Annotated in this window: 87 protein-coding genes (2 of these 87 cut by a window edge); 40 read left to right on the top strand and 47 right to left on the bottom strand. The window is 45.6% G+C overall.

The genetic code is table 11. The features are described from left to right. The 3 genes from AB4Z08_RS17170 to AB4Z08_RS17160 form a co-directional block, all read right to left on the bottom strand. Nucleotides 1-80: the 5' end (the start) of an SGNH/GDSL hydrolase family protein gene (locus AB4Z08_RS17170; RefSeq protein ID WP_441574992.1), read on the bottom strand. The gene continues 676 nt to the left of window position 1, outside the view; 80 of the gene's 756 nt are visible here — the first part of the coding sequence; the start codon lies at nucleotides 78-80; its stop codon lies beyond the left edge, outside the window. A 78-nt stretch (nucleotides 81-158) separates the two neighbouring features. Further along, nucleotides 159-1,517 carry an acyl-CoA dehydrogenase family protein gene (locus AB4Z08_RS17165; protein WP_441574991.1) on the bottom strand — a complete coding sequence of 453 codons (1,359 nt, stop codon included), beginning with the start codon at nucleotides 1,515-1,517 and terminating at the stop codon, nucleotides 159-161. Nucleotides 1,518-1,761: 244 nt separating this feature from the next. After that, the gene (locus AB4Z08_RS17160) at nucleotides 1,762-4,179 is read right to left on the bottom strand and encodes a glycoside hydrolase family 3 C-terminal domain-containing protein (protein WP_441574990.1); all 2,418 of its coding nucleotides are present in this window, start codon (nucleotides 4,177-4,179) and stop codon (nucleotides 1,762-1,764) included. A gap of 357 nt (nucleotides 4,180-4,536) precedes the next feature. Between AB4Z08_RS17160 and AB4Z08_RS17155 the strand changes: the two genes are divergently transcribed. The 4 genes from AB4Z08_RS17155 to AB4Z08_RS17140 are packed head-to-tail and all read left to right on the top strand — an operon-like array spanning nucleotide 4,537 to nucleotide 9,795. Continuing rightward, nucleotides 4,537-5,097, top strand: a complete 561-nt coding sequence (locus AB4Z08_RS17155; protein ID WP_441574989.1) for an RNA polymerase sigma-70 factor — start codon at nucleotides 4,537-4,539, stop codon at nucleotides 5,095-5,097. 51 nt (nucleotides 5,098-5,148) lie between these two features. Further along, on the top strand, nucleotides 5,149-6,126 hold the full coding sequence (locus tag AB4Z08_RS17150) for a FecR family protein (protein ID WP_441574988.1): 978 nt from the start codon (nucleotides 5,149-5,151) through the stop codon (nucleotides 6,124-6,126). Further along, nucleotides 6,077-8,764: a carboxypeptidase-like regulatory domain-containing protein gene (locus tag AB4Z08_RS17145; RefSeq protein WP_441574987.1), complete on the top strand. Its 2,688-nt coding sequence runs from the start codon at nucleotides 6,077-6,079 to the stop codon at nucleotides 8,762-8,764. Before AB4Z08_RS17150 ends, AB4Z08_RS17145 begins: the two co-directional genes overlap by 50 nt. 2 nt (nucleotides 8,765-8,766) lie before the next feature. Beyond that, entirely contained in the window at nucleotides 8,767-9,795 is a 1,029-nt protein-coding gene (locus AB4Z08_RS17140) for a DUF4249 family protein (RefSeq protein ID WP_441574986.1), read from the top strand. A 103-nt stretch (nucleotides 9,796-9,898) separates the two neighbouring features. Here AB4Z08_RS17140 and AB4Z08_RS17135 read toward each other — a convergent pair whose 3' ends face one another. Together AB4Z08_RS17135 and AB4Z08_RS17130 are read right to left on the bottom strand one after the other, a co-directional pair. Beyond that, complete coding sequence (locus tag AB4Z08_RS17135) at nucleotides 9,899-11,758, bottom strand: M1 family metallopeptidase (RefSeq protein WP_441574985.1); 1,860 nt, start codon at nucleotides 11,756-11,758, stop codon at nucleotides 9,899-9,901. 81 nt (nucleotides 11,759-11,839) lie between these two features. Next, nucleotides 11,840-12,190, bottom strand: a complete 351-nt coding sequence (locus AB4Z08_RS17130; RefSeq protein ID WP_441574984.1) for a hypothetical protein — start codon at nucleotides 12,188-12,190, stop codon at nucleotides 11,840-11,842. A gap of 252 nt (nucleotides 12,191-12,442) precedes the next feature. Here AB4Z08_RS17130 and AB4Z08_RS17125 point away from each other — a divergent pair, with 252 nt between their 5' ends. Both AB4Z08_RS17125 and AB4Z08_RS17120 read left to right on the top strand, forming a co-directional pair. Continuing rightward, entirely contained in the window at nucleotides 12,443-13,528 is a 1,086-nt protein-coding gene (locus tag AB4Z08_RS17125; RefSeq protein ID WP_441574983.1) for a hypothetical protein, read from the top strand. Nucleotides 13,529-13,537: 9 nt separating this feature from the next. Continuing rightward, a complete protein-coding gene (locus AB4Z08_RS17120) occupies nucleotides 13,538-14,002 on the top strand; it encodes a bactofilin family protein (RefSeq protein WP_441574982.1) in 465 nt (154 codons plus the stop codon). Between the two features lie 111 nt (nucleotides 14,003-14,113). On the opposite strand, the gene AB4Z08_RS17115 is transcribed toward AB4Z08_RS17120, so the two are convergent. After that, on the bottom strand, nucleotides 14,114-14,347 hold the full coding sequence (locus AB4Z08_RS17115; protein WP_133809618.1) for a DUF3820 family protein: 234 nt from the start codon (nucleotides 14,345-14,347) through the stop codon (nucleotides 14,114-14,116). Between the two features lie 97 nt (nucleotides 14,348-14,444). On the opposite strand from AB4Z08_RS17115, the gene AB4Z08_RS17110 reads away from it, so the two are divergent. Beyond that, the gene (locus AB4Z08_RS17110; RefSeq protein WP_441574981.1) at nucleotides 14,445-14,882 is read left to right on the top strand and encodes a nuclear transport factor 2 family protein; all 438 of its coding nucleotides are present in this window, start codon (nucleotides 14,445-14,447) and stop codon (nucleotides 14,880-14,882) included. 4 nt (nucleotides 14,883-14,886) lie between these two features. Here the strand turns inward: AB4Z08_RS17110 and AB4Z08_RS17105 are convergent, their stop codons facing one another. Further along, nucleotides 14,887-15,531, bottom strand: a complete 645-nt coding sequence (locus AB4Z08_RS17105) for a hypothetical protein (RefSeq protein WP_441574980.1) — start codon at nucleotides 15,529-15,531, stop codon at nucleotides 14,887-14,889. Between the two features lie 142 nt (nucleotides 15,532-15,673). Here AB4Z08_RS17105 and AB4Z08_RS17100 point away from each other — a divergent pair, with 142 nt between their 5' ends. Next, complete coding sequence (locus AB4Z08_RS17100) at nucleotides 15,674-16,087, top strand: response regulator (RefSeq protein ID WP_441574979.1); 414 nt, start codon at nucleotides 15,674-15,676, stop codon at nucleotides 16,085-16,087. Between the two features lie 113 nt (nucleotides 16,088-16,200). Beyond that, nucleotides 16,201-16,530 (top strand): hypothetical protein, encoded by a 330-nt coding sequence (locus tag AB4Z08_RS17095; RefSeq protein WP_441574978.1) that lies wholly within the window; start codon nucleotides 16,201-16,203, stop codon nucleotides 16,528-16,530. Here AB4Z08_RS17095 and AB4Z08_RS17090 read toward each other — a convergent pair. Further along, nucleotides 16,517-17,398: a class I SAM-dependent methyltransferase gene (locus tag AB4Z08_RS17090; RefSeq protein WP_441574977.1), complete on the bottom strand. Its 882-nt coding sequence runs from the start codon at nucleotides 17,396-17,398 to the stop codon at nucleotides 16,517-16,519. The genes AB4Z08_RS17095 and AB4Z08_RS17090 overlap by 14 nt on opposite strands. A 211-nt stretch (nucleotides 17,399-17,609) precedes the next feature. Here AB4Z08_RS17090 and AB4Z08_RS17085 point away from each other — a divergent pair, with 211 nt between their 5' ends. Both AB4Z08_RS17085 and AB4Z08_RS17080 read left to right on the top strand, forming a co-directional pair. Continuing rightward, nucleotides 17,610-18,083 (top strand): Lrp/AsnC ligand binding domain-containing protein, encoded by a 474-nt coding sequence (locus AB4Z08_RS17085; RefSeq protein WP_133809612.1) that lies wholly within the window; start codon nucleotides 17,610-17,612, stop codon nucleotides 18,081-18,083. A 159-nt stretch (nucleotides 18,084-18,242) separates the two neighbouring features. After that, nucleotides 18,243-19,355 (top strand): hypothetical protein, encoded by a 1,113-nt coding sequence (locus AB4Z08_RS17080; RefSeq protein ID WP_441574976.1) that lies wholly within the window; start codon nucleotides 18,243-18,245, stop codon nucleotides 19,353-19,355. 131 nt (nucleotides 19,356-19,486) lie between these two features. Here the strand turns inward: AB4Z08_RS17080 and AB4Z08_RS17075 are convergent, their stop codons facing one another. Then, the gene (locus AB4Z08_RS17075) at nucleotides 19,487-20,668 is read right to left on the bottom strand and encodes a THUMP domain-containing class I SAM-dependent RNA methyltransferase (protein ID WP_441574975.1); all 1,182 of its coding nucleotides are present in this window, start codon (nucleotides 20,666-20,668) and stop codon (nucleotides 19,487-19,489) included. Between the two features lie 79 nt (nucleotides 20,669-20,747). On the opposite strand from AB4Z08_RS17075, the gene AB4Z08_RS17070 reads away from it, so the two are divergent. After that, the gene (locus tag AB4Z08_RS17070; RefSeq protein WP_441574974.1) at nucleotides 20,748-21,779 is read left to right on the top strand and encodes a sialidase family protein; all 1,032 of its coding nucleotides are present in this window, start codon (nucleotides 20,748-20,750) and stop codon (nucleotides 21,777-21,779) included. A gap of 12 nt (nucleotides 21,780-21,791) precedes the next feature. Here the strand turns inward: AB4Z08_RS17070 and map are convergent, their stop codons facing one another. The 5 genes from map to AB4Z08_RS17045 form a co-directional block, all read right to left on the bottom strand. Beyond that, entirely contained in the window at nucleotides 21,792-22,556 is a 765-nt protein-coding gene (map, locus tag AB4Z08_RS17065; protein WP_441574973.1) for a type I methionyl aminopeptidase, read from the bottom strand. A gap of 221 nt (nucleotides 22,557-22,777) precedes the next feature. Next, entirely contained in the window at nucleotides 22,778-23,209 is a 432-nt protein-coding gene (locus AB4Z08_RS17060; protein ID WP_441574972.1) for a preQ(1) synthase, read from the bottom strand. 81 nt (nucleotides 23,210-23,290) lie between these two features. Continuing rightward, nucleotides 23,291-23,821 carry an RNA 2'-phosphotransferase gene (locus AB4Z08_RS17055; protein ID WP_441574971.1) on the bottom strand — a complete coding sequence of 177 codons (531 nt, stop codon included), beginning with the start codon at nucleotides 23,819-23,821 and terminating at the stop codon, nucleotides 23,291-23,293. 1 nt (nucleotide 23,822) lies between these two features. After that, complete coding sequence (locus AB4Z08_RS17050) at nucleotides 23,823-24,368, bottom strand: NADAR family protein (protein WP_441574970.1); 546 nt, start codon at nucleotides 24,366-24,368, stop codon at nucleotides 23,823-23,825. Then, on the bottom strand, nucleotides 24,358-25,221 hold the full coding sequence (locus AB4Z08_RS17045; protein WP_441574969.1) for a TIGR02452 family protein: 864 nt from the start codon (nucleotides 25,219-25,221) through the stop codon (nucleotides 24,358-24,360). Before AB4Z08_RS17045 ends, AB4Z08_RS17050 begins: the two co-directional genes overlap by 11 nt. Nucleotides 25,222-25,553: 332 nt before the next feature. Between AB4Z08_RS17045 and AB4Z08_RS17040 the strand changes: the two genes are divergently transcribed. The 4 genes from AB4Z08_RS17040 to AB4Z08_RS17025 all read left to right on the top strand — a co-directional run bounded on the left by AB4Z08_RS17040 (nucleotide 25,554) and on the right by AB4Z08_RS17025 (nucleotide 28,810). Next, a complete protein-coding gene (locus tag AB4Z08_RS17040; RefSeq protein ID WP_441574968.1) occupies nucleotides 25,554-27,086 on the top strand; it encodes a M60 family metallopeptidase in 1,533 nt (510 codons plus the stop codon). Between the two features lie 156 nt (nucleotides 27,087-27,242). Next, a complete protein-coding gene (locus tag AB4Z08_RS17035; protein WP_441574967.1) occupies nucleotides 27,243-27,668 on the top strand; it encodes an organic hydroperoxide resistance protein in 426 nt (141 codons plus the stop codon). A gap of 11 nt (nucleotides 27,669-27,679) precedes the next feature. Beyond that, a complete protein-coding gene (locus tag AB4Z08_RS17030; RefSeq protein ID WP_441574966.1) occupies nucleotides 27,680-28,357 on the top strand; it encodes a type 1 glutamine amidotransferase domain-containing protein in 678 nt (225 codons plus the stop codon). Nucleotides 28,358-28,381: 24 nt separating this feature from the next. After that, nucleotides 28,382-28,810, top strand: a complete 429-nt coding sequence (locus tag AB4Z08_RS17025) for a MarR family winged helix-turn-helix transcriptional regulator (RefSeq protein WP_441574965.1) — start codon at nucleotides 28,382-28,384, stop codon at nucleotides 28,808-28,810. A gap of 127 nt (nucleotides 28,811-28,937) precedes the next feature. Here AB4Z08_RS17025 and AB4Z08_RS17020 read toward each other — a convergent pair whose 3' ends face one another. From AB4Z08_RS17020 to AB4Z08_RS17010, 3 genes are all read right to left on the bottom strand, one after another. Further along, complete coding sequence (locus AB4Z08_RS17020; protein WP_441574964.1) at nucleotides 28,938-30,380, bottom strand: RagB/SusD family nutrient uptake outer membrane protein; 1,443 nt, start codon at nucleotides 30,378-30,380, stop codon at nucleotides 28,938-28,940. Between the two features lie 18 nt (nucleotides 30,381-30,398). After that, nucleotides 30,399-33,659 (bottom strand): SusC/RagA family TonB-linked outer membrane protein, encoded by a 3,261-nt coding sequence (locus tag AB4Z08_RS17015; RefSeq protein WP_441574963.1) that lies wholly within the window; start codon nucleotides 33,657-33,659, stop codon nucleotides 30,399-30,401. A gap of 222 nt (nucleotides 33,660-33,881) precedes the next feature. Then, nucleotides 33,882-34,847, bottom strand: a complete 966-nt coding sequence (locus AB4Z08_RS17010; RefSeq protein WP_441574962.1) for a FecR family protein — start codon at nucleotides 34,845-34,847, stop codon at nucleotides 33,882-33,884. Between the two features lie 152 nt (nucleotides 34,848-34,999). On the opposite strand from AB4Z08_RS17010, the gene AB4Z08_RS17005 reads away from it, so the two are divergent. The 5 genes from AB4Z08_RS17005 to AB4Z08_RS16985 all read left to right on the top strand — a co-directional run bounded on the left by AB4Z08_RS17005 (nucleotide 35,000) and on the right by AB4Z08_RS16985 (nucleotide 38,857). Beyond that, complete coding sequence (locus AB4Z08_RS17005; RefSeq protein WP_441574961.1) at nucleotides 35,000-35,605, top strand: RNA polymerase sigma-70 factor; 606 nt, start codon at nucleotides 35,000-35,002, stop codon at nucleotides 35,603-35,605. 77 nt (nucleotides 35,606-35,682) lie between these two features. Further along, a complete protein-coding gene (locus tag AB4Z08_RS17000) occupies nucleotides 35,683-37,041 on the top strand; it encodes a Gfo/Idh/MocA family oxidoreductase (RefSeq protein WP_441574960.1) in 1,359 nt (452 codons plus the stop codon). A 186-nt stretch (nucleotides 37,042-37,227) separates the two neighbouring features. Next, nucleotides 37,228-37,647 (top strand): SRPBCC family protein, encoded by a 420-nt coding sequence (locus AB4Z08_RS16995; protein ID WP_441574959.1) that lies wholly within the window; start codon nucleotides 37,228-37,230, stop codon nucleotides 37,645-37,647. A gap of 22 nt (nucleotides 37,648-37,669) precedes the next feature. Continuing rightward, nucleotides 37,670-38,122 (top strand): MarR family winged helix-turn-helix transcriptional regulator, encoded by a 453-nt coding sequence (locus AB4Z08_RS16990; protein WP_441574958.1) that lies wholly within the window; start codon nucleotides 37,670-37,672, stop codon nucleotides 38,120-38,122. Nucleotides 38,123-38,182: 60 nt separating this feature from the next. Further along, nucleotides 38,183-38,857 carry a hypothetical protein gene (locus AB4Z08_RS16985; protein ID WP_441574957.1) on the top strand — a complete coding sequence of 225 codons (675 nt, stop codon included), beginning with the start codon at nucleotides 38,183-38,185 and terminating at the stop codon, nucleotides 38,855-38,857. 95 nt (nucleotides 38,858-38,952) lie between these two features. Here the strand turns inward: AB4Z08_RS16985 and AB4Z08_RS16980 are convergent, their stop codons facing one another. The 7 genes from AB4Z08_RS16980 to rhaT form a co-directional block, all read right to left on the bottom strand. Continuing rightward, nucleotides 38,953-40,725: an alpha-L-rhamnosidase-related protein gene (locus AB4Z08_RS16980; protein ID WP_441574956.1), complete on the bottom strand. Its 1,773-nt coding sequence runs from the start codon at nucleotides 40,723-40,725 to the stop codon at nucleotides 38,953-38,955. Between the two features lie 24 nt (nucleotides 40,726-40,749). Continuing rightward, the gene (locus AB4Z08_RS16975; RefSeq protein ID WP_441574955.1) at nucleotides 40,750-43,974 is read right to left on the bottom strand and encodes a glycosyl hydrolase; all 3,225 of its coding nucleotides are present in this window, start codon (nucleotides 43,972-43,974) and stop codon (nucleotides 40,750-40,752) included. A gap of 115 nt (nucleotides 43,975-44,089) precedes the next feature. Next, nucleotides 44,090-45,025: an alpha/beta hydrolase gene (locus AB4Z08_RS16970; protein WP_441574954.1), complete on the bottom strand. Its 936-nt coding sequence runs from the start codon at nucleotides 45,023-45,025 to the stop codon at nucleotides 44,090-44,092. A 35-nt stretch (nucleotides 45,026-45,060) separates the two neighbouring features. Beyond that, on the bottom strand, nucleotides 45,061-46,458 hold the full coding sequence (locus AB4Z08_RS16965) for an FGGY-family carbohydrate kinase (RefSeq protein WP_441574953.1): 1,398 nt from the start codon (nucleotides 46,456-46,458) through the stop codon (nucleotides 45,061-45,063). Between the two features lie 14 nt (nucleotides 46,459-46,472). Continuing rightward, nucleotides 46,473-47,747 carry a sugar isomerase gene (locus AB4Z08_RS16960; RefSeq protein WP_441574952.1) on the bottom strand — a complete coding sequence of 425 codons (1,275 nt, stop codon included), beginning with the start codon at nucleotides 47,745-47,747 and terminating at the stop codon, nucleotides 46,473-46,475. A gap of 36 nt (nucleotides 47,748-47,783) precedes the next feature. Further along, on the bottom strand, nucleotides 47,784-49,910 hold the full coding sequence (locus AB4Z08_RS16955) for a bifunctional aldolase/short-chain dehydrogenase (RefSeq protein ID WP_441574951.1): 2,127 nt from the start codon (nucleotides 49,908-49,910) through the stop codon (nucleotides 47,784-47,786). A 43-nt stretch (nucleotides 49,911-49,953) separates the two neighbouring features. Further along, nucleotides 49,954-51,009 (bottom strand): L-rhamnose/proton symporter RhaT, encoded by a 1,056-nt coding sequence (gene rhaT / locus AB4Z08_RS16950; RefSeq protein WP_441574950.1) that lies wholly within the window; start codon nucleotides 51,007-51,009, stop codon nucleotides 49,954-49,956. 203 nt (nucleotides 51,010-51,212) lie between these two features. Here rhaT and AB4Z08_RS16945 point away from each other — a divergent pair, with 203 nt between their 5' ends. The 3 genes from AB4Z08_RS16945 to AB4Z08_RS16935 all read left to right on the top strand — a co-directional run bounded on the left by AB4Z08_RS16945 (nucleotide 51,213) and on the right by AB4Z08_RS16935 (nucleotide 55,051). Further along, complete coding sequence (locus AB4Z08_RS16945; protein WP_441574949.1) at nucleotides 51,213-52,244, top strand: GntR family transcriptional regulator; 1,032 nt, start codon at nucleotides 51,213-51,215, stop codon at nucleotides 52,242-52,244. Nucleotides 52,245-52,292: 48 nt separating this feature from the next. Continuing rightward, nucleotides 52,293-52,529, top strand: coding sequence for a VF530 family protein (locus AB4Z08_RS16940; protein WP_331960378.1), 237 nt, complete (start codon nucleotides 52,293-52,295; stop codon nucleotides 52,527-52,529). 167 nt (nucleotides 52,530-52,696) lie between these two features. Further along, entirely contained in the window at nucleotides 52,697-55,051 is a 2,355-nt protein-coding gene (locus tag AB4Z08_RS16935) for an ABC transporter permease (RefSeq protein WP_441574948.1), read from the top strand. 38 nt (nucleotides 55,052-55,089) lie between these two features. On the opposite strand, the gene AB4Z08_RS16930 is transcribed toward AB4Z08_RS16935, so the two are convergent. Next, a complete protein-coding gene (locus tag AB4Z08_RS16930; RefSeq protein WP_441574947.1) occupies nucleotides 55,090-55,608 on the bottom strand; it encodes a 3'-5' exoribonuclease domain-containing protein in 519 nt (172 codons plus the stop codon). A gap of 140 nt (nucleotides 55,609-55,748) precedes the next feature. Here AB4Z08_RS16930 and AB4Z08_RS16925 point away from each other — a divergent pair, with 140 nt between their 5' ends. After that, nucleotides 55,749-56,264: a hypothetical protein gene (locus tag AB4Z08_RS16925; RefSeq protein ID WP_441574946.1), complete on the top strand. Its 516-nt coding sequence runs from the start codon at nucleotides 55,749-55,751 to the stop codon at nucleotides 56,262-56,264. 234 nt (nucleotides 56,265-56,498) lie between these two features. Here AB4Z08_RS16925 and AB4Z08_RS16920 read toward each other — a convergent pair whose 3' ends face one another. Both AB4Z08_RS16920 and AB4Z08_RS16915 read right to left on the bottom strand, forming a co-directional pair. Continuing rightward, complete coding sequence (locus AB4Z08_RS16920) at nucleotides 56,499-57,518, bottom strand: serine hydrolase domain-containing protein (RefSeq protein ID WP_441574945.1); 1,020 nt, start codon at nucleotides 57,516-57,518, stop codon at nucleotides 56,499-56,501. Continuing rightward, the gene (locus tag AB4Z08_RS16915) at nucleotides 57,519-58,262 is read right to left on the bottom strand and encodes an SGNH/GDSL hydrolase family protein (protein ID WP_441574944.1); all 744 of its coding nucleotides are present in this window, start codon (nucleotides 58,260-58,262) and stop codon (nucleotides 57,519-57,521) included. A 252-nt stretch (nucleotides 58,263-58,514) separates the two neighbouring features. Between AB4Z08_RS16915 and AB4Z08_RS16910 the strand changes: the two genes are divergently transcribed. From AB4Z08_RS16910 to AB4Z08_RS16870, 9 genes are all read left to right on the top strand, one after another. Then, entirely contained in the window at nucleotides 58,515-61,631 is a 3,117-nt protein-coding gene (locus tag AB4Z08_RS16910) for a SusC/RagA family TonB-linked outer membrane protein (RefSeq protein ID WP_441574943.1), read from the top strand. Between the two features lie 24 nt (nucleotides 61,632-61,655). Continuing rightward, the gene (locus tag AB4Z08_RS16905; RefSeq protein WP_441574942.1) at nucleotides 61,656-63,137 is read left to right on the top strand and encodes a RagB/SusD family nutrient uptake outer membrane protein; all 1,482 of its coding nucleotides are present in this window, start codon (nucleotides 61,656-61,658) and stop codon (nucleotides 63,135-63,137) included. A gap of 101 nt (nucleotides 63,138-63,238) precedes the next feature. Then, complete coding sequence (locus AB4Z08_RS16900; RefSeq protein WP_441574941.1) at nucleotides 63,239-65,929, top strand: c-type cytochrome; 2,691 nt, start codon at nucleotides 63,239-63,241, stop codon at nucleotides 65,927-65,929. 28 nt (nucleotides 65,930-65,957) lie between these two features. Next, nucleotides 65,958-67,037, top strand: coding sequence for an aldose 1-epimerase family protein (locus AB4Z08_RS16895; protein WP_441574940.1), 1,080 nt, complete (start codon nucleotides 65,958-65,960; stop codon nucleotides 67,035-67,037). A 3-nt stretch (nucleotides 67,038-67,040) separates the two neighbouring features. Next, the gene (locus AB4Z08_RS16890; RefSeq protein WP_441574939.1) at nucleotides 67,041-68,240 is read left to right on the top strand and encodes a class I mannose-6-phosphate isomerase; all 1,200 of its coding nucleotides are present in this window, start codon (nucleotides 67,041-67,043) and stop codon (nucleotides 68,238-68,240) included. Between the two features lie 24 nt (nucleotides 68,241-68,264). Next, a complete protein-coding gene (locus AB4Z08_RS16885) occupies nucleotides 68,265-69,305 on the top strand; it encodes a sugar phosphate isomerase/epimerase family protein (protein ID WP_441574938.1) in 1,041 nt (346 codons plus the stop codon). Nucleotides 69,306-69,333: 28 nt separating this feature from the next. After that, complete coding sequence (locus tag AB4Z08_RS16880) at nucleotides 69,334-70,485, top strand: Gfo/Idh/MocA family protein (protein ID WP_441574937.1); 1,152 nt, start codon at nucleotides 69,334-69,336, stop codon at nucleotides 70,483-70,485. A gap of 47 nt (nucleotides 70,486-70,532) precedes the next feature. Next, nucleotides 70,533-71,294 carry a 3-keto-disaccharide hydrolase gene (locus AB4Z08_RS16875; RefSeq protein WP_441574936.1) on the top strand — a complete coding sequence of 254 codons (762 nt, stop codon included), beginning with the start codon at nucleotides 70,533-70,535 and terminating at the stop codon, nucleotides 71,292-71,294. 64 nt (nucleotides 71,295-71,358) lie between these two features. Then, complete coding sequence (locus AB4Z08_RS16870; protein WP_441574935.1) at nucleotides 71,359-71,886, top strand: 5' nucleotidase, NT5C type; 528 nt, start codon at nucleotides 71,359-71,361, stop codon at nucleotides 71,884-71,886. Between the two features lie 2 nt (nucleotides 71,887-71,888). Here AB4Z08_RS16870 and AB4Z08_RS16865 read toward each other — a convergent pair whose 3' ends face one another. The 3 genes from AB4Z08_RS16865 to AB4Z08_RS16855 are packed head-to-tail and all read right to left on the bottom strand — an operon-like array spanning nucleotide 71,889 to nucleotide 74,906. Beyond that, a complete protein-coding gene (locus tag AB4Z08_RS16865; protein WP_441574934.1) occupies nucleotides 71,889-72,569 on the bottom strand; it encodes an ABC transporter ATP-binding protein in 681 nt (226 codons plus the stop codon). Between the two features lies 1 nt (nucleotide 72,570). Next, nucleotides 72,571-73,830 (bottom strand): ABC transporter permease, encoded by a 1,260-nt coding sequence (locus tag AB4Z08_RS16860; protein WP_441574933.1) that lies wholly within the window; start codon nucleotides 73,828-73,830, stop codon nucleotides 72,571-72,573. Continuing rightward, nucleotides 73,827-74,906 (bottom strand): efflux RND transporter periplasmic adaptor subunit, encoded by a 1,080-nt coding sequence (locus tag AB4Z08_RS16855; protein WP_441574932.1) that lies wholly within the window; start codon nucleotides 74,904-74,906, stop codon nucleotides 73,827-73,829. The genes AB4Z08_RS16860 and AB4Z08_RS16855 overlap by 4 nt, the downstream gene beginning before the upstream one ends. Nucleotides 74,907-75,057: 151 nt before the next feature. Between AB4Z08_RS16855 and AB4Z08_RS16850 the strand changes: the two genes are divergently transcribed. Further along, the gene (locus AB4Z08_RS16850; protein WP_441574931.1) at nucleotides 75,058-75,606 is read left to right on the top strand and encodes a pyridoxamine 5'-phosphate oxidase family protein; all 549 of its coding nucleotides are present in this window, start codon (nucleotides 75,058-75,060) and stop codon (nucleotides 75,604-75,606) included. A 42-nt stretch (nucleotides 75,607-75,648) separates the two neighbouring features. Next, nucleotides 75,649-76,875, top strand: coding sequence for a multiheme c-type cytochrome (locus AB4Z08_RS16845; protein ID WP_441574930.1), 1,227 nt, complete (start codon nucleotides 75,649-75,651; stop codon nucleotides 76,873-76,875). Nucleotides 76,876-76,889: 14 nt separating this feature from the next. Here AB4Z08_RS16845 and AB4Z08_RS16840 read toward each other — a convergent pair whose 3' ends face one another. Next, entirely contained in the window at nucleotides 76,890-77,951 is a 1,062-nt protein-coding gene (locus AB4Z08_RS16840) for a calcium:proton antiporter (RefSeq protein ID WP_441574929.1), read from the bottom strand. 158 nt (nucleotides 77,952-78,109) lie between these two features. Here AB4Z08_RS16840 and AB4Z08_RS16835 point away from each other — a divergent pair, with 158 nt between their 5' ends. Next, nucleotides 78,110-78,991, top strand: coding sequence for an NmrA family NAD(P)-binding protein (locus tag AB4Z08_RS16835; protein WP_441574928.1), 882 nt, complete (start codon nucleotides 78,110-78,112; stop codon nucleotides 78,989-78,991). On the opposite strand, the gene AB4Z08_RS16830 is transcribed toward AB4Z08_RS16835, so the two are convergent. The 7 genes from AB4Z08_RS16830 to AB4Z08_RS16800 all read right to left on the bottom strand — a co-directional run bounded on the left by AB4Z08_RS16830 (nucleotide 78,988) and on the right by AB4Z08_RS16800 (nucleotide 96,113). Then, the gene (locus AB4Z08_RS16830) at nucleotides 78,988-79,740 is read right to left on the bottom strand and encodes a hypothetical protein (protein WP_441574927.1); all 753 of its coding nucleotides are present in this window, start codon (nucleotides 79,738-79,740) and stop codon (nucleotides 78,988-78,990) included. The two genes, AB4Z08_RS16835 and AB4Z08_RS16830, sit on opposite strands and share 4 nt — an antisense overlap. 228 nt (nucleotides 79,741-79,968) lie before the next feature. After that, entirely contained in the window at nucleotides 79,969-82,629 is a 2,661-nt protein-coding gene (locus tag AB4Z08_RS16825; RefSeq protein ID WP_441574926.1) for a carboxypeptidase-like regulatory domain-containing protein, read from the bottom strand. A 19-nt stretch (nucleotides 82,630-82,648) separates the two neighbouring features. Next, a complete protein-coding gene (locus AB4Z08_RS16820; RefSeq protein WP_441574925.1) occupies nucleotides 82,649-83,170 on the bottom strand; it encodes a DUF4402 domain-containing protein in 522 nt (173 codons plus the stop codon). 10 nt (nucleotides 83,171-83,180) lie between these two features. Continuing rightward, nucleotides 83,181-93,707 carry a fibronectin type III domain-containing protein gene (locus tag AB4Z08_RS16815; protein ID WP_441574924.1) on the bottom strand — a complete coding sequence of 3,509 codons (10,527 nt, stop codon included), beginning with the start codon at nucleotides 93,705-93,707 and terminating at the stop codon, nucleotides 83,181-83,183. Between the two features lie 54 nt (nucleotides 93,708-93,761). After that, nucleotides 93,762-94,631: a hypothetical protein gene (locus tag AB4Z08_RS16810; RefSeq protein ID WP_441574923.1), complete on the bottom strand. Its 870-nt coding sequence runs from the start codon at nucleotides 94,629-94,631 to the stop codon at nucleotides 93,762-93,764. 81 nt (nucleotides 94,632-94,712) lie between these two features. Further along, entirely contained in the window at nucleotides 94,713-95,222 is a 510-nt protein-coding gene (locus AB4Z08_RS16805) for a DUF4402 domain-containing protein (RefSeq protein WP_441574922.1), read from the bottom strand. A 561-nt stretch (nucleotides 95,223-95,783) separates the two neighbouring features. Beyond that, nucleotides 95,784-96,113 carry a DMT family transporter gene (locus tag AB4Z08_RS16800; protein WP_441574921.1) on the bottom strand — a complete coding sequence of 110 codons (330 nt, stop codon included), beginning with the start codon at nucleotides 96,111-96,113 and terminating at the stop codon, nucleotides 95,784-95,786. Nucleotides 96,114-96,387: 274 nt separating this feature from the next. Between AB4Z08_RS16800 and AB4Z08_RS16795 the strand changes: the two genes are divergently transcribed. Continuing rightward, nucleotides 96,388-96,780 (top strand): hypothetical protein, encoded by a 393-nt coding sequence (locus AB4Z08_RS16795; protein ID WP_441574920.1) that lies wholly within the window; start codon nucleotides 96,388-96,390, stop codon nucleotides 96,778-96,780. Between the two features lie 202 nt (nucleotides 96,781-96,982). Here the strand turns inward: AB4Z08_RS16795 and AB4Z08_RS16790 are convergent, their stop codons facing one another. The 3 genes from AB4Z08_RS16790 to AB4Z08_RS16780 all read right to left on the bottom strand — a co-directional run bounded on the left by AB4Z08_RS16790 (nucleotide 96,983) and on the right by AB4Z08_RS16780 (nucleotide 105,984). Continuing rightward, nucleotides 96,983-100,813 carry a DUF5977 domain-containing protein gene (locus AB4Z08_RS16790; protein WP_441574919.1) on the bottom strand — a complete coding sequence of 1,277 codons (3,831 nt, stop codon included), beginning with the start codon at nucleotides 100,811-100,813 and terminating at the stop codon, nucleotides 96,983-96,985. 126 nt (nucleotides 100,814-100,939) lie between these two features. Further along, nucleotides 100,940-101,260 carry a hypothetical protein gene (locus AB4Z08_RS16785; RefSeq protein WP_441574918.1) on the bottom strand — a complete coding sequence of 107 codons (321 nt, stop codon included), beginning with the start codon at nucleotides 101,258-101,260 and terminating at the stop codon, nucleotides 100,940-100,942. Between the two features lie 275 nt (nucleotides 101,261-101,535). Next, a complete protein-coding gene (locus AB4Z08_RS16780) occupies nucleotides 101,536-105,984 on the bottom strand; it encodes a DUF6443 domain-containing protein (RefSeq protein ID WP_441574917.1) in 4,449 nt (1,482 codons plus the stop codon). 407 nt (nucleotides 105,985-106,391) lie between these two features. Here AB4Z08_RS16780 and AB4Z08_RS16775 point away from each other — a divergent pair, with 407 nt between their 5' ends. Beyond that, nucleotides 106,392-108,032: a peptide MFS transporter gene (locus AB4Z08_RS16775; protein ID WP_441574916.1), complete on the top strand. Its 1,641-nt coding sequence runs from the start codon at nucleotides 106,392-106,394 to the stop codon at nucleotides 108,030-108,032. Between the two features lie 80 nt (nucleotides 108,033-108,112). Here AB4Z08_RS16775 and argH read toward each other — a convergent pair whose 3' ends face one another. Then, nucleotides 108,113-109,615, bottom strand: a complete 1,503-nt coding sequence (gene argH / locus AB4Z08_RS16770) for an argininosuccinate lyase (RefSeq protein WP_441574915.1) — start codon at nucleotides 109,613-109,615, stop codon at nucleotides 108,113-108,115. A 365-nt stretch (nucleotides 109,616-109,980) separates the two neighbouring features. On the opposite strand from argH, the gene AB4Z08_RS16765 reads away from it, so the two are divergent. Then, complete coding sequence (locus AB4Z08_RS16765; RefSeq protein ID WP_441574914.1) at nucleotides 109,981-110,724, top strand: hypothetical protein; 744 nt, start codon at nucleotides 109,981-109,983, stop codon at nucleotides 110,722-110,724. A 300-nt stretch (nucleotides 110,725-111,024) separates the two neighbouring features. On the opposite strand, the gene AB4Z08_RS16760 is transcribed toward AB4Z08_RS16765, so the two are convergent. From AB4Z08_RS16760 to AB4Z08_RS16740, 5 genes are all read right to left on the bottom strand, one after another. Then, nucleotides 111,025-111,483, bottom strand: a complete 459-nt coding sequence (locus AB4Z08_RS16760) for a hypothetical protein (RefSeq protein ID WP_441574913.1) — start codon at nucleotides 111,481-111,483, stop codon at nucleotides 111,025-111,027. Between the two features lie 101 nt (nucleotides 111,484-111,584). Next, the gene (locus tag AB4Z08_RS16755; RefSeq protein WP_441574912.1) at nucleotides 111,585-111,965 is read right to left on the bottom strand and encodes a hypothetical protein; all 381 of its coding nucleotides are present in this window, start codon (nucleotides 111,963-111,965) and stop codon (nucleotides 111,585-111,587) included. Between the two features lie 67 nt (nucleotides 111,966-112,032). After that, on the bottom strand, nucleotides 112,033-112,551 hold the full coding sequence (locus AB4Z08_RS16750; RefSeq protein ID WP_441574911.1) for a DinB family protein: 519 nt from the start codon (nucleotides 112,549-112,551) through the stop codon (nucleotides 112,033-112,035). A 246-nt stretch (nucleotides 112,552-112,797) separates the two neighbouring features. Then, nucleotides 112,798-113,544: a LytR/AlgR family response regulator transcription factor gene (locus AB4Z08_RS16745; protein WP_441574910.1), complete on the bottom strand. Its 747-nt coding sequence runs from the start codon at nucleotides 113,542-113,544 to the stop codon at nucleotides 112,798-112,800. Nucleotides 113,545-113,561: 17 nt separating this feature from the next. After that, on the bottom strand, nucleotides 113,562-115,343 hold the 3' portion of the coding sequence (locus AB4Z08_RS16740; protein WP_441574909.1) for a tetratricopeptide repeat-containing sensor histidine kinase. Its footprint extends 129 nt past the window's final position; the window shows 1,782 of its 1,911 coding nt (coding positions 130-1,911); its start codon lies off the right edge, out of view; its stop codon occupies nucleotides 113,562-113,564.

Genomic DNA, 115,343 nt, shown 5'->3' with positions numbered 1-115,343 from the left:
ACAATACCTGGAATGCTGATGGCAGCAATACTTCCCAGCGAAATATTCCTGAGAAAATTACGACGGTTAGTTGAATTCATAACGGATCTTAATTAAGTGAAGCATCGCGGCATTATCCGCAATCGCGCCCTTAAACTATAAAAAAGAATTTATATTTTTCAGACAAAAGCACTAAATCCCGTGATGGCCCTTCCCACTATCAGGGAATTAATTTCCTTGGTGCCTTCATACGAGTAAATAGCTTCCGCATCCGCCACAAAACGGGCCACATTGTATTCCAGCAATATCCCGTTACCTCCCATCACTTCGCGGGCACGACTTACCACATCACGGGTTCGCATGGTACAAAATACTTTTGCCAGTGAGGCATGTTCATCTTTTAATTCACCGGCATCCTGGATTTCAGAGAGACGGTAGACCATGGTTTGCATAGCGGTGAGATTGGATAACATTTCTACCAGGTGCCCCTGTATCAATTGAAATGCGGCAATCGGTTTTCCAAATTGCTCACGGGTACGGGTATACGCCAGCGCATTTTCATAGGCCCCACGGGCACAGCCTACTGCTTCCCAGGCAACGCCTGCGCGGGTCATGCGCAGTACCTTGGCGGTATCTTTAAAAGAGTTGGCGTTTTGCAGGCGGTCCGCCTCTGCAATATGACAGTCTGTTAACGTAATCAGTCCGTTTTGTACAATACGCAGGGCCATCTTATCATGGATCTTTTCCACGCTGAAGCCTGGCGTATCTTTCCGCAGCAGAAAACCTTTCACCTGGTTATCATCCAGGTCCCGTGCCCATATCACGATCACGTCTGCAAAGGTGGCGTTGCCAATCCATTTCTTTTGTCCGTTCAGCACCCAGGTATCGCCCGTTCGTTTAGCCGTAGTCGTTAACCCGCCGGCTGTACCGGAACCTACTTCTGGCTCTGTTAAACCAAACGCGCCTATTGTAGTCAGCTGCTGCATACCGGGCAGCCACTCCTGTTTCTGTGCTTCAGAACCCAGCATATAAATAGATCCCATAGCCAGTCCGCTCTGCACCCCAAAAAAGGTAGCCACAGAAGCATCTATCCTGGCCATTTCCATGGCAATAATCCCTTCCATCAGGAAAGACCGGTTAGGACAACCATATCCTTCATAGGTAACACCACAGATATTCAGCTCCCTGAACTTAGGAATGATCTCAAATGGGAATTCTGCTTTCAGCCAGTATTCATTCACAATGGGCTTTATTTCCTTTTCCATGAAAGCCCTCACCTTTAGCTGCAACGCCCGGTCTTCTGCATTCAGCTTGCTTCCCAGATCATAAAAGTCCCCTTCAATAGGCGGCAATGCTTTTTTGGCACCGCGACTGCTGAGCATTTTCATCAACCCGTTCAACTGCGTGTCATCCATATGTGCTACGGACTCCATTACTTTTGGCAGGTCTACTTTTTCGGAGAGTTTCGCCAGCATCGCAAAATCAATACTCTTCAACAGGTGGTAAGCGTTTTTCAGCTTTGAGAAAGTTCCGGACATCTTGCATGGTTTTATATAAAAATACGGAATCACGGGAATTTTGTCTTTACCAGGATTATACTGATTCAGATGATTTTCCAGATTTTTGTTTTGTGATTTCATAAGATAAAAAGATGAGCGAAGATCGATGTGACTATCCTCATCTTTCTTCGCTCATCTTTCTATCGTTTCCAATCCTGAAAAATAAAAATCCGGAAAATCATCTGAATCAGTATAATCCTGGTAAAGACAAACTTCGCGCTTATTACTCTATCACAAAACCTTCTTTCAGTTTAATATCCTCCGAAGAAGCGCCTATCAATACTTCAAACTCACCGGGTTCTACGGTCCAGTTCATGTTACGATCCAGGATAGCCAGATCATCCGGATGTAATATGAATGACACTGTCTTCTTTTCTCCCGGTTCGAGTCCTACCCTTTCAAAACCACGCAGCTGCATCACATAGGTGGTCACACTACTGACCTTATCTTTCAGATAAAGTTGTACTACCTCATCACCTTTTCGTTTACCCGTATTAGTGATATCCACGCTGATATGTATATCGCCCTGGGCAGCTTGTTTTGCGGGTGTTACCACGAGGTTGCTGTAGGCAAATGAAGTATAACTGAGTCCAAATCCGAAAGGAAACAGGGCACCATTTACGCTCGTATTACCGTAACCGTTATTTCCTGAAGACGGCTGTCCTGCATGGGATCCCGGCTTAAAGGGAAAGTTCAGTTCGATTTGTCCGGTTGATTTCGGGAAGGTCACAGGCAAGCGCCCGCCGGGGTTATAGTCGCCGAAAAGTGTTTCTGCAATGGCCGTACCTCCCTGTGGCCCGGGGAACCAGGCTTCGAGGATAGCAGGCAGGTGTTGTTTTTCCCAGTTGATGGTAAGCGGCTGCCCGTTGATCAGTACAGCAATCACCGGCTTGCCGGTGGCGTGCAGGGCCTGTAGCAATTGCAGTTGTCTGCCTGGCAGTGATAAGTCGGTACGGGAAAGGCTTTCTCCTACTCTCTTTTCATCCTCTCCCACTACGGCTATGATTACGTCTGCATTGGCAGCCTTACTAACGGCATCGGCTATACCGGCTTTTTCTGTGGAGTCCAATGGCGTGGGCACCAGCTCAGTGCCAGGCCAGCCCGGATTAATAACATCGCAGCCTTTTGCATATTGAACGGTGATGTGCTTACCGGCATATTGTGTGATGCCTTCGAGTACGGAGGTCACTTTATTATTGGATGGGCCGTAGCGGCTCACAGCATGCGTGGTGGCTGCCGCCAGCGGACCTGTAACGAGGATACGGCGGATTTTTTGTTTATCGAGGGGCAACGTTTGCTCTTCATTTTTCAACAATACCAATGACGCTCTGTTTAGTTGCAGCGCAAAGGCTTCATCGGCAGCGGTATGTACGCCCTTGTCTGCCAGTTTTGCATCTCCATAGGGATGATCAAATAAACCAAGGCGGAATTTCACCCTTAGCACATCGGCTACACGGCTGTCGATTGTTTTCATTGACACCTTCCCTTCCTTCACCAGTTCACGCAGGGGCATAATAAATTGTTCCGGCGGAGTGAAGTTGGTGCGCACGTTCAAACCAGCTTCCACGGATTGTCTTACCGCGTCTTTGTAGTCTGCCGCCACATGGTGTTTGCTGAAAAGATATTCTACCGCTTCGCTATCCGATACTACGTAACCGGTGAAACCATATACTTGTCGCAGCAGTTGTGTTAAAAAGTAATAGCTGCCGGTAACAGGTACGCCGTCCCAGTCATTGTAACTGCTCATTACGCCCATAGGATGGGCTTCTGTGATTACGCGGCGAAATGGATACAGGTATATCTGGTGCATTTCGCGGGGGGCCACATGTGGATCGGTGCGGGCCTCTCCGTCTCGGCCTCCTTTGGGGACGCTGTATACGGCAAAATGTTTCAGGGTAGCGGCTACGCCTTCCTGCTGCACCCCCAGTGTCATTTGTTTGCCCAGTTCTGCCACCAGGAAAGGATCTTCCCCATAACATTCCACAACTCTCCCCCAGCGCGGATCACGGGCAGGGTCCAGTATAGGTACATATACATTCGTATAGCCGAGTAGTTTAGCCTCTCTTCCCACGATATGTCCGGCGCGGCTGACCAGTTCCTTATTCCAGGTGCTGCCAATGCCGATAGGTGCACACAGTGGTGTGGCGCGATCATGACATAATCCGTGTATCCCTTCGTTGGTAAAGTCTACCGGGATGCCCAGGCGGGTTTCTTCAATAAACCAGCGTTGCACCGTATTGATAGCGGTAGCATGTTTACTGTAGGGAAAGGAATATTCGGATTGTGCTTTTTTGTTATATGGCAGACTATTTAATTCCTCGTCAATATTGGCGATGCCATCCTTCCAAACCTGTTGCTTCCATGCCGGGGTGGGCATTTCATCTTTCAGTACGCGGCCATAACCATATAAGGTGGCCATCTGACAGGTTTTCTCCTCTATGGTCATCTGCGACAGCAGGTCTTGTATCCGCTGGTCTATGGGCTGACGGGCATCTTCAAAAATATCCTTCTGGCCATTTTTATTAAAGTCGATCCAGCCATCATGGTAAATGGAAGCTGGTTGCTGAGCGGTAGCTACTGACACAGAAAGTGCAGCCAGTAGTATACCCGTGGAAAGGTGTTTGGTCCGGTATGTGTGCATTCCAGGCGTTGTTTTTAAGTAACAACGCCCAAATTACAAGTCATTGCAATGGATTGCAAAAATAATTTCAAACAGCATCAGAATTGGCTAAAATGATACAAGGGCATAAAAAAAGGGTTGCATAGAACCTCATGCAACCCTGGTTTTAAAAAAAACACAACTAAAAAAAACGAGAACTTCCACAAACATATAGGCATGGCTGTTATGCTCTGATAACGCAGGGAAATGCATTTCCCTCTATCTCTTTTCAAAAAAAAATTATGAATCTGGAATTACGAATTACGAATTCGTAATTTTCAAAAAGATAGTTACTTTCGCAGCGATCATTTCATATATTTAAAATATCGTGAAGGTTAAATGATTACATCACCTTCTTACCAGGCATATAAAGAATTATTTCATTCACAGTATAATGACTTATGTAACTATGCCTATAGCTTCCTAAAGGACGATGCTGCGGCGGAAGATGTGGTACAGGAAACTTTTATCAAGCTATGGGAAAAACACCAGGAGCTGATAGGTATACCTAATATAAAAGCATATCTTTTCCGTGCGGTCCGTAATAACTCTATATCTGCATTACGCAAACTGAACACGGAAGAAGCAGGGAATAAAGGCTTTGAATGGGTAGCAGATATTGCGGAAGATCCTAATGCCAAAGAGATAGAAAATGCCAAACCGTATTATGAGCAACTCATTTATGAAGCCATTGCCAATTTACCTCCGCAATGCAAGGAAGTATTCACCTGTTGCAGGCTAAATGGCATGACACATCAACAAACCGCAGTTAAACTGGGGTTATCAGCCAAAACTGTTGAAAATTATATGGGACGGGCACTTAAACTGTTGCGAAAGTACCTCCATCAATATGGATTACCGATGAGTATCCTGTTTTTATTGAAATTATTTACACCCTGATAGAGGGTAGTCACACTAACGAGCGTTATCTAAGTAGAGCACACTGTAACTATGGAGCATTTTGACACCTACCTGCATGAACTTATAGCTAAAAAGCTATCCGGTCAATGTACTGAAGCAGAATCTGCGGCATTACAGCAATGGCTGGATGCCTCCCCTGAAAATAAGGAGGAATACAATATTCTGTCCAAGTTATGGCAGGACACTACTGCCGCTGTTGGCCCAACACGCCAATACAATACCGCCGCCGCATGGGACAAAACTGCGCAAGCAATACGCCCTCCTGCTTCCCGGATGAAATCACTCTATACAAAATATGCCGCTGCTGCAGCTATATTGCTCCTGCTTACCGCAGGCGCCTGGTGGCTGGAGAGCCGCTCCGCGCTGAAGAAACACGAACTGGCTGCCAACGATGGCAAAATAAAGAGTTTTGAACTCCCTGATAAATCGATGGTCACCCTACGTCAGGGTGCGCGGATCAGGTATCTCAATGGCTATCATCATGAACAACGTATCGTAGAACTGGAAGGGGAAGCTTTTTTTGAGATCGCCAACGATCCCGGACACCCTTTCCTGGTGAAAACACCCAACCAGTCTGTAGTAGAAGTACTGGGAACTTCCTTTACCGTACAAACCGGAAAGGACAGCACGGCCGTTACAGTAGCTTCCGGCAAGGTGAAACTAGGCGTAGAGGGTGATACTGCCGCCGTAATTCTGGGCAGCGGACAAAGAGGTACCTGGGGAAATGGGCAATTATACGCCCGTAATAATAACAATCTGAACTTTATTGCCTGGAAAACAGGGATTTTGCAATTTAATGATGAGTCTCTTCTTGAAATATTGCCACAATTAGCCGACTTTTACGCAAAAGAAATCAGGGTTGATGATCAATACCGTGAAACAGCATCGCAGCAGAAAGCTACGATCACATTCCGGAATCAGTCCTGTGATGATGTTTTGCATGAATTACAACTATTGCTTGGGTTTAAATACCGTCAAGACGGCGACACCATCGTCATCAGCCAGTAGCCTCTTAAATCGATTTTTATACATATTCAGTATCTTCCTGTTTCTCGCGCCGCTGATTCCACTACAGGCACAGAACAGGGAGAATGATTTATTACAGGAATCATATATTCCTCCCTCCAGGCAGGGGACCATTCTCTTTTTCATACAACATATACAAAAGTCAACCGGGATCAATATATCCTATAGCTCCAGCTTCCTGCACCTGAATAAAAAAGTTCAGCTAACAGGAACAGAGCATACAACGGGTGAAGTATTAAGTACCATCTTACAGGGAACCGGCATTCAGGCGGCTGCGTTGAATGGAAAAATATTCCTGCTCCGGGAAAACTCACAGCCTCAGTATTATACCATCAGCGGCTTTGTAAAAGAAATTAATAGTAATGAGCTCATTATCGGGGCATCTGTATACGATCCTATTACCAGGAAGGGTACAGAAACCAATGCCTTCGGCTTTTACAGTCTTCAGGTACCTGACACCTGCCAGGGGATCGTATTTTCGCATATAGGCTATAAACCGGTTTTCCAGCACCTCCCCCCTCCTGACGAAGGGCAGCTGGACATACATATGGACGTCCGTAGTATGTTACAAACCGTAGTGGTAAATGGTGAAAAAGAAACGATGACTTCCCAATCCGGATACATTAATATGCCAGTGACTTATGTATCCAGCTTTCCGTCACTCCTGGGTGAAAAAGATGTGTTGAAGTCCCTGCAGTTGTACACAGGCACCAGCAGTTCCCTGGAAAGCAGCAGTAACCTGCTGATCAGGGGCGGTGGAGCTGATCAGAATCTCTACCTGCTGGATGGCGTTCCACTCTATCATACCGGTCACCTTTTTGGCCTCTTTTCTATTTTCAACGGTGATGCCGTAAAAGACGTGTCCTTATATAAAGACGCTTTCCCTGCCCGTTATGGTGGCCGTCTTTCTTCTGTAGTGGATATCCGTACAAAAGACGGTAATATGAAGGAATGGCATGGGAGTCTGACCCTAAGCCCCGTTTCCGGCAATATGTTGCTGGAAGGTCCGATTGTAAAAGATAAAAGTTCCGTTTCCCTTTCGATACGAAGATCACTGGTAGATGTGTTGTATGGAGCCAGGTATCTGAGCGACTACGGTAAGTATTACCTCTATGATGTAAACTTCAAACTAAACCAGGTTATTGATAATAAAAACAGGCTTTACGTCAGCTTTTATAAGGGTCAGGACAAAATGTTTATCCAAAGCATCCGGCCTATTACAGTGCTGTTTGATGATTACAATTTTGACTGGAGTAATATCACTGCAGCCGTAAAGTGGACCAGGGTAATCAATCCTAAAATATTCACCAACACCATTGCTACCTACAGTCGTTTTTATAATGTATTCACCCAGAATACAATCATTCCCCTTTCCTTCGATGACTCCTCAACAGTAAAGGGTAAGGGCGTTTCCAGGGTCAGAGATATTGCCATCAAAAATGAAACAGAATACAATGTCAGCAACTGGCAACATATTTCTTTCGGTGGCGGTTATACCTACCACAACTTTGCCCCCACCGCATATCATAACAATATTTCTGCGGGAGAAGCCACACAGCGGAAGGCCCCCATTTATTATATGTCCGAGTTCTCTGTTTATGGAGAAGATGAACTCAGCTTGTTGAACGATCGCCTCATAGTCAGGCCCGGGCTGCATTTTGGCGCGCTTGCCCAGAAAACTTCGTTTTACACCAGCCTGCAACCACGCCTCATGGTACGCTGGCAGCTACCAAAGTCGCAATACATACAGTTGTCCTTTGCCAAAATGACCCAGTTCGTGCACCAGTTGACCACACCGGTGATCAATCTGCCTACTGATTTATGGGTACCCAGTACTGAAAACATTAAACCTGAGCAAGCCTTTTCATATGGCCTCTCCTATCAACGGCTGTGGAACAACACATGGCGATTTAATGTAAACGTTTATTACAAACAGCTTAAAAATATTGTTACCACCAATACGGTATTGAATATATTCGATAACTCCGATCTATGGGAGAAAAAAGTCATTGCAGGCAGCGGCTATAATTATGGCAGTGAGTTGCAACTGGAAAAAACACAGGGCAAGCTGACAGGTATTTTTTCCTATACGCTTTCCTGGGCCTGGCGGCAGTTTGACCGGCTGAACGGTGGTAAAATGTTTCCTTATAAAGAAGACCGCCGGCATAATCTTTCCCTCGCACTTAAGTACCGGTTCAATCCGAAATGGAATGTTTCTGCTACCTATAAATTCTCCTCCGGAGCACCATTTACTTTGCCTGTACAAATATTCCCTGACTTTGACTGGAGCCGTAATATCAAGGGTTACCTGGATGAGCGCTATTCGCCCTTCTCCACCTATCAGGTCAATTATCTGCCTTATATATCCAGGTTGAATAATTACCGCTTAAATCCGGTGCATCACCTGGATGTAGGTGCTACACTTAACCTCGGCAATGAAAGGCGTTTCAAGCATGTGATTTCGGCGGGAGTGTATAATATCTACAATCGCAGCAACCCGTTTATCGTAAGCTTTGACCAGTTCTCTTTCTTTGAATATGACGAGGTGTCTTCGCTGCAGTTGTATCAGTACAGTCTATTCAGAGCATTACCTTACCTCAGTTATACTTTCAAATTTTAATCATGAAATACGGGTTTACATTATTACCAATTGTGTGTATGATATTGTTGCTGGGATGTGAGCAGGAATTACCGCTTCCCCGTACAAACGGCGCTCCCAGGGCGGTGGTTTACAGTGAGCTGGTTGCCAATGGTATTCCCGAGGTGCGTGTAGGCAAAAGCAAGCCCGTATCCGGCCCTTATCTTGATAATGGCTTTCAGCTGGTGGACAATGCCAATGTTCAACTGATGGATAAGAACGGAACATTGCTGGAAACCCTCACCTATGTGAATGACTCTTCTAATCCAATGAGCGTTTACCGGGGTAAAATAAAGCTCGATGCAGCCAGGAACTATAAACTACAGGTAGATGTACCATCGCTCAAACCCATTACCGCCATGGCTACTATCCCACCTCCATTCAGGGTGGAATTACTGGATACCCTGCGTTCACTGCTGAATGGTCGCCCGGTACTACGTTTTCATTTCACCGTATATCCGTTACCGGGAGTAAAACAATATATAGTCATGGAAGCGCTGAAACAGAGTGTAGATGTAGATACCACGTTCATGTACCAGGGGGTGAGATACCGTAAAAGCGAGCAGGAAACATTGTACGAGCAGGTGAAAAATTCACCCGGCGCAAATGCCAGGAAAGACAGCTTTTTCCTGAACGACTATCTCCGTATTCCCTGCTATACACAGGATGAAAATGCAGACAATAATCAGGTGGGTGGCCTAAACGAAAATTATAACAGCATCCTGTTTACCCAGGCGGGCAAACCGTTAACTACTTATTTCTACATCAACGCTACGGCACTCAGTACCAATCCGGAGGACGCGATTCCACCTGTAGGAAGGGTGCTGGTATATGTAAAATCTGTTTCCAGAGAGTATTATGATTTCCTGCTTACCTACGAAAAAGTGAAGCGCAATCCGGGGCTGAACAGCCTTATACAGGCTATTCAGCTCAAAAGCAATACTACCGGAGGATTAGGTATTGTAGGTGGCAGCTATCAGAAGCTATACTATTTGTACTACGACAAACTTTAAAGAAGAGCCAAAAGCGAAAAGCAGAAAGCAAAAAGCTATTGAAGCGGATGATGATTGGATATTCGCTTCAATAGCTTTTTGCCTTCTGCTTTTCGCTTTCTGCTTACTTCACTTCATACACGTTATCTCCTTTATCAATATCTGCTGTCCAGGTACTGCCCAGGGTTACTTTTTTTATCTTTTTGGGAGATGGAAACGCGAGCGATACGGTTTTGTTTCCCTTTTCCCAGCAGGCAATACTCCGGTGTATTTTAGCGGTGCTGTTATCTTCAAATAACACCGTAATATCTACCGGTACCGGTTTGTTGCCCTTGGAGATGATCTCCACTACTCCCTGTTTCCCTTTTTGGGTGACGCTGCGGATACCGAGGTCCGGATAGCCATTATCGAAGAACCAGCTTTTCCAGAACCAGTCCATATTTCTTCCTGCGCCGGTATTCATGCAGTAAAAGAAATCATAGGGTTGCGGATGTTTGCCATTCCATTGAGATATATAATAATGCAAGGCTTTGAGAAAAAGACTGTCGCCCAGCATATCTTTTACGTACAGGTATCCCAGGGCTGGTTTGGGATAGGAATTGGTGACGTAGGCATCTGTTGTTTGATTGGAAGGCGTCATGATAGGCAGATCAGCGGCTTTACCTGCAACATAATTATAAGGCGCCATACCATAGTCATCGATGATGGTACTGTCTATGCAAGGTGAAATAATCCATTCCCCGATAGTAGCCCAGCCTTCATCCATCCAGGCATAGAGCGTTTCGTTGGTCCCCATATAAAAAGGAAAAATGGTATGAAATATTTCATGGTCCGTGAGTTCAATCGCCTGCGCTTTGTCTGCCAGGGGATTATCATTCACCATCATGGGATATTCCATCTGATCCAATCCATCGAACACGGTTTCGTGATTATACGGGAATGGCCATTTCGGAAAGTAGTGGCTTATTTTATCAACGGTGATGCGGGCGTAGTGTACCACATCAAAGAAATCGGCATGAGTGGCATTAAAGGCTACGTCAACGCGGGTACGTCTTTTCGTTGCTGCATCAACTTCCACGCTGGTAGCATTCCATAAGTAATGATTGCTGAGTCCTATCGCAAAGTCGGTCACGTGATTGGCTTCGTACCGCCAGGTTTGAGTGCCTTTACTCCGCGAGATATTACCCGCGCGAACATCGTTACTATCTATCACGGCAATGATATCATTGCTTTTTTCTGCAGCCGCAATGCGTTGTACATATTTATCATTGTATACCTCTGTGGTATTCTCCAGGTCGCCGGTAGCCCATACCTGGTAGCTGCCGGGAACTGTAATGGCTACACGAAAATCGCTGAAGTCGTTATAGAACTCCTGCGTACCAACATACGGGATCATATCCCAGCCGTTGACATCATCGTAAACGGCAATACGTGGAAAGAAGTAAGCGATGAAATAAGCGCCGGTATCAATAGCTCCTGTTCTGATATGTGTGTTTTCATTGAGGGTGTAGGAGAAGTCCAGGTCAAAACGGGCTGTCTGACCGGGATACAACGCAGGTATGCTTAGAGGCATATTCGTGCCCCGGGGGCGAACAGACATTGGTCTGTCGGTACCGTTTACCTTCATATTTTTGATAAGTACCCCATCTGTCAGATCATCCGGGGCAATGCCCATACTTCTGATGGCGCCCTTCTGATAAAGATTGGGAAACAATTTAAAGTTGACCATACTCAGGGTATCAGGACTGTTGTTGACATAGCTGATTTGTTCTGTACCTGATACAAGATTGGTAGCGGGGTCAAAAGTAACCCGGATATCATACACTGCTTTGTTCTGCCAATATTTGCTCCCCGGTGCGCCGGTGTAGGTGCGGGTTTGCTGATCATATGCCTTGCGGATGCTGAGCGGCATATATAATGGGGTCTGGGCGATGCCTTGCTGCGCGACTATCAGCAGCAGCAAAAAAATATAATATTTCCTCATAAGCTAATTAAAAGCGGTGGCTTCAAATGTAGGGAATTACCGGGAAAATGCACCGCAGACAAGCGCTTAATATGAATCCGGTCAAAATGGAGTGTGAGTCGTATCCGCAGGAACAATGGGGGCTTTTAAAGAGTCTGCAGCTGTGCGGAGGCTATCTGCCGGAGTTGCTGTACTATCTTTGCCCGTACCACCTTTGGAGGGTAAGGGAATAGTGGGTGCATGGCTGCGGCGTTTGGAGGAATAGCTGCTGGCAGCTCCCTGCCTTTGCATATCCTTCATTGTTTTTTTATCAAAGAGATATTTAGGATGCTTTTCGGGTCTTAGTCCCCGGTCAAATTGTGCCTCCGCCCCTACTGCGGGTGCCGTGTATATTTTCTGAGATGAATGACACGCAAAGAGCAATATGATAGCAATCAGTACCAGGTACTTCATGTAAGTGAGTATGAGCGTGAGTATAGATAAGGGACGGGGGGACAGGTATCTAACGAAAAAACGGGAATTTTATTTTCCCTTTCCATCGATTAGTTGTTGTTAATTCAAGACCACTGTATTAAATTTAGCGTAAATTCATTGGTTGTCATCCCCTTGTTCTAATATTTTATATCTTTAACCGCTATTTCAATCCCGATGAAAACCCTCCCGCAGGAGAGTCACGGCCACATTCGTTATTTATAACAAAGCACTATGAAAGTATCTACAACCAGCTTCCCAAGCGTTTTTGAGACCGCATTCGGAAACACAGAAAACTCAAGTAAGGACTTGCTCAATGGGTTAAAAATTAAAAAGGATGATACATGGTACCTGGTGGGCAATCTTGCCAGAAGAGGTGGTATCAATCCTGGCAGGGTTACCAATGCGGCGCCCAGTGAAGAGGATTATGAAATACTGTTCAAAGCTGCTTTGCTGAATACCATTGATAAAGTACAACAACCCATCGCACTGACAGTTGGCTTTCCGTTCTCTACCTATAACATTTACAAAACAGCTGCGGAACAGTTTTTAAGTAAAAGACATTTCCTGATAGACTACGATACACAAACTTACAATACCAAAGGTTCTTTCAAAAAGGCCATGTTTGATATTGAAAAGTATGAAGTCATCCCTGAAATTGTGGGTGGCATCATTGGTTTAAAGAAAACCATCAATGAGCCTCAACTGGATAATTTCATAGCTATCAGCTTTGGATTCGGCACTATCGAAGGTGGTATGGCTACCGGCGATGGTTTGATTCACCGCACCTGCTTCAGCTCTCATGGTATCCGTTATGCGATTAATAATCTTACCCGTGAGCTCAACCAGAAGCATTACCTGGAAATGAAAAATGAACACCAGGTGGATGACGCCTTTATGAAAGGCTCCATCTTCACTAACCGCAAGCGTATTGATCTGCGGGATATGCGTAAAGGTGTGCTGACCCAATATTACAAAGAGGTGGTATCTCCCCTGATGCGTAGTTACTTTACGGATCTGGATTTTGAAACCTGCGAAAAAATATACCTGATGGGTGGCGGCGCCCACTATCGTGAGCTCACCGATGCTTTTGTAGAAGAGTTCCGTGATTTTATTCCGGTAGAAGTAGCACCTGAGCCTGAAAAACTCATGAGTATCGGCTATCTTTATAACTCATTAAGAATTTCAGATAACAAACCACAGCGAAGTGTAGGTCTGGATCTTGGTAACTCCAGCTCCATTGTTTCTACTTTTGACGATCAGGCACAACATACACCCGGCACAACACCGAATACTAATCCTAATCCCATCACCCTCTAATTTTTACGTGTGATCAACGTCAGACATATTTTCCGAAATATAATTGTTCCCGGAGCTTTCCGTATCCCTAAAACAGTATCCGTGAATGGCAGCATTGATGCTTCCGTTTCTGGTCGGATAGATGGCAATGTGCGGGGCGATGTAAAGACCAGTGGTAAACTGGTAGTGAGTGAAACGGCAAGTATACGCGGCCACATTTATGCTGCCGACCTGGTAGTACATGGAAAAGTGTATGGCGATGTTTACATCAGTAATAAAGCACATATCAGCAATAAAGCCCTGGTAAAGGGCGATGTAAATGCGATGGTGCTTGAAATAGAGGAAGGCGCCGTAGTAGAAGGAGCTATCCGCAAAAATGTGCTGCCGGTACAAAAAACCGAACACGCCACCGAAGCGGAAGAGTTAAAAATATCTGCACCGGCAGACGTTGCCGGTCCGCATGAGGAGGAAGAACAGAATACCAGCTGGTTCTAACCTGTCTGCCAACAATGGAACTTTATTAAAAGGGCTGTTTCTTAATAAGAAACAGCCCTTTTACATTTTCAGTTTCGTAGCACCATACCCGTTACAGGGCTATCATAAGTGTCAGTATCTCTTCTTTTTCAGCGGGTCCAGTAACTGTGCCAGCCCATTCATTTTAATCACCAGCATTGTTTCCAGGAGCATACCTAACTTACCCTGCGGAAAGCCTTTGCGCTGGAACCATTCCAGGTAGCTTACAGGAAGGTCGCAAAGGATTACGTCTTTATATTTACCAAATGGCATCTTCATCACTACTAACTGTTGCAGCAACTCCGGATCGGGCTGTGACATCTCCATAAAAAAATCAGGATTTATAATTAAGGTACAAATTTAAATTATAAATCTGTTTTCGCGGGCTTCTTCGTATTTTGTAGATGCTCAAAATAAATCCCGCATGAAAAATTACCTGTTTCTGCTACTTATCATTTTCTTTATAGGATGTGTGCAACCCGGTGGTAAAATCAGTCTTGCCAACGCCAATACCGTAGTAGTAAAAGATCTTTTTGAAGCATTCAATGCACACGACTGGCCCCGGCTGGCCGGCTGTTACAAGGATACGGCTACTTTCCTGGATCCTTCTTTAGGCCTGGAACCGGTGCAGCACACCCGCGCTCAGACGATCAAAAAATACCAGGAACTACAGCAAATGTTTCCGGATATTCATGACGAAGTCGTGAATATGTATGGCGATAAAAATCATATCACCGTTGAATTTGTTTCTTCCGGTACCGGTCCTGATGGCAAAAAATGGCACCTTCCTATTTGTACCGTCTTTACAGTAAACGATGGTAAAATAGTAACCGACAATACCTATTACGATAATAGTCACTAATTAATTATTTCTTTAGTAGTCCGGCATTGTCCAGGGCTGTAGATACCTGCGCCGCAAAGGATTTGGCAAAAGATTCCAGGCTATTGGGATTATAGGTTTCCGACTGCCCGGACCATACCAGTTTGCCATCCTGTGATAAATCATACAGGTTACTTTCCAGGAAATATGTTTTATCTGTGGTGTAATAACCAGGAGAGTAAACTGCTCCATACATATGTCCGTAATATCCCCAAAAGCGGCCATACCAGCCATAAGCGGGATAAGGCGCATAGGACATGGTGCCTGGTACATATCTCGACTGTGATTCCTTGTTCACAACAGAAACGGTTAATATGGAAGTATACCCGGCCGCTTTCATTTTTTCAGCCGCGGCGGTTTTGTCGGCATCGCTTTCAGGATTGAATTTGGGTGGAAAAATATCCAGACCACGGCCGGCTGACACGCCGCGCTTTTGCAGGGCTTCGGTCATTTTAGCTTCTACCATTTGTTGTGCGCCTACATTAGATGTAAGAGCTGCCACCAACATATTATGATATCCTCCCGCCGGCGCTTCCGGTGCTTTCCAGGTACCTGTCATATGCACCGTTGTACCACATGCCCCCAATAATAATATAGCGCCGAACAGCGCTGAAGTGATGATTGCTTTCATAGAATTTGTTTTATCGGAACCTGACTGGTTGCTCCAGAACAACAAACCTGCGCGGCAAAAGGTTTAACCACAGCTGCTTATAACCTTCTCAGCCATATAACAGGAATAAAGTGTACATTAGTAGTCTTCCATCATGATGTATATGGCCCCTAACAATAACCGGGATATAACTACCCTGTTGCTTGTGGATGACGATCCGGATGATCAGGAATTTTTCAAGCTTGCCCTTCAGGCTGTAAGGGAGAAGATATCCTTTGCGGCGGCGGGTAACGGACAGGAGGCGTTGGATCAGCTGACAGCAGAGATCTGCACACCTGATCTGATATTCCTGGATATGAATATGCCTTTAATGAATGGGCTCACCTTTTTGCAGAAAATAAAGGCCTCTGCCACCCTCAAACACATTCCTGTTATCATTTATTCTACCAGTGATGAACCTCATGAAATGAGCATGGCCAGGTCTATGGGCGCTATTGATTTCATTACCAAACCTACTAAGTTTGCGGAGCTTTGCCAGCTGCTACACGAAAAGCTGGCTCTACATGCGAATGCCTGAGTATAATTTTTACCGGAAATTATCCCGCCTTTACCGGAAAATGCGGGCTGTCCGCCCCCCGGCTATTTCCCCCCTCTTTTGCCCCTTCTACATTTGTATAAAATACGATACAGATGTTTACGGCTATCCTTTCACTGACTTCCATTTACCTCACCATACTGCATATGATTTATCATTATGCTACCAGCAGAACTAACCTCTTTCCTTTTAACCACACCAGCCATTCCGCCATGCAGGAGCGACTGGGAGAACTGGTAGTTTCATTTCTGCTGCTCTTTCTACCACTGCCATCTGTACTGCTGCACAGTCGTTTATGGCCAGCCGTTACCACGTTCTTAACCGGTCTTTCCGCCGCAGAAGAATGGCGTACCTGGCAGGAACTGTATGCCTCCAATACGGAGAAAGCGTGGAGAAAAACAGCACAGTTAACTATTCGTCCTTAGCAGCCATGCGACGGGCATAGGCTACCCTATAAAATTCATACCCCTGCTCCCCACGTTCCGGTAAATACCGCTCCCGGTATTCCGCCGCCCCCAGATCCTCTTCCAKTTTAAAATCAAACGACTCCAGGTAAGCTGGCAAGGCTGCCGGATCAAAGCCAAAGGTCCATTGCTCTTCCAGGCCGGCTACATCCTGCAACAACTTCTCTCCCCCATAAAAGGCCGCCGGATCATCCAGTATCTGCTGATGCACATACGTAAAAATGACGGCCGAACCGGGCGCAAAACGCCTTAAAAAAGCAAAGGTGCTGTCTATCGCCTCTTTATTGAGGTAGTTCGTTACCCCTTCCCAGATGATGGCGGTGGGCAACGTAAAATCGAAGTTGTTTAATGCTCCCAGCTGATCCAGGCTTTGCTTATTGAAATCTATCTGATAATAAAATACCCTGGCCGGGATTTTATGTGCGCGGAGTTTAGCCAGCTTATAGGCAGCAGTATTGGGATGATCAATCTCTACCACCTTAACCTGTTCCAGGAATGGCAGGCGTAATCCGCGGGTATCAAAACCAGCCCCCAGGATAAATACCTGTTGTGCTCCATCCCTCACCGCCCGCTGTAGCAGGTCATCAATATATTTCGTACGTGCGATACCGGAGGATAATGCGCCGGGGATCTTTCTCCTGATAATGCTTTCTGCAATAGCTCTCCAGCCTGGAATACGGCATAGCCAAACCCCTGTTCTCAGTCCTCCATCCAGAAACCAGGTGGCAAAAGGGTCTGTAAAAAGTCGTTGGTCTTTTGGGCGGGTAGTTTCTAATGCCCTGAATAAGGCCATGTATTGGGCTGTTCTACTCGTCACATTAGCTTTCATGGATTATAATTTACAAGGGATAATAGTAACTGGTCATCAATTTAGTTAAAAATTATGATTACTTATATTCCTCATAAGACCAACAACTGGCCGTATAAATGGCATGGTCTCTCCCGGGCTAAAAAGAAAAAATGGCCTCAAACAGATCAATTTTGCGATTATTTCAAAAAATTACCTATTTTTAGAAAATATTCTAAATTGCGTTGCGAAAATGAGCCACTCATTAAATATTGACAAATTAGACCTACAAATCATCTCGGAAATGTCAACCGATGCCGGGATCTCTTATGCGGAATTAGGAAAAAAGCTGTTCGTTTCCGGCGGTACTATTCATGTCCGTATCAAAAAGCTGCATGAAATGGGCGTCATCAAGGGCACCCGTTTACAGGTAAATCTGCGTGCCATCGGATACGATGTGCTGGCCTTCATTGGCATTTACCTGGAGAAAAGTTCCCTGTATGAAAATGTAGCAAAACAATTATTAAAGATCCCGCAGATTGTCCGGTTAAACTATACTACCGGCTCCTACAGCATGTTTGCGGAAATCATTTGTAAAGACAGCGGAGAGCTACGTAAAATTCTGCAGGATGACCTGCAACATATCAAAGGCATAGAACGCACAGAAACGATCATTTCGCTGGAAGAAAGTTTTTCCAGGCCGATAAATGTGAGTGAAGTTATATAAAACGGAATTCCTTGTTTACCAGCGCTGCTCCTTAGCAGCGCTTTTTTAATTGCTCTACATCAAGATAAGTAATCCCATCAATGAAAAGTTAAAGTAGTAACGGTATCAATCTTTACGCAAAATTTAGTACTAGCTTCCGGTTAAATAATTGACTACCATATGAAGCACTACCTACTTCCTGTAGCAGTACTATTTTTTTTCTCCTGCAAACCGGTACCGCCAAAGTCATACTACACGGGGCTTTACAGCATCAAGGCTTATGACAGCACCCGCTCATTTGATAAAAAATTACGGCCGGTAAAAATTGATCTCTTTTATCCGGCAGCCAAAATATCCGGTACTGTTCCGCTTAGTTATGGTGACATCCTCGATATGGCGGCACTGCGACTGGATTATAGTTTACCTAAAGACAGCTGCCACCTGGAAAGCCAGCAAATTGCAGACGCGATTACGCAGGAATTCAAGCTGGACAGCGCCAGCCGCGTATTTCATTATAATACAGAAGTATACCCGGCACCACTACCGGCCAGGGATAAACGAAAATATCCGGTAATCATTTATGCTGCCGGCATGAATGGCAGTAGCTATGAAAACATCAGTTTGTTCCATCAGCTGGTACAGCAGGGTTACATCGTAGCCGCTATCAGTTCCGTTGGACTTTACCCTGGCTATATGAGCGCAGCTGTTGACCTGGAAGAACAGGTAAAAGATATCCTGTTTACCCGGCAGCAACTATTGCAGCTACCACTGGCTGATACCTCCCTCATAGGTTTGCTCAGCTGGAGTATGGGAGGTAGTGCCATCACCAAAGCAGCAATGCAGTCTGCTGATTTCAAATGCCTGTTATCTTTTGATGGCACAGAAATACACCGCTACGGCGAAGATGCGGAATGGGACAAGATGTACAACGAGATGACACGTATCCCCTCCGTACTTCCGGAAAAAATTAAAATTCCCTATTGTTATCTGAGTGGCGCCCATCCACCTAAAGTAGATTCTATCTACGATGTACAACAACACAGCGCGGCCTCTCCCAAATATTTTATGCAATTTAAACAAGCGAGGCATGAAGACTTCTCTTCCATGATCAGCATTGCGGAGCAGGTGCAGCCTGCGTTGGGAGATGTTCATAAAAAAAGGCAGGAGGTAATCCGGAACCTTACCGGGATGTTTTTCGATGAATACCTAAAAGGCAATACAGGGTTACATTTTGGTAAACATATCGACTCTCTGATCAGCAGTTACCCGGCGGAATATAGTAAGGGATACTAACCAGTATACTATCACTTTCACCTGGTTACCGCTGCAGGTAATATTGATGTGGTGGGTCTGGATCTATGCGCGGAAGGCCCGCGCCGAAAAGAAAAACGCTTCAGGCGGGAAATAGCCTGAAGCGTTGCTTCTTATTCTGCGGCCAGTTTCCTGACATCGCGGGTACCGGCATACAGTTCGTACTCCAGCAGGCGACAGTCGATGGTACTGTTATAGAATTCTATTCTGCGTTTCGCTTTCAGTCCTATTTTCTTTGCCAGTTCGAGGTTACCGGTGAAAACGTAGCCATGATAGCCACCACATTTCTGCTTCATGAAGTCCCCGATACGACCGTACGTTTCTTCCAGGTCTTCAATTTCCCCGAGGCGCAAGCCATATTCAGGGTTCATGTATACTACGCCGGCAGCGCCTTCCGGCACTTCTGTGCTGGCGAAGTCGCATACGCGGAACTCAATCATATCTTCCACACCGGCAGCTTTCGCATTTTTACGGGCGTTGACGATGGCCATGTCACTCAAATCTGTAGCAATGATGCGCAGCTCCGGTACTTCCACGATCTGTTTTTCCAGCAAGCCTCTTTCGGCCAGGTAGATAGCCTCATCGAAACCCTGCAGGTGCATGAATGCATAGTTTTCACGGAAAAGTCCGGGACGGCTGTTAGTAGCGATCAGCGCAGCTTCAATAGCTACCGTACCGGAACCACACATGGGATTAACGAAAGGTGACTTACGATCCCATTTGCTGGCCAGGATGGTGGAGGCAGCCAGCGCTTCCAGCATTGGGGCGCGGCCAGGTATTTTACGATAACCGTGGCGGGCCAGAGAATCGCCGGTGGTGTCTACAAATATTTCCGCATTTTCATTTTTCCAGAACAGGTGAATAACGGCGCCGGTTAGTTCCGCACCGGTAGATGGACGTTTACCGGTTTTTTCCCGCATACGGTCTACTACAGCATCTTTCACGCGCAGGTTGGCGAACATGCCGTTATTGATGGATTCATTCTGCACATTGCTGGTAATAGAGAAATAGCCGTTTTCCGGAAGCACTGTTTCCCATGGATAGGTATGCAGGTGGCTGTATATTTCATCTGCATCCAGTGCCTCGAATTGTTTCAGGCTGTATAATACCTGGCTGGCGCAGCGCAGGTTCAAATTAAGGCGGATACATTCATTGAGGGAGGCATTCAACCGTACACCGGTCACGAATGTTTCTTCCACAGTAAATCCCAGATCTTTCACTTCCTGCTCCAGGAAGGGTGTCAGGCGTTTGTTACAGGTGATGGTAACGGTTCCCTTTGTTGTATATAATGACATAAGGCGGCAAATTTACCAATCTTTATGATAATCCCCTTGCATTCCTTAATTTAACCACCTCATTTATATCCCTGCACATATGCGATATTATATTTCTCTGTTATGGATGATGATCATTTATCTGCCACTGCAAGCCCAGGTAAAGGCGAAGCTGGTACGTAATACCCTCATCATGCCGGTACCTGTAACCCGCTCCAGTCATGCTTCTACTATTACCGCCCTCCCCGATGGCAGTTTGATGAGCGCCTGGTTTGGTGGCCGGGAAGAAGGTAGTAAAGATGTGGTGATATGGGCTTCGCTCTATAAAAAAAACAAATGGCAGGCACCGGTGAAACTGGCAGATGGTATTATAAACGATACACTTCGCTATCCCTGCTGGAACCCCGTATTGTTCCGTACCAGGGCTGGTTTACTCTGCCTGTTTTATAAGGTTGGTCCTAATCCACGGGAGTGGTGGGGCATGGCGCGGTACAGCCGTGATAACGGCGTTAGCTGGTCATCTCCCGAAAAACTGCCGGAGGGCATACTGGGGCCCATTAAAAACAAATGTATTCAATTGCCCGATGGACGCCTGTTGCATCCTTCCAGTACAGAAAGTGTGAAAGGCAATATATGGATATCACATATGGAAATCAGTGACAGCACAGGGCATCAGTGGCAGAAAATAAACATTCCCTGCGATACTTTCGGCGTAATACAACCCACCATCATTACCCTTGCCGGGGGCAGGTTACAGGCGCTTTTCAGAAGCAGGCAGGATGTGATTGCCAGCAGCTGGTCTAACGACAACGGCTCTACGTGGACACCGGTAACCGGTTTATCTTTATTAAATCCCAACTCCGGTATTGATGCTGTTACCCGGCCGGATGGCTTACAGGTGCTGGTATACAATCCGGCCCCCAGTGGTAAAGACTGGTCCAATGGCCGCAATGAGCTGCGGGTAGCTGTCTCAAACGATGGCATGCAGTGGCAGGATGTATATGTGCTGGAAAAACACAAAGGCGGCGAATACAGCTATCCTGCTATCATCGCCGCCTCAAATGATTTGGTGCATATTACCTATACGGATGACCGGAAGAATATCCGATCAGTTACTTTGCAACTGAAATAACTGAAATAAAGATCAGTTCCATATTTCGTTGGCTGCAGTCAGTATCACAGGTGCCTGGTCAGTGACTACAATGGTATGTTCATGCTGGGCTACAAAACCTCCTTTATTCCCCACCAGCGTCCAGCCGTCATTGGACTGGTTGGCAAAGGAAGAGGTAGTAGATATAAAGGTTTCTATGGCCACTACGGCATTCTTTTTAAAGCGGGTTCTGTTGAAACGTACATAGCAGTTGAGAATATCATCCGGTGCCTCATGTAAACTTCTGCCCACGCCATGTCCGGCAAGGTTGCGGATAACGGTATATCCTGATTTCCGTGCCTCTGTTTCAATGAGTTTGCCTACATCTGCCACGCGGGTACCGCCTTTGATATACTGAATCGCTTTGAACAGAATAGCTTTGGAAGCATCTACCAGGGCCTGGTGCTGATGGATATCCTGCCCGAGAACAAAGGAGCCACCATTATCCGACCAGTATCCACCCAGTTCTGCAGATACATCGATGTTCACCAGATCGCCTTCCTGCAGGATTTTTTTCTCAGAAGGAATGCCATGTGCAATTTCATTATTCACACTGATACAAGTCCAGCCGGGAAAGCCATAAGTCAGCTTAGGCGCTGATTTAGCACCTAATTTATTTAAGATCTCTCCACCGAATTCATCCACCTCTCTGGCCGTCATGCCTGGTTTAGCATAATGCCTCATTTCTTTCAGCGTGATAGCTACTGCTTCGCTCACCCTTTTCATGCCAGCGAGTTCTGCTTCTGTAGTTATTGACATATTTTTTTCTTTAAAAGTAGCGAAAATAGCTTTTAGCTGTTAGCTATTAGCTTATCATAGCTGTTAGCAGTTAGCTTTTAGCTGTTAGATTATCATATGTTGTAAGTAGCCGTTAGCCGTTAGCTGTTAGATTATCATATGTTGGTAAATAGCCATTATCATATGTTGGTAAATACAGCGAAGACTAACAAATGATAATCTAACAGCTAAAAGCTAACTGCTCACATCAGTATCCCCCATTCATCATCACGTTCCGGGTAATCTTTAAAGCGTTCGTCACCGCCTCTGTCTTTCCAGTCGGAGTCAATCACCAGTTTGGAGCTGATACCTCCTCTGGGATTACAGATCAGCGTAATCCGCAGTCGATCTGCCTCGTACACTTCCATCATGTGATCATAGATGATATTAATGAGACGCTCATAGGATACAATGATATCACGCAGGTGATATACGTATAGCTTGAGCGACTTCAGTTCTATGATCCTACCCTTTGGGTAGAAGGTGATGTACAACTTGGCAAAATCCGGCTGTTCGTGCATCCCCAGAAAAGTAAACTCCGGCACCTTTATCTTCATCTCATACTTTTCCTTGGAGGGGTTGGGCAATCCTTTCAGGATTGTTTTATCAATTTGTTGATAAAGCTTTTTAGTCATAGTTGATTTGTGATTGATAGGTGGCGGCAAAAATAATATCTCTCTGACTCAATTGCCGTTACAATCTACACAAGATAAGATTTATTGAATATATTTTGGCGGTACCTCATCTGTCAGCCAAACCCCGTTGACGGATAAATAAAACGGAATACCATCCCGATGCATTTGTCCGCTGAGTATCCTGAGTATTTTGGCCGCTCCTCTCCTGTTGCCTACACTTGTTGCGGTGTCCAGGTTTTCGGAGAGATGCACATGATGCCGGTTCATCTTTTGCAGACCACGAGCCCTGATCTCCTGCATAAATTTAGGAACGGTGCCGTGATATAAAAATTCTGGCGGTGTGGCCAGCGGCAGGTCCAGTGCTACTTCCAGGGAATGTCCCTGGTTGGCTCTTATCCGTGTTTTATCTTCATTAAATGAAAATCGCTGCTTATCATTTTCTGCCACCACTGTTTCCAGTTCCGCAAAAGTAAAGCGTTGTCCATGTGCCTGACATTGTTTAAGCAAGGTGGCTACATCTGCCCAGCCATGGGCGTCCAGCGTCAGCTGTATTTTTTCCGGGCTATGCCGGAGAATAAGACTCAGAAATTTACTGATCGATTTAATGTTCATGTTATTTAAGTTGATCCCGTACTACCATGAGTGCATAACCCAGGAGGTTATGTCCACGCCATTTGAGGGGATTTTCCACGTGTTCGTTACCGGCAGCCATGCCTATACCCCATATACGGTCCATAGGACTGGCTTCCACCAGTATGCGATCCTGTGTGTTTATTAAAAAAGTTTTCAACGCCGGATGTTGTGAAAATTTATGATAATTACCGGTTACTACCAGGTCAAATTTGTGTGCATCCCAGGTAGCGGCATCAAAATTTTTCACTTGCCGGCCCAGCTTCTTTGCCTGATCGGGAGTACTAGCCTGCAGCACTTTTTCCAGGATATCCTGATCTCCGAAAAGTTGCGCTTTACCGGCCATCATCCAGTGTTCAGCTGTTTTGTAGGTGAGGTCGTTTACTTTAAAAGCAGCCGGCCACCACTGACTGAAACAGCTCTGGGTAACACTTCCATCGGCTGCTGCACGATGGCCCCAGAAAAACAGGAATTTTATTTTTTCTTTGGCTTCATATTTAGCGATCAGCCATTCGTTGTTATATTTCATTGTACTGAAATTTATGGTGGAAGGCATACCGGTTCTGTGCTTTCGCTGAAGCATCATACACGGCGAATACCACGTTAGCAAATGCGTTTTTAAAGACTTCATTTTCCTGAAGGTGATGCGCAAACCACTGGGCTACTTCTTCAGCGCTATTGCGGAAAACACCGCAGCCCCATGCGCCCAGGATCAGGGTCGTTTGTTTTTGTACCACGGCTACAGAGAGTAACTTCTCTATTCTGCCAAGCATGACTGCTGCAATTTCGTTGAGCCGTTCGGCTTCATTATTCCTGATGGCGCCTGCATTAGCCGCTGGTGCGGTGATCACAGATACACAGTAAGGCTGATCCAGCAATGCATCCCGATCATCCCGGAAAACGGGCACCAACGGGGAATAGATCATATTATCTGTATACAGGCAGGTATGATAAGCACGGTTGATATCATACATGGCCTGTTTGGATTTCAGACAGGCGTATAGTCCGCTGGCTCTTGACAGCGCTTCTTCCTGTGCCTGTGCTCCTCCAAGAAAACCACCTCCGGGATTTTTTGCAGAGGCAAAGTTCAGACAGCAAACATCCGTCATTCCTTCTTCCACAATCAGGCGCTGTGCAGCTGCAAAGGTAGTTTCAGCAGTAACTGTGATGTTGGTATTATATGGTGTAGCGGCTTTCAGCTGCTGATCTCTTTGTGCAAATACAGTGGTAAAGTCTTCCGGACGGTAATGGATCGTATTGATGATCGCCTCCTGTAATGCAGCACTGATATCTACCGATTCATTGCTGCTGTTATGATATCGACCTGCCTCCATTATATTCAATGTATCGTATGCAATGGCTGTTCGTTTATTTCTGTTCATGTCGTTGCTGTTTGCATCAGGATGTCGTGAATTTCCGGTGGGGTTAACCATTCCATCTTACCTGATAGGGTTCAATATTTGTTTACGTCAATATGACGCAAAGTAAAGAAATAATTATTTATCTGCCATATTTTTTTTCCGGGAGATGGGAATGCAGGAAGGTAACGGAGACGCAGGAAGGTTTACAGGGGATGGTTTGTAGTAAGTAGGAATATTTGGGAAGATAGACAAACACGCAGTTGGTGAATTTCCCCGTTACTTTTTTATCTTGATAAAAAAATACCGTGTAACCGCCACTGTTAGTATTAACTTAAGAGAAGCAAATTCTGAACATGGAAAAATATTTAGTCCCGATAGGCATACTGTTACTCTCTAATATAGTGAGTTATGGGCAATCCCCTACCACCCCTGTTACACCTGAAAATATTATCATTCATCCCGGCGCCACGCTTGCAGTAAAGGATAGTACTTTAAGAAAACAGGTTCGGGCATGGTGCCTCTACCAGGCGGATTCGGCCAACTATAAAAAGGTGAAGGTGCATCCATCGGCTGCTTATTTTCCAGGGGCAGTGAAAGCCGGCGCCCTGGCCATCACCCGTACCGTAAACATACAGCATCATAAAATGCCGGACAGTTATGTTCCCGTTCTATCGCGGCTGCAGTTCTCCGGTGTTTTTGATGACAATCTTTACAGCACAGGCCTATATGCGCCGGCAGGGCAGGTTATTACCATCCGGATGCCAGACTCGCTGAAGGATAAAAGTATCTCCGTGCAGATAGGTTGTCATACTGACTTTCTGGGATACTGGATGGCCTGGGAAGAAGACTGGCGACGGATGCCCTACATAGTAAGATCAAATCCACTGAACAAGGCAACCGTGAAAGTGGTCAGTCCCTTTGGCGGGCTGATATACATCCGTGCCAATCCAAAATCAGAAGGCTGGGAAGGCAGCTTTACCATTAGTGGCGGCGTAACCGCTCCCATGTTTGTACTGGGTAAAACCACGATGGAAGAATGGAAGGAACAGCTGAAAAACAATAAGGCACCCTGGGGTGAGTTGATGTCGGATCAGATGATTCTGACGCTGCCGGATACGATATTACAAAAAGTACAACAACCGGATTCCGTCATGGCGCTCTGGAACCTGATCGTAGCGGGTGAAATGGAGCTGGCACAAATCCCTCAACCGGTATACCGTCCGCAGCGGATGGTTATTGACGAACATCTTGCCGGTGGTGCACTTCACAGTGGATATCCAATTATGGCGCATCACTCTCCTTCCACCGGGCAGTTTTCTGCCGATGTGATGATCAATCCCGGCCAATTACTTGTTCCCAGTGAGGGCGGCGCCAACTGGGGCTTCTTCCACGAGATTGGCCATAACATGCAGAATATCGATTGGGTATTTGGCGGTACCACTGAGGTAAGCTGCAACTTCTTTTCCCTGTACATGTTCGACCGGCTGGTAGGTGGACGTAACGGTGCTCACCCGGGTGTTTCCAATCAAAATACCGAACTGATGATGCGCAAGTATTTCAGTAAAGGCGCCAACTATGATACATGGCAACAGGATCCATTCCTGGGACTGATTATGTTCCGGCAGTTGCAGGAAGCCTTTGGCTGGGAATCCTTCAAAACATTCTTTCGCCGATACCATGAGCTGGCCAGGAAAGACCCGGAGGGAAATTATATTAAAACGGATGAGCAGAAACGCGACCTGTGGGCAAAAACATTTTCAGAGGTAACCGGGCGAAATGTAGCGCCATTCTTTGAAGCCTGGGGAATTCCCATCAGCAACACCGTGAAAACGGAATTAAGCGCATTGCCTGGCTGGATGCCGTATAATTTCCCGGAGAAGTATTAACTGAACAGACCTGGCTTGATGATGTAGGGCTATATTATATTAAAGACCACTGGTAAACACCAGTGGTCTTTTTCTTGTTAACAATAAGAGAGGGAAAAATAAATTTGGTATTCAATTGTACACAATCTAATTTTGCACAATAAATATGAATACCTCATGGCAACAATTGAAAAATTATACACGGCACAGGCTACCGCAACAGGCGGCAGAAACGGACATGTTAAATCTTCAGACGGCGTATTAGACCTCGATGTAAGAATGCCCAAGGAATTAGGTGGCAGCGGTGGCGCTTACAGCAACCCGGAGCAGCTTTTTGCCGCAGGTTATGCCGCTTGTTTCGACAGCGCCCTTAACCTGGTGATCAGAACACAAAAAGTAACTACCGGTACCACTACCGTTATTGCCAATGTTAGTTTGGGTAAGAACGATAACGGCGGATTTGGATTAGCGGTAAAATTACAGGTAGCAATACCAGGCGTAGACCCGGAAGTAGGAAAAGAACTGATTGAAAAGGCACACCAGGTATGTCCTTATTCCAATGCTACCCGCGGTAATATAGAAGTTGAGTTAGCACTGATTTAAACCTTCATCACATGCAAGTATTGATTGTATTGACATCGCACAGCGAGCTCGGTAACACCGGTCACAAAACCGGGTTCTGGGTAGAAGAATTTGCCGCACCCTATTATGTGCTGGCAGATGCAGGCGCAGAAATAACGCTGGCCTCCCCTAAAGGCGGACAGCCACCCATTGATCCGAAAAGTGAGCTGGCCGAATTTCAGACGGCAGACACCAATCGTTTCAAACAGGATGAAGCGCTGCAGAAAAAGTTGGCACATACCGTGAAACTGAATGAAGTAAATGCAGAAGACTATGATGCGGTGTTTTACCCGGGTGGTCATGGCCCCTTATGGGACTTAGCCGGTGATCCCAGCTCCATTGCGCTCATTGAAGCATTTTACAAACAGCATAAACCGGTAGCATTTGTTTGTCACGCACCGGCAGCACTGGTGAAAGTAAAAGGACCCGATGGTGAACCATTGGTAAAAGGTAAAGAAGTGACTGGCTTTAGTAATACAGAAGAAGAGGCAGTGCAACTCACCAACGTAGTACCATTCCTGTTAGAAGATGAATTGAAGAAACTGGGCGGTATTTACAGCAAGGGCAACGACTGGCATCCTTACGCTTTAAAGGACGGTTTACTGATCACAGGCCAGAACCCTGCTTCCTCTTCAGAAGTTGCAAAAATATTAATCGAAACATTAGCTTAATTTTGCGTTGTTAAATTATCGATATTGAAACAACTGAAATTATCAAATCAGCTCTGCTTTTCGTTATACGCATTATCAAGGCTGGTAACTTCACACTACCAGCCTTTTTTAAATGCGATAGATCTCACCTACCCGCAGTATCTCGTGATGCTGTCGCTGTGGGAGTATGAGCTGCTATCCGTAAAAACACTGGGCAACCTGTTGATGCTGGATTCCGGCACCTTAACACCTTTGTTAAAAAGGCTGGAAAGTAAAAAGTTAATTAAACGTGTGCGCAGCAAAGAAGATGAGCGTATTGTAAATATCCACTTAACAGAAACCGGTGCACAACTGAAAATGCATGCGGCGGATATTCCGGAGAAAATCAGTTGCAGCATGGGTTTTACCACGAAGGAATATGATACACTGAAGCCGATGATTAGTGAGATATTGAAGAGAAATGAAGCGCAATAAATCATTCATCCATTTTGATGTGAATGATCTTCCATCTATAAATCATACTTTTTATTATCACCTGATATAAATGAAAAAGGCCATCCGCTTATTGCGGATGGCCTTTTTCATATTGTTTTCTGATTGTTTACTGCACCTTATAAGCATCATTCTGTTCCATATTCTTATTCGCATTCATTTCTGATTGCGGAATAGGCAGGATCGTTCTTTTATCTGTTTTGTCAATGGCAATACTTCTGCCGGAAAGATATTTGGTAAAACCCAGTTTATTACGGGTAAGGTCGAACAAACGATGACCTTCAAAAGCAAGCTCCTTGCGGCGTTCATTAAGTACTATGGCTTTCAGCGCATCACCCGTGGCGGTAGTGGCTGTCCAGTTAGCATCTGCACGACCAGCAACAACGTCAACATCGGCAGCTGCCAGTCCATCCAAACCCTGATGAGCACGGGCTTCGGCACGTGTCAGGTACACTTCTGCGAGACGGATCACTCTTACCGGCTCTTCATAACTGGTATTATTCGTATACTTCGTGATCAGGTAAGCGGGGTTCTCACCGTTCTTACGGGAACCTTTAGTAACGAAAGCACGTCTTGCATCTGTAGCAGTATACGTTTTATACAAGTCTTCTGTTGCCAGTCCATCGCCATAGCTACCGGACTGCCAGTAGAAATTCACCAGCGCATCACTGTCCAGGTTATCCAGGATGTTGTACTGGATTTCGAAGATAGACTCCACGCTGTTCTGCTTCCTGGAATCATCTGCCATAGTTGCGCGCGGCAGCAGGGAGTATCCTCCTTTTTTGATCACATCTGTTGCCAGCGAATCGGCAGCTATCCAATCGCCCTTATACAGCTGCACCCTGGATAACAGTGCTTCCGCGCCATAGTAGCTCATTCTGCCACGCATGGATGATTTGAAACCAACAGGGGATCTTGTCATCAGCGTCATTGACTTATTAAAGTCTGCAATGATCTGCGTATATACTTCTTTAGCGGTATTCCTTTTAGGGGCGATGATCTGCGTGTTGTCGATACCACTCTTTATCACCAGCGGCACACCCAGGTGTGAACCATCGGCGGTGTAATTATAAGGCATGGCATAAAACCGCATCAGGTCAAAATAAGCCAGGGCACGCAGCGCGTAAGCCTCTCCGATAATAAACTGTGCTTCTGCTTTGTCCAGATCCGGATAATCGTTGGCCTCCGCTTTGCTGATGAGCAGATTAGCATTTACTACAACGCGGTACAGCTGTTTCCATAAATCACTGGCTACGCCATCGGTCACGGTAACAATATATTGATCGTAGCTCAGGTAACGTTTCTGATTTACACTGCTCACAAACACGTTATCACTTAACAGGTCCGGCAGTACTACAGCATGACGACCATAATAGGTAACCGCCTGCATCAGAGAGTAGGTGCCGGTGATGGCGGCACGTGTTCCGGGCAGGTCTTTAATCGCCAGGTCGGCATCCGTTTGCTGCTGCGGATCTATTTCCAGGAAACTTTTTTTGCAGGATGCCGATAACAGCAAACCCGCTATGGCATATATGTATATTGACTTTTTCATGTTAGTTGAATTTGAAGATTAAAACCTGATATCGATTCCCAGCACCACTGTTTTATAAATCGGCGCATTCTGATCTGCCTGACCATCTATACCTACTTCAGGATCAAAATTCATACGTTTATCTTCTACATAAGTGAACAGGTTACTTGCTTTGGCATATACTCTTACACCGCCCATGTGCGCGGCTTTCATCATGTATGCAGGCAGGTCGTAAGACAGGGATACATCGCGTAAACGGATGTAGTTGCCACTGTAAAGGAAACGGGTAGAGCTATAGCCGCCAGATTGCGTGCCTTTATATACCACCTTGGGTACATCGGTGATATCACCTTCTTTCTGCCAGCGGTGCAGGTACGTATACCTTGGCAAACTGGAAGCACCATTCAATGGAGATGCACCGTCGCCATTGGCATTAGATCCCCAGTTGTCATATACTTTGTTACCATAATTAAAGAATACCAAACAGCTTAAAGAAATGCCTTTATAACTGAAGGTATTGGTTAAGCCGCCAAAAAACTCAGGCAAAGCACTACCCTGATCATATTGTACCGCATTGCCATATACGTTAGTGGTTTTGGTTTTAGTGGCATCCGTATACCAGAGGGATTCTCCGGTTTTAGGATCTACACCGGCATATCCTTTCACATAGATCTGGTAAAAATCACCGCCTACATGACGATCGTAGATATCAGAAATGATAGGGCTATTCAATGCAGTCACCTCGTTCTTTAAAGTAGAGATATTAAAGCTGGTATTCCAGGTGAACCCCTGGTTGCGGGATACAATGTTCTGCGTATTTACCTGGAATTCCCATCCACTGTTTTTCATCTCACCCACATTTGCATACAGGCTGCTGAGACCATTGGTAGCAGAAATCGGCATATCCAGCAAAAGGTCGGTTGTTTTACGCGTGTAGTATTCTACGGTACCGGTTATACGATTTGCCAACAAGCCAAAGTCGAGCCCCACGTTAAATGGTTTGTTCTTTTCCCAGGTCAGGTTGCTGTTGCCGTATCTCGAAAAATAATAGCCAGGGCTTTGGTTATAATCTGTACTGCTATACAAGGCACGGGAAACAAAATCACCGATGTCCTGGTTACCATTTACACCGTAGCTGGTGCGGATGCGCAGTTCTGATACAGCACGTACGGATTTCATAAATGCTTCATCTGCTATATTCCACGATGCACCTATTGACCAGAAATTACCAAATCTTTTTGCACTGCCGAAACGGGAAGAACCATCGCGGCGCATGGAAGCACTCAGGTAGTAGCGGGATTTAAAGTTATAACCGGCGTTGGCAAAAAATGAATTGAGGGAGTTGGCCGTTTCGTTGGATCCTGCTGCTGTAGCAATAGCGGCATTATCCATGGTATAGGTGCCTGGCAGAAAATTCTGTGCTCCTGCATTGTTACCTCCTGCACTTACTTTCTGTGCTTCATAACCCAGGTAAGCGTTTACACTGTGTTCGCTAAAGTCTTTATTAAAGCGGAGAATACTGGTATTTACCCAATTGAATGTTTTGTAGGTAGAATAGGTGCCTTCGCCGCCATTGGTACGTGCGGTACCAATGCCGCCTTTATAAAATATCTGTACATCATTGTAATTGAAGTCGATGCTGGACTGGTTTTCCAGGCTGAGTGATTTTGTGAAATCATATTTTGCGCTGGCGTTTCCTACTGCACCGTAGTCGGAGCGCATATTCCAGTTTTCTTTCACTACAGCCAGCGGATTATATTTATTCAGGTAGCTGAGGTCATAAGTACCATCTGTGCCAAACACGCGCAGCCAGGGCATATAGCGTTTGTACATACGTACCGGGTTACCATTGGATCCTGCATCTGATTGCTCACGACGCTGACGGTAACTCAGCTGCACGCCTAATTTGAAGGATAATTTATCGGTGGCCTTATTGCTGATTTTAAAGTTACCGGTAGCGCGTTTGAATTCGCTGCCTTCCAGGGCCGCCTTGCTGGTATAGTAACTGCCGGAACCATAGAAAGTCGTTTTATCTGTTCCGCCGCTGGCAGAGAGATCGTATTGCTGGAACTGGCCGTTGCGGGTCAGCACATCAAACCAGTCTGTGTTTACGGTAGTATCAATACCGGCTGTTTTAAGTTCAGACTGAAAATAGTTTTCGTCTCTGCCTGCATTCTTCACTCCTTCTCTCAACAGTTCTATCATCTCTGTGGTGTTCAGGGGATAGAGATCTTTATTTAAGGTTACTTTATTGAATCCAAACTGGGAAGAAGCGTTGAATTTTGTTTTACCGCTTTTCCCTTTTTTGGTGGTGATGAGTACTACACCATTTGCTGCGCGGGAGCCATAGATAGAGGCGGCGGCCGCATCTTTCAGCACTGTGAAGCTTTCGATATCGGCGCTATTCAGGCTGCTAACGCTCGTAGCGGCCAATGGAATACCATCTACCACATACAGCGGAGAGCTACCGGCGTTTACGGAACCTACTCCCCTTACACGGATATCCGGCGCAGCTCCTGGCTGACCGGTACCACTGGTCGCCATCACGCCCGCTACATTTCCCTGCAGGTTTTCCTGCACAGAAGCCCTCGGAGAGCCCTGAAAGGCGTCTGCCTTCAACGTGGCAGCAGAACCGGTGAAGCTGGAACGCTTCTGGGTACCATAGGCCACCACTACTACTTCGTTGAGTGGATTCAGGCCATCAGGCAGCGAAAGATTCACTAGCGCTTCCTTACCGCTGAGTGTAACTGTTTTAGTGGCTTTTTCAAAACCAATAGAAGATGCTGTAACGGTGTAACTACCTTCTTTCAGGCCTTTGATCACAAATACGCCTTCTGTATTGGTAGTAGCGCCATGAGAAGTACCGGACAAATGTACCGTAGCTCCAACAACAGGCTCACCTTTAGCATCCGTTATCTTACCGCGAATAACGCCGTCTTCCTTTACCGCTGTTTCAGTGCCGGTAGCAGGTGTTTCGCTTAACGCGTTATAAATAATAAAGTGATCGTTCACTACCCGGTAATGCAGCGGCGTTCCGGACAGCAGCAGATCCAGCTGCTCTGCTATGGTACGGGTACCTTTAGGTATGCTGATGTTGTTGAACACAGCCACCTGCTCCTGGGTGTAAATAAAACGTACTTCTGCCAGGCGTTCTATGCGTGACAGGGCCGTTTTGAGCGACTCATGCTCTACACTCAGTGTAACCGTCGTCTTAGCCATGGTTTGCCCCTTGCCGGGAGCTGCCATCAGCAATTGTGTGCTGGTAAAAGTAATGACCGCAGCAATTACATTTAATCTCATAAAAAGCTTCAGTGTTCGTTGGTTGATAACCACTTTCCTGTGCCGGCACGGGGCATGACCCTGTGCTTTTGCACCAGGCAAAAGAGTAAATTTTTGCATAAATTGCAATTGGTTTTAAGTGTTCTACATAAGTATTTAAGACCTGTTAAGCAATCCTGGTAGCAGCCGGGGTTGCTTTTTTAATGTATAGGCGATTATGGTGGCATACCTGTTCTTTTAATATTATTGACAATTTCCGCCGCTGATGGTGACGATACTATCCCTGATACTATAGGCCGACTGATTGAATGCACAGAGTACAGCAAGAATATCTTCCAGCGATGACTGGTTTTTAAAAGAGGTGGTGAACCGGCACTGCTGCAAATGGGACTGGTGGAAGACAATGGTGATACCGTATTGTTCCATCAGGACTTTGGCGGCTTCTTCGTAGGTAACGTTGTTAAATACGAGATCTTCTTTCACCCAGTTGACTACCGGTACTACATTTACCAGATCATTTTTCTCATATCCCACCGCCGCCTGGTCAACAGCAATCTGCTGATTGGATCCTATTACGCCCAACGGTTTGCCATCTGCTTCTACCTTTACCTTTCCTTTTTCCACCGTCACAGTTACTGATTTATCGCCGGGCAACGCCTTTACATTAAACACCGTACCCAGCACGGTGGTGGCTACTTTACCGGTATGTACAATAAAAGGCTGGCGGCTATTGGCAGTAACATCGAAATACGCTTCCCCAATGAGGTATACTTCACGGGCATTACCGGGAAATACCTGCGGATACTTTAATTCACTGTGGGCATTCAGCAGTACAGTACTTCCGTCTGGCAGTTTGATAAAGTGTTTTTTTACTTTTTCTGTTTGCCTGGCAACTGCTTTTTCCTCTACTATCTTATCCGGCAGCAAAAAATAGCAGGCAGCGCCCACACACAGCACCAATGCAGCAGCGGCGGCGGCCAGTCGGCGGAATGTAAATGCGCGTTTCCGGATGACCGGCGTTTCTTTTATCTTATCTAAAACCTGCTCATACAGCGCATCGTAGGCCGGCTGCATGTCACTGCTGCCGGGCAACTGATCCTCATCAGCATCGAAGCCCTGATAGAACTTCTCTACGAGGTAACGCTCCTCTTCCGTACACTGGCCGTCCTGGTACTTTTTCAGGAGCTCGGCCAATTTTTTTGCGTTCATAAGGTGGATGTCTTTCTATGTAAACACTTCAGAATGACTTTACCGCCATCCCAACTCAAAATATTTTTCAGACCGTGAATACCTGCAATAATTCGATTTCTCATTTTTTTTAAATACTTTTCATCCGTGAACCTGTAACATCGATGTGAATAATGACTGATTCTAATGTGATATATGCTGACTTACCTGATGAGCGCCTGCTGGCAGCTATGAAGCAGGATGATGAAGCTGCTTTCAAAACGCTGTACCAACGTTACATAGATGTGATGTACCGCACTGCTCACAAAAGGCTACTGTCAAGGGCTGCAGCAGATGATGCCGTACAGGAGGTGTTTGTCCGTTTCTATGAACGCCGGCAGTTGTTGGATCCCCGTCAGTCTGTAAAGGCCTACCTGCTCACCAGTCTCAAAAACCGTATCCTCAACGAATTCCGCAACCAGCTGATACATGAAGCGCATCATGCCAACATTGCCGCTACACAGATCACTCATCATATAATACATCCTACGATCGATGGTAAAGCACTTGAATTACGCTTCCGTCAAACCCTGGGTCAGATGCCGGAAAAATGCCGGGAAGTATTTGAACTGAGTCGTTTTGAATTGCTGACCAATAAAGGGATTGCAGAACGATTAGGCATCTCCGTTAATACCGTAGAAAAACATATGGGTAAGGCACTGGCTATCCTTAGAAAGGAGTTCAACGGGCAGGAGCTGGTATTATTAATATTATCTGTGGGCTATAATTTCTTCGCCTGAATTATTATCTTTCTTTCAGTTAAACCATTTTCCTGTTGAACAGGGAACCTATTTTCTGTTTTAATTAATTCCACGATATGGACCACTTTAACATTAACCGTCGCCGCTTTCTGAAAGGGGCCACGGCCACCCTCGCACTTTCTGCGATAGGCGCCAGCGCACTTGATTTCATCAATCCCGACAAACCCTTTCGGGTAGCCCTGATAGGCACCGGCTGGTACGGCAAAAGCGATTTATTCCGCCTGATACAGGTAGCACCGGTAAAAGTAATAGCACTATGCGATGCGGACAAAAACATGCTGCAGGAGGCTGGTGAAATGGTACGTAAAAGGCAGGCTTCCGGTGCAACGCCCCGGCTGTATACAGATTATCGGAAGCTGCTGTCCGAAAATGAGCTGGACATTGTATTGATAGGCACACCGGATCACTGGCATGCTTTACAAACCATCGCGGCCCTTCAGGCCGGCGCACATGTATATGTTCAAAAGCCCATCAGTGTAGATGTGATAGAGGGAGAAGCCATGGTAGCGGCTGCGCGCAAATACAACCGGGTAGTGCAGGTAGGTACACAACGTAAAAGTACTCCTCACCTGATCGAAGCAAAAAAGAATATTGTAGATGCCGGCTTGCTGGGTAAAGTATCACACGTAGAAATGTGTTGCTACTATCATATGCGCAACAACGGCAACCCGCCATTGCAGGCAGTACCAGATTATTTTGATTACGATATGTGGACGGGGCCCGCTCCCCTGCGGCCTTACGATGGGCTACCACATGTTCGCTGGTGGCGCACCTTTATGGAATATGGCAATGGTATTATGGGTGATATGTGCGTGCATATGTTCGACACGGTGCGCTGGATGCTGCAACTGGGCTGGCCCACGCGTATCAGTTCTACCGGCGGCATTTATGTACAAAAGGAAGGCAAATCAAATATAACAGATACCCAGTCCGCCATTTTCGAATACGAGGGACTCAACTGTGTATGGCAGCACCGCAGCTGGGGCACGCCGGCAGATCCTAAATATCCGTGGTCCTTTAAGTTGTACGGAGAAAAAGGCACTCTCGCTGCCAGCACCATGTCTTACGACTTTATACCTGAAGGTAATGGTACACCTGTACATAAAGATGTGGTATACGAAAAAGAGAAATACCCTGAAGACGTTACAGAACCAGCTATAGAGCTGAACGCCGCTCCTGCCACGCGACTACATATGCTCAACTTCCTGGGCGCCATTAAAAATGGCGGCCGGCCCGTAGCGGATATTGAAGAAGGACATATATCCACTGCCAGCTGCATTCTCGCTAATATTTCCCAGCAAACCGGCCGACCAGTGGTTTATGACCCACATAAAAGGATTATTACCGGCGATCCTGCTGCCACAGCGCTTTTACAGCGGCCCTACCGGGGCCCGTGGGTGCATCCGCAGGTGTAAGTATTACCTGATCCAGGCCATGGGCGGGATACAACATAAAATACAGCACCGACAAGGGCCATGAGTAAGCATATAAGGGATAAGAAAGAACTACATTCTTATCTTGTAACAATTTATTTTGTTATTATAAGTACACTTATTATATTTGCACTTATAAAATGATTATTAATTCTAAAAACAAATCTTATGTGGTCACAATCTCACACCCTCGTTACTAAAGAAGCTACCAAAGAACAAATGTGGAAACTGTTTGCAGACGTTAACAACTGGCATACCTGGGATAACGGTATTGAATATGCTAAACTGGACGGCAAATTTGAAAAGGGAAATCATTTTCTGCTGAAGCCTAAGAAAGGCCCAAAAATCAAAATCGAATTATATGAAACCATTCCTAACAGAAAGTTTGTGGACCTCACCCACTTCCCTTTAGCCAAAATGTACGGTGAGCATACTTTTGAGGATACCCCTGAAGGTTTGAAGCTCACAGTCACCATGAAAGTATCCGGTGTACTGGGCTTTTTGTGGAAGAAAATAGTAGCACAGGATATCGTAAATCATTTACCGGAAGAAATGCAGAACCAGGTGCGGGTAGCCAGCAAACTATAATTATTTTTGCAAAAAAGGCAAGATGAAAAAAGACGATAATGCTTTTAGCGTAGAATCGGCGGAAGAAAGTCCAGGCTTCCTGTTGTGGCAGGTCACCAGTTTATGGCAGAGAGAGATCAGGAAAGCCCTCGAGAAGTATGATCTTACGCATTCTCAGTTTGTGCTGCTGGCCAGTACCATGTGGCTCATGCAGCAAAACGAACCGGTGACCCAGATCCTGCTCTCGGCTCATTCCAAAATAGATCCGATGACTACTTCTACCGTACTTCGTACCTTGCAGACGAAAGGGTTGCTGCAAAGAAAAGAGCATCCTACAGACACCCGCGCCAAAACTGTTGCGTTAACCGAAGCCGGTGAAAAGATGGCCAGACAGGCCATCAAAGTGGTAGAAAAATTTGACAAGGATTTCTTTACCCCCCTGGGATCCAAAGTAGGTGAGCTTAACAGAAACCTGCGGTTATTGTTATCGCAATGAGGTGTCAAGCTGCAAAAGCGCTATATTTGCTCTCTTGCTCCTTACCAAACTTACCTCATCATGAAACATGTTGATTTCCCGGACAGTGGCTATCATAATACCTGGTACTTTTATGAAGATGCCCCGGAAGGATATCCAACAATACAAGCCCTCCAAAAGGGTGCGCCAATACCCAATACTGTATTTGAGGACCTTGAACGGGTATTGGCGATTACGATCCGTCACGAACTACTAACGCCCACGTATATACGCCTGGACGATATTATAGAAATACCTTTCAGCTCCCTGCCGGAGTTCATGATCCAACTGAAAAAAATACTGGCTGATAAAAGACCATTGAGCATTTTCAGCATCGGTGGCTATGGCAAAGTACTGCTACCTGGTGGGGAAGCGGGTATGCAAGCCGATTTGATCACCATAGAAGACGTACTCTTTTTTGACAGAGATCTCAACGTGTCTACCGCCAAAAGCGTATGGGTGCCTATCTCTATTGATCATACCCATCAGTTTCAATGGCAGCTCCCCCTGGCTCAACTCAATGCTGTAAGGTTACAGAATGCGCTGAAAGAAATCAAACAAACGCTGAAGATCAGTGATGCCAATCCGGATGAAACAGACCCCGATAATCCTTTTGTGATCAAAGATTATAAGTTATATCTCCATCCGGATATTATCCAACATAAGAAAGATTTTGATATACCGGATGTGGATCTGAGCGAGTTTATACATGCCTGATTAGATTTTTCCAGCGTAAACATTCGCTTGTGGCAAGCATAAAAAAGCAGCTCCGGTAACCTGGAGCTGCTATAGACCACGTTAAGAAAAAAAATTTACTCCCTTATAATTTTCACCTGCGCAGGTGCTTTGATATCTGATTTTATTTTCCCGTTCGCCAAGCGTGTATGCTTCACCGTTACAATGCCATATGGTGTCGGAAACGTGCCTTCAGCATATTGAAGATCACCCAGGTGTGGTGCTACCTTCATCACTTTACAACCTGGTGCTACCACAGAGATACCCAGTACATGCTCAGTTAGCCAGGGAGTAGGCCCGGAGGCCCATCCATGGCATAAGCTATGGCGAAAACCCTTATAGCAGTAAGCACCATAATCACCATGAATATCTTTTTGTCCGGGTTGCACCAATGCGTCAATGCGGGAGGCATTGGGAAGCCAGTCCATGTTAAAATCTTCCCAGAAAGTAGTAGCCCCCAGCTTTAGCATCGCTCCCCAATAGGCACGAATATCGTTTAGCCCTCCCTGGTAGTCTCCTGCTTTGGCTTTTGCCTGCAGCATATAGTAACCATAAAAAGTAGAATAATCCTTTACACCACCAACAGATAAAATATCCCGGTTGATTTTTTCCGCAGGCACCAGACCTGATAAAGCCAGCAAGGCAGCGGCCTGTTTGGAACCATTGGCATCCGGCACATTCTTTTTCAGGCGGGCAATGGCGGCTTCACATTTTTTCACCGTGACAGCATCGTTTAATACCTTGCTCAGCGCTGCACCGGCGTCCAGTGTCATAATCATCATGGCCTGCAATCCGGCATGTATGCCGGGTTTATTTTCGCTGGAAGGCCAGTCCAGGAAACGCGTGCCGTCCTGCAAGTCCTCGCTGTTATTACTATCAATTTTTTTAGATAAATGATCCAGCAAGCCTTTCAGATAGGCCGCCTGTTGTTGCAGATAAACCAGGTTGCCGGTGTGTTGATACCAATCCCGCTGAATAAGCACCCACCACATAGAATACGACACCATGCCGTTCATGTATTGAGGCAGCGGCGTAATATCCCGCGACAAGTCCAGACTCTTAGTCACCACTTCATTATATCCAAATACAGCACTGATGGTAGACGTTTCAGGGTGCATATCACCAATCCATACGAGGCGGTCGCGCTTAATACCATCCCATAAATAGTCCTGCATGTTGAGGTGAACCGTATAGGCGCCTGTCAGCCAGATCTGGTTGAGCAACGTATCACTGCATTTGAAGGAGCCGAGATAAGGGAGATCTCTGTAAACGAAAATAGCCCTTACTTCTTTGAGTTGGAGTGCTGCATTATCATCCAGGAGATCGATGCGAACGAAACGGAAACCAGTATTGCCCACCTCCAGTTTGCCCAGCCAGGGCACTTCCACGATCATATCGCGTATGGCGTGATCGTTGGTGGCATTTTTGCCGGGTTCAATATCGCTCATGGCTTCACTCACGGACTCACCGAAGCGCACCCGCAGTTTCACCGGTTTACCACTTTTATACATACCGGTGACCAGTTGCAGGCCGCCGTGCAGCTCCTTTCCAAAGTCGAACAGGATACCGGGATGTTCGGTGGCACTGCTTTTCAGCTCACACATATTTTGATTCGCCAGGTCGGCCTGTCCATTGCCGGGTAGCAGGAAACGTGCAGCATTGGTAATGCTGCTACCGGTATTGGCTGTTTGCCATATAATTTTTTCGGGAGATAAGTACCGCCGTACGGTAGACGTAGTTTGAACCGTGGCCATACGTGTGCTATCAAACACCGGTGGCAACTGAGCCTGGGTGGATATATCATCCAACAGGAAAATATTTGCAAGCAGGAACCAGGTGTATATTTTCATATGATATCATTCATGTTGGTGAAATTAATAGGTCACTGCTATCAGTTTTACTGGCCCTGATAATCCGGCCGACTGGTAGGCAGATTCCGGCGTATAGGGGTTTACGTTACTCCACGTTTTACGTGATGCAGCAGGTAGTTTGCTATCTCCTATCAGGCGATTTACCCAGGTATTGACTACCGTTATTTCCAGTTTGTTACTCCCTTTTTTAAGCGCATTTTTTACGCTGACACGATAAGGTGGAGTCCATACCGTACCGAGTTCCACCCCATTCAACTTCACGGTGGCCATTACACTCACATTGCCAAGATCCAGGTATAGCGTGGCTCCCGCCGGTAATTCATCTGCCTTAAAAGTAGTTTCATATACTGCTGTACCGGAATAGTTACGGATCTGTTCATTCGTACTGTTGCTCCAGTCGGTCAGCTTATCGAAGACTACCGGTTGGGTGGGGCCTCGTTGAGCAGTATCAAAGCGTACCTGCCAGGGTGCGTTTAACTCCTGTAACAACGTAGGTGCAGGGAAGTTAGTCCTACCACTGTTGGGCGCTGTAGCTTTTTTACGAAACATTACAAAGCCACTTTGGTAAGGAGCTAACGTTAATGGTACTACGGTATTTTTATCTTTCTCTATAAATGCAGGCAAGTCGCGGATATCACCCGTAACGGCGTCCCACCATTCCGGCTGTTTACCCGTTAGGCGGAAAGCCGGCGACAAGCTAATATCGGTGGCTGCCTGATTGGTAATGAAATACAATTCTCCTTCCGCGGTGGTACGATGCGCATAAAGTACCGGTGCTGGTAAGTCCGCCACATCTGCCTGTAACCGCAGGGTCTGTAATGCCTGCTCCATGCCCATACCGCTAAGCACCTGCCCGTTGCCGTATTGGCGCTGCTGTAGCTGCTCGTTGCCCCATAAAGTAGCTGCCAGTTGGCGCACCTGTGCATCTGCCTCCGGGTAATGCTGTAAGCTGGGTGAGCGTAGCGGTGCAGGCCCAAGTATAGTAGCGCCCTGCTTGACCAGTTGCGCAATTTTTTGTAACAACTCCGGCCGCATTGTTTCCAGTTGTGGCAGTACCAATAAGCGATAGCTCATGCCATCCGGCAATACCAGCTTACCTCCTTTTACCTGCACCCGGTTCATGATCACCTCTGCATTGATGTAATCATAAGAATAGCCTTTGGGCAATTCTGGATTTCTGATGCCCGTCATTTTAGGCGCATCTTCTCCGATGAAATACGCTATATCATTTACGGCTTTGCCCTGTTGCAGGAGGTAGTTACATCTCCTGATATAATCTACAAAGGCTTTGCCCTGGTAAAACCAGGTATTCTTGCGGTTAAACTCTGTTCCGAAGCCGGCGTTTACTCCGGGGTTCAGGTCTTCGTATGGTTGTGTTATAAATACATGTAACAGTGTATGATTAATCCCTTCCGTGAAAGACCAGTCGCCACGGCGTTTCAGCAACGCCGGATAGCGTACAAATGCCTGGCCTCCGGCGGTGAAAGATTCCGCTGCCACCTTTGTTTTACCGTAGATGTGCGCGGCGGAAGAAGCGGCGCGGCATTCAATATCTCCCAAAGTACCTTCATTCCAGAATTCACCACCAATTTCATCCGACTGTCCGCCATACTTCAGAAATTCAGAAGGGAAACCCCAGTGGCCATAGTTTTCCAGCCACAGCTTTAGTCCGTCTTTGTGACTTGCCTTGCGTAAACCGGCTACATATTTATAGGCTACCCGATCTGCAATGAGGCGGCGCAGGTCCCATAGGAATCGGTCCGACTGATCTGCCGAACCCACTACCCTGCCGGATAACACCGGCAGCCAGGGCAAAGGATCATAGCCATATTGTTGCGCAAAGTCTGTGGCCATATCATCTGTCCAGTTCTGCGAACCTGTTTCATAGCTATCTGCCACTACCCATTTCAGGGCGGTACGTTCCGCTGCCGGTATGCTGTTGCGGATTTTTCCCACAAAAGAATCATAGTGGTATTGTGACCAGGTGTCGCTGATCTTATCTATTTCCAGCCCTATACCTTCCTTAGAAGCCGGACCATTGGTAACGCCGGTGGGCAGCATGCCATAGCGTACCACGATCCAGTTACCTGCTGGAACATTCCAGTTAAGGGTGCCGTTGGGCAATAGGTTTTTAGTGAGATGAATGACTTTAGCAGGATCGATGATTCCCCCCTGCCCATCTACTGGTGGCTGTTGCGGCCACTGGTATTCGTTCCATAAAGGCAAAGGTGTCTGGAACATTTTAGCCAGCTGTTTTTCTTCGAAACGCTCTACACGTGGGGCCGCCAGCAACTTTATTTCTGCCAGTACCGGATGCCCGTCACTGATCAGCAGCCTGAATTGCCTGCCGGTGATAGCTTTAAAGGAAACGGCTACAGGAGCGTAAGGCTTAAATCCTACGTTGGGTGCAGGGTTGCTACGATCCAGTTCAAATATTTTTACGCTATGCCAGGTGTCACCTTCTTTTACCTGTAACTCAAACTGTGCTTTGAAAGGTCGGGCAGCAGGGTAAATGATCAGGCTTCTCGCCGTGAAGTCTGCTTTCACGGCGATGTCTATGGTGACAGGACCTGGTCGGCTCACTGGTGCTGACACTGCTACTTCTTCGGTGGTATTGCCATCTACCAGGTTTTCGATGTGCACGAAGCCGGCATTGGAGCTGAGTACCGGTGCATGTTTGCCAATATCATCCCCATCTCCTGCGGGTACGGGAAAAGCCATCACTGCTACGGTCTGAAAATCTGCAATGTTGGGTGCTGGTTGTGAAAATTGACGGGGACCCTGTACGTTTATTTCATCACCGGCAGTAAGGTAACGCATCGACTGTGATGGCTTGATCCAGGGACCACCGCTCTGGCTCCAGCCGGGGCTGTTGAACAAGCCAATGTCTATTCCGTTTTGGGAGGCAGTGCTGATGGCTGTGCGGGTTACTTTCCACCATTCTTCCGAAAACAATTTTACTTTTCCATAAGGCACTTCTTCTTTCGGATAACCGATATTCCCGATGAAAGCACGGCCTATACCTACTTTCGCCATAGCTTCAATATCTTTTCTTACACCTTCCTGCGAAATATTATCACTCATCCAATACCAGTAAACGCTTGGCTTAATGCTATCCGGCGGAATAACAAATCCTTGCCGCAAAGCAGCTTTCTGCGCACTGGCAGCGGATGCTACTGAAAGTAGCAAGAGTAGTACAGCAGGATATCCGGGTATTTTTCGTAACATAAAATGATTCATGTATAGTCCGTGAAATTCCGTTTAGTGCTGTCCGTTATACATAACGGCCCCCCCCCTGTTTATAGCAGGCGATAGCTAAACATACTCAAAATAGAAAACTGTATCAGTATAACTGTCCTGTACCTCCCTGTAGCAAGGGATTATCGGTATTCAGCATCCCGCTGCGGCCCAGCCATTTCATCACGGTCTGCATCCATACTTCTACCGGCAGTTTGAGTACAAACCCATGATCCCCTTCGGGGTAAATATGCATTTCGGCTGGCACATGCTGGTGGCGCAATGCCTGGTAAAACAACAGGGTGTTGTCTACGTCTACGACCTTATCATCGCCGGTATGAAACAGCAAGGTGGGTGGCGTTTGCGGCGTTACCTGCCGGTCGTTGGAGTAATATTTAACGGTTAACTCGTCCGGGGAATCGCCTAATAAACGCTTGCGGGAGCCGGCGTGGGTGAGGTTCTTTTCCATGCTGATCACCGGGTATACCAGGATCATAAAATCCGGGCGAAGATTAAGCCCTGCATTAACGGCCAGCACGGGGCGGTCAAAATGTGTTCCTACTGTAGACGCCAGGTGGCCGCCCGCTGAAAAGCCCATAATGCCTACCCTGCTATTGTCGATATTCCATTCTTTTGCATGTGAACGGATCATTTTCAGGGCTTCCTGCGCATCCTGCAAAGGACCACTGCTTTTGTCCGTCATGATCTTATCAGACGGCAAACGGTATTTTAGTACGAAGGCCGCAATGCCTTGCTTCACGAAAAATTCAGCAATATTCAATCCTTCTTTTTGCAGCACAACCCAGGCATAGGCGCCACCCGGACAAATCAGCACAGCCGTGCCGGTAGCTTTTTCTTTGGGAGGCAGGTAAGCAGTAAGCGTAGCTATACTGGTGAGTGCACGGTTATTCTCTTTATCTGTTATTTCTTCATCAGGGGAAGCAATGCCACCCGGCGGAAGTCCGGTATACAAAGGCATTACATTTTGTGCATAGGCTGGTATGGCAACAAAGCTGAGGAGGAAAATAAAGAGGGCACGCATAGTATTATTTCTTGATAGTAATAATAAGCAAATCTTTATAAAGATACATCATGCGTCACCGAATAATACTTCAATTCTATCAGATCATTGGGCAATGGTTTGCTATTCCATGATGAGTGGATAGCGAGTGCAGCTCCCATGGCAGTAGCCTGCGCCATAGACGCAGCAAAGATCTCTATCTCCGGGAAAAGCGCTGCGAGCAAATTCATATAAATGGCATTTTTACTGAATCCACCGTCAACGAATATACGTTTTACAGAAGAGCCGTTTAATACTCTTTTGGTAGCTATAAATTGCTGTTGGGCAATGTCTAACATCAGCTGATGATAGGCTTCCGTATCAGATGAAAAGGTATGCAGGTCTCTTTGTCCAAATACGGAAGCCTGCAGGAGTTTTGGATCAGGTGGTAGCAGTGCATGATCCTGTTTGTTCCGCTCTTTCAAAAGGCGGATGATGCGGCTATCAAAATCAATATTGCGGTAATGACCGGTATGCTGATTGAAATGTGCAGCGATACGCTTTACCTGTTGCTCATGTTCATAGCCGGCAAACAGGCGGGAAGCCTTTACGGGCTTACCCTGGAAGGTCATATAGCATAAACAGTCGGCAGCCAGTTCCTCATCGGTAAGTGGTGTATCATTAAACGGATTGAAGCTGATGCACCAGGTGCCGGTAGAGATTAAAATAAAAGGCTCGTGAAAGTTAACCAGGTAAGGAATCAACGCAGCAGAGCTGTCGTGTAGCCCTGTACCTATTGCGTAATTATTACCGGGAAATGCAGCGGGCATTACTTCGTTGGAAGGTAATAAGGGCGCCAGCTTTTCCAGCACCCCTTCCTTTATTACCCACATATGATAGTTATGCTGTTGAAAATCCCAGAAATTAGTGTGGCAGCCGATGCTGGTAATATCTGAGCAGGCAATGCCGGAGAGCAGGTAGCTCATATACTGCGGCAAATGCAGCGCATACTTTACCTGCCGGTAAATGTCCGGCTGTGTATACTTCAGCCGGTACAACTGCATACCGGAATTGAGGCTGCCTAGCACAGGCGAAGCAGTTTGTACAGAGAAGGCTTTCTCTCCACCATAAGTATTATAAAACTGTTCTCTCAGTACAGGAGGATATTCTTTCAGGTAGTTGTACAATGGAGTCAATGGGCGCCCTTCTTCATCTATATATACCAGGCTGGCGCCATAAGTAGAAAAATTAATGGCTTTGATCACCACATCCTTTCTGCGGAATACTTCTCTCAAAGAATCAAACACAGAGAGGCGAAGGCTTTCCAGGTTTTCACAGGGCGCACCATCTTCATCCACGGTTTCCGTAAAACGTGCTGTCCGCTCAAAGATGATACGGTACTGTTCATCAAAGAGAAACAGTTTCTTATTGGTTTTACCAACATCAAAGATGGCTATAACGGGAATTTCGCTCATAAATATTTTTAAAATTACAGTCCGGTCGCCATTGTTCTCAATCCTCTTTCGCGGATCAGCTGATCTCTTACTTTCTCTGAACGATACAAGGCCAATGGATTCAACGCGCCACCTGTCTGCATTCTGGCGGCAGCCACCAGTGCACGGACATCCGTACGGAATGCCTGTTGCAGTATTTCCTGTGCAGTTACCACATCATTATTTTGTTGTGCTACATATAATTTTTTACGGTCTACCAGCAATGCCTGGGCATAGCTGATCATAATAGCTTCCACAGATTGCAGGAGGTCTTCCAGCGGATCTTTCACGTTGTGAGAAGCATCTATCATCCACGCCAGGTCTGTATTGTGGTTCATCCCTCTTGCATCCATTCCCTCTACCAACTCATTAAAGATAAGAAACAGCTGATAGGGTTTGATACTGCCTACGGTGAGGTCATCATCACCAAACTTTGAATCATTGAAGTGGAAGCCGCCCAGTTTACCTTCCATCAGCAAAAGGGAAACGATCTGTTCGATGTTCGCATTAGGCAGGTGATGTCCCAGATCTACCAGGGAATAGGCTTTGGGCCCCAGTTTATTGGCATACAGAAGCGACTGTCCCCAGTCACCCACTGTAGTGGAATAGAAGTTAGGCTCTGCTGCTTTGTATTCTACAAACACTTTCCAGTTGTCTGGTAAGGCAGCATAAATTTCCTGCAGTCCTTCCAGGGTATTCTCGAAAGCATGACGGAAATTCAGCTGCCCCGGAAAACAGGAGCCATCAGACAGCCAGATGGACAGGGCATCGGAGCCCAGTGCCACGCCGTGCTGAATCACTTCGATGTTATGCTCAATGGCTTGTTTGCGGACATCTTTACTGACATGCTGCAGCGAACCAAATTTATAACTATGCTGCTGCCCCGGCTGATCCTGGAAGGTATTGGAGTTCATCGCATCGAAGCGAAGACCATGTTGCGCAGCCACCGCTTTTATATGTGCCGGATTATCCGGTACATCCCAGGGGATATGCAGGGAGATGGAGCCGCTGGATTGGTTCAGCTGATGCAGTAATCCAACATCACTAATTTTCTCTTCCAGGTTGCGGGGCTCCCCACCACCGGGAAAACGGCCAAAGCGGGTGCCACCCGTGCCAAGCGCCCAACTGGGGATACCTACCTGGAAAGCAGCCAACTGCTGCAGGATCTCCGGCACATTTTTAATTTCTCCGGAGAGGTAATCAAATGCACGTTGATGACCTCCCAGCAATGAATCATTATGCTCGTCTATTTTGTATTTTTCTATTTGCATAGTTCTCTATTTTTAACAACAGATAAAATACTGTTTTTATCTCACAAAAGCCATGGCTACGCCCCCATCCACGTTCAACACATTGCCGGTGGCTTTATTCAGCAGGCCACTTACAAAAGCATAACAGGCATTGGCAATATCTTCGGGGACAATAATTTCATTGAGCAGGGTACGTTTGGCGTAGAATGCCGGCAGCTCTTCCACCTTTACGCCATATGCTTTGGCGCGGCCTTCCGCCCATGCGCCTGCCCATATTTTGCTGTCGGAAATTACCGCATCGGGGTTTACAACGTTTACGCGTATACGATCTTTTCCCAGCTCCGCAGCATTGAGTCTGCTTAAATGCAGCTGCGCTGCTTTGGCAGAACCATACGCCGCATTATTTGGACCGGATACCAGGGCGTTTTTACTGACGATATTCAGCACATCGCCACCAGTAGCCTGTTTGCGCATAATTTCCACACCCGCTTGTGTTACCAGGAATTGTCCTTTTACCAGTACATCATATAACAGGTCCCAGTCTTTTTCCGTATGATCTTCCAGTGGCTTGGAAATGGAGAGTCCAGCACAATTGACGATAATGTCTACCCCACCAAACGCCAGTACGGCCGTATTGTAAGTCTGATGGATCGACGCTGCATCTGTTACATCCAGCAGGTCTGCTGCGAATACATCTTTCCCGTATAATTTATTAAACTCGGCAGTAGCACTGGCCAGTCGTTGTGCATCGTTATCATTGATGACCACTACCGCCCCTTCTTCTGCAAACTTTTTAGCAATGGCTTTGCCGATGCCGCCGGCGCTGCCGGTAACGAGGGCAATTCTGCCGGTCAGTGCTTGGGGTTTAGGCATGCGTTGCAGCTTCGCTTCTTCCAGCAGCCAGTATTCAATATTGAAAGCTTCCTGTCTTGGCAGGGAAGTATATTCGGAAATAGCTTCCGCTCCTTTCATCACGTTGATGGCGTTGATATAGAATTCAGCGGCTACCCTGGCGGTTTGTTTGTCTTTTGCGAAGGTAAACATGCCTACGCCGGGGTACAGGATCACCACGGGGTTAGGATCGCGCATGGCCGGGCTGTTGGGATGTTTACAGGTATTATAGTAACCGGCATACATCTCCCGGTATGCTTCGAACAAAGGTAACAGGCCGGCTTTTACGACATCTACATCTGCCAGACTTTCATCTGCTGCGATGTTCAGCACCAGGGGGCTGATTTTCGTGCGTAAAAAGTGATCCGGGCAGCTGGTGCCGAGTGGAGCCAGCCGGTCAAGATCGTTGGAATTAATAAATTCCAGAACCCGGGCATCGTCTGTGAAGTGTCCCACCATTTTCTGCTGAGAAGAGCAATAGCCCCGTAAAATTGGCGCCAACGCCGCCGCCTGGGCCTTGCGTGCTTCGTCTGACAAGGAGGCGATTTTAGCGCCTCCAAATACCGGTTTATTACGACCCGTGTTTTCTTCCAGGTATTCTGCACAGCGTTCTATTACTTCGAGGGTATTGATATAGCTTTCGTAGGCGGTATCACCCCAGGTAAAGAGTCCGTGTGATCCCAGCATAATGCCGCGGATACCGGGGTTTTCGTCCAGGCATTGCTTCAATTGGAGGCCAAGATCGAATCCTGGTTTTTGCCAGGGTACCCAACCGATGGTACCATTGAACAATTCCTGCGTAATCTTTTTACCATCTTTGGCGGCAGCTATCGCGATGGCAGCATCCGGATGCAGGTGATCGATATGTTTGAAAGGAAGAAATCCATGCAACGGGGTATCAATAGAAGGTGCTTTGGAACTCAGATCGTAAATACAGTGATTAAACAGTTCCACCATTTCATCTTCATGCGCAATACCTTTGTAAATATGTTGCAGACTACGAAGGCGATCTACATATAAGGCTGCCAGCCCACTTTTTTTAAGTGTACCCAGGTCCCCACCGGAACCCTTTACCCACATCACTTCTACCTGTTCACCTGTTAACGGATCTTTAGCCATGGCTTTGCAGGAGGTATTGCCTCCACCATAATTGGTCAGCCGCAGGTCGGCACCCAGTAAATTGGAACGATAAATCAGCAAGGCTACTTCATCACCAGCCATCCCGGCCGCTGTTGTTTCATCCCATAAATAACTGACATGCCTGAATTGCGTGGTAGTTCCATCTAAAGACATACGATATAATTTTAACGTTTTTTAATTGCGATAATGCTGCGGGTTAATTGTCTAATGAATTACCATATCCCACCAGGACTACAGAAAGAATAATGGTGAATATACCCAGGGAAATGGTAGCGAATGTTTTTTTACTGGCATTTTTCCATTCCTTCAACACAAAGCCCCACATGCCGGAAATCAGGATAATAAAAGCCATATGCAGGATCCAGGAGCTGGCATCATTGCCCAGCTTACTTTCTCCCATGCCATAGAAAAAGAACTGCAGAAACCACGTAGTGCCGGCGATGGCCGCAAACAAGTAATTCTTTACCAATGGCGTTTCTTTGTTCGTATAATCGTTGAAAGACTGATTCCGCCTATTCAGGATCATGCACCAGATAAAGTTGGTGGTCAGTCCGCCTAACATGATAATTACAAAAATAACATTGTTCTTGAACAGCGGGTTGGCATTGTTAGCCACGGCCGCTTTGCCCATGCTGTTGCCTGCTGTAATAGCGAAGCTCATGCAGGCACTCAGTATCCCGGAAACAATGGCCACCACTAATCCTTTGCGAAGGTTAAATTCCTGTATGCTTTCCGTCTTCTGTGCTTCCGAGAGCTCCTTTTCCTTCAACATGCCCGCTCTTCCGCATATCGCAATGCCTGCCAGGCATACCACTACCCCCAGCAGCACAAACATACCTTTACTGGTATGCAGCATGGCGCCCAGGGTATTGGGATCATCAGTAAAAAGACCACGGTAAATGGGCGGTATAAGGGCGCCAAAAGCAGAACAAAAGCCCAGCGCCACTGCCATACCCAGCGACATACCCAGGTAGCGCATAGACAAGCCAAAGGTTAAACCACCAATACCCCATAACACGCCCAGGAAATAAGTCCAGAAAAGTACATGTCCCTCCGTGCTTCCAATGATGTCCATGAAACCGGGAACGGTGAGCCAGGCAGCCACTAAGGGGACAACCAGCCAGGAAAACACGCCTCCTACAATCCAGTAACTTTCCCAGCTCCACCCCTTCACTTTTTTGTAAGGGATATAAAAACTGCCGGAGGCAAACCCTCCAATGAAGTGGAATAAAACTCCCAGTAAAGCCTGCATAATGACGTTGAAATTTGTAACGTGGAAAACTAATGTTTCATAAAAATAAAGCATGTATAATTTTAAACTGTCATGGACTGTCATGCTTCCAATATCCTGTGCCAATTGTAAATTTAAATTACTATCATTGTCGGGAAAAGTTGCTGACAGCTAATTCCACGTGACTAACCGCTTATTCCATGTGACTAATAATCAACTGAGCCATGAAACAACATCCGATTTTCAAATACCTGTTTATAGATGACTTCTCTGCCACGCCTAAATATTTTCAGCTGGCCAACTCTATTATTAAAGCAATAGTAGACCAGAAAGTTCAGCAGGACGATATCTTACCTTCGATCAATGAAGTCAGCTATGCATTTGAAATATCGAGAGACACCGCCGAAAAAGCCTATAAATACCTGAAAGGCCTGGGGATACTGGGATCCGTTCCGGGCAAAGGTTATTATGTACAACATACCAACCTTGATCAGCAGTTTAAGATACTACTCCTGTTCAACAAACTGAGCGAACACAAAAAAATCATTTATGATTCCTTCGCTGATAAATTAGGAGAACAGGCGAACATCGACTTCTATATTTACAACAGCGACTTCAGTTTGTTTAAGAAACTGCTATCGCAGAACATCAATGAATATACGCATATAGTGATCCTCCCACACTTCAGGGAACGCTGGGAACATGTGGATGAAGTGATCAATGCTATCCCCAAAGAGAAACTAATCCTGCTGGATAAAAAGCTGAAAGGGGTCACCGGTGAATATGGAGCAGTGTATGAAAACTTCCAGGAAGATATTTACGGTGCGCTGGAACAGGCCAGGGATAAGCTACAGCAGTATCATACCCTCAAAATCATTTACCCGGAAAATACTTATTACCCGGAAGAAATATATGAAGGCTTTGCACAGTTCTGCCAGAACTATGCATTCAGCAGTAAGAAAGTAAATGAGATTGAAGAAGAAGATATACAGCCGGGAGATGTATATATTAACCTGCGGGAAAATGACCTGGTGTTACTGATAGAAAGAATCATATCGTTGAATTTACAGATAGGAAAAGATGTAGGTGTGATTTCCTATAACGAAACACCCTTAAAGAAATTCATCCTGAACGGCATTACTACTATTTCCACTGATTTCAAGTGTATGGGAGAAATGGCAGCACAGCTGATCCTGGACCATTCGAGGGCACAGATTGAAGTACCATTTTATGTAACCATGCGGGCCTCCCTGTAACTTATTTCGATCAAGGTTCTGTACCTTTGGGACATTAAACGGAAAAAAATGCAAACACCAGAAAAATCCAATGATCCGCTGCATGGGCTTACACTAGAGAAAATAGTAACACATCTCTATGAGAGTTATGGCTGGGAAGTGCTGGGAGAAGAAATCAGAATTAACTGCTTCACCAGTAACCCATCTGTACAAAGCAGTTTAAAGTTCCTGCGAAAAACGCCATGGGCGCGGAAAAAAGTGGAAGACTTTTATAAATACTCCCTCAGAAAGAATAAGCTCAAATAATAATAGCTGCCCATATTAATCTCCCGCCGGTTGTTCAGTATTGAACACCCGGCCTCCAAAAGCGGACATTTTAGTTAACTCACCACTTCCTTATCCACTGAAAGTCAGCTGTTTAACAAAATGGCATTTCATTGGCGCCTTGCTCTCCGGCCCATAAAATACATTCCATGTTCACCAGTTATTTAAAAACAGCCTTCAGAGCGATCCGGCGGAATCTCAGCTATACCTTTCTGAATGTATTCGGATTAACGTTAAGTATTGCCGCCTGCCTGGTTATATTTTTAATTGTGCGGAATGAGTTGAGCTATGACGGCTTTTCCCCAAAAGCGGATCGTACCTATCGGGTTACCTTACATGCGCTGGATTATAACTCCAGTGTATCGCTGGTAGTGGTGCCTGCGCTGCGTAACGACTTCCCCGAGCTGGAGCAGGTTTCACAGTACTGGTACCAGGGAGATGGGCTGGTAAAAACCGGCAATGCGCGGTATAATGAAAAAGGATATGCGTTCGCGGATGCGGCCTTCCTGAAGATTTTTGATTACACCTGGGTGGCAGGAGATCCACGCACCGCCTTATCAGAGCCGAACGAAGTCGTGCTGACAGAAACCATTGCCAAAAAATACTTTGGCGATAAGGACCCAATGGGCCAGGTGATCAACCTGGATAACGAAGAAAATCTGAAAGTAACCGGTATCGTGAAAGATCCTCCCACCAATAGCAGTGTGCCTTTCATATTCCTTGTTTCCTATGAAACTATTAAAGCCGATGTGCTGAAGCGATCAGGTTTTTATTCGATTAGTGGTGGCAGCACATATATTGTGCTCCCGGAAAAATATGATGCGCAACAGTTGCGGCGCAGGATACCGGGATTTATCACCAAAAACTGGGGCGCAGATATCGGTCGTGAAGCAACATTACTATTGCAACCATTAAAAGAAATTCATTTTGATCAGCGCTACCTGGAAAATCCCGCCAGTCCTACCGTGAGTAAAGAAACTTACTGGGGGTTGGGGATGGTGGCCTTTTTTATTATTATCACTGCCTGCATTAACTTCATTAATATGGCTACGGCGCAGGCTATACGCCGCGCCAAAGAGGTAGGTGTACGCAAAGTACTGGGTGCCTACCGCGGACAACTGATCCGGCAATTTCTTGCGGAAACCACCCTGCTGGTGCTGATCGCCGTTGTGCTGGGCACCATTGCCGCCGCCCTCTTTTTGCCGGTAATGGCCTCCTGGATGAGTATTAAGATCGGAGGGGCACAATTATTACAGCCGCAAATACTGCTGACATTGGCAGGACTAACTGTAACAGTTATACTTTTAGCTGGTCTTTATCCTGCTTTTGTGCAATCTGCCTTTCAACCTGCCGCCTCACTCAAAAGCAATACAGGCATCACTATTAAAGGATTAGGCTTACGCAAAATATTAGTCTCTACCCAATTTGGGATTTCACAATTACTGATTGCCGGTACCCTCATTGTAGGCTACCAGATGGATTTTCTGCAAAACCAGGACCTGGGCTTTAATAAAGAAGCTGTTGTGTCCTTCCGGGTACCAGACAGTAAAAAACGTGATATTTTACAGGAGCAATTATTATCCAATCCCGGTGTAAAGCAACTGAGCTTTGCCTCCGGACCTCCCGTAGGTGGTAGTGGATTTGCTCCCTTCAGCTGCCCCGAAGCAGGTGTTATCAAGGACGATGTAACGGAGATGAAGGCTATTGATGAACAATACCTCGATATGTTTTCCATCAAGCTGCTCGCAGGTGAAAATCTCCGTAAACTAACAGATGCAGATACCGTACGCAGAGTACTGGTTAACGAAACACTGCTCCACAAAATTGGCATACAAATACCCGAAAAAGCTATTGGCAAAAGCTTCCATGTCAATGGCCGCACAGCGCTGATTACCGGGGTAGTGCAGGACTTCCAGAGTGAGTCACGCTATAAAAAAAGAAGGCCCTGCGTAATGGAATACAACTCCAATGGTTTTAGAACCGCCTGTATAAGGATACAACCAAGCAATATGCATAATACACTTTCCGGTATCGACAAAACCTGGTCGGCACTCTTTACTGAGGATCAGTTTTCGTATGAATTCCTGGACGATCGTATTGCCGGTTTATACAAACAGGAGCAAAAACTATATACCGCCTTCAAACTGTTTTCGTCTCTTGCTATACTGATTGGTTGCCTGGGATTATACGGCCTTGTGGCATTTGCAGCGGTACAGCGCACGCGGGAAGTAGGTATCCGCAAGGTACTGGGAGCTTCTCTATTCGATATTGTAGGACTTTTTGCCAAAGAATTTATTATACTGATCATGCTATCTTTCTGCGTAGCCGCTCCTGTAGCATGGTTCGTGATGCATAAATGGCTGGATAATTTTGCCTACCAGACCAGTATTGGCGGCGGCACCTTCCTGATTGCAATCAGTGTATCAGTGGCTATTGCCGGTATCACCATTGCTTACCAGGCCATAAAAGCCGGTCTGGTGAACCCTATCAGGAGTTTGCGATAACAATAACAAACCTGCAGCGATGACACCGCTGCAGGTCACTAGAACTTCACCTTTAGTCCAAGTTCTCTTTTCATCGTCAGCAACGCCTCTGCGTTCCCTTTCGCATCATCGACCGGATGATGGGTATGCTTCGTTTTCCGTAGGTGCTTGAACGTTGTAAACGTATCTTTCATTATTCCTTTGTATAAACTGCCCAGGTTCTGAGAGCTGAATCCAAAAGGGTTTTCACCCAGAAAATGATGAAAGTACCAACAGATAAACATCCAGTCGAAACCATTGTTATCGCTGATAAAAATGGGCCGGTCTTTCGATACCGCCGTTATCCAGTTCTTAAAATTCAACATCACCGTTGCCGGATCATCAAAGGTCAGGGTTTCTTCGCGGGTGTGATTCGAAACCGCCAATGCTTCCGGGATATACTTATCGGAAACGGGTTTCAGTTGACCGTAAAAAGTTTGGTTGAGCTGTTCATTTACGAGTACAGCGCCGAATGAAATCATAGAAAAATCGCCCGGTATAGGTCCGTCACTTTCCACGTCCACCATAATAAAAGCCATGAGATGTAATTTGGTTTTTTGGGTTAAACAATTTGTTTTTCGTCTCACAAAAATATAAAAAATTACTATATCAGCAAAAACAGTACTGCAGCGGCTTTCCTGCTACCAAAAATTAACCCTATCTTTTCCAAAAGTCTGATATGAAATATTGCTTTTTCCTACTGCTTATTCTATGGCTGCTTAACCCCTATGATGCCCGCTCCCAGCCGGAAAATAAAAAAACGGCTGCTATCAATAAAATATGCAGGCAGATAGATGCCGACAAGTCGCTGAAAAAAGTAGTGGCAAAAGCGGATATTTCCCATTTATATGTACACGGCTCCAACAGGCAGCTGACAGGATTTTACAGAGATAGCACCCTGATAAAAATGACTCTGCAGGGGCAGGATGATGAGGGCAAAGAGCTGTTTGTTTACTACTATAAAAACAATGCGCTCATCTGCGTGTATAATGAATTTTCAGGCCCCCACTTCAACTCAACGGGCCAAAGGGTGCCTCATACCTACGAAAGCAATTTCCAGGGCTGGTATTACTTCCGGCAGGGAGCATGGGTGTATGAAGAGTCTACTGGTCATAACCGGTTTGAAGATGATGAGCTGGATGCCACTGAAATATTACAGAAAGAAGCAGCTGAATGCCGGCGAATACTACCATGAAAAAGGCATCCCGGCTATGCCAGGATGCCTTTAACGCCAAAGCGTTAACAGATTCTTTTATGGAGCCGCCTTGGTTAAACTAAATTAACCTTAGGTGTCCATGAATATTCTGTAGATAGCATGAATACCTCCTTTTCTTTGGTGAATAATGAAATTAAGGGAAAATATTCGAATTAGAAAACACTGCAACAAAAAATAACATATTGTCGCAGTGCAATTATGTAATGAACTGTACTACTTTCCTTTCACTACCGGCAACGCCAGTTCCCGGATGGCTTTCTCGAAATAATAAGCGCTGTGAATATCTGTTGCACTGCCCGCCACATTCTCCAATATCACAATGCTGCTATGTGTGGCTGGATAGTAAAAGTTAATACCGATGAATCCCAGATCCGGTAAGTAACCGGTATGTCCTATTTCATCCTTGCTTTCATTAACCATCACACCATAACCGCCACCCGTTTTTCCTACCACGGGATGCTCCCTTGGTGCCCATACGGTGATCATCGCCTGATAGGTGCTGTCATGCAGTAATTTACCACTATGCAATTGCTCATTCCAGCGTGCCAGATCAGGAGCCGTGGATACCACACCTGCAGCTCCCAGCAATAATTCCGGCAACGGGCCTTTCTTTGCCTCTGGTTTTCCGTCTTTATTTTCTGCATACCCTTGTATGGCCTGCGCCCGTGGCGGTACGCCGGAATGCAGCATGCCCGTCTTTTTAAACAGCTCCTTTGTCAATGTTGTATAAGCCTTACCAGTAACCTGTTCCAGCAATGATTGCAGCAATACATATCCGAAATTGGAATACGCCAGCTTTGATCCCGGCGTAAATGCCAGCGGCTGATCATACCATACCACGCCGGCAGTATGATTTAACAGCTGATGAATGGTAATGCTGTCGGCCCATTTCTCTTTCAATGCAGGCAAATAAGTATGCAGCGTTTGTTGCAGCTGTATATGTCCTTTGTCTACCTCTTGTAATACCATTACGGCGGTGATCTGTTTGCTGATAGACATCACAGTGAAGCGGCTATCCTGGGAGATGGGCAATTTCGTTTCTCTGTTGGCATACCCTTTACTTTTAGCGTAAATGGGTTTACTATTTTGAGTGATCAGTACTACACCACTGAATTCGCGTACATTTTCAGTGGACAATAATGAATCCAGACGGGCGGAAAGGCTTTGCTGTGCTGCCACACAGGTGGTTGCCAGCATCAGTAATCCGGTGAGGAGTAATTGACAGGTTTTCAATTATTTCTTTTTTAAGGCGGTGGCGATTGCTTTTTCGGCCAGTGGACCCATTACAAGATAACCTTCCTTGTTAGGATGTACACCATCATAGGTCAACGCTTTTTGTAATCCTTTTTGTTCATCTGCCATAGCGGTATAGTAGTCGAGATACACGCAGTCATTTTTGGCGGCATATGCTTTAATCCGCTGGTTCAGGTCTGCAATTTTTGAGACAGGGTCCAGTCCTTTGCGCCATGGATAGTCATATGCAGGCAGTACAGAGGAGAGTACGACTTTGATGCCATTAGCTTTGGCCAGTTCCGCCATGGATACGATGTTCCCAAAAATAGTGGCAATCGGTGTGTAGCCCGTGTTACCGGCTATATCATTTGTGCCGGCCAGGATCACTACCACTTTCGGATGCAGGTCAATTACATCAGGACGAAAGCGGATCAGCATCTGCGGTGTGGTTTGTCCGCTAATACCCCTGTTGATATACGGCTTGCCTTTAAAGAACTCAGGGTTCAGACTTCCCCAGCCAATCGTAATAGAATTACCCATGAACACTACCCTTTTTTCACCGGGTTCAGGTGCTGCTACTTTAGCATTTTCTTCCTGGAAACATTTCAGACAGGCCCAGTCCTGCTTCATCAGCTCTTCATTTTTTTGCTTTTGTTTAGCCTCAGCATCCGCAGTATCCTGTGCAAAAGCAGCAGTGCCCAGCATCATAAAAAATGCCATTAACGGCCAACTTAATTTTTTCATTTTCATGGATCAGATTTTAAAAGCGTTTAGCCATTGGCGGAGTGCCGGTGATAAATGCAGTGGGAAAATAACATTTTTTTCCGGCCATTACTAATGGCTGATTACTAAAGATGAACAGACAAGGATCAGCGGTCTTCAAACAGGACAGTGCAGGACAGTACAGGACGCAACAGGACAGGAATGTATTATTCTTCACCTAAATTTATTTCCGTTAAGAATCGCCGTTTCATCACCAATCTAATTCCACTCGTTATGATTAAAGTTTACATCCTTTGTCGTAAAGGATATGCCCGTCTAGCACGTTATGGGGCCACTTTCTTACTCCTGTTCATTTGTTCACTTGGCTACGCACAAAAGAATACTATCACCGGTCAAATAACAGATGCAGCTGCCGGTTCTGCTCTTCCCAGTGTTACCATCGGCGTAAAGGGAAGCAGTCAGGGCGCTTTTAGTGATGCCAATGGCAGATATACAATTGCTGCCGGCAGCACAGATTCACTTGTTTTTAGTTTTATCGGCTATGTTACTAAAACGATTCACGTGGGTACCCGTACTAAAATCAGTGTACAATTGGAGTCCAGCAATAAATTGCTGAACCAGGTGGTGGTGGTAGGTTATGGTACCCAGCAAAAAAAGGATGTAACGGGATCCGTGGGTATTGTATCTATGAAAAATGTAAAAGACATGCCGGTAGCAGGTCCGGACCAGGCATTGGCCGGGCAGATTGCCGGTATACAGGTAAGTACCTCCAATGGTATCCCTGGTGGCGGTCCGCAGGTACAGGTGCGTGGTATTGGTGCAGTAGGCGCCGGCAGCCAGCCCTTATATGTTGTGGATGGCTATCCTTTGGCATCTTCTTCCGACCAGGTATCTGATCCGATGAATGCGATCAATCCACAGGATATAGAGTCTATGGCGGTTTTGAAAGATGCATCCGCTACGGCTATCTATGGTTCCAGAGGCGCCAACGGCGTAGTACTCATTACTACCAAAAGAGGCAGCTCCGGTATTCCAACCGTGCAACTCTCCGCTAACTACGGCCTGCAGCAGATTCCAAAGAAAGGACGCCCCGACCTGATGAACGGACAGGAGTTCGCGCAGTTCAGAAAAGAAGCGATAGAAGATAATATCCGGTTTACCGAACACCGCGAACCTACCGATGCAGACATTCCGGAAATATATCGTCACCCGGAACTGATCGGTGAAGGCACCAACTGGTTTGATGCCATTACACGCGTGGCGCCTATGCAGGACATCAACCTGAGTGTAAGTGGTGGTACCGAAAAAATCAGGACTTATATCTCTGCCGGTTATTATAACCAGGATGGTGTGGTGATCAACTCCGGTTACAAAAGATTTTCTGTAAGAGCTAACGTAGATGCCAATCTCTCTGACAGGTTAAAAGTAGGTTTTAACGTAGCACCTTCCTATACTACCCGCAAAGGCAACACCAACGGGGAAGGCCGTGGTGGATACTTCGGTATTGCCAGCCCCATTGAACCTATCTACAAACCAGATGGCAGCTACAATGCATATATTCAGAGTCCTGGTACCTTTGGACTTCCCAACCCGGTGATGTTCCTCAATGACGTCACTAATAAGTCCAAAAGCACCCGCATCCTTTTTAATACCTACGGAGAATACGAGATTATAAAAAACCTGAAGTTCAAATCTACCTTTAACGTAGACTACCAGGAAGGCGCCGGCGAGTATTTCATTCCTTCTACCATTGGCAGCACCAACACTGCACCACCCAGTATTCCTTCCGGTGGTTACAATAGTGGAAACTACCTGAACTGGCTAAACGAAAATACACTTACCTATCAGTATAATACCAGCAACGGTCATGCTTTCACCGGGTTACTGGGCTACAGTGTGCAATCGCAAAAAGAAGAATCCGCCGGTTTCAATGGCGCCAACTATCCTGATGATGATATTAAAACATTAAACGGAGCCGCCACCATCACCGGTGGTACCGACAAAACAGAATGGGCCTTATTATCTTATCTCGCCAGGATCAACTACGCCTATAAAGATAAATACCTGGTTACCGCTACCGTGAGAAGCGATGGTTCTTCCCGTTTCGGACCGGAAAACCGCTGGGGCACCTTCCCTTCTGTTGCCCTGGGATGGCGTATTTCACAGGAAGACTTTATGAAATCCTCCCGTATTTTCAGTGACCTGAAATTAAGAGCATCTTATGGTTTCTCCGGTAACTTCAATATTGGTAACTATTCTTACATGAGCAACATCGGCACCAGTGATTATGTACTGGGTGGTGCGCTAGCCGGTGGACGCGTAATGAATTCCCTGGGCAATCCTGCATTGGGCTGGGAAAAAATGCGTGAATTAAATATAGGCGTTGACGTTGGACTGTGGAAAGACCGTGTTTACCTGACCATTGATGCGTATAAAAGAAACACCCAGGATCTGCTGTTAAATGTGGAAGTACCTCAATCCAGTGGCTTCTCCACCGTAACACAGAACAAGGGTGACATGGAAAACAAGGGTCTTGAAATTGGTATCTCTTCCCGCAATATGGAAAGCAAATCATTTACCTGGACTACTAACTTCAACATTTCCTTCAACCGCAACAAAGTATTGCAGTTAGGAAAAGATAATGCACCTATTTACTCCGGTAACTCCAGTGAAGGCAATCCTACCAACGTAAGTATGGTCGGCAAACCGCTGGCAATGTTGTACGGATATGTATTTGACGGCATTTATCAGAACCAGGCAGAAGTAGACAAAGGACCGGCATTTCCGGGTGCGATTCCTGGTAATATCCGTTTCAAGGATATCAATGGCAATGGCGTGATTAATCCGCGGGAAGACTTTGCCATTATCGGCAATCCTTATCCGGACTTCAACTGGGGTTTAACCAATATCCTGAATTACAAAAAATTTGACCTCCGTGTATTAGTGGTGGGTTCTATGGGAGCTGATCGTTTACATGCCACCAATGATTACAATGGTAATATTGATGGTGTATTCAACGTAAGAAAAGATGTAGCTAACAGGTGGAGATCTGAATCCAATCCAGGCAACGGCAAAGTGCCTACTACCAATGGTTCCGGCCGGGGCAGGGTGATGTACAGAGATGTAAGTTCACTGACCGTAGAAAAAAACAACTATGCCTGGGTGAAAAATATTACGCTGGGCTACAGTCTTCCGAAATTTGGATTTGTACAAAGTGCCAGGGTGTATCTGAGTGTACAAAATGCGATCCTGTTCACTAAATACAGCGGCAATCCGGAAGTCACCAATTACCTGGGTAAAGGCGGTAGTGGCGCATTGGTACCGGGCATCGACTATTCCAGTTATCCGGTTCCAAGAATTTATTCACTGGGCGCTAATCTCTCCTTTTAATTCAGTTCCTAAAAGAATAGCAACATGAAAACGAAAATACCTTTTATCGCGCTTTTAGCGATCGCACTGAATGGATGTAACAATATGCTGGATGTAAAACCAAACTCTTTTTCCAGCGGATCCAATTATTATACAACAGAAGCCCAGATATTACGTGCTGTCAATGGCTGCTATGGACAATTACAGGGCTTTTACACCAGCGACTACTGGGCCATGTCCGAAATGAGAGCTGATAATACCAATTACCAGTATGATGAAAGTGATCGCGGTGCGCAACAGCGGGAAGAAATTGATGAGTTCCTGATCACCAACAGCAATAACTATGTGAATAATACCTGGGCACAATTGTATTATAACATACAACAATCCAATGTGATCATTTCCCGCATCGATGCGGTACCATTTGCAAACGAGGCAACTAAAAAACAATATACCGGCGAAGCTAAATTCCTCCGGGCCCTGTACTACTTTCACCTGGTGCGTCTTTTCGGCGGTGTGCCACTACTGGTGAAAGAAGTAGCCAGCCCGGAGCAGGCTTCCACTCCTAAAAAAGCAAGTGTAGCGGAAGTATATGCACAGATCATTGCAGATGCCACCGATGCTGCCGCCGGTTTACCCGCCAGCTATAGCAGCAGCCAAACCGGCAGGGCTACGAAAGGAGCCGCTTTAACATTGCTCGGCGATGTGTATATGACCATGAAAGATTATCCGAAAGCGGTGACCACCCTGCAACAGGTAGTGGCGCTGAATTATTCGCTGGTGGATAATTATGCAGATAACTTTGATCCCGCAAAAAAGAATAATACGGAATCTATTTTCTCGGTGCAGTATAACTCCGGCCTGGAAACAGAAAGCAGCAATTACATTTTTGTTTTTGGTCCGCGTAACGGCAAAAAAGACCTGACCGGCTTCAACGGCAATCTCGGTGGTTGTAATATGCCTACGCCCAGCATCGTAAATGCGTATGAACCAAAGGATAAAAGAAAGGATGCCTCTATCTTCATGTATGATAGTCCTACCAATGCTGCTTTTGCAGAATCTGTTGCTTTCGGGGGCAAATTACCGCTCATCCGTAAATTCTATCATCCCCCTTATGCACTGGATGGTCGCGCCAATGAGAACTGGCCGGTATACCGCTATTCACAGGTGCTGCTGATGCTGGCAGAAGCCATCAATGAAACCGGTAATGGCGACCCACTGCAGTATATAAATCCCGTACGTAAACGCGCCGGATTAGACCCAGTGCCGGCATTAGGTCAGTCGGCTTTCCGTGATACCGTATTCCACGAACAGCGCGTTGAGCTGGCGTTTGAAGATCAACGCTGGTACCAGCTGCTTCGCACCGGCAAAGCCTTGTCGGTAATGACTGCACATGGTATTGAAGAGAAAAAGCGTTTGACCAGGCTCAGCCCTGCTTCTTATAACATACAGGCGTACCAGTTATTATACCCGATTCCTGAAAGAGAAATAAGATTGAATGGATTTGAACAAAATACCGGCTGGTAAAAAAAATAGAAAAAAAGGGGAAACGTTCACTATATTACTACAGCTATACTGAACGACCCATATCAATAGTATCATCTCAGGAACTTATTCAAGAATATATTATGACCACGTTAAGAAAAAGACCATTCAGGCTACTAGTGCTCATTTCCACCGTTTTTATAACGGGGGTGGCCTGCAATAACGGAAACGACTCAACGTCAAAAGACAAGGTAACAGGGAATTCGAAAATTGACGCTTTAAAATTACCTGATAATTTTAAGGCCGAACGGCTGTACAGTCCTGGCGACAACAAACAAGGGTCCTGGGTGTCCATGACCTTTGACAACAAGGGTCGTATGATTGTGTCTGATCAGTATGGCTTCCTCTACCGGCTTCAATTACCTGCTGTGGGCGAAGATTCGTCTAAACTGAAAATTGAAAAGCTGAATATCGGCAACGATACGTCTACCCAAAAGGTGTCTATGGGTTATGCACAGGGATTGCTTTATGCATTCAACAGCCTGTATGTAATGGTGAACCATAACAGCGATGACCGCTTCAACAAGGGCAGTGGTCTATATCGCCTGCAGGACACCGATGGCGATGATCAGTTTGATAAAGTGACCATGCTGAAAGCGTTGGATGGTGAAGGAGAACACGGCCCACACAGCATTGTGTTGTCTCCTGATGGAAAATCCATTTATGTGATTGCCGGGAATTTTACAAAAATACCGGAGATGAATACCTATAAGGTGCCTCCTTCCACGAACATCGATAACATTCTGCCGTTTATCAAAGACCCTAACGGTCACGATAATACGGTGAATACACACGGCGGATGGATTGCGCATATTGATTCTACCGGTACCAACTGGGAACTGATCAGCTCCGGCTTCCGCAACCCTTTTGATCTTACCTTTAATGATCAGGGGGATATGTTCACCTATGACTCTGATATGGAGTGGGATTTTGGTACACCCTGGTATCGTCCTACACGCATTTGCCAGGTGACCAGCGGCAGTGAATACGGCTGGCGCCCGGGTACGGAAAAATGGTCTCCTGCCTATCCGGATAATTTACCTCCGCTATTAAATATAGGCCAGGGCTCTCCTACTAACCTCATCTATGGTGGCAAAGCACGTTTCCCGGAGAAATACCGCAAATCATTGTTTGCGTTTGACTGGAGCTTTGGCATTATCTACGCTATCCATCTGCAACCTGAAGGCGCTTCCTACAAAGCCAGCGCGGAAGAATTCCTTTCCGGATCTCCGCTGCCGCTGACAGATGGCGTGATTGGTCCCGATGGCGCTTTGTATTTCCTCACCGGTGGTCGCAGACTGGAATCAGATCTCTATCGTGTATATTATAAAGACAATAAAGAAAGTAACGAACCACTGGCGGCAACTACACCTACCGAAGGCGCTAACATCCGCAAACAACTGGAAGCGTATCATGGTGGTGCCAAGCCCGGTGCCGTTGATTTTGCATGGCCCTACCTGAAAAACGAGGATCGCTTTATCCGCTTTGCCGCGAGAGTCGCTATCGAAAATCAACCGGTAAGCCAGTGGCAGAATAAAGTACTGCAGGAGAAAGATCCTGAAACGCTGATACAGAGCAGCATTGCATTGGCCCGTCAGGGTAAGGAAGATGTGAAGAAGTTATTGCTCCCACAACTCATGACCATTAACTATGCCCAGCTGTCGCCTTCCCAACAGATAGATCTGCTCCGCGCATTTGAGCTGGTATTTGTGCGCATGGGAAAACCTGATGCTGCCTTATCTGCGCAAATAGCCACTTATCTCGATCCACAGTATCCGGCCGGCAACAATGATCTCAACAGATCACTGAGCAAGGTACTGGTATACCTGGATGCACCCAAAGCGGTAGAAAAAACCATGGCTTTGCTGGCTGCCGCCAAAGATGATACGGCAGCACAGAAAACAGCCATGCAGTCTGCCGACCTGATTATGCGTAACCCACAGTATGGATTGGATATAGCAGGGATGCTCTCTAAAATGCCGCCATTACAACAAACCTGGTATGCGACAGTTTTAAGTCAGGCAAAGAATGGCTGGACGCCCGCTTTACAGGAACAATATTTCCAATGGTTCTATCATGCATTTACGTATAAAGGCGGACATAGTTTCATTGGCTTCATTAACAATGCGCGTAAAAATGCGCTGGCCAACGTACCGAAAAGTGAGTTGGCACATTTCAACCAGGTATCCGGTGATTCCCTGCTGAACAGCAATGGCAACCTCGCCCAGGGTTATGCGCAGCCTGTAGGACCCGGCAGAAACTGGAAGCTGGACGAAGCCGTGAAAGTGGTAGACAGCGGATTAACCAACCGCAATTTTGAACAGGGTAAAGCCATGTTTGCTACTTCCCTCTGCAGCTCCTGTCATGGTATGCGTGGCGAAGGCGGTGTAGCTGGTCCGGATCTAACGCAGCTGGGTACACGTTTTTCCAGCAAAGATATCCTGGAAGCAATCATTGATCCGAGCAAAACCATTTCTGACCAATATGGCGCCACTGTTTTCTCGCTGAAGAACGGCGGTTCCGTAGTAGGTCGCCTGGTGAGCCAGGACAAAGATAAATATATCATTTCGCAGAATCCTTTTGCGACTACCGAAACGAGGGAGTTGAAAAAGAGCGAAGTAGCCGGCACCAAAACGTCTACTGTTTCTGTGATGCTGCCAGGGCTGATTAACCGTCTCAATGAAGATGAACTGAGAGACCTGCTGGCTTACCTGAAAGCTGGTGGCAACAAAGAGGATGCGGTATTTGCAAAACCGAAGCAGGCGAGTAAATAATATTTTTTCCGGAAGATAAATAACGCGGATGGCTATACAAAAACAGGCATGGGAACATAAGCTATCGAACCATTTACAACTGGGCGGTATAGAAACGGCGGTGCTGGACAATGGCCCCGGCAGGGGCACCCGCATCGCCTGGATCAATACCGGTGCCGGCTTACGGTATAAGGTAGTGATAGATCGCGCCATGGATATTGCAGATGCTTTTTTCAATCAGCATAGCCTGGCATGGATCAGTCATGGTGGCGTTACCGCACCGCAAAGATTAACTGACAAAGGTTTGGACTGGCTCCAAACCTTTGGCGGTGGACTAATGACCACCTGTGGCCTCACTCATGTAGGCGGCCCTGAATCAGATGAATATGGGGAACGGGGATTGCATGGCCCCATCAGTAATACGCCGGCAGAAATCATTTCCATTATACAACCCGATCCGGTAAATGGTCAGATGGAGATGAGCATTACCGGCATTATACAGCAGGTACAGGTACTGGGTCCTCAGCTGGTATTGAAACGTACCATCTCCGGCACACTCGGCAAAGCCGGTATCCGTGTACATGATGAAGTCATTAACAGGGGCAATACTACCGCGCCACATATGCTCCTGTACCATTTCAACTTTGGCTGGCCGCTGGTAGACGAAGGTGCAGACATCTGCTGGGAGGGCGATTGGCGCTCCCGTGCAGGCAATCCGGATCACATCTTCCGGCAGGATAATAATTACAAAAAATGCATGGCGCCGCAGGATAGTCATGCTGGTGGCGGAGAAGAAGCCGCCATCATTGATGTTGCCGCCGGCGCCGACGGATGGTGTACCTGCGGTATTCATAATGCCGGCTTGGCACTGGCGCTTTCCCTTCGTTTTAAAAAACAACAACTACCCGTGCTCACCAACTGGCAGCACTGGGGCAAAGGCGAGTATGTGATGGGGCTGGAACCCGGTACCCATCCACCTACGGGGCAGGCGAAGGCCCGCAGGGAAGGTACGCTGATTATGATGACGCCGGGAGAAAGCAGACACTATGAACTGCAGGTAGACCTGCTGCATACTGCCGCCGCCATTGAACAATTTAAAACTGATCTTTCAACCTCCATACATCATTAAGCCATGGAAAAATTAAGTTTAGCTGCAAAAGCACTCGAACAGGGACAAGGGATTCTCCGACTGGCACCAAACTGGGTACCCAGATCATTTTGTGTGCCAGGCCGGCGAATCAAATTACACCCGGATGATTATTACATCCTGGGAGGCGAAAGAGGCGGCATCGATGAGCGTTGGCTGTCCTCTACCACTCCGGCAAAGAACGGGCCTCTAACGGGCGAAAATGAGGGTTTAAGCATGGTCGTGGTGAGTGATGGTAACAGTACCCAACAATTTTTATTAAAAGATGCCATCAGCGAATTAAAAGACCAGCTGATTGGCAAAAGACTCTGGGATCAATATGGCGCCTGGCCCATGTATTCCAAATTTTTTGATAATATGGGACCACTCCCCCATCATATTCATCATAACGATGAAAAAGCAGCACTGATAGGACAGGCAGGAAAACCGGAAGCCTACTACTTTCCACCACAGCTGAATAACCATGGTGGTGATTTCCCTTATACATTTATGGGTATTGCCCCCGGTACTACTAAAGAACAGATCAAAGAATGCCTCGTGAATTTCACCAAAGGCGATAACAAAATCACCAACTACTCTCAGGCATACCGGCTGGAACCCGGCACCGGATGGGATGTACCGCCGGGATTGTTACATGCCCCCGGTAGCTTGTGTACCTACGAACCACAAAAAGCTTCTGATGTATTCGCGATGTACCAGTCGCTCGTAAACGAAGCCATTGTACCGGAAGTATTGCTCTGGAACGGCACACCCAAAGAAAGCATCGGCGATTATGATGCGCTCATGGACGTGATAGACTGGGAACTGAACGTAGACCCCAACCAATTCCAGCATCGCTTCATGCCACCTAAACTGGCTGCTAACGGAGATGGATATACCGAAAACTGGGTATGCTATAAATCAGATGCTTTCAGCGCCAAAGAGCTCACCGTAGCACCCGGCGCCACAGTAGTAATAAAAGACAGTGCCGCCTACGGCATCATTGTGATGCAGGGCCACGGTAAAATGGGCGTATGGGATATAGAAACCCCTGCACTGATCCGTTACGGGCAGCTCACCAATGATGAATTTTTCATCAGCGAAGCTGCAGCCACTGCAGGTGTTACCATCGTAAATACTTCTGCCACGGATCCTATTGTAATGCTGAAACATTTTGGTCCGGGTAACCCAGACCTGGTGCTGTAATTACTGACTAAAAAAATCTGCGTGATGAAAGAAAATAATTATCCAAAACTCCACAATGCCACCTGGCCGGGCATTGTAGGCAAGGGTGATGGTTCAGAACCGATCATTCCATTTGATACCCTGCTGGAAATGACAGCCAAAGCCGAAGTAGACGGCGTTAAATTCGATGGCATCGACATCGGGTTGTTTGACCCGCATGTATCTGTAGATAGCACTGATGATGATCTCAAAAGACTGGCAGATAAAGTAGCTTCCTACAACCTGGAAATAGGTAGCCTCGTTGCACCTATCTGGCCTCCGAGCGGTGGCTCGGCGATGGGCAGTAAAGAAGAGCGGGCACGGTTTGTAGAGGAGGTGCGCAAGTCGTGCCGCGTAGGCCAGCGGCTCCGGGAGCTGGGCATCCGGCCCAATGGCATTGTGCGTATCGATTCTGCCTCCACCCCTGAAAGCTGGGCACAGGACCCTGCCGGCAACACCAAACTGATTGCACAAACTTTCCGGGAAGCTTGTGACGTAGCAGCTGATTATGGCGAAAAACTCGCTGCAGAGGGCGAAATCTGCTGGGGCGGCATGCACAGCTGGAAAGCAATGCTGGATACATTACAGGCGGTAGACAGACCTAATATTGGCTTCCAGGCCGATATGTCGCATACCTTCCTGTACCTGCTGGGATATAATAGCCCGGAGGATCGTATACTGCCGTCAGATTTTGACTGGAAAGACCGGGACGCCCTCGCAACAGGATTGCGTACGCTCACGAATGCATTGCGTCCCTGGACGACCGATTTTCATGTAGCACAAAATGATGGTACCGTACATGGCACCGGCTCACACGATAAAACAGGCAGACATTGCCTCGCCACTGATCCCAACGGCAAACTGAACATTGCCGTGGATGCAGGTTACTGGCTGCGTGACGATAAAGGGGAACTCACCAAAGCGTTCCAGCATATTTGCTGGGATGGCTGTATGTTTCCCAATGCAGTGATGACCCAGGCAAAAACCTGGAATGATATCCTCGCCGCCATGATCAATGTACGTCAGTTGCATGGCTGGCAGGAATAGATTTTCAACAACATAATCAGTGACAACTATGACACAAAAGAAAGAACTGAGGATAGGATTAATAGGCTGTGGTTTTATGGGCAGAACGCATTCCAACGGATACCTGCGTGTAAAGAATTTCTTCCCTCAACTCGCCTATGTGCCGGTGCTGAAAGCAGTATGTTCCCGCACAGAAAGTAAAGCCCGCGCTTTTGCCGATCAGTGGGGTTATGAATCAGTAGAAACCGACTGGAAAGCCTTACTGGCCAGGGAAGACATCGATGCAGTAGATATCTGCACACCCAATGATATGCACGCCGAAATTGCCATCGCCGCTGCGGCTGCCGGCAAAATGATCCTTTGTGAGAAGCCGTTGGCAAGAACCCTGGCGGAATCTGAAGGCATGGTAACCGCCATCGAAAAAGCAGGCGTGCCTAATACAGTATGGTATAACTACCGTCGTTTGCCAGCTGTTACTTTAGCTAAAAAAATCATTGACTCCGGGAAACTGGGACGCATTTTTCATTACCGCGCCAATTTCCTTCAGGACTGGACCATCAACGCCAACCTCCCACAGGGCGGCGAAGGCCTTTGGCGCATGGATGCAGACGTGGCCGGTTCCGGCGTATTGGGCGACCTCCTCTCCCATTGTATCGACACGGCGTTATGGCTGAATGGTAGTATTTCTACCGTTACTGCCATGACAGAAACCTTTGTAAAAGAACGCATGCATCAACTCACCGGCAAAGTAGAAAAAGTAAATATTGACGATGCCTGCTCCTTCCTGTGTCGCTTCAATAACGGCTCGCTGGGACTCTTTGAATCAACGCGTTATGCACGCGGACATAAAGCTTTATATACATTCGAAATCAACGGGGAACATGCTTCTATACGCTGGGATCTGCATGATTTAAACCGACTGGAATACTTCGATAACGCAGACGAATCTACGCTGCGCGGATGGCGTTCCATCCACGTAACAGATGGAGACCAGCCCTATATGGATAAATGGTGGGTACCCGGACTGGGCATCGGCTACGAACATTCCTTTGTTCACCAGGTAGCAGATTTCATGTTAAGCCTGGAAACCGGCACGCCATGTTCTCCTACATTTAAAGAAGCGCTGGAAACACAGAAAGTTTGCCAGGCAGTATCAGACTCGGCCAACAGCGGCACCTGGAAAAACACAGATGCTGCATAACTATCGCCGGTGGATATACGAAAAACAAACATCTTAAAATAACAACTATGCTGAAAAGATCCAGTGCCCTGTTTATTCCGTTGGTGGCAGCCGCCGCGCTGTTTTCCACCAGCAGCTGCCAGACCGTCAGCAGCATGGGCAACTATAGTGGCTTCGTTGAAATCTTTGATGGCAAAACATTAAAGGGCTGGGAAGGTGACGGCGTTCACTGGCGCGCAGAAAATGGTAACCTGGTAGGTGAAGTAACACCGGCAACATTGCTCAAAACCAATACCTTTCTTATCTGGCAGGGCGGACAACCTGCCAACTTTGAACTCACCTGTGAGTTCAGGATTACCAGCGGTGGCAACAGTGGCATTAACTATCGCAGTGTGCCGGTAGAAAATGTACCACATGCCCTGAAAGGCTATCAGGCAGATATTGATGGCGCCAACCGTTATACCGGCCAGAACTACGAAGAACGTGGACGCACCACGCTCGCGTATCGCGGACAAAAAACCACGATTCCGGCTCCCACCACCTCATTGCAGGATGGTATCAAAAACAACGCCTGGACCGCCGCCCTGGTGACCGGCTCCCTGGGGAGCAGCGATTCCCTGCAAACATTGATTAAAAGTGAAGACTGGAATAAATGTCATCTTATCGTGAGAGGCAATCGTTTACAACACTACATCAATGATGTGCTGATGAGTGAAGTAACCGACAATGATAAAGTAAACGGTAAAGCCAAAGGCTTACTGGGCGTACAAGTACATGTGGGGCCACCCATGAAGGTGGAATACCGGCATATTATGCTGAAACGTCTTTAAGCGGAGCGGAGGATATTTCCTCCGCTCTTTTTTTATTATATTAGCTGCATTAAAATTGGAAACGATGCAGCTATCTATTGCCATAGACATGGACGAAACGATTGCCGACCCTATCAAAAAAGCCAGAGCATGGTACTACAGGGATTACGGCAAAACATTCACCACGGAAGAACTACACGGCAAAACTCTCTCAGATATTTTGCCGGAAGAACATAAAGCCAAAATAAAAGAATACCTCAACACTCCCGGATTTTTCCGCGACCTGGAAATATTTCCCAACGCAAGGGAAGTAGTGAAAGAGCTGAATAAAAAATATAAAGTATATATTCTCTCTGCCGCCATGGAGTTCCCCAACTCCCTAAAAGATAAGTACGACTGGCTGCAGGAATTCTTCCCTTTTCTCGGCTGGCAACAGTATTGCTTTTGCGGGGACAAATCCATTGCACAAACAGATATCATGATCGATGACCTGACACGTAACTTCACCAACTTCAAAGGGAAAGCCTACCTGTATCATGGACATCATAACGTGCATGAAGAAGGCTATGAGCGGATCCTGAACTGGGAAGATGCCGCGAAAAAATTATTGTAAGACTACTGACGGATAATTCTGCCGTCTTCCATTTCTATAATACGGTTGGTATTTTCAGCAAACTCCGGATCATGCGTAACGATCAGCAGGGTTTGATGATATTGTAATGCCAGCTCCTGGAAGATATCAAATACAATCTGTCCGTTTTTCTTATCGAGGTTACCGGTAGGTTCATCCCCCATAATAATGGCGGGATCATTGATCAGCGCGCGGGCAATGGCCACTCTTTGCTTTTGTCCGCCGGAAAGCTGGTTCGCATTCTTTAGTGCCAGGTCTTCCATATGCAGCATACGCAGGCGTTCCATCGCACGATGTTCTACTTCCTGTTCTGAATATTTATTAAGTTTCAACCCCGGCAACATCACGTTTTTCAATACCGTAAACTCATTGAGCAGGTAGTGGAACTGGAATACAAAACCTATTTTTTCATTGCGGATCCGCGCCAGTTGCTTTTCCTTTTGACCAGTCACCAGCTTCTGCTCAATCCAGATCTGCCCTTCATAGTCGGTATCCATCGTAGATAAAATGTATAGCAAGGTAGACTTTCCGCAACCTGATTTCCCTACTACCGCCACAAACTCCCCTTTATTCACAGACATGCTCAGGTCATTCAGTACCGGTACGGTTACCGGATCATGAAAGTACTTGTTGATATGACTGGCTTGCAGGATAACGTCGCTCATCTTATTTTCCTCTTATAATAATGACAGGATCTACTTTGCTGGCTTTTCTCGCAGGAAAGTAACCGGCAAAGTAAGTAGTGACCAGTGAAAATATAGCTCCTATAAAATAGAAGGCCGGATTATAATTCACGGGAAAAGTAGTAATGGTGGGCAGCGCCGCTGTGTGGAACGGAATCTGGTCAATAACGGCAGATAAACAAAAGCCCAGGACCAGTCCTACCAAACCGCCAGCCAGCCCAATGCTCAGTGCAATCACAATAAATATCCGGTTTACATCACTACCCGAAAAACCCGTAGCTTTCATGATCGCAATCGCATCCATCTTTTCATAGATCATCATGTTCAGAATATTATAGATCCCAAACCCTGCTACAATCAATAACGTGATGCCCACAGAATAGGAAATCAATGTCCTGATAAAACTGCCGGTTTCAAATTGTGAATTAGCGGTTTGAATGTCTTCTGTATCAGCCTGAAATAAGCCGCCATATTCTTTCGCCACTGCAGGCGCCTGGCTCATATCTTTCAGCTTCACCTGTATATCCGTGATATAATTATTGGGTTTCCCCAGTAATTTCTGTGCGGTATTGATAGATGCATAACATTGTACTTTATCAAAGTCCTGCAGCCCCGATTGAAAGTAGCCCACTACTTTCAGCGGCATGATGTCTCCCTGCGAAGTAGTCACCTGTACCACATCTCCGGGATCTGCCAGCAGCTTATCAGCGACTCCTTTACCCAGAATAATGCTGTTAGGTACGTTTTTCAGGTCGATCGCTTTTCCTGTAATGATGTAATCATTAAAATGAAACAGGTTGCTTTCCGATTGTACATCAATACCATTTACCACGCCGGTAATATCGATGGTACCTGCATTAAAGAACACCGGTGCAATAATTTTAGGAGCGAAGCCCAGTACCCTGTTATCATTTTTCAGTACTTCCATGATGGCCCCGCTGTTGAATATTTCCTGGCGCCCACTGGCCGACTTTACGGACTTAATAAAGTTATGGTATTGCTTATACTGGCCCGAAACGTTGACAGGCTGATGTTTGCTGGGTTTGATATCGTTATAGATACGTACATGTGGTGTTCTGTTCAGCACCAGTCCATCCAGTAATCCATTTAAACCGGTCATAAAACTCAGCAATGCAATGAACATCGTAATACTGAATGTAACGCCTATCGCTGCTACCAGCGTTTGTTTCCAGCGGGCGCGCAGCAATGAAAATGATATGCTGAAAATTAGTTTGTGGTTCATGGCGCCGGCTTAATAATAACATCTCCTGAACTTAGTCCGCTGATGATTTCTACTTTCTGATAATCCTTCAGCCCCGTTACCACTTTCTTCTTCTCTTTATTTTCCAGCATTACATAATCATCTTCTAAAAGATAATTACGGGGGATAATTAATGCTTTATCTTTTGTTTGAATCACGATATTGGCTTCGAGCGTGAGATTAGGATATACTACCGGTGGCGTTGTAATAAACCGGGCATCTACCGTAAAAGACCTGGACCTTTCATTCATGAATGGATATATCTTTTCTACAACCGCTTCAAATGCCTGTCCCTTATAGCTATCCAGTGTAATGAATACTTTTTGTCCCAATTTAATGCGGGCAATATCATATTCGTCTGCCTGTAATTCCAGGTAAAAGTCGTGCGATGCACCGATGATGGCCACCGGGCTCTGTGTATTCACCATCTCTCCTGCTTTCTTCAACAAACTATATACCCTGCCATCGATATCGCTTTTAACGGTATAGTCATTTTTCTGGGTGGTACTGATCTCCAGGTTTTTACCGGATTGGCTGGCAGTGAAGCGGAGTTGTTTCTGCAGGTCGTTGTATTTATACAGGGCTACATTGTAGTTGGTAAGGGAACTTTTATAGGCCAGTTCTGCCTGTTCCACCTGTAGCTGGCTCCCTATCTGCTGTTCCCATAGCCGGCGTTGACGGGCGAGCAGCAGTGAATCATTATTCAATTTATTTTTGGCCAGATCTATATTTACTTTGAGCTCATTGAGTTTATCTTCATTGGCGCTCACTGAAGCGTAAGCGGCCGACAGGGCGGCATTCTCTGTATTCAGCTTCGCTGTTTCATTCAGTATCACCATCAGGGGATCACCCTTTTTCACAGTATCTCCTTCGGTAACAGGAATGCTTACAATTAACCCGTTTACTTTTGAAAACACCTGGTACTGGTGCCTGCTTTTAATAATGCCGGATGCATATACCGATTCGGAAATTTTCTCGGCTACTGGCTGTGTCTTTTCCCATTTACTTTTACAGGAAGATAATAAACAGATGACCAGTATTATTTTAATTGCCTTCATGCAATATATTTTTCCTGCCAGATGAATACCGGCAGTGCGTCATTAGTAGTTTGTAATCATCAAATGTACTGCATATGACAGAAATCGTGATATCTGTAACCCTTAAAAATTTGTACCTTCATACCTGGCCCACGCTTAAATGATATGATGTATGGGAAAATTCTTTGATGATATTAAACCGCAGCACCAGGACTTCATCGCTGCACAGAAAATGTTTTTTGTCGCCTCCGCCCCACTCACTACCCAGGGACATGTTAATCTTTCGCCTAAAGGATTGGATAGTTTCCGCGTGTTTTCTTCCACACGGGTGGGTTACCTGGACATTGTAGGCAGCGGCAATGAAACGTCTGCCCACATCCGGGAAAACGGGCGCATCACCTTTATGTTCTGTGCTTTTGATGGCCCACCCAATATTCTGCGCTTATACGGGAAAGGCTATACGGTTTTGCCTACAGATCCTGAATGGGACGAATTGTCGGCCCACTTTACGCTGATGCCTGCCACCAGGCAGATTATAGTAGCCGACATTCATAAAGTGCAGACCTCCTGCGGCTTTGGGGTCCCCCTATACGAATACACCGGGGAAAGAGATCATGCCGCCAAATGGGCTGCAGCAAAAGGCCCTGAAGGTCTCGAAATCTACAAGGCAGAAAAGAATATGGTGAGCCTGGATGGACTACCTACAGATCTGGGGGCATAAAATTGTCAGAGGGATTTGTATATTTGAGGACATCTCCACGATATGAATAAACGCCAGCGCTATGTGTCCCTGTTCCTGCTCTGTTGTATCAGCATCCTCTCCCAATGTATCAGCAAAGCACCAAAAAAGGAAGACCTGAGAGGGAATCAATTTGCCGGCGCGCCCGCCTGTGCAGGCTGTCACCAAAGTATTTACACGGCATTCCTTCGTTCTGCCCATCATAATACCAGCAGACCGGCATCCAAAACAACGGTCCTTGGCAGCTTTTTGTCGCCCGATAATGTGTTCACCTACAGCAATGGTATAAAGGTACAGATGAAAGCACATGACAGTGCGCTTTTTCAGGCCGCCTACACCAACGACTCCCTTACCACTGTACATCCCTTTGATATAGCCATCGGTTCAGGCAGAAAAGCACAGACTTACCTGTACTGGAAAGACGACAAATACTACCAGTTACCATTGTCTTACTTTGTACCAGCAGCTAACTGGGCCAATAGTCCCGGGTTTCCGGCAGCCTATCCACGCTTTGACCGGGTCATACCCAGCACCTGTTTCGGTTGCCATAGTTCTGGCGTTGCTTTTAAGGAGGTGAAAATGGAGGGACTGCACCTGGCGGAAACATTTAAGAAAAACGAAGTGGTGTACGGCATAGATTGTGAACGTTGTCATGGTGCAGCCGCTGCACATGTGGAATATCAGTCTGCCCATCCCGGAGAAAAGCAGGCAAAGTATATCACCACCATCTCTTCCCTAAAAAATCAACAACGGCTGGACATGTGCGGGCTATGTCATTCCGGGCTTAAAACACCGCAGAAATCAGCGTTTAGCTACCAACCCGGCGATCCGCTATCCGACTATTTCTTTCCGGATCCGGGCAAACCCGCCAAAGCCACAGAAATGGATGTACATGGCACACAATACCAACTGTTCACTGCCAGCAAATGTGCTGTCATGAGCGCGGATATGAACTGTTCTTCCTGTCACAACCCGCATACAAAGGAAAGTGATGATATTGCGGTGTTCTCCCAGCGCTGTATGAACTGCCATCAAACCACAGGTGATCATTTCTGCAAACAAAAGGGATTTGCCGCATCTGTATTGGCAGCCAATTGTATCGACTGCCATATGCCTGCGTTGCCATCGGGAAACATTACGTTATTGACCAATGGACAAACCAAGCCTACACCGGATTTTATACGCACACACCTGATTAGTATTTATCCGGAAGAAACAAAAAAAGTAATTGAAAGACTGAGAAAAAAGTAAGCGGAACAGCTGCTTTAAGGCACCACGGAAATAAACATATACGTTGCCAGTATCACCAGCAACACAATGCCCTGCAGAATATTTGTCTTCCCCGCATTAAACGAAATGCTGATCGTAAATAAGGAAAGTATGAGCAGCAAAGTCGACTTGGCGTCAATGCCCAGCGTTACCCGGAAGCCTGCAAAATAACTGACGATAGCTACCGCCGGAATGGTAAGCCCGATACTGGCCAGGGCCGATCCCAACGCCAGGTTTAAGCTGGTTTGCAAGCGGTTTTGCCCAGCCGCCCTGATGGCGGCTATTCCTTCCGGGAGGAGAATAACCGCTGCGATGATAACGCCTACCAATGTTTTGGGAGCACCCAGATTCACCACAATCGATTCAATCGTAGGCGATAATTTCTTGGACAATAACACCACTACGGCCAATGATACAATTAACAACAGCACACTGATAGTAGCGGTTAAATGAGAGGGTGGGTCTGCATGTATATCTTCATCTCCCGGTGCCGCATCTTTAGGCAGGAAATAATCCCGGTGGCGGATCGTTTGTACAGCCACAAAACTACCATACAATACAATGGAAATGATAGCCACGAAAATAAGCTGACTACTGGAATAGATAGGCCCCAGCTCCGTGGTGGTATAATTGGGTAATACAAGTGTTAATATCGAAATGGCACTCAGCGTTACCAGGGCAGCACTTACGCCCTGCTTAATAAACGCCTGTTCTTTGTAAAGGTATCCACCTAAGAATAAAGACATCCCGATGATGCCGGAGAGAATCAGCATAATAGCCGCAAACACCGTATCACGGGCCAGTGTGGAATCCTGTCCTGCTTCAGTGAGCATGATAGAGACAATCAGGGATACTTCAATCACCGTAATGGCAAGTGCTAAAATAAGCGTACCATAAGGCTCTCCCACTTTATGAGCCACTACCTCTGCATGATGCACAGCCGATAATACCACGCTGATCAGCGAGATGCCCATCACAGCAGCAAAGATGCCTCCATCAAATTCGCTTGCCAATGCCAGTAATACCAAACCAATCAAAGGGCTGATAATACTCCACATGGGTAAAGTAATTTTCCATTTTTTGTAGAGAAAATGATTGAACGCCATGTATTTAAGATACAGAAAATTAAGCAAACCGGGCGCATTTGTGAATTTGCGCCCCACTATTTTTTATCTGGCATAGAATTTAGGCCCTGTCATTTTATAAATCATCATGTATGCATATTGTATCAGGCGCAACGGGTCACGTTGGCACCTTCGTAGCCAACGCGCTGCTGGAACGCAAAGAATCCGTCACTGTTATTCTTCATCATCCTGAAAAGGCGGAACGTTGGAAACAGAAAGGCGCCCAGGTAGCCATAGCAGATGTTCTTGACACAGAAAAACTACAAGCCATCTTTGAAAACGGCAAACGTCTTTTTCTGTTAAATCCTCCTGCAGCTCCAAACTCAGACACTGTCAGCAAAGAACTTGAAACACTTGCAGCTATCTTACAGGCACTCAAAAGCAGTAATATTGAGAAGGTGGTAGGTGAATCGACCTACGGAGCCCAGGCAGGTGAAGGCATCGGGGATTTGGGCGTTTTGTATAAAATGGAACAGGAATTAAAAGCAGCGTCTATCCCTAATAGCATCATCCGGGCTGCCTACTATATGAGTAACTGGGATACTTCTTTGGCCACCGCCGTAAAGGATGGAAAAGTACATACCATGTATCCTGTCGACTTTAAACTACCAATGGTGGCGCCGAAAGATATCGGAAAGATAGCCGCAAGACTGATGCTGGCGCCTATTAATCATACAGGTCTACATTATGTGGAAGGACCGGAAACGTATTCAGCAACAGATGTAGCTGCTGCATTTACGGTTGCTCTCGGGAAACCGGTACAAGCCGTGGAAACGCCGGCTGATCAATGGGAACGAATGCTGGAAAGTAATGGTTTCTCAAAAATAGCCGCTGCCTCCATGATAGCCATGACCAATATTACCCTCAAAGGAGCCTATACCAAGCCCAATCTACCAGAGCGTGGCATTACTACCATTCAACAGTATATTACCACATTAGTGAGCAAAGCTGCAGGAAAAAAAGTAATTTCTTAAGGCTGAGCAGGATGTTCCCGCCTCCAGCCTTCAGCGAAGTATTTACCTGACTCCTGGATGAATTGATAGTATTGATATTCATTCTCGAAGCTCAGGAGCATTTCGTAGGTGGGGCGGTATTCTTTCATGAAAACTTCCAGCGCCGGTGATGTAAGGCCGGTTATTTTCTTTACCAACTCCTTATTAAACCGGTGGTCGATGTATTTCTCCCGTTCTTCCCGCTCCATGAAGCGTCGGAAGTTCTCCATCCGTTTGATCTTCTTCATGCTGAACAAAGCGTCCAGGTTGATCCCCACTCCCATACCGCTGGTTCCACCGCCAGACAGGTATTCCGGTGAGTAATCAAATACTTTACGATATTCTTCCCGGTTCTTCAGTGAATCTGAGAGGTAATCCCCAAGGCGCATGGTCGATACCACTACGGTAGGTAAAACATGTGTATCCACATGCAGACTTATATCGTAAGGGCGGTTGTTGTTGATCTCTTTTACGGCGAATTTCATGGTCGCCTTTCCCTGGTAGGAAAAACTGATGGAGTCTGTGAGCGGCAAAACAATCGAGTAATGCCCGGCAGAATCAGATACTGCGCCCGCACCTGAATTACTCATTACGCTTACTCCCGGCAGCCCAAATCGCGCTGAACGGTCGAAGGTAGTACCATGAATCCTTACCTGTCCGCTGGAAACCAGCCGGAACAGGATGAATACGCTCAATATGACAGTTGTTCTTAAAATACCGGATTTCCCCATTTTGGCCCAATCTAAGACAGGATAAAAACATAAGCAAGAATAACTAAAATATTAACAATTCATTCTCTATTTCAATAGGTCTGATTATATAAAATGTTCCGGTGAACATTAACTAATAGTTTTCAAGTTGGCCATAGCAGTTCCATATATTCGCAGGGATAACATCATATAGCCGTTACCGTTGGCTGCGGTATGAAGAAGTCCTTCCTCCTGGGGTATTAAAAATTTCTATTTCCCGGGAATATTCTTTAGTAAAAACTTCAATCCGTCCACCACATCGCCATCAACTTTGTTATTGATTTTAAACGGTATTTCGGTTGGTACCACCGTCATACCTAGTTTTTGCAATTGAACAGTATCTACCCTGGCAATATAACTACCAGAGGCAAGTCCAATGAAACTAAAGAAGCCATCTTCCTCACTTAATACGTGCGCAACCAGATGGTGGCGCTGATCATATATCATCACTGTAATACGCCCCAGGCCCGTTTGCCTGCTGCCATCTTCCTGGTAAACGGTTCCAGACACCTCCCCTACCACTGAAACAGGTATTTCTACCAGCTTAAGCTGGTTGGGTTCAATATAAATACTCATCGTCTTCTTCTTCAACTGCCAGGCAATATTCTCAAAATTATTCTGAGTCATATCGATAAAATAATTGGAGTAGGGCTCAATGCTTGTGACAGAAATAGTAGTGTCCTTTTTATTCATCACAATGCGACCACCATTCAATGATAACTGAAGTCCTGCTACTTTCGGCTCACCGGCATCGCGGTGACCATTGTTGTTCAGATCAAGAAAAGGAAGGACAATAATCCCCCCGGTCCCTACATTGCTTCGATTATTGAAATCCGTATATCCGGTTTTTCCATTGTGTATTAAACTGCCTCTGGCAGATTCTATCAACGTGGTTAAATTGTCGGTGCGCCACGCGGAAATGCTAACCTGTGAGAAAGAAAAATCATACCGCAGGCTTAGTCCCACATTGGTGAAATGACTTTTAAAGTTCTGTTCGTATGTTACGTTCATATAGGCATGACGAAACATATATTTGCCCACTTCACACCGCGTTGAAATGATACGGCTTTTGTCGTATTCATATTGGATCTGTGGCGTGAGCGTCAGTCTTGCCGGAAGCCGGAAAGACAAGGAAAGGTTACTATATACGTAAGGATCTGATGCCTCTGCAAAAATTCCATAGGTGGTGAGATTGGCGCCAACTCCGAATAATGCACCGGACATCAGCCATTCCGCAGTTGTATATTTTGTTCCCGGCAGGATGATCTGATCCAGTGTAATCCGGGAAAACAGTGCAAACCGTTGACCTGAAAACGATTTTGATACGATCAGCTTTCGTTCTTCGAGGTAATTAAAATTAATGGCTTTCTGTCCTTTTTTGTACCGGGTATAATCCAGTTCAAACTGCAGGTTGGAGGGCATACGATAGCTCAGTATACCTCTCCCTCTAACGTTATAGGTATAGTCGCCGGATAACAGCAGGTTCGGCGCCAATCTCGCTGAAACATTAACAAAAGGCATAGTGCTCCCGGTTGTTACAGAAGAAAGATATTCTATACCACCGCCAAAGCTCAGGTAACGGGCAGCCCCGTAATTGAAATTGACCCGTGCAAACCGGCTGTTAACACTATCTTCCACTACCCCTGCACTGGCAGTATATTCGAATTCACGGCGCGGGAGGAAATTAAATGGTACGCTGATACTTTCTTCACGCGTGCGTTCTTCACCCCATGGACTATAGAAGCGGAGTTTTACCAGTGAATTACCATATACCAGTGGTACCTGGAAAGTAAAAAAACCAGAGGCATCTGCAACGGCATAATTTACCAGTTCATTATTTACATACAGTTCTACTGTCCAACCAGGTTCTGTAAAATTACTCAGGGTATAAGAACCAAAAGAACGGCGGTAGGTAGTGGGGGTATTAGTAACCTGCACACCTACTACCGGATCATATATAGAGGAGATAGACTGCGTAAATATCTTTCCTGCGATCACCTGCCGCAATGCCGGATGATTATTATTGACATAACGCCACCGGTAGTACTGCTGTTTCTGATCGAAAGGCCGGATGACATACATAGTGCTATCAGTACTGAAAGGCGGACGTTGGTCGGCGTATTTATTATAGTTGAGAGAAACCGTTGCTTCACCCCCTGCCAGCGTTGCGCCCAGGGAAAGGTTTAACAAAGCATCGTTGCCTCCTGCTGATCTTTGTGTGGTAATCACAGACCAGTCTGCCATGCCAAATTGAAATAACCGGTACGTGTGACCAAGAGTTGTATCTGCCTTTACCTGTCCTTTAAGGCGATTGAGATTCTTGTGCATTAATTCCTGCCGCATTTCCCGGATAGCTGGTAACTCCAACTTTGTTGTCATATTAACAGACAAGCCACGAAAGTTAAACTTACAATCCAGTCCGAATACCTGACCGAAAATAGTTGACTTCAAGAAAAGTCCTGTAGTTGTACTTATAAAATCGTCCTTGCCGAGATCATATACTTTGTCCTGGTACTGAATGCGATGATTCAATTTATCGATGAGGAACGGAGCCTGTTCTGTAATAAAAAATCCCGATACGGTATCACCGCCTCCGGAGAGGGTATTCCTGATCTTTAAAAAATCAAATACATCGGTAACAGACAGGTAGGCAGTTTCTTCATTGATATTGGCGGGAATTTCTTTCCCTCCTATTCCCTGTACCACCAGGAATACCGAGGTTTCATAATAGTCATCAGGGGTTTGCCTGGCAAAAGCAGATGCGCTTATACAAGTCAGTAGTATCACCGCCAACACCAGCTTCCGCAGTACTGAGCCACTGCTTCGCTGGAATTTTTTTTGGGGAAAACGATGAGGGATACTATCTGACATTATGATTGCTTTATGGTGGTTATTCCTGGATAAAAGTGACTAAAAATGAGCCACTATAGGAGCCCGCAGGATTGGCCAGCGGACTTCCTACGATCAGCGTACCACCTATCCGGACCAACGTCCGGGCAGGTGGTACAGCCGTTGCGATAAAAGGGGAGCCTGTACTCGATGCGCCCACATGCAATTGCAGAAAACCACCATTACTGCCGCTAAGTGTAACATCAGGACCATTCATAATCGTGATGAGGGTACCCGGATTGGCATCTATCTCAAAAATGGCCGGGGAAAAAGGAAAGCCAAGATTTGCCTGCACAATACTCCCCGTAACAGTACGTGAGCCATCCGGATAAATGATCACCGTACCACCCGATAAGCCTTGAAAAAAAGCGCCAAAAATAAGGCCCTGTGAGGGGTTTACATAAATTGTAACAGGACGGGGCGGCTGTTGCTGAGCACTGACAAACAGATGCGTCAGTAAAAGCAGTACCGTCCACACGAACACCCGTATTCCACTTTTCAAAAATATGCCTGAGAAGATCATGACTGAGTAATTAATTGCTTATAAATATCTTCTGGGAAAAAACCTGGTGTTGCACAATAAAGCTGACAATATATACACCACTGGCGAATCCTGATCCCAGCTCATGATGCCCGTTGCCATTTAGTTGCCTCCTGCGGATTACCTGGCCGGAAAGGTTAATGATGTTCACATCACAGCGCTCACCAGGCACATTACGGATATCGGCATACACCATTCCTCCTGCACTATATGCTTTGTATGTTCCGGTAGGTGCAGCAGGTGGCAGGGAATCCCGGAGATGAAGCTGCAGGAAAAACCTGCCCTGGTAACTACCGGCATCCAGCTGTATCCTGTACTTCGGAACATCCTGTATATTTTGTGTAACTCCTGTTTTAGCATCATAAAAGTAAATATGCCATCCGGCAGGAATTCTGTCTATGTCAACCGCATTAAAAGTAATCCAACCACCCTGTTGCAATTCGAGTCCAAGCGGAATGACATCTGTACTATCTTTCAAATCCGGCCATGCACAAATAGAAAGTCTGTTTGTGTCTGAAGCACGTGCATACAAGCTTGGCACCCGCTCATCAGTATTCAGGCGCTTTAACGCGTCCATTTCCCGGTCAAATGCTTTGGTCGCCTTATCATCAAAATAAACGACTACCGGGTCTGAAACAGTTGTGGCATCTGCAAATCCTGCGGTGAGTCTTACCAACGGCGCAGTTACCGGCGCCGGACGCCGGTGGAAATCCGGCACCAAATTATTAATCCGTGCCCTGTTATCTACCGTGAATGTTGCCGACACCGGATACGCGCCATCAGAAACATGCACAAAAAATCCCTGCATGGCAGCGATGACAGGGCCAGCTATTCCATTACTGGAAACACCATTGATGTAAGAGCTGTAGGTACCTGTATACTGGTCTGTAGTACCTGCATCAAAATAATATACCGCATTATCAATGTTAGTGCGGGTCCATCCACTGGCTGCATCCCAGTTTACCGGAGATGGATACGGATTGCCCACTAGGTTAAAGCCCAGTGTGAAAGGCTTGTTATGATTATATAAAGCAGGAGAAGAGATCAGGTGATTATTGACCACTCCAGTAGCATCCACTGTTTTTGCGGTCGCCACATTCCCCATATTGGCGGCATATCCCTGCATTGGATTCAATGGGTTGGTAGTCGTGGTATAGGTGACCCAACCGGAAGAAGCAAGCGTTTCATCATACCGGTAAAAAGTCGGGAAAGATGCACCAAGATCTACATCGTCCGCAAATTCGTTTACGGTGGCTCCCTGGAATGGGACACTATAATATTTGTAGCCGAATCCGGATGGCAGATATCGTTGCATCGTAACATTACCAGTTACTTCTCCATTTCCGGCACCATCAATGAGGGCCGTTTGGGCGGCCGTTGACATCAATGTAAGATAACCACCTGCATTGAGCTGGCCGTTGGATGCCAGCAATACTTCCGTCAGATTCAATGTGCCGCCTAAAGTTACGCCGGCGGCGTTGTCAATAGTGAGATTACGAATCAGGTTTCCTGAAAATGCTGCAGCAGGAATAGTTTGTGCAGCTGTTCCATTCATTACAATGGTACCCTTGCTGACGGTAAAAGTCCCGTTATTACTGATGCCTCCACCGATCTTCAACACCTGACTGTCTACATCCATGGCGCCGGTAGTCACCGTCACATTATTCTTTATTGTTAGCGTAGATGTTTGAAACAGGGTAGCGTTTGCACTGTTGACGGTTAAATTATAAATAGGATTGGTAGAAGAAATCTTCATCGTTTGTGCTGCCGGGGTTGACGCATTACCTATTTGTAAAGTGCCTCCGGTAAAACCAGTACCACCGGTAACCAGGTTATTATATCCCAGCTGCTGACCGGTACTGCCTCCTGCTTGTTGAATCACGATTGTTCCTCCGGACATATTGAAACCGGCGCCGGTGGCGTCCATATTAAACGGAGCGATACCGGCGGCTGTACTTCCCAAAGCATTTACAGTCATTGTTCCTCCCTGCATATCAAGTGTCCATAAAGCCGCGGGATTACTGATGGCAGATGCGAGGCGAAGGTTTCCTCCCTGCATTGCAATATGTGCAGTGGACATCGGTATAGCCACGTTGTCAGCCGCAGTTCCGATATTTAATGTGCCTCCGCTGACTTTTACCAATCCACCAATGGTCCAGTTCATATTGGTGGCATTGATCGTTCCGGCATTGACTGATAAGCCTGCAGTAGCAGGTATTAAAAAATTCCCGGTTGCAATATCTGATGTAAAAGGAATAACGCTGACGCCTGTACTGTTCAGATTAAATGATCCGTTTTTCAACGTGAGGAATCCATCCGGTGCGGAAAAATTAGTAGCGGTAACATCTGTGTAGTTGCTGTTAACTGTTCCCATGTCTATCGTAATACCATTAAAACTGGTTACTGCACCAGATCCGGAAAGTGTTTGAATCCCATTTTTATTAAAGGTGGCGTTGCACAAACTGTTGGCATCAGTCCGCAGATTCAGACTTCCATTATTGGTTACGTTACCGCCAATAGTCAGCTGGTGCGTTGTATCAGAATTAGCGGCTACGTTCAGCGTAGCTCCGCTGGCGATGGTAACATCATTATTGACGATAATTTTTTGTGCGGTAGCGGTAGCGTCACCAATGCTGACAGTTCCGGATGTCACAGTAAGGTTATTAGCGACATTGACATCGCGCAATGTTACCACACCACCGGTACTTGCGGCATTAAGGTTGTAATATGGTAAACTGGTAACATCCTGATTGGCGGCCCCGTTATAACTGATGGTAGCCGCGTTGGTAGTGGCATTGGCAACAGCACTTCCAGTGATGGATAAAACGCCGGCAACACCGGTTGTGGCTGCACTAAAAGTTTTTATACCTGCATTGCCCAGCGTGAGATGATTAAAGTTGAATGCAGGAATTATTTGGGCACCGTTGCCATTGAAGTTGACGGTACTGCCACTGATTGTATAACTATTGGTACCCGGCGTAAAACTGCCGGCAATGCCAATAGTACCACTAGCGGCAAGTGTCCGGCTACCCGCAGCACTGCTGCTAAGGTTATTATAATTGTATGCGGGAATGGTTTGTGCCCCTGTTCCGGTAAAACCAACAGTACCTCCGGATACGTCAATAACACCCGTTACAGCAGGAAATCCGGCAGCAGTATTAAAGGTACCTGTTGCAATTGTAAAATTACCGGATACTGCCAATGAGTTGCCGGCATTTGTTGTTAGCACCAGTCCAGGGTTATTCAGCAATAAATTTTTGGTCACTGCAGCTACATTAATATTAATTGTATCCGCCCCATTTAGCTCCACATTATCTGTAGACAGCGGTACACCATTGGTATTCCAGTTGGCTGCATCTCCCCAGTACGGAGTACCTGCACCGCCATCCCAGGTTTTAAGAGAGATAGTCAATTCTCCTATCTGAAAATCTACGAAGGAAGTTACACCGGTTATCCTCGTGCTGGTGGATGCTGCGGTATCCAGCATTGGATAATTCCATGCACCACCGCTATATCCACCTACTACAAAAGATGCCGGATTGGCACCTGCATCAACATCAGCAGACGAAAACTTAAAAGTTACATTACAACTGCTGAATGCAATACCGCTATTGGTGATCGTCCAGAAACGGTTCACGCTTTTAGCCGGATTAATAGCGGAGCTGCTGATATTAGGATGATCCCCCGGCGTGGTAAATGAAAGTAAATATCCCGCAGCAGTAACATTGGCAAATGCTACAGAGTCGGGGGTGTACCTGTTGTTGTCGCCGATTTCAAAATTCTTCCTGGTGGCTCCTGTGGCGATATTTTTCTTCAAATTTCCATTCACCCAGCCAGTACTTTGTCCCGCGCCGATAACCGTTCCGGAGGCAGGTTGTATCAACACCTTATTCCCTGTTGTTATTTTACCTGTAACAAATTGCAGCTGTCCGTTTACAGTAGCATCGGACGAGAGGGTAACTGTACCAGCCGTATTATTGATAGTAAGATTATTAAACGGTGATATAGCATAAATATCCTGCCCTGATGTACCATTCATCGTAAACGTAGAGGTGCCGGCGTTAATGGTACCACTATCGGATATATTGCCGCCTACCACATGATTGAAACTACCTGCATTCAACAGGGCACCGGTATTCACCGTAAGGTTGTTGGTAATATTCCAGGCTGAAGAAGGCGTTACACCCGCGGCATTTGTATTGGCCACCACCAGATTGCGGAAAGACCCAGGAGTACCTGCAAGGGTTATTGCCCCCGCCCCTCCAAAAACCACCGTGCCTGTGCTGGAGAATGCGGTGCCCAAATTCAGCGTTGCCGCCGAGGTAGGTATAAAGTTCAGGGTACCGTTACTGGTGATGGTACCATTGTTGGTTACCGCACCAAATATGTTATGTGTAGCGGTTCCTCCGTTAAATGAGGCGCCGCTACCAATTGACAGAGAGTATAAAACGCTCCAGCCTACACTCGGATTAATACCGCCGGTATTATTGATGTTGAGATATCCAAATTGTGGTGCGGATGTAGAATTGAGCACCGGCGGAACGGTGCCATTGAAATTAACCGTTAGTGCAACGGTGGTAATGGCGTTGATCAAACGTAAAGTTTGAACAACATTGCCGGTATAGGTGGTGGTTCCAAGGGTGTATAATACCCCGCTGTTTATCAGATCAGCATTCAGCGTGGTATGAATAGTACTGCCTGCAGTGAAAGTACCTGTATTGGTGATATTTAATAGTCCATTGAATACAAGATCATTCAAAATAGTATAACTGCCAGTTACCGTAACATTGTTAAAAGTAGTAACTCCGGTAATATTTTTTGATGCGCCGGCACATACAAGTGTGCTGGTGGAAGGTGTATAACTGCCGCTATTCACCCAATTACCATACAAAGTAACAGTGTTGCCTCCTCCATCTAAAGTGGCGCCGCTTTCGATGGTCAGATCTCCTTTTACAGCAATGGAAGCAAAAAGCGTTTTAATACCACTGTTTCTGAATATCAGGTTGCCAAAAGTAATTCCTGGCAACAATAAACTCTGAGCGGCGGTACCATTAAAAATAACAGTACTGCTGGGAGACACTGTATAGGCGGCATAATTAACAGGGGCATTATTGGCACCTATGATGATAGTACCCGAATCTCCAAGGGTAACGGAGCCTCCTGGTACATCGCGGCTGCAACTGTAGCTCTGTACATCCATTGTACCGGATATAATATTCACTGACCCGGTTATAACAACATTTCCAGTGAGCATGGCGGTGGTACCCACCGGTTTATTTACATTGAAATTATTGAATGTACTGGCAGAAATTGTTTGCGTGCCCGTACCCTCAAAGAATGTACTGGCGCCAGCCGCAATGTAGGTCCCGTTATTGATCCAGTTACCACCAACATGCAATATCGCATGGTTATGCAGTAATCCGCTGGAAGAGATATTGACATTGCCGGTGATGCGGATGGCCGAAAGATTGTCCAGCTCACCTGCTATTACCGACAGGCTGCCGCCAATATTAATGGAATCATTAATGGAGGCAGATGAAGCCGACTTATTAATCGCCAGATTATAATAATTAACCGCACCCACTAACTGGTTGGTAGCACCGCTATAAGTAACGGTGCCGGTTCCTGCAGTAAAAATGCCACTTACATAATTATAGTCTGTTGCGATGCCCAGGTTACCTGCACCGCTAAAAACAATACTTGCTCCTCCGGATTGAGTCAGGGAGCCGGTCATATTTACGGCTCCTGTACCTATCGTCAGGTTAATCGCATGGCCGCTTACACCGTCGCTCAGGCCCAGGTTTCCATTAATTGTAACCGTCTGATTGTTGGCCGCAATAGTATGCGTAACATTACTGCTCCAGGTACCATTTATGTCGCCGGAAGTAAGTGAGCCTCCGCTGGCCATTGTTAAAGTAACCGCTTTTGCACTACCGAAATTTATATTTTTAACGGTTACAGCTGTGCTGATGGTGGGTTGATTGGTGAAGGTAGCCGTTCCTAAGTTAACAATATCCGTGGCAGCCGGCGGCCGGGATGCGGATCCCTGGAGTACCGTCCAGTTGGCAGCAGTATTCCAGTCAGTACTCACACTACCATTCCATACCACTACGTTTGAATTATCAGAAAGCGTCCATCGGTTCGAAATATTTGCGATCAGGATTTGTTCTACATAATTGGAAGTAGTGCTATTAGATGATTTACCGGAAGCCCCCCAGGTAGATCCATTATATCGCCATAATCCCATAGACGACTCCGAATTACCGTTTAATTCATTGTCTTCATAATGCAGCCGTAGCGTCGCCGTAACATAAGTACCCGAAGGAACAGCAATATTATAAACCCTGTTAACAGCACCTCCAAATGGAAAATCACTGACAGCTCCTTTTGTGACTGATACAATCACACTGGTTACGCCTAACGCAACGGTAAACGTTACGAGATTATCAGGGCCCTCAAATGCATAGGCCACACCGGATGAAAAAGAATGTAAACGCCGGATGTTACCCAGAATAATGCCATTGCCGGTTCTGGTATTGGTAATAGTGAGGGTATCCGTTCCCGTGTAAATAGTACCCAGCGTCATGTTCACAGTGGCGGCAGCGATACTGTTTTGCAAAGTAACACCAATAGCTGCTACCGTACTGTTCACCGTAAGAATATTGAAAGTAGTGGCCCCGGTAACAACGGTGCTCTGACCTCCTAAAAATTGTATGGTGCCGGTGCCGGCGGTAAAGGCGCCAAAGTTATTCCAGTCCCGGTAAATACTATGGGTGAATGCTCCTGAAATAAAGGTAGTACCCGTTCCTATAGTAAGACTATTATTCATGGTGATGGCTCCTGATGCAGTTTTACTGTTTCCGTTAGACAGCATCAGGTTATCGTAGGTAATCGCATTTATGTTCTGCGCGCCCGCGGCGTTAAAGTTTACCGTATTGGGGGTGGAAGAAGTTACATCCAGTACCCCGGCACTGATAGCAAGTACATTGGCAATTCCCAATATAGCATTAGCCGATATCCTGAGCGAAGTACCATTAACAGTAACATTGAAAAGATTGGGAGCACCACTTACAGAAGAGGTTCCGGTAAAGGTAACGGTTCCCGCGGATGCCGACAAGGTTCCACTGACGGCAAGGCCAGTAGAAATGGAAAAACTGGTAGCTGTAGTAACGGAGCCGGTAACACTCAATACGCCGAAACCAATAGTCCCCGTACCTGAGATTGTTTTTGAGACACCAGTCATGGTGGTTAAACCGGCACTTGCAACAAAACTTCCACTGACAACAACATTGCCGGTAAGCACTAATGAAGAGGTAGTGGTAACGGTACCGCTTACACTAAGATTATCGAGTGAAATACCTGCGCCACTAATAGTAGTGCCGGTGCCCGTCATGGATAATGTGCCCCCGGAAGCCTGCGTAAATGAACCGGAGCCGGAAGTAGCGAGATTGCCTGACAGGCTGATACTACTGTTAGAAAAGGTTATCAGCGAAGCTGCTACTGTGAGGTTATTAAAATTCTGCGTACCGGAACCGCTTATCGCAGCTCCTGCACCACTAAAAGTGATAGTACTGGTATTGCCATTAAAAACGCCGCTATTATCCCAGTTGCCGGCGATATTATGTGAGTAGCTACTTCCGTTAAAAGTGGTCGAGGCACCAATAGAAACATTTCCATTAACCGTTATATTAGCAGCGGCTGTATATGATAAAGCGGTGCCCGTACCCAATACACTGCTAAGATTGCCTGCTATGGTAAGTGCTGTTGCAGGAAAAGTTTTTACCGCGGCCCCGGTGGCACTGCTCAATTTAAGATTTCCGTAAAGTTGATTGGCTATCGTTTGATTGGTACCGCTATACTCCACGGTGCTGGCTACTACCAGGGTATTGGTGGAATAGTTTGCGGGAAATGTATTGGTGCCACCGATCCTCAGTGTCGCATTATTCGCAACTGTCAGCTGCCCTCCTGCACTGCTGCGGTTAGCAGTAAACGAGCCCAGATCAAACGTTCCATTTGATACGGAAAGATTACCAGCAATGTTGGCGTTTACATTCAACGTCACTGTACTGGCAGTATCTGCAATGGTAAGATGATTAAAGGAAGTAGCAAAAGTTCCTCCTATTGTCTGGGCAGTGGTGCCATTGAAGGTTACGGTAGCTGTTCCACCGGTAAAAGCGGTAGTGGATACGTTGTTCGTCCAGTTACCCTTTATCGTGATATTAAAGTTGTTGGCATTCAGCGTTCCTGCTGTCAGTGTAAGATTATTATTTACGGCGATGGTTGTCGGTAAGAGCAAGCCCGCGCTGTTATTAAGTGTTAAATTATAAAATGCGGGCACGCCGGAAAAAGTTTGTTGGCCGGTAGTACCGTTAAAATTCACCGTACCGCTATTGATAAAAGCACCGTTGTTGGTGAGGGTACCTGCAATATTCAGGGTACCAGCGCTGTTAAGTGTTACGGTAGCGCCATTGGCGATGGTAAGATCAGCGCAGTTGACGCTGCTGTTGATCGCGGGCATCCGTATCGCGCCGGAAGAAATGGTAACGTTGGTAGTGGCTGCCGGCACAACGCCATCACACCAGTTACTTGCAGTGGCCCAGTCGGTGCTGGTGTTGCCGGTCCACTGCCCGGTTGTACCTGTAGTTGTAACATTTACATAAGCCACAGAAGGTGTGCTGCACCCGGTTCTTGTTGCCTGTACAGTATAAACACCTGCATAAGGAGCTGAAAAAGTCAGACTTGGATTTTGCAATGCAGAGGAGAATCCATTGGGCCCGGTCCAGGAATAAGTAGTACTGGCAGCTGTTGTAGCAGTGAGATTAAGGGTACTGCCTGCACAGACCGGCGCGTTACTGCCCGCACCATCCGGTGAGCTAAAGATCGTGCTGATCTCTGTGCTATTCAATTCCCGATGGTATACAATCGCGTCATCCAGGGTTCCCTGGAAGAAGAAGCCCGATGGTGCACTGGGCCAGGTGGCGATATCATCATACCCGATCCGCCAATAACCGGTATAGCTTTCCGCAGAAGTAACGGTAGCATCGCTGGCAACCAGGCTGCCATCCACATATAATTTTAATCCGCCAGCCCCAAGGGTACCTATAGCCTGGTGCCAGTTCCCGTCATTATAAGCATTGGTAGTGCTTACATATTTCTTCACCGCACCAGGTGCAACTCCAAGGTATAAAGCGCCCGTTGCAGTCATATAAATCACGCGATCGCGGTTACCTCCGCCTCCGGTTTGTGCACTTGAAAAACCAATCAGCACACCACCTGCCGTAGTAGTTGTTTTAAACCATATCGCCACGCTGACTGCCGTGGGATTTACGTATGCATTGGCGGTTGAAATTTCATTACTGGTGCCATTGAAAGTGTAGGCCCTATTACTGATATTGAAACGGTCGGCCGTTTGAGCAGGTGTTCCTCCCTGGAAGGTGCCGTTATCATTACCGGTAGCATCATTTGCATTCCCTTCAAATTTATAATAGGCGATGAGATTAGTAGTAGGTAGTTGCGAAATCACCGGCCCCAAACAAACAGTTGCCTGACTCCCACTGAGCGCAGTGCTTAATCCTCCTTCCGTAACAGCGTATATTTTCCAGAAGTAGGTAGTCCCTGCTGTTAGCCCGGATTGTAAGGAAGAGGTGGCACCGGCTGCTGTTTGCGTCACGAAGGAATAGTTTACGCCATCGGTGGAACTATAAATAACAAATCCCCTTTCATTGGAAGAAAGGTCTGACCAGTTCAGGGTCATTGTTGTGCTGCTTACATTGGTAAATGTTAAACTTCCTGGCGCAATGGGTACAGGCGGTGTGAAATCGTAGGTTCTTCCTGTAGTTCGTTTGGCGCTCACATTGGCTTCAGTAGTGGAACTTACGCTGGTGCTGCCATTATTTACTGACAGGAAATTGCCGGATCCTGTGGCAGCCGCGGTAATACCAATAGAAGCGCTGGGAGTAACGTTTGAAAATGCATCTGACCTGTAAACGAATTCAACTTTACCTGTGCTTTCAAACAATTTCAGCTGGAAAGAACATACCGCTCCCAGTGCCAGGTAGTTCCATTTCATATTCAGAAACTCCAACGTAAATATCCTGCTGCCCGCCGTGCCGGTTGTCTTATAGGTGGCATTTGTAAATGCCACCAGGTCAATATCATCCCATAGCGGTGCAATCACCGGTCTGGGAGAACCTCCGGTCGTTAACTTATTAATCGCTACGCTGTTTGTGGCAATGGCGCCCAGGGTGATCCAGCCATTGGTAGAAGCGCCGATACTGGTATACCGCACCCCCATATACCAAAAATCAAATCCAATAGGTATAAGGGTAGAAACACCATCATCGGTAGTTCCCGTCCAGCTGGTGGCGTTGGGCGTTGAAAGGGGCGTAAAAGTACCATTGGAGGCCACAAACGCGTAGTTGGTGACAGACTGCGCTGAAAGCTGGGAAACGGATAATAAAAGTATAATAATAATCCATATACTCTTACCGGTTAGAACAGAGAGGGAAAATTTTTTCATGCCTTTGCAGAATTAAATTGCAATGCTACATACAGGCATTGCAGCCACCTCAGATCAATGCAACACTATTTCTGCCTCCGCTATCTTTATTGATTTAGCATCAACAGGGGTCGTATATGCCACGTGAAGCTTACCCGCTTTGTAATCAATAGCAGCATTATTGCTAAGTTTTATAACCATTCTGCGACTCGTAGTAGGTGTATACACCGCAATTCCATTTACAACACCCGCTTGTGTAACCGTCCCTTTAGGTGAAATATAGTCAACTGTAAGGTCTCCGTAAACAGAGGAATTCCCCGTGCGGTTGAACACCAGGGAAAGCTGTGACGCTGAATTTTCATCAGGTATTATTGATAAATCAGTGATCTTCACGCTTGCCGACGTTTCTCCAACGCGTATAATAACAGGTACAGTCAATCCAAAAATGGGGGTCAATCGGACAGATATTCCAATCGAATCATTTGTGGGTGATTTTTCTCCCAGTGGTTTTAAATCTGGTACCGCCCGGAAGTAAATATGTGACCGGTATTCTCCCGGCACCAGTTCATTTGTTTTCACCACCTGTATTTTCACCAGTTGCGCCTCATTCGGCGCCAGTGTTACAGTCCGGGGGAAAAGACGCAGATAGCTACTGGCAAAGTGCTGACCGGAATCCGGTGTATTAATCGGCTCAAATGTACCATCACTTTTCATCCTGATTTCCATGAACGATATCAGATATTTTGCAGTGTCTTTACCGGCATTAGCCAGGTTGAGTTCCTGCATTCTTTTCTGCCCGTCAAAAACGATCCTCCTGGGTGTGACCAGGAGATTTCCCTGTCCCACAACCTTTGTTGAAAAAAATGCTGCTGCAAAGAAGGTGATAAAAAACGCCCACCTTTTGTATACATGGGTAGGGTGTTCCCTTTTTACAATAACGTTCATGGATAGCAGTTTAGATAGTTATGGTCAATTTGATGCAGCAATAATACATCAGATGCCCTCGCTGAAAATAATCAGGAATCCCTAGTTGTAATTCACAGTAACATCAAACGGTGTGGTTGAAATGTAAGTTCCTGCAGGATTCGCAGCGGCTACGTTGAGGGTGGCTCCTACAGTCAGTGTTTGTGTGCCGGCTGTCAGTGTACCGATAGCAGAAGGACTGCTGGTAAAGGCATCCACTGTCATAGTATTGGCGCCACTTGTAATGATAAGTGCGGAAGATGGCAGCGTAATGCTATAGGTATAGTTACCTGATCCATCCACTGTAAACGATGCAGCTGTTACTGTTCCGTTGTTGACAGGTAACGTAACACCTCCACTCTCAATACGTACACCTGCGGGAGATAATTCCACCGTACCTCCGGTGCTGGCCTGCACTGCAATGTTACCGAAATTCATGTCTACGTTCTTGGTAATACTGATAGGTGTTACAATGGTAGCAGTAGCTGTGGCGGAAGCTGTTGCCTGCGCGGATACGTTGGTTGAAATTCCGCCCAAAAGGAGCGCCATTGAGAGAATGAATGTAGTTTTCATGTTTAATGGTTTTTTGAACTTACTTTAGAAGAATAGGGATGATTCTTTTCGTGGTATTAGTTGAATCCTAATTTAAAATGATGCTTCACCGTATCATGCTGATGTTTCACCGTAAAACTACTATGTGATTCTTCAGTAATAAATGACCTCAATCACATTTTGTTATGATACAAATCAGTAAAACTAAGCTTTGGGGTATTCAAGAACTAAGGTAAGCAACATTATCAACACATTGCTAAACAAATACATCATTATTAAAAAGAATGATAAATTATATTGATCATACTTCTGTATTAATATTATTATTTTATATAAAATAATAAATAAACTACATTTTACATATTTCACATTCGTATCTGGAATCCCCTATTCACCAAGGGAAAAACGAGATAATCTCAGTATAATCTCTCCCCAAATAGTTCGACTTCCTAACTTCACAAAAAAACACCCATCCCCCATTACCCAAACCTTTGATCAGGACGCTTTCCCCTCCAGACAAAGTCATGTAACCTCAATAGGCCCCACACCGCTATTAACATAAAAAACATTTCCGGCGGCCGGCTAATGTGCCGACATCTTAGAGAAAACATGGATGATCACCACACCAGCTATAATCAACAGCATTCCAATGATCGCCGGTAAATCCAGTTTTTGTTTATAAAGTAAAGCACCTACCACACTAATCATGACTATTCCCACACCGGACCAAATGGCATAGGCAATACCAACCGGCAAAGTTTTTAAAGTCAGGCTTAAGAAATAAAACGCAATAGTGTAACCCACCACTACAATAACAGAAGGCCACAGTTTCGTAAAAGAAAGGGATTCTTTCAGTGCACTCGTTGCAATAATTTCTGCGACAATAGCAATTCCCAGATACACATATTTCATGACTTATTCTTTTATGGGCGAATTTAACCAATGCTGACAATTCATTCTCTATTTCAATACATCTGATTATGTAAAATGTTCCCGTGAACATTTACTGATAGTTTTCCAGTTGGCAGTAAGCAGTTACATACACCCCGCAGGGGCAACATCATATAGCCGTTACCGTTGGCAGCATCATTTGAAACCCGGCTGTCGCTAAATGATAACTGATTGTCGTAAAATGGTAACAACGCAGCCTCCAGGCGCTGCTACCTTTGTTTCAAAATAAGAACTTATGAAACAGCTCAAAACCACCTTGCTGATCAATGCCATCAGCTCCGCTGCCGCCGGTCTTTTGTTAATCATCCTGGCCAGCCCATTTGCCACTCTTTTTGGTGTAGCAACGCCCACTCCTTTTACCGGAACAGGTATTTTCCTATTGGTTTTTGCGGGCTTTGTGGCCTATACTGCTACCCGTCCGCAGCTGCAGGCTGTCTTAGTGAAATTGGTTACATGGATGGACCTGTCGTGGGTGCTCGCCAGTGTTGTTTTCGTGATCGAATCTGGCAGTCTGATCACACTTACCGGTAGTATCATTATCATGGCTATTGCCGCCTGGGTGGCGCTGATGGCGCTATTGCAATATAAAGGGATTAAAATGTTCCGTGAAACTAACCATGCGTTGTAACTGAAGAAGAGGCTTGGAGATAGAACTGGTCGCCTTAAGTCAATTTGGGGTAGAGAAAATCTCCGCAACACTTTCTGCGATAGGTACCATACAAAAAGGGGAACCAAATGATTTCCCTTTTTGTATGAACTCAAATCTAAATATTTCTATTCTATAAATGAATGCTGTTCACCTGCTCAAAATTGAGCCATCTCCTCCGCTCTTACTTAACGATGGTACCACTTTCTGGGAAATAATCTATTCCTACTAATGCCCCCTCCACCAAATGACAAATTAATACGTCATCACCAAAAGTACCATTTACCAATCCTGCAGTATGCACATAATATCCGTCAGGAGCAAATTGGTTATTGGACCCGGATTTAAGCATATGTATTATATAGCTGGGGTAAAAATAAACTGCAATGCTTTTCACATTCGGGTTCGGATCAAAAATACCTACTGGGATTGGACCAAACAACGATGGCGTTTTCAATTTTAATTTCATATCCTCCAAAGAAGCTGAATAAAAGTACCTGGCATATGAATAGGAGCTATTATCAAGTGGATTAAAAATAGTCCCATCCCATGGAGGCTGAACATTGCTGATGCAGGCTGCATTGGTATCTATATTGGCCTGAGAATAAATCTGTATATTATCAAAAGCCTTTCTGTCAGCATCACCTTGTGAGATCGCTGATGAATAAGCTGCAGCTGGAACGTCATAAGTATGCCGCAGGGACAAACCAGTAACACATGCATTGCTAAAGCCTTTTTTATAATGCGCGGTGTTGAAATATGTAGGCGTTGGTACCGTAGCCGGCTGGCAGGTAGCAGTTGTATTTGCATAAACCTGGCCATTTTTATCCAGGGCTGTCTGTGCCTTCTGATCAGCATCAGCCTGGGAGATTTGTGAAGAAAATGCGGATGCTGCCAAATTATAGATTACAAAACCTCCCACCTGTCCAATTGCACAGTCATTTTTATAGAATATCGCAGAACGTGCCTTACTATAGTATGTTGCTCCTGGAATTGCCGGGGCTGATGTCACGCCGTAGGCAAAATCATACATTTTTACTATCTGATTTTCATTATCTCTTACCGTCTTTAATCGACTCGATGAGTCATACTCAAAGAATGAGCTACGGTTTAAGGGATCTGTCTGACTCGTCATTCCAACTAAGGGCTTGTAAGTATACGTATTTACAAAATAATTTTTCGCATTAGGCGCCGTACGTAGCTTGTTGAGTTCATCTCTGATCTGTATACCGCTATATGTGCCGCTACTATCAGTCAATACAGTTTGGTTTACCAGCCCGGAAATGGTGGTATAATCAGCACCCAGAATTTTGGCTACCGGATATTGGCCATTATACCCCCACAGATATGTTTCCCTGACGCCGTTCTGTGCTTGTTGCTCCAATATATTTCCATTTCTGTCATACCTGTAAAAGTCCATTACACCACCTACAGTTTCATTTCCCAGTCTGGCCGTAATCTTATCGGGTAATACAATACCCTGCCCCCAATCCTTATAGTTGATTTCGGTAGTTGTATTCTTCTGACCATTTACAAGTTTTTCCGTAATAACCGGCTCAGCAATACGGTATTGGTTGAGCATCGCTTTTATCGCAAGAGAAGGAGAAGGAACATCAGATGGATAAGTATAATTGATCACCACAGTGTCTCCTTTGCTATTTTTCGTTGTCATACTCTGAAGCCCAACTAAGCTATCATTTTTATACGCATAATCTTTAGTCAATACTGTACTACCATTGGGAAAATAAGTGGTCGCCGTTTCCTTTGACTTCCGGAAATCGCAACTTGCTATCTCGTAAGAATTAATGCTATAAGAAGATTTTAATCCCGGCACTTTTATTCCGCTCAACACTACTACATGGTTCAGAAATTTTTGTTCATTTAGCTTAATATATTCATATTCTGTTTTGTCTTTAAGCTCAAAAGCTCCGTTTGGAGCTGCTGTGAAATTAGCCTGACTTAATAGTAATTCACTTTTCCAGGCGTCTATGCTGGAAGCTGGCGTAGAAAATAACAACGCCCCCTGCAGGACAGATGGATATGGTTGTGCTTCTACAAAGTAGCGGCGTTCTGTGGCACCCACCCTACGCCCGGTTTCATCTTTAAAAAATTCAGTTACTGTACTAAATGTCTGAGATGACTTCCTATTACTATACAACGAATTAATGGACGTAGATGATAATGTACAGTCGAACTGATCTGCCAGAACGAAACTCTTTTTATCAAAAAATCTCGGTTCTTCCGTTTGAAGAAGACTTGACCTATTGTCGGGAAACCGGGCCAATTCATTATAATAGAACTCTCTTTCCTGTGAGTACTTAATGCCATCAAAATCCCTGAGATATTTTACTCTGGCTCCTCCATAAAGTTTACCATCCGGGCCGTAATTTGGTTCATACACTATCTCAGAAAACCCTTTAGTAGGGTAATAAATTCTTGAAATCATCCCACAATCAATGTAGTTCGTCACTGGATTTCTATCTCCAAAAATACGGCTTGTCAGGTATGTATTAATAAAAGCCATGCTTACACCACAATTATCAGATGCTGTTGGCTTAACTACTAATCCATCGTTCACCTTTCCATTAAAATAACCAAAATAATCCTGCGAAGATGACAAGGGTTGAGGCAAAGTATCTCTTTTATAATATTCAAATTTGTATTGTTGCTCGTCTGTACCTGCCAATTGGGCCAATGACTCTCCCAACAGCAACACCTGCCGCAAATATTGACGTTGTTTAATGTAGTCGTAATGAAATTGAATAGCTTGCACCTGCTTGTTTTCACTATTATTTATAACAATTCTGTCTGTCCGTAATGGAGCTGTTTTAAATATTGGACTTTTCTCATAAAAGTTCTCATACATGACCTGGTGTGCCGTGTAATCATTAATTACTCTAAAATAAAATGGAGAGGTATAGAAATAATCCAGGCCCAAAAAACTACTCTGGTCCGTATTTATAAAGTTAATGGTTGAAATAAGACTTCCATCTGGTTGTTTTACCTCAATTTTCTTAAGTGCGCGCGAACGGACAAAATTCCGCCAACAAATCTTACCACTACTCTCTGAGCGAAAAACTTCTTCATAACCTCCACTGCCCGACCCTCCACCAATTATTATAGTTTTGGGATCCACTCCAACAACAGCATTCTGAGACACCGCCGATACAAACTTATAATAATCTTTTTCATAACTAAAAAGCATTGTTCCTCCTAAATGGTTCGTCACTTTTTTAAGAAAAAATGTGCTTATATAATCATATACCTGCTGATTTCCACCCGCCGTATTGGACCTGTAACCTGCAACATCATCTACCATGAAACCTACCTGAAAATTGCGCTCAGCGTATTCCTGTCCGCCAAATTCATATTTGGTGCCATCGGGTGTGGTGATCGCAAATTTTAAAATACGGTCCATGTCAGGAGCCAGATTTGGATCCCCTGTTGGCACAGCAGGTTCAGAAACCAAGCTAACTGCAATCGCCAGTTTATTATCATTAACGAAATGTGCTTTTAATGAATCATCCAAATAAAAGGTGCCTGAATATCCATTGAAATTATATTGAAACCAATCTTTTTCAGTGTCTACCCCATACTGCCTCGGATTTGCTGCATATGGCATATTAGGTCCCCCAGCGGGAGAGTCTTTATATATATCCTTTAAATGCCAAAACACACCCTGCTCATCGGGTATTCCGCGTGTAATGCGGGTGATTACTCCTCCTGCGTTTAGATTCCAGTTAATACCAATCCGCGATGCCGACATATCTACTTTTACACCTGTAGAAGCATAACCTATTGATAGGGGCAATGACTGTGAGCCCAATTTGATAGTATGAACCGGAATACTGAAGGTCATAGCGCCCGACGAATAACTGATAGGCAAACTTCCATTCTTTGCAAACTCATATGATACCGGAGACGGGGGAATTATATTGGTTTGAGTATTGCCCTGTGCAAAAACAGCAGGAATAGTAATACAGGAAATTGTGCAATACAGGAGCACTGTTTTCATTTGCAGGCGCCTTACCCAATATAAAACAGACAGTCGTTTGAGGCTACAATAAATAGATTGCATATAAGGATTGATAGCGGATATAGGTATAATACTACAGTTCAATTATATTAAATTCAAAAAATATCATTTCGGCTCCAGGAACCATTGAGGCTTCTTGGCCAGTTCCTGATAAAGTATTTTATGTTTCAGGTAGCCCATGAATGCCTGTAGGCGTTTAGTTTCTTCTTCATTTAAGTTCCACTCTATTTTGGAATTGAATGCTAAAAAATAAGTGGGATTGTCAAAAGCACCATATTTATCCATCGGCCCTTTAGGAGATAATAAAATACTGTCAGCTACATCTGCAATACTTCTCCATTGCGACAATTCCAGATCAAAACTATACCCTTCAAAAAATTGCGGCGCAGGGGGATCCGTTACCGGGTCAACTTTAAAATATGGCATAATCACCTGGTATACCAGTACTTTTACAAGTGAATCCTTTTTTTTAATATGGAGTAGCTGGGATGTATCAAATCTTTGTGCATAGTAAAAATATAGTTCATTGCTATCAGGGAATGTCGAATTCTCTGAAATCGAAAATGAAGCTGTCTTGCTTAACAGGTAAGAAAACATTGAATCAGCATGAGATTTCGGAATTAATTCTGAAGGTTTCCTTGCAGAATTATGACAAGCAGTCAGTAACATCACGGCGATCAATATAATTAGTAATCTCATACTTACGGTTTAAAACTTTTATATAATAAATAACTTTGAGATACAGGCATAACCTCTTCCTTTACGAATGATCCACCATAACCTCTTTCCATTCTTGCCCCTGATCCATAAATCGTGACTCCATAAGGAGTTGCGATCAAAGCCGGTGACTGTCCCCTGTCTGTAGCATTTGCAGTTCTAAATAACGCAGGAACATAATCATCTGGAAAGGTTGGCTTGCCAAAAAAAGCATGTGCTGCCACAGGCCCACCTGTTGTTGTAAAAGTTCCCCCGCTCTCCATCCCATTATGGTGAATGTGCCCGAAAAGAAAAAGCGTCACCTGATCCTTTTGCGAGTATTTTTTATCCACCTGAATCGGTATGCGAACATATTTATATCCATTATCCTTATCCACGGGCAATGCTGTAAATTGAAGCTCCTTATTTTTTCCAATAGTACCAACAAAGGCAATTTCCTCATTAATTTTCGTAGCGTCAGATGCAATCGCCTTAAGCTTTTCGGCTCCTTTCGCCCCAATATAAGCAACAGAAACCTCTCGCATCCTCTTTGCAAGTATCCGTGCCTCTTTAGCTGTACTTTTACTTGCATCAAAAGCAGTGACCCTAACATCATCCATATCAATAAAATGCGCTTGATTGGGCAGATTATCATTTATGGTTCCCAGATACTGTCCGGCAGTTCCAAAAACCCAGGTGGTATCCCCCATTGGATCACTCATTGATATTGGATTATTGGCCATGGCGGCATAAGGAGAAAACATCTCCTGGGGCTTAGAATCGATCTGATGCCAGCGTCCTAATTGTGGATCTAACGTTCTTAAAGGAGTTTCATATAATTCTAATCCGGAACCATCAGCAAACTCACCACTCTGCAAAATTGATCCTCCATTAAATTTATTTTTGTTCTCTTTATAGCTGGTTCCCTTTAAAGCATTGCTACTTATACCTGCCATTGTTAAACCGTATGGATAGTAATGTGTTTCTTCCACCACTGTACCAGTCTGCTGAGTGACTATTAAATTATCAAAGTATACATCCTGCTGACTCTCATTACTGGTATAAATATAAAGGAAACCACTCTTTTGCATGACTAACTCCTCAGGAGATAATGTTTGCAGCTCGTCAGGCGTAGCTTTCACCGCTTTAAGTCCACAGTTATCATCCACCAATCTGAACTGATCATCAAAGAGCGCAAAATTCAGGAATGCGCTAATCCGGTTAGGATTCCCTTTTTCCTGGTCCCGTTCATTCATACGCTGGTAAATATTGGAATAGCTGCCCGCATTAAATGGTGAAGCAGGAAGTTGGCCATCAGCCAAAGCATGGCCGCTTCCTCCTGCTGAATTTCCACCAAATGCCATGAGCAGCTGAGGCAAAAGGTCCGTGGTAACAGATTGGGGCTTGTTCGCAGGTCCATCAGATTTGTAAAATGCTTTTACACCCATTCTTATGGTATCACCGGCCATCACACGAAGTACCAATGATGGCCCGATCTTTTTACCAGATCCATCCCCTGTCAGTTTCGATACTGACTTGTTATCAGGCGCGTCAGCATCATTAGGATAGCCCACCGGCGTGGCTATTCTTGTTTCATTCACATTGCTAAACAACATCCCTTCCGTTGCCGCTGCAGACTCCTCCATGCTGGCCGCATATACTGTCAGGTTTGCTTCCTCCGTCAGTAAAAGCCTTGGATTACCTAAATGATCTTTTACAAAATAATCATACACATACCTGGGCTTACCATTTGATTGAGCAACAACCCTCACCCGGCCTTCCTCATGGTTCAATTGCTGGAGTGTGTCATTTTGATATGTCAATACCCCCATATAGTCAGTCACTATTGTTCTTGCCGGTGTTACCGTATTATCTGATACTTTTTTCTGCAGCTTTCTTCCGGCCGCATCGTAAACATAGCTGATTACTCCTTTCGCATCAACCGTTATCTGAGTAGGCAGATTAAGATGATTGTAGGTGATGGAAGAAATATTTTTATTCAGGTCTTTAGTTAAATTTCCGGATGTATCATATCTATAATCTGCACCAGTATTCGTTCCATTTTTGAAATCACCAAGCCGTTGTGTGACTGGGGATGCATCTGTTACTCCCAGCAATTTATTGCTACCTGGTTTATAACTATAGGTGAGATTATCTATATTAGAACTACTGGTACCAACCAGTCCATTTTGTGATAACTGTTTAATATTCCCATTCGCATCATAGCTGATACCACCAACCGTAAAATCCACCACATCATTTTTCCATAAGCCACTACTGCTTGATTTTTGCGCGAAATCAGCGCCTGTCAACTGACCAATATTATCATACTTATAGCCATAAGCCCGTACAACCGGGTCGTTCCAGCCACGCCATAATACGCCGGCGATATTGCCATTATAGCTATTTATATTAAAGCCTTTATCATAAAACAATTCTTCTCCAAAATGCCCTGCGGCTGTCTGATTATCCAAATATTCTTTTCCTATACTTTTCAACCAACCATTTATTGTATATTGATAGGACACTTTTTCCAATCCTACTGTGTTAGTAGAAGAAAGCCCGAGTGTATTTATTTTCACTTTACCCAACTCATCATATTCCATTCGCGCAACGATCCTATCCAGGCTATCTGCATCATTTATCCGTTTACGTATTTCCTTTATGCGACCGGCAGCATCATATGATATTGCAGTCAATATTGTGGAGGAAGGAGTAAGGCCGCTTCTGAGATTAATATGAGCATAGTAGCTACTTAATATCTTACTACTAAAGTCATACATGGTTGTAACGACTTCTTTCCCGCCTGAAATATTACTACCCACTGACTGGATCACTCTAGCTTTTCTGTCGTAATAATTTGTGGTAGTCAACCATGTATCAGTTCCCAGAATACGGGTACTGGTACCTGTTATGAGGCCATGAACATAGCTACTCACCACTATCGAATCCGGATAGGGATTATTCCCAGCAGTTGGTTTACCAAGCAAGGTGCTTTCCAAGGGCCTGACACCGCTGAAATTATAATTATCATAATAGGTAAATGTTAGCGGTGTCAAATTATTCAATATCATAGCCGGCAGCACTTGTGAGGCAGCAACAGTAGTGGTGCTTCCTGTAAGTTGGGGATTAATTTGCAGCATGACTTCACTATTTGCAACGTCAAAACCAGGATTCAGAAAAACGGAGTTTTGAGCTTCATACAACGCTTTTCCATCGTAAAATGCAAGCTCCAGATCTACCGTTCCCGGAATTGTATATGGCAACGGAGTACTACCTGCGAATGCTGGAATCGTATTCATTTGTTGTTGTAGATCCAAACGTGATGTAGTGGAAGCATAAAGTGCTGTCTCAACTGGTCTGTTAAAAGAATCATACAAATTAACAAGCCATTGACCAAGCGATTTTCCGTTTCCATCACGACTGAAAGCCAATCTATCTCTATTATCATATACCATTTCGACCATTTCTGAACCAGGCACCTTCTTAACTATAAGCCTGTTCCTACCATCATATTGATAGAAATAACAAAGTTCAAAAGCAACAGGTGCCACATTCCAGGTTCCAATGATCTGTTCAGTCGCAAGTGGAGACAATACAACCCGTAAATTGCCAACATCGTCATAGATATAGTAAGTAGAAAGCCATCCTGTATAACCATTAGATGTAACAGCATCTTTCTGCATTTTTTTCAGGATAGTCTGTCCATCTCTGTCAGTATACTCAACAGACTTAACGCCTGTGGTGTTAATCGTAACGTTTTTAATTAATTTACCAGGCGGATAATAACCGGCGGACACTGGTAACATACCCTCTCCTATATTCCAGATAACTACACTGTCTGAAACCTCATTCACCAGATATTGCATTTCAATTGCACGAGCGCCTCCCGTTTTCGCCCAACTGTTTCCGACGCCATATGCTTTTGAAATACGTCCCAGAGGGGATGGCTCAAAGATCGTTTCAGCATAATAAATGTCCTCTCCAACTCCTCCTGGATTCAGTTGACCATCTTTATAGAACAGCCCTTGTTCATAGAAAGGATTTAACTTGATGTTTCCATCCGAGTTATTACCAGAAATTTGAGTATAAGGCAGGTAATCATAAACTTCCTTTCCAAATGCATCATAAATTACAGGCTTAACCATATCCTTCGCTGATGTACTGATTGCTTTCTCAACTGTTTGCATTTTTCTCCCAAGTCCATCATAATAGACAGTTGTTTGCTTCACTTCCGCGGCTGTTCGCGACAAATTGTTAACCACCTGTTTATCAGACGTTGGCATCGAAGGTTGCCAGGCACGAACATAATTTGTTAATATTGAGCCATATGCTGATGGGACTGGCACAGGGGTAGCTACAATTGGCGTTGAACTAACAGGTCTGTTCTGAGCATTTAAGTTGCACAATTGTCCCAATAATATAAGGATAGAAAAGGGAATCTTACGGAACAAGGTATAGTGTTTTAAAAAATATAGGTTATATATCACGGTCAACAACAAACTATCAGATTATCCCAAACAAAAAATTGGCGTCAACAATCTTTTTATTCTCTGGCTTGTATTTCATCGACAAGCAATACTAAGATAGAAAAATGTATGATAAGATAAAGTTTTTTTCTTTTACAACACCAAATGCTCCAGCTATACACCTCCACCCACCTCTGATCATCCCGGAAATTTCCTGTCTCCCAAAATAAACTTCTCATGTATGTTATGGAGATGCCCTGCGTGGATTACTGACCCCTCCTCTCACCGAAGTGTTTAGATTCCCATCTTTCCCTTATTTTAGCGGTTTGGCGGTAACGGATGATATCGTTTTCCTGCCTTAAAATAACCACAGCTACCTATATTTTGTTTATATGAAAAAAACGCGTAATCATCCAACGGCACTGCCTTTCCTGTTTCTTTCTGAGATGTGGGAACGATTTGGATTTTACCTGATCCTCGGTATTTTCCAGTTGTACCTGACAGACACTTCAAAAGGCGGCTGGGGCATGGACCGTGCTACTGCGGCGGATATCTTCGGCACTTTTATCGCTTTTGTATACCTGACGCCCTTCCTGGGTGGTTTAATAGCCGACCGCAAACTCGGCTACAGTAAGTCGATTATCATCGGAGGTATATTAATGGGGATCGGATATATAGGTTTGTCTGTACATAACCTGACCGTTTTTTACCTGTCGCTTGCACTGATCTGTGTGGGTAACGGGTTCTTTAAACCTAACATTTCCACTTTGCTGGGGAATGTGTATAATGATGAAAAGTACCGCAGCCGTAAAGATACCGGGTACAATATTTTTTACATGGGTATTAATATCGGTGCTTTTATCTGCAACTTTTTTGCTGCCTTCCTCCGCAATACCATTGGCTGGGGCGCAGCATTCATTGCTGCCGGCATAGGCATGTTCCTGGGTGTGCTGATTTTCGTTATCGGAATGAAACATTACCGGCATGCAGATGTACGCAAACCCGAACAGGAGGGCGATATGCCGCTGAGCAGGATTTTCTCGGTGGTTTTCCTGCCGGCCATTGTAGTAGGACTCGGTGCCTGGTTCATTCCTGGCAACATCTTCGGATCTGACTCCACCGATGCATTCATCTTCGCCTGTGTACCGATCGTCTTCTTTTTTGTATCCCTGCTGATGAAAGCGGATGCAAAGGATCGTAAACCTATATCAGCACTGTTGGCCATCTTTGCAGTGTCTATCGTATTCTGGGCGGTATTTAAACAGAATGGTACGGCACTGACTACCTGGGCACAATACTATACTGACAGGGAAATTCCTGCTGCCATTGAGCAACCGGCGCAGCGTCTTTACCTGGTAGAAACGGTCCAGAATAAACCGGATTCCGTCACTGCTTATGATAAGGAATTCAGGGTGGTGCGTGATGCGGCTGGCAAACCGGAGAAAGTATGGGGTAACGTAGCCTACTTCAAAAATGTGGCGCCGGAGAAGATGCCCGCGGAAGGGAAAAGTGTCAGCTTGTATAATACAGAGTTGTTTCAATCCATCAATCCATTTTTTGTAATTACGCTGACGCCCCTGCTGGTAGCATTTTTTGCACTACTGCGGAGACGAAACAGGGAGCCGTCCACGCCATCAAAAATAGCATGGGGATTATTGATATCGGCACTGTCAACGCTGATGATGGTAGGTGCGGTATATGTATGCAGCAATGGCGCTATAAAAGCATCTCCATGGTGGCTGATAGGCTGTTACGGCGTCATCACCGTAGGAGAATTGTTCCTGAGCCCGATGGGATTATCGCTGGTGTCCAAACTTAGTCCGGCGCGTATTACCTCACTGATGATGGGAGGCTGGTTCCTGGCCACTTCTATCGGCAATAAGCTCTCAGGTATTCTGGCAACGTTATGGGATACGTATGATAACAAGGCGAACTACTTCCTTGTAAACTTCCTGCTGCTGGGAGGAGCGGCAGCCGTGATATTCATCATGCTGCGCTGGCTCAACAGGATTTTCAAAGAGTATGTAAAGTAATGATAAATAACAATCCTATCTTACCGGCAACTGATTAATTTCCGGTAAGATAGGATGATATTCCCTCTACGTAAAGTCCGTTAATACTTCTTTACCAATTCCATCAACGCCTCATTTTTTCTACTTAAATAGGCTTTGTGTTTTTCCAGCCAGGCAGATTTAGCTGCAACGTCTTTCTGGCCATTGGAGATCATCTGCATCACTGATGACATTGCCGGCATCCCCGGCCCTGTTTTATGCGCTACGCTTTGGAGTGGATCAAGAGCTGTCTGTAACTGTTGTTCTGAGATGGTCAGCTCATGCCCTAATCGTTCTTTCGCTGCAGTCTGGATCATTGCCACTGTAATCTGATCCGCCGTTTTCTTTCCTGCTATCGCATTATTAACAACCGATGCAATCACCTCATGTGCATCCCTGAAATCAAGGTGAGCACTCTTCACCAATACATCTGCCAGATCAGTCATGGTGGAGAAGTTTTCCCTGGCATACCTGGCCATCGTTTCTTTATTGACATGTAAGGTGCTGACTACGCCGGTCATTGTATGCGTGGCAGCCAGAAGGGCATCAAGACTCTTCGGTTCCAGCATCACCCTGACACCGCTATGCTGGTATTCGATGCTGTTTAAGGAGGTCAGCACAGACATCAGTTGCCCGGTGGTGATTGCCGCTGCCTTGCGGGTTCTTTCAAGGGCATCGGGGTTCTTTTTTTGCGGCATCATGCTACTGATACCGGCATATGAATTATCCAGTTCTACCGAGTTGTATTCATCCGTACTCCAGAGCTGCAACTCCGAAGCCAGGCGGCTAAGGTCACTCATGAAGATGGCATTATCCGATGCAAATTCAGCGATATGATCCCAGCCAGCTGCCCCTTCTATCGTATTCACAACAAGCTGGTTAAAGCCCAACAGGTCGGCCACCCTATACCGGTCTAATGCCCAGCTGGTACCACCACTTGCGCCAGACCCCAGCGGGCATTCATCGATACGTTCATACAACTGAAGATAGCGCGCTAAACATTTCGCCAGACTTTCATCAATGGCCGTTAAATAATGAGCCAGTGTACCTGGCTGCGCCTCTTTTCGGTGCGTGTAAATCACCATCACCGTCTGCAGGTGATCCAGTGCTTTCGTTTGGATAGCTGTACGCAGTCGTATCACCCCTTCGATGACCTCCAGCAGCTGATCCCGCAAGAACATCCGGTTAGTTGTATTGTCGAGGTCATTACGACTACGACCGATATGCATTTTCCCTCCCACACTACCAACTTCTTTGATCAGCTGCGCTTCATAAGGAAGGTATACCTGCAGGGAGGGATTGTCCACAGCCAGCTTATCTACTTTAACAAGACCATTCAATATACTTTTAGCTTCCTCATGGCTGATGATCTTTTGTTCCGCCAGCATAATCACATATGCCCTATGCAATAAGGCCTGATAAGGAAATGTAGCGCCTACCAGGTTCTTTGCACTGACTTCATAATCATACAGCTCCTGGAATTCCGGTGCCTTGGATCCGGAAGTACGACCAATCCGGCTGGCATCCTGTAAATTTTTATTCAAGGCGTTGCTTGAATGCTCCATTGTTCTATCTTTTTCACTTATTAATTGTGCTTTCAATTTTAATGGAGCAAGCAAGTGTATTACCGCTGCCAGGGCGAGCGGATAGTATATTTTACATGTCATAATGGTCGCAAAGTAAAGAAAAACAACAAATAAATGAAACATTGTTGCATTTTTAGAATTGTGAATATACATCCTGGGAGAATATCTTTTTTCAATATTTCTCTAAATGGCCATACACCCGCATTTGGTATTCTCAAATCCCTACTACACTAGCTTTGAATATTATACAATACGCAATACACTGGCTTTAGATAATCTTCAATTTGCCCCGAAAACACGTTCCCCGAATTATGTTATATTTATAGTAATCAAAATAATCTCCCATGGCAAAACAAATGTCTATCCTTCCCTTTACGGGAAAACTTGGTCCTCTCATTGGATATAAACGCAATGGCAACTACTTCCTGCGCTCCATGCCTCAAAGCGTGCAGCAAACGGCTGCTACCCGCCGCGCATCCCGCCGCTTTGGCATCGCCAGCAGGAAAGGCGCTTTTATCCGTCACGCTTTCTACGGCCACCTGGATATCCATTGTGATGGCGCCCATATCAATCGGCTCAACAGGCTACTCATTGCTGCCGGCGATCATCATGAGGCCCTGACAGGCTTCCGCTTCAACCAGCATACCGGAGTAGATCGTTTCTTTACGGTGGCTCCCCGCCTTCTCCCTAACGGAATACTACATATTCCCGCACAAACCATCGACGGGTATAAAGGCATTACTGCCCTGGAAGTAAAAGTGATCGCAACGCGTATTGATTTTACATCACGTCAGGTCGTGGGTAGCGAAACGGTTACGCTGATGACAGCCTCCGATACCACTTTCCAGGAAACAAACATTTCACTGGATGTACCTGGAGAGGGTTCACTGGTAGTCGTTTTCCAGGTAAGAGCGATGTACAAGGATGGCCCATCGCGTAGCAGACAAAATATGGCCGCCGATATTATTGCGGTGGCAGCGCCGCAAGCGCCCAAATATGCTCATAAACGTACTTACCCAAAGCGGACAAAATTGCTTCCCAAACTTATCTATACACACGCATACCCAGCCGTCATTCAACTGGAATAAAGCCACCTTGCCTCCGGAGATATTTTGATAAATAAACCCTTTATACCTGCTTTCTTTCAATAGTATATTTCTTTCCGCAGCTACAGTCTCATCCTGAAGCAGCACTGCTATGCGCCGTGCTGACCTCCATCCATTTCCTGATGCAATTTTATCCCGGTTATACATCCGGAACTCATCCCCGCATCAAGTCCACCTCTACTGCGGTGCTTCTGTAGGTACATAGCGGATGCTAAGCATTGCCTAGACGGAATCTACATAATGACCATACACTTCTGCAGATAATATTCTGGGGATAACCAGTCACCAACCCGGACCAATCCTATTATTTGTATAAGGCTCTGTGTATCCTTTATGCCAATCTGATAAATTATCCGGATCATCTCCTGTATCGGCGAGATAATTCATTTTTAGCAAAATGATCAATAATTCATATGTTGATTCATCCCGGCTTCTTAAGTCGGTAATATTCCTATTTAGAAAGTGCTGCAATGAGCTCCAGAATATCAGTTGGTTTGCTTCGGTAATTTCCCCCAGATCCAGCCATCTGGCTAATTCTTCCCCTGTATCGTGTCGTATGAATCCATAGCCTATGTCAATGTCTTTTTCTCCAGGAATTAAGGACGCTAACCACAGTCCAAATTCATTATCCGGATCATTCATACGCAATTCCTTTATTACAATGCTAATAATGTAGTCATACACGGCCGACTTTCTTGAAAAGCATCTTCCATCCTTTATAATAATAAAACCAGAGGCCATAAAGTGCTGAGTTTAGTATAGCATATAGCAGGCATCGTCCACAGTATGCTGATCTTTGTGAAATTATACAATTATTACAGCACTACTCTCCCATCGTTACTTTACCGGAGAAGAGGCTCTGCACCCAGTATAGCTTTCTGATAAGCTGCATCTATATCCTCCCATTTGCCTCCGCTAAAGTGATAGCTGACGCCATCCATTAACTCTAATTGGATGGCCCTTTTATACAAAAGATATTTAGTTGCTTTAAAACTGGTAACAGCAGTTAATGGAAATGATAAATTCTTTTCCCTTCGTCCGAACAACCCGCCAATCACCTGAAACAACCTAAACACAGGCCTTCTTTCAAATACAATTCTCTCGCTGGTAATGTATAAGCAACCTTGTTTTGTACTGTATTTACCGGTGATATAAAGCGCACTTCCCTGATACAACAATGTTTCCTGTGGGTTAAGGAGCCACTTTACCTGGATATTATTCATGCTAACTAATGTATGGCTAGGCGTAAAAGTATATTTTTATCACGAGCTTAAGGAGCAGGTAATGCTTTTATTTATCATTAAGCGTTGCAGGTGGAGTCACGTTACACATCCTGAGATAGATCGCCATCTGACCATAATGTTCATTCGCATGGGTAAGCGCATAAAACGCGAGGTCCAGCCTGGGAAGCTTTCTCCATCTGAAATCAATCATGTCCATGGCATTTTGATCTGTCAATGTTGAAATTGCTTTACGTCCAATTGAGAAAGAGTCTTTAAGGTATTCGATCACTTCTTTTTTGGTTTTAATACTTTTGGGACCATTTACATCCTCAATGTCAGCACGTATAGAATCACCGGTAATGACACTCCAGATAAGCATATTGTCGGTGGCCAGATGCATGATTTGTCCGGCAAATGTTCGGACACCTCCGAAATTGGCATCTTTTATATGCAGGCTCTCAGGGGTGAAATTAAACTTGCTCTCGGGCATCGCTTCGGCAGCTGTCAGAATATCATTTTCAATCTTATTAAATTGCCTTTCTACTGCTGATGAAAGCGACTTTTGCCCAAAACACGAAGCTATCATGATAAGATTGAAAATAAAAAAAATGATAGCTTTTTTAAGAGATCCCATATGATAACTATTAAATGAATGATTAATAAGGTATAGTCAAGGAATGATCCTTTCGCGCGGAAGAGTAAATGCAATACTTTTCAAAAATACTATCTCAAATATATAAAATCATGGTGCTAAAAAAGGGGAAAACTAAAAGAAGCTGCCCCATTTATTTACGAGACAGCTTCTTTCAGGTTTATCTATGATAAAACCCGCTTAGGAAATGTTTTCGAGGTAATTCAGCACTTCTTCTTTTTTCCTGCTGGAAACGGGCACCTGTTCATTGTTCTGCATTTTTAAATACCCTTCCCGGTAGTATTTTTCCACGTAGTGGAAATTAACCAGGTAAGACTGATGGCACCTCAAAAAGCCGGAGGGCACCAGTAAACTCTCATAGTCTTTCAGACCTTTAGAGACAAGGATTTCGCGTTTATTCTTAAGGTAGAAGGTGGTGTACCCCTTATCACTCTTGCAATACATAATATCTTCTACAGAAACAATCTCTATATATTCAAGACTTTTCAATGCAATCCGTTTGGGGGCCGTTCCGCCCTGGGCCATATAATGTTGGCGGGCTATTTCCAGTTGTTGCTGGCCAACATGCTCCTGTTTCCGTTGGTGGAAACATTTGTTCAGCATTTCCGTTAATGCGGCTTCGTCTATTGGTTTCAGCAGGTATCCGAAAGCGCCCATATTAAGCGCCTGTATGGCGTACTGGTCATAGGCGGTAAGGAAAATAACCTGGAAACCTTCACTCCCTATTTCATGAAATAAGCGGAAACTGTCGCCGTCTTTCAGCCTGATGTCCGCTAAAATAATGTCTGGTTTCAATGCCGGTATTTCCCTGGCGGCCTGCGCTACTTCGGGGGAGTTCCCAACAACCTGTACAAAAGGAATGCTTTGAACAACCTGTAAAAGGTGCTTCAGAATGAGCGTTTCATCTTCAAGGATATAAAGCTTCATGTATAGTTACTTTCTGGTTAATCTTTAATTTCTGGTATTACAATACGCACGGTAACTCCGTGAGCGCCGTTATTTTCTTTGTTCTCAATTTCAAATTTCGCTTCCTGTCCGCTGGACTTAAAAAGGGCCTCCAGTCTTTCTTTAAGAATAATTCCGGCCAGGGACCGTTTCTTTTGCGGCCCTTCTTTCTTACTGGTAATGCCCGTGCCATTGTCATCTACCACGATGAGCACCTGGTTGTTTTCAGCGCTGAATGATACCGTTAGAATGCCTTTGTACTGAATATTCCTGAACCCATGCTCTATGGAATTTTCAATAAAAGGCTGCACTAACATGGGAGGTATCAATATATTTTCAGGATAAAGATCATCGGCCACTGTTACCTGGTAATCGAAAATCCCTGCAAAACGCATCCGCTGCAGCTGAAGGTAATTTTTCAACGAAGTTACTTCTTCCTCCAGGCTGATGAAATCCCTCCTGCTTTGTTCCAGTACACTACGCAATAGCCCGGAAAATGCAGAGAGGTAACGGACAGATTCTTTTGTATCGCCGGAAGCCACAAGGCTTTGCAGGTTCGCAATGGAGTTAAATATAAAATGTGGGTTCAACTGGGCCTGTAGTAATTTTTGCTCCATGTTCAGGCGGCTGTTCTCTGATTGCAGCAATTTGTTTTTTTCTTTCAGGCGGTATTGTCTATGCAGAATGTAGAAGAATAAAAGTATGCCTATGAATACCAGGGATGCCAGCGCCAGCGTCCATCTTTGCTGTCGGATCACTTTTTCATTCAACGCATTGCGGCTGCTCAGCTCAGCGATATTCCGGTCTTTTTTCTCTGTTTCATATTTTGCATGTATCTCCTCTACCTTAACCGCTTCTATCCTTCTGAGATTATCCAATTCTACGGCAAAGGCATAGTCTGCCGCTCTCATTGCTTCGGCATAGGCACCTTTCTTTTTATAGGCCTCTATAAGCCCTTTGTAATAGCTGGGTTCTTCTCTACCCTCTTTGTTTTTCCTGGCAAGAGCAATAGCTTCCTTGTAATAGTGGATCGCAGAGTCCAGTTGATTATTACGAATAAAGCTGGTAGCTAAATTATTGTACGCATACGGCATCAGGTTATTGCTCTTCTTCAAATAGTCAACGAAAACCCTGCTGGCTTCAACGGCTTTCTCAGGTTTGCCCTGCCGGGCATACACCTGGCATAAGTTATCGTAAGACCGTGCAATGGCCAGGCTATCCCCGATACTTTTCGCGAGATTACGTGCCTTTACGTTATACAACATCATCTTTTCATAATCATCTGCCCGGGAAGCCAGCATGAAAGAAATATCGTAATACCGTTGCCGGATTACCGGGTGGGACTTGTAAGGATGATTTTTATAATATCGTTCAGCGTATTCCAATGACTCTTTTCCATTATGGTTCTGATAGTAGGCTTTGGCCATCAGATCATAAAAGCGGTAAGTTAGCCTGCTATGGGTGCTTTCTGCTTTTTTCAGGGCAGAAAGCAGGCCACTCATCACTACTCCGTCTACGGTGCCATTACTCGTCATATTATCCAGGATACTGTAGGTCTTCAGCATGTCCACTTCCACATCACTCTTCTTTCCGGCCATTTTTCTGTATTCGGCCATTGCGCTATCCCGCTTTTTCTCCAGGCTGTACCGCCTTGCGCTGAAATAATGGTAATAAGCTTGAAGCGTGCTGTCAGTCGCATTCCGGAGCAGGCTGTCCTCCCTGTAAATAACTTCTTTGTATCCGGCAGATAATAACGTATCCAGGGAAATGACCAGGGACAA

The organism is Chitinophaga sp. RAB17 (assembly GCF_052114225.1).
Lineage (GTDB): Bacteria > Bacteroidota > Bacteroidia > Chitinophagales > Chitinophagaceae > Chitinophaga.
The sequence above is the reverse complement of the archived record's forward strand: the minus strand, read 5'-3'. Positions and strand labels throughout refer to the sequence as shown.

Excerpts from the sequence above, each read along its gene's own strand:
- AB4Z08_RS16750 (WP_441574911.1), bottom strand. The coding sequence starts at position 112,551 with ATGATAGCTTCGTGTTTTGGGCAAAAGTCGCTTTCATCAGCAGTAGAA.
- AB4Z08_RS16795 (WP_441574920.1), top strand. The coding sequence starts at position 96,388 with ATGAAACAGCTCAAAACCACCTTGCTGATCAATGCCATCAGCTCCGCT.
- AB4Z08_RS17140 (WP_441574986.1), top strand. The coding sequence starts at position 8,767 with ATGAAATACGGGTTTACATTATTACCAATTGTGTGTATGATATTGTTG.
- AB4Z08_RS16910 (WP_441574943.1), top strand. The coding sequence starts at position 58,515 with ATGATTAAAGTTTACATCCTTTGTCGTAAAGGATATGCCCGTCTAGCA.
- AB4Z08_RS17085 (WP_133809612.1), top strand. The coding sequence starts at position 17,610 with ATGAGCCACTCATTAAATATTGACAAATTAGACCTACAAATCATCTCG.
- AB4Z08_RS16875 (WP_441574936.1), top strand. The coding sequence starts at position 70,533 with ATGCTGAAAAGATCCAGTGCCCTGTTTATTCCGTTGGTGGCAGCCGCC.
- AB4Z08_RS16870 (WP_441574935.1), top strand. The coding sequence starts at position 71,359 with ATGCAGCTATCTATTGCCATAGACATGGACGAAACGATTGCCGACCCT.
- AB4Z08_RS16790 (WP_441574919.1), bottom strand. The coding sequence starts at position 100,813 with ATGAAAACAGTGCTCCTGTATTGCACAATTTCCTGTATTACTATTCCT.
- AB4Z08_RS16820 (WP_441574925.1), bottom strand. The coding sequence starts at position 83,170 with ATGATCTTCTCAGGCATATTTTTGAAAAGTGGAATACGGGTGTTCGTG.
- AB4Z08_RS16835 (WP_441574928.1), top strand. The coding sequence starts at position 78,110 with ATGCATATTGTATCAGGCGCAACGGGTCACGTTGGCACCTTCGTAGCC.
- map (WP_441574973.1), bottom strand. The coding sequence starts at position 22,556 with ATGTCAATAACTACAGAAGCAGAACTCGCTGGCATGAAAAGGGTGAGC.
- AB4Z08_RS16800 (WP_441574921.1), bottom strand. The coding sequence starts at position 96,113 with ATGAAATATGTGTATCTGGGAATTGCTATTGTCGCAGAAATTATTGCA.
- AB4Z08_RS17100 (WP_441574979.1), top strand. The coding sequence starts at position 15,674 with ATGGCCCCTAACAATAACCGGGATATAACTACCCTGTTGCTTGTGGAT.
- AB4Z08_RS17035 (WP_441574967.1), top strand. The coding sequence starts at position 27,243 with ATGGCAACAATTGAAAAATTATACACGGCACAGGCTACCGCAACAGGC.
- AB4Z08_RS17070 (WP_441574974.1), top strand. The coding sequence starts at position 20,748 with ATGCGATATTATATTTCTCTGTTATGGATGATGATCATTTATCTGCCA.
- AB4Z08_RS16995 (WP_441574959.1), top strand. The coding sequence starts at position 37,228 with ATGTGGTCACAATCTCACACCCTCGTTACTAAAGAAGCTACCAAAGAA.
- AB4Z08_RS16845 (WP_441574930.1), top strand. The coding sequence starts at position 75,649 with ATGAATAAACGCCAGCGCTATGTGTCCCTGTTCCTGCTCTGTTGTATC.
- AB4Z08_RS17130 (WP_441574984.1), bottom strand. The coding sequence starts at position 12,190 with ATGAAGTACCTGGTACTGATTGCTATCATATTGCTCTTTGCGTGTCAT.
- AB4Z08_RS17020 (WP_441574964.1), bottom strand. The coding sequence starts at position 30,380 with ATGAAAAAGTCAATATACATATATGCCATAGCGGGTTTGCTGTTATCG.
- AB4Z08_RS16895 (WP_441574940.1), top strand. The coding sequence starts at position 65,958 with ATGGCTATACAAAAACAGGCATGGGAACATAAGCTATCGAACCATTTA.
- AB4Z08_RS17150 (WP_441574988.1), top strand. The coding sequence starts at position 5,149 with ATGGAGCATTTTGACACCTACCTGCATGAACTTATAGCTAAAAAGCTA.
- AB4Z08_RS17015 (WP_441574963.1), bottom strand. The coding sequence starts at position 33,659 with ATGAGATTAAATGTAATTGCTGCGGTCATTACTTTTACCAGCACACAA.
- AB4Z08_RS16785 (WP_441574918.1), bottom strand. The coding sequence starts at position 101,260 with ATGCCATATTTTAAAGTTGACCCGGTAACGGATCCCCCTGCGCCGCAA.
- AB4Z08_RS17165 (WP_441574991.1), bottom strand. The coding sequence starts at position 1,517 with ATGTCCGGAACTTTCTCAAAGCTGAAAAACGCTTACCACCTGTTGAAG.
- AB4Z08_RS16980 (WP_441574956.1), bottom strand. The coding sequence starts at position 40,725 with ATGAAAATATACACCTGGTTCCTGCTTGCAAATATTTTCCTGTTGGAT.
- AB4Z08_RS16745 (WP_441574910.1), bottom strand. The coding sequence starts at position 113,544 with ATGAAGCTTTATATCCTTGAAGATGAAACGCTCATTCTGAAGCACCTT.
- AB4Z08_RS16775 (WP_441574916.1), top strand. The coding sequence starts at position 106,392 with ATGAAAAAAACGCGTAATCATCCAACGGCACTGCCTTTCCTGTTTCTT.
- AB4Z08_RS16915 (WP_441574944.1), bottom strand. The coding sequence starts at position 58,262 with ATGAAAAAATTAAGTTGGCCGTTAATGGCATTTTTTATGATGCTGGGC.
- AB4Z08_RS16960 (WP_441574952.1), bottom strand. The coding sequence starts at position 47,747 with ATGCAAATAGAAAAATACAAAATAGACGAGCATAATGATTCATTGCTG.
- AB4Z08_RS16890 (WP_441574939.1), top strand. The coding sequence starts at position 67,041 with ATGGAAAAATTAAGTTTAGCTGCAAAAGCACTCGAACAGGGACAAGGG.
- AB4Z08_RS16815 (WP_441574924.1), bottom strand. The coding sequence starts at position 93,707 with ATGAAAAAATTTTCCCTCTCTGTTCTAACCGGTAAGAGTATATGGATT.
- AB4Z08_RS17095 (WP_441574978.1), top strand. The coding sequence starts at position 16,201 with ATGTTTACGGCTATCCTTTCACTGACTTCCATTTACCTCACCATACTG.
- AB4Z08_RS16810 (WP_441574923.1), bottom strand. The coding sequence starts at position 94,631 with ATGAACGTTATTGTAAAAAGGGAACACCCTACCCATGTATACAAAAGG.
- rhaT (WP_441574950.1), bottom strand. The coding sequence starts at position 51,009 with ATGCAGGCTTTACTGGGAGTTTTATTCCACTTCATTGGAGGGTTTGCC.
- AB4Z08_RS16885 (WP_441574938.1), top strand. The coding sequence starts at position 68,265 with ATGAAAGAAAATAATTATCCAAAACTCCACAATGCCACCTGGCCGGGC.
- AB4Z08_RS16765 (WP_441574914.1), top strand. The coding sequence starts at position 109,981 with ATGGCAAAACAAATGTCTATCCTTCCCTTTACGGGAAAACTTGGTCCT.
- AB4Z08_RS17045 (WP_441574969.1), bottom strand. The coding sequence starts at position 25,221 with ATGAACAGAAATAAACGAACAGCCATTGCATACGATACATTGAATATA.
- AB4Z08_RS17110 (WP_441574981.1), top strand. The coding sequence starts at position 14,445 with ATGAAAAATTACCTGTTTCTGCTACTTATCATTTTCTTTATAGGATGT.
- AB4Z08_RS16805 (WP_441574922.1), bottom strand. The coding sequence starts at position 95,222 with ATGAAAACTACATTCATTCTCTCAATGGCGCTCCTTTTGGGCGGAATT.
- AB4Z08_RS17160 (WP_441574990.1), bottom strand. The coding sequence starts at position 4,179 with ATGCACACATACCGGACCAAACACCTTTCCACGGGTATACTACTGGCT.
- AB4Z08_RS16755 (WP_441574912.1), bottom strand. The coding sequence starts at position 111,965 with ATGAATAATATCCAGGTAAAGTGGCTCCTTAACCCACAGGAAACATTG.
- AB4Z08_RS16860 (WP_441574933.1), bottom strand. The coding sequence starts at position 73,830 with ATGAACCACAAACTAATTTTCAGCATATCATTTTCATTGCTGCGCGCC.
- AB4Z08_RS17050 (WP_441574970.1), bottom strand. The coding sequence starts at position 24,368 with ATGAAATATAACAACGAATGGCTGATCGCTAAATATGAAGCCAAAGAA.
- AB4Z08_RS17060 (WP_441574972.1), bottom strand. The coding sequence starts at position 23,209 with ATGACTAAAAAGCTTTATCAACAAATTGATAAAACAATCCTGAAAGGA.
- AB4Z08_RS16925 (WP_441574946.1), top strand. The coding sequence starts at position 55,749 with ATGAAATATTGCTTTTTCCTACTGCTTATTCTATGGCTGCTTAACCCC.
- AB4Z08_RS16840 (WP_441574929.1), bottom strand. The coding sequence starts at position 77,951 with ATGTGGAGTATTATCAGCCCTTTGATTGGTTTGGTATTACTGGCATTG.
- AB4Z08_RS17055 (WP_441574971.1), bottom strand. The coding sequence starts at position 23,821 with ATGAACATTAAATCGATCAGTAAATTTCTGAGTCTTATTCTCCGGCAT.
- AB4Z08_RS17135 (WP_441574985.1), bottom strand. The coding sequence starts at position 11,758 with ATGAGGAAATATTATATTTTTTTGCTGCTGCTGATAGTCGCGCAGCAA.
- AB4Z08_RS16940 (WP_331960378.1), top strand. The coding sequence starts at position 52,293 with ATGCAAACACCAGAAAAATCCAATGATCCGCTGCATGGGCTTACACTA.
- AB4Z08_RS17155 (WP_441574989.1), top strand. The coding sequence starts at position 4,537 with ATGATTACATCACCTTCTTACCAGGCATATAAAGAATTATTTCATTCA.
- AB4Z08_RS16865 (WP_441574934.1), bottom strand. The coding sequence starts at position 72,569 with ATGAGCGACGTTATCCTGCAAGCCAGTCATATCAACAAGTACTTTCAT.
- AB4Z08_RS16855 (WP_441574932.1), bottom strand. The coding sequence starts at position 74,906 with ATGAAGGCAATTAAAATAATACTGGTCATCTGTTTATTATCTTCCTGT.
- AB4Z08_RS17115 (WP_133809618.1), bottom strand. The coding sequence starts at position 14,347 with ATGGAGATGTCACAGCCCGATCCGGAGTTGCTGCAACAGTTAGTAGTG.
- AB4Z08_RS16985 (WP_441574957.1), top strand. The coding sequence starts at position 38,183 with ATGAAACATGTTGATTTCCCGGACAGTGGCTATCATAATACCTGGTAC.
- AB4Z08_RS16880 (WP_441574937.1), top strand. The coding sequence starts at position 69,334 with ATGACACAAAAGAAAGAACTGAGGATAGGATTAATAGGCTGTGGTTTT.
- AB4Z08_RS16945 (WP_441574949.1), top strand. The coding sequence starts at position 51,213 with ATGAAACAACATCCGATTTTCAAATACCTGTTTATAGATGACTTCTCT.
- AB4Z08_RS17000 (WP_441574960.1), top strand. The coding sequence starts at position 35,683 with ATGGACCACTTTAACATTAACCGTCGCCGCTTTCTGAAAGGGGCCACG.
- AB4Z08_RS16955 (WP_441574951.1), bottom strand. The coding sequence starts at position 49,910 with ATGTCTTTAGATGGAACTACCACGCAATTCAGGCATGTCAGTTATTTA.
- AB4Z08_RS17010 (WP_441574962.1), bottom strand. The coding sequence starts at position 34,847 with ATGAACGCAAAAAAATTGGCCGAGCTCCTGAAAAAGTACCAGGACGGC.
- AB4Z08_RS16990 (WP_441574958.1), top strand. The coding sequence starts at position 37,670 with ATGAAAAAAGACGATAATGCTTTTAGCGTAGAATCGGCGGAAGAAAGT.
- AB4Z08_RS16935 (WP_441574948.1), top strand. The coding sequence starts at position 52,697 with ATGTTCACCAGTTATTTAAAAACAGCCTTCAGAGCGATCCGGCGGAAT.
- AB4Z08_RS16905 (WP_441574942.1), top strand. The coding sequence starts at position 61,656 with ATGAAAACGAAAATACCTTTTATCGCGCTTTTAGCGATCGCACTGAAT.
- argH (WP_441574915.1), bottom strand. The coding sequence starts at position 109,615 with ATGGAGCATTCAAGCAACGCCTTGAATAAAAATTTACAGGATGCCAGC.
- AB4Z08_RS16760 (WP_441574913.1), bottom strand. The coding sequence starts at position 111,483 with ATGGCCTCTGGTTTTATTATTATAAAGGATGGAAGATGCTTTTCAAGA.
- AB4Z08_RS17125 (WP_441574983.1), top strand. The coding sequence starts at position 12,443 with ATGAAAGTATCTACAACCAGCTTCCCAAGCGTTTTTGAGACCGCATTC.
- AB4Z08_RS17040 (WP_441574968.1), top strand. The coding sequence starts at position 25,554 with ATGGAAAAATATTTAGTCCCGATAGGCATACTGTTACTCTCTAATATA.
- AB4Z08_RS17005 (WP_441574961.1), top strand. The coding sequence starts at position 35,000 with ATGACTGATTCTAATGTGATATATGCTGACTTACCTGATGAGCGCCTG.
- AB4Z08_RS16975 (WP_441574955.1), bottom strand. The coding sequence starts at position 43,974 with ATGTTACGAAAAATACCCGGATATCCTGCTGTACTACTCTTGCTACTT.
- AB4Z08_RS17030 (WP_441574966.1), top strand. The coding sequence starts at position 27,680 with ATGCAAGTATTGATTGTATTGACATCGCACAGCGAGCTCGGTAACACC.
- AB4Z08_RS16970 (WP_441574954.1), bottom strand. The coding sequence starts at position 45,025 with ATGCGTGCCCTCTTTATTTTCCTCCTCAGCTTTGTTGCCATACCAGCC.
- AB4Z08_RS17105 (WP_441574980.1), bottom strand. The coding sequence starts at position 15,531 with ATGAAAGCAATCATCACTTCAGCGCTGTTCGGCGCTATATTATTATTG.
- AB4Z08_RS16850 (WP_441574931.1), top strand. The coding sequence starts at position 75,058 with ATGGGAAAATTCTTTGATGATATTAAACCGCAGCACCAGGACTTCATC.
- AB4Z08_RS16900 (WP_441574941.1), top strand. The coding sequence starts at position 63,239 with ATGACCACGTTAAGAAAAAGACCATTCAGGCTACTAGTGCTCATTTCC.
- AB4Z08_RS16825 (WP_441574926.1), bottom strand. The coding sequence starts at position 82,629 with ATGTCAGATAGTATCCCTCATCGTTTTCCCCAAAAAAAATTCCAGCGA.
- AB4Z08_RS16830 (WP_441574927.1), bottom strand. The coding sequence starts at position 79,740 with ATGGGGAAATCCGGTATTTTAAGAACAACTGTCATATTGAGCGTATTC.
- AB4Z08_RS16965 (WP_441574953.1), bottom strand. The coding sequence starts at position 46,458 with ATGAGCGAAATTCCCGTTATAGCCATCTTTGATGTTGGTAAAACCAAT.
- AB4Z08_RS16930 (WP_441574947.1), bottom strand. The coding sequence starts at position 55,608 with ATGGCTTTTATTATGGTGGACGTGGAAAGTGACGGACCTATACCGGGC.
- AB4Z08_RS17075 (WP_441574975.1), bottom strand. The coding sequence starts at position 20,668 with ATGTCATTATATACAACAAAGGGAACCGTTACCATCACCTGTAACAAA.
- AB4Z08_RS17080 (WP_441574976.1), top strand. The coding sequence starts at position 18,243 with ATGAAGCACTACCTACTTCCTGTAGCAGTACTATTTTTTTTCTCCTGC.